We start from the raw sequence: 115,343 nt of genomic DNA on the forward strand, positions 1-115,343 counted from the left end.
TATAGGGACAAGTCAGCTCGAGGCTCCGTTCCCCTCAGCTAAGTCCTACCAGCTGCTAAACTCGTCAGGAAAGCCTTCCTCGTTAATCAGCTGGTGGACTGGATCTTCGGCTCACTCCGCTTAACCTCCCTGACTTGTCCCTATACCCCGGCCCCTGGACTGGCCCTGTCTCCCCGGTGCTCCCTCCTATATCCTGACAGAAACTCACTTCACATTCACGGAAAACGGGTGGGAAAGGTCGAGAGTTGTACACTCTTCTTATTTCGTACTATTTGTAACTCGATGTTTTGGATAACGCCCAAACTCATTACAGTGATTAATTCCACTCTATCTGAAGATATCACAGCTATATTCTATCTGACAATTTTACATTCATATCCTATGTGAATAATATCATTCCCCTTCTGATAAATTTACCCCCTGGAACTTTCTATACTCAGGTGAGAGAAATCCCGCGGCGGCGGCTGGCTGTTTCGGACAGGAGGGAGGCTTAAGTTCCGCGGACGATTCCGGAGGAGTGACTAGAGAGTCTTAGGCAAAACCGGGATTCCCGCAGGAGATTTTTTCGGCAGTCCGGGCCGAAAAAAAGTGAGCATGGGCAGAGAATGCACATCAAGCATTCTTTGCACATACGAACGGTGCTCCGGCGGGGATTCCGGTTTTGTCTTAGACTCTCTTCGCAACGGAGGTGTCCCCGGAACTTAAGCCTCCCTCCTGTCCAAAGCAACCAGCCCGCCGCCGCGGGATTTCTCTCACCGTCCCCCTGCCGCCTCATACTTACCGACTTAGATCACCTTGAGCCGTAGTCCAAGTAATTGCATTAAATCCCAATTTCTAAACCAATTCCACCCCATATGTCTCCATCCAATAATTCACCTGCAGCATATACGCCAGCATCTGCGGCCCTGCCATCAGCTGGCCGTACCAGGGTTTTCCGTAATCCGAAGGACTCTCAATGAATTTCTTAACTTTCCCGGTATCCAATAGCTTTCTCACCGGAGCCCCGGGATCTGACAAGACTTCCTGAAGCCTTTGGCCCAGCAAAGCCTCATACTCCGGATGATAGGTCTTTGGATAGGGGCTTTTTCTTCTCCAGAGCACTTCTTCCGGTAATTTTCCTGCCCCTGCTTCCCTCAGGAGACCCTTGACAATACCATCCGGACACTTCATCCTCCATGGGACGTTCCATATATATTCCACAATCCTGTGATCCGCAAGAGGAACTCTTGCCTCCAGTCCATTGTACATACTGGTTCTGTCCATGCGATCCAGCAGAGTAACCATAAACCACCGCAGATTGAGATAGGCAATCTCCCGGCGCCTGCTTTCCACCGCATCCTCTCCCTCCAGGCGGGGAGTTTCACCCACGGTCATTTCATAGGCCTGTTTCGCATATTCTTCCATGTGAAGTTCCTGGATAACATCTTCTGACAGCAGGACCTTCCTGGGCTCCATACTTGAGGACCAGGGAAAGGCTTCTGTCCGGAAAGCAACCTGTTTATGGAACCAGGGATACCCCCCGAAGATTTCATCCGCACACTCCCCTGTCAGTGTCACTTTATTGTAGTCGACCACTTTGGAACAAAAATACAGCAATGAAGATTCCACATCCGCCATACAGGGCAGGTCTCTGGCATCCACAGCCTGAAACAGATAGTCTATGAGTTCCATATTGTCACACTCAAGATAATGGTGGTTTGTCTGGGAGTATTCTACCATTTTATCCACCCAGGGCCGGTCTTCGCTGGGCTGAAAATCATTGGCCTTAAAATATTTTCGATTATCTTTAAAGTCAAAAGAGAATGTGTTCAGTATCTTGCCCTGCTTTTTCAATTCTTTGGCACAGATAGCAGTTACCAGGCTGCTATCCACTCCCCCGGACAGGAAAGTGCTTATGGGAATGTCCGAAAGCATCTGCTTTTTTACTGCATCTTCTACCAGCCAGGCTGTCTTTTCCACTGTCTCTTTATAGGAATCCTCATGGGGTCTGCTCTCCAGCTTCCAGTAAGCCTGATCCTGCAGAGAATCCTTAGCGAAACGAATCCTGTGTCCGGGCAGCACCTCTTTGATATTTCGGAAAACTCCCTTTCCATATGTTTTTGCCGGTCCCAGTGCCAGGATCTCGCAAAGCCCCTCCTTATCCACCTGCGGTTTTACTCCGGGATACTCCAGCAGCCCCTTAATCTCTGAAGAAAAGATCAGCGTATTATCCAGGAAAGTATAAAAAAGTGGTTTGATTCCCAGACGATCTCTGAACAAATAAAGAGTATCCTCTCCCTCATCCCATATGGCGATTGCAAATATCCCATTCAGTTTTTTAATATACTTCTCTCCATGGAGAATATACCCTGTGAGGATAACTTCAGTGTCACTCTCCGTCTCAAATACCGCTCCTTCCAACTGTAGCTCCCGCCTCAGCTCCTTCATATTGTAGATTTCACCGTTATATACTATTGTCCAGGTTCTTCCCCCTGTTTTCTTCTTCATTGGCTGATGCCCGGTCAAAAGATCGATGATAGCCAGACGGACATGGGCCAGACCGCAGTGGGGCGAAAGAAAAATCCCCTCATCATCCGGTCCTCTTCTCTTCTGCACTTTATTCATCCTGGCAAGCTGACACTCCCATTTTTTTCTCTCCTTTGTGAATTCACCCCTTAGATTACAAAATCCGGCGATACCGCACATAATTCCACCTCAATCTATATTATTGTATAATCGGCTGCAGCTGCCTGCCTTCCAAAGCAGCTTCCAGTGTGGGAACTAATAGTCCCGTATGGGCAATCATCGAGTTTGGCTTCTTCACCGGATCGTCCTGTCCAAAGGGCACAAAGTAAATGTGCTTGGCATTCAGCAGAAGACCTATATTCTTCATATTCATACCCAAGGCATCATTGGTGGATACAGAGATGACCAAAGGCTTTTCATTCCTGAGATGTGCCTTCGCAGCCATGAGTACAGGGGTATCAGTGATACCATTTGCCAGCTTAGCGATAGTATTTCCAGTGCAGGGAAATAAGACGAGAATATCCAGCAGACTTTTGGGTCCTATTGGTTCTGCCTGGGAAATGGACAGCATAGGGGGAACTCCGGTAATCTCCTCCGCCTTTTTTATAAAATCCTGTGCTTCACCAAACCTGCTGTCTATTGTCTGTGAGGCATTGGAAAAAATCGTCTGGACTTTCGCCCCTTCCTCCACCAGCTGCTGCAGTTCTGCAAAAGCTTTTTTATAAGTGCAAAAAGATCCGGTAAAGGCTATACCGATGTTTTTATTTTCTAATTTCATATTACAGCTCCTTCTTTGGAAAGTGTTAATTGGATAAGAGTTTCAGCAATCATTTTTCCGGATGAGCCCGGCGCATATTTCCCGGGAAGGCCAAGACAGAGACAAGCTTTCCGGTTCAGTTCTCTGGCCGCTTCATAGTCGACTCCCCCAGGGGCAGAGGCAAGATCAATGATAACACCGCGGTCCGACATTTTTTCCAGCAGACTGCGGTCTATCATTCTGCAGGGTACGGTATTGAAAATAAAAGAATACTGTCCCATATATTTATTTAATTCTTCCGGAGAAATCGTATCATCGGAAATGATAGACGCCATTGCCCTGGCTTCAGGGCGTCTGGCACAGACAGTAACATGACAGAACATTCCTTTTAAATAAGCGCAGAGAGTTCTTGCGCACCTTCCGTAGCCCAGAACCAGGCAGCTGCTGTGTCCCAGGTTTTCAGGACTGTTTGAGATTGCCTCTGCGATCGCCCCCTCTGCTGTGGCTATAGTGTTATAAAGAGTCAGGGCTTCATCCTCCATGAAATCATAAATATCCGCGCCCTTTCCTTTTACTTTTTCTCTAAACGTTTGCGGGATACATCCGGCATAGAGACACTGCCCCTTTTTCATTACCCGGCAAAGTTCCCCGAGTGCAGGAGGCAAAGCCCCGCTGGTGCTAAAAACATCTTTCTGATTCTTTGTGAGAGGGATAGGACCCACAATCGCGCGGGAACCACCGGCTAAGCTGTCCAGAGAATCTGCTCTTCTAACACTGTCTGCACATTCCGGCAGCCCGTAAGCGCAGATCCTGTATCCTTTATCCGCCAATATTCTGGCGCAGTATACCTGACGCATATCGCCGCCGACGAATCCAAAATCATATCTTTCTGGTGTCATATTCTTTCTCCCGGCAGTTTTAGTTCTTAATACTATATGTCCGGCATATTATTTATGTGCAAAAAGAGGCGCCGTTTTTTACCGGCGCCTCTCATACAGTAGTATGTAGTTATACTTGATTCTTTTTTCCTTTTCCGAAATAGCTATCTGTCAGTTTCACCACTACAGCTGCAAATATCCACAGGGATATCAGGTTGGGGAGTGCCATCAGGCCATTGACCGTATCCGCAAGATTCCAGACTACGCTGACATTAATAACGGACCCCAGAAAAGCAAATACACACCATACAAACCGGAAAGGCTTTACTACCTTATCCCCGAACAGGAATGTCATACCGGTTTCTGCATACCAGGACCATCCAAGCAGTGTAGAAAAGGCGAACAAAATGGTGGCAACGATTACGATAATGCTCCCCCACTCTCCGGGAAGTCCTACAGAGAATGCATGTGCACTGAGGGCTGCGCTGGTTTCCCCGGAATTCCATACGCCAGTCGTCAGAATAACGAGAGCTGTCATAGTACACACAACAATCGTATCAAAGAACACTTCCACAATACCAAAGACCGCCTGCTCGCAGGGATGATCAACAGAAGCTGTGGCATGGATCATCGCGGAAGATCCAATTCCTGCCTCATTGGACATAATCCCTCTTGTAACGCCCTGCCGGATGGCAAACCCAATGGTGGCTCCTGCAAAACCGCCTGTTGCTGCCTTTCCCTGAAATGCACTCGTCACAATCAGTCCAATGGAAGGAAGAATCTGATCTGCGTGGAGAATTAATATTACAAGGCCGGCCAGGAGATAGATGCACCCCATCACTGGAGTAAGGATAGAGGTTACACGGCCAAGGCGCTTCACGCCCCCGATAACAACCGCGCCTGTCAATACTGCAAAAATCAGGCCTATCAGCCATGCAGGCACGCTGTATGCATCTAAGGAAGACACTACCGTATTCGTCTGCAGCATATTGCAGCTGATCAATCCCACAAAGGTAGCTGCAAATGCAAAAAATCCGCCGAGGAATTTTGCAAGCGCCTTATGATTGGACAGGCCGTTCTTCAGAACATACATAGCGCCTCCATGCCATACGCCGTTGTCATCTTTTTCCCTGTATTTCATAGCCAGTGCAATTTCTGAATATTTGGTGGCCATACCAAAGATAGCAGCCACCCACATCCAGAAGATGGCTCCGGGACCTCCTATTGCCAGAGCAGCGGCGACCGCTGCAATATTGCCCACACCGATGCAGGAGGACAAAGCTGTTGCCAGAGCCCAGAAGGAGCGTATCTCACCATCTCCAGTCTTCTTTTTTCCGAACATGGATTTGAATGCCAATCCAAACTTTCGGAACTGAATTCCTTTTGTCCGGAAGGTAAGGTAAATCCCTGTTCCAAAATAAATCACCAGCATGTAAGGGCCAAACAAAAAACCTGTCATTGTCGTTAACACTTTATTTACTGCATCCATATTCCTGCCTCCTTCTCACTTCTGCTAGACCAGCAGTTCTTTCACTTTTTTCTTCAGCGCTTCCGCCAGCTTCCTGTGCCCCTCCGCATCCAGATGAACGGCATCCACGGTACTAGCCTGGCAAACCTCCTGAGCATCCAGATACTCACATCCGTACTCCCGGCACAATTCCTCATAAAATGGTGCAATCTCACGGGAACGCCATTCACAGCCTCTGCCCATATTCTCCCCCAGATCTGTTTCCGGCAGATTGTCGAGTATGTGAGGCGGGGCTACCAGAAGTATCTTCGGCACCTGCTCCTCCCTCCCGGAACGGGAAATCAGAACAGCATCCAGCATGCGCCGCATACTTCTGGCTATGTTATAGCCGTTCAGCTGAAAGCGTTCCTGTGTGTCATTAGTGCCCAGCATAATAATAAGCAAATCCAAAGGCCTGTGTGTCTGAAGACAGGGAATAAGATATTCCAGTCCGCTCCGATATCCGGTGACAGGATCCTCCCACACAACGGTTCTGGAGTTTAATCCTTCTTCAATCACATAGAATTCCTCCCCAAGAAGCTCCTGAAGCCGGCCCGGCCAGCGGATTTTCCTATCGTACCTCAGCTTTCCGCTGCCGGGTATGTAGCCCCACGTATTGGAGTCTCCATAGCATAAAATTGTTTTTTCCACAAGTTCACCTGCTTTCTTTATCTAGTTTCGGCTAAAAATGGGCCGACTTGAATGTTTTAAAGATTCATCCTCCTTTATTTAAATTTTATAATGTTTATAATTTTTTGCTATTTTTTATTCATTTTTTATATTTTAACACTTATTTTGTTTATTGTCAAAACCAATTTGCATCAGGAGATCTGTGTCTGGAATATAATACTGCACTCAGCAGTGCCCCTATGGGAACGGTCATGATAATTGCTATGGTCCCGGAAATCCCCTGTGCAATCTCCATTGCGATAAAATCAGAATTCATAAGCTGCGCGTACTCTACTCCATATGCCTTCAGCATAAGAAGTGTCGTCAATGAGCTTCCTGTAAAAGCAAGAATCAGGGTATTGCACATGGTTCCAATCATGTCTTTCCCCACACGCAGCCCTGACTGAAATAATGCCCGGGGAGTGATATCTGCTTTGTGGCAGGTAATCTCATAGAGAGAGGAGGCGATGGATAATCCCACATCCATTACGGCACCAAGACTGGAAATCAGTATTCCAGCAAATAAAACCTGTGATATCTGCAGTCCCGTGTTCTGAGAGATCAGAATCAGAGCTTCCGCCTGATCTGTGTTAAATCCGCTTACATGTACCAGGGATGCTATAACCTGAAATATAATCCCTGACAAAATGACGCCCATTCCTGTAGCTATGGTTGCCACCCAAGTCTTTTTATGATTGCCGTTCAATAGAAACAGAGATACCGCAGCAGTTATTACAACAGTAACAATGCAAACCCAGATGGGGGAATAGCCATTAAAAACCATCGGCAGCATAAATCCCAGTATGGTATACATAGTAAATAAAAGACTTACTGCAGAACGTAATCCTTTTCCTCCCCCGATCAGGACCATAATGCCAATCATAATTCCCCCGAACATAAAAATAACCGGTGCCCGGTAATAGCTGTACACCGTGATCAAAGTTTCCGCTTCCAGGGGATTATCAATGCAGGCAATAAAAGCCTGGCCGCTGTGCAGCCTCACATTATGAGTGGTTGATAGATAATTATCAATAAGAACCTCTTTTCCCTGAAAATCTCCCTGAAGTATTCTCGCCCGCAGAGTCTGGACTCCATAGTATCTGCCCTTGGTCGTTTCGTCTTCCCGCGCGTTCTCTTCCACTACTTCTATTACCTCAGCTTTTGCATAACCCAGGCTTTCGCTGTTTATCAGAGAAAGAGTAACAGGATTTTTGTCATTATAAAGATAAACCCCAAAACTAAATACTATAATCAGCAACAGGAAAATGATATCTGTCTTCTGCCTTTTCTTCATTTATTTAACTCCTTTTTTTGACAAAGTTTCCAATAAAGCGTCAGGCGGCAGATGACTGTCACCTGCCGCCTATTCTATAGTTCTTGAGTGTTCAAAACCAACAGAAGCCTTTTTGGTATATTACGGATTTACACATGCTCCGCTCTGGTCAAAACGGTACATTTTCCCATTAATTTTTAATGACTGGCCGCTGACCATTGCCCCATCTCCCTTCAGATAGTACCAGGTAGTTCCAAGTTTTATCCATCCGGTAGCCATCGCCCCGCTTCCTTTCAGGTAGTACCAGGTTCCCCCCACCTGTACCCAGCCGGTAGCCATCGCCCCGCTTCCTTTCAGGTAGTACCAGGTTCCCCCGTCCTGCAGCCAGCCGGTAGCCATAGCTCCGCTGTCTTTCAGATAATACCAGGTCTTACCAGTCTGTATCCAGCCAGTGGCCATGGCTCCGCTTTCTCTCAGATAATACCAGGTTCCTCCCACTTTGACCCAGCCGGTAGCCATGGCCCCGCTTTTGCTGAGATAATACCAGGCGCCGTTGGTATCCAGAAACCATCCGGTGCGCATATACCCCTTTTCGTCAAACGCATACCAGATACCGTTAATCTCCGCCCAGCTATTCGTCTGATAGGTTCCGTCAGAGAGCTTTAATCTCCAGCCCCTCCCATCATTTTCCCAGGTCTTGGTGATTGGTTTTTCATTTGTGGTTTTATGAATGGTAAATTCATCTACAACAGATTTGTCTGAGGTTCTGTATGTGGTAATCCGGAAAGTGTTCTCAGATACATCAATCTTAGAGATATTGGGCACATGCTCCTGATTTTTGACCGCCACATAATCTCCCTCCAGATTCGAAGAGAATTCATAATACTTACTGCCGCTGGCAGAGTTGGCAGTAATATAAACAATACCGGACGGATCTGTGATTTCACTGATTGGCTCTCCGTTTTCATCTGTGGATTCCTCCACCATAGGTTCCAGGCCATCCATCATGTAGCTTCTGGTATATACATGGTCATGTCCCATGAGCACTGCATCGATACCAAGCTCTTTAAATACCGGTGCCAGTGTGCTTCTCCTGGAAAGAATATCGTTATCTACCGCATGGCTGGCTGTACTGTAAATAGAATGATGGAATATAACGAATTTCCAGTCTGTGCCCGGATTTAAATTAATCGCATTCCTCATGAATTCTTTATGCTCTGCCGTACTTTGATTGTTAGAATTGATTACCAGGAACAAGGAATTGTTATATACATAATAGTAATCACCGTTGGCATTGCCTTCCCCGCAGTCTCCCAGCTGGCTTACATTAGGCAGATTAAAGTGTGTATTATATGCGGTACCTTTGTAGTCATGATTCCCCACAGCAGTGGCAAAGGGTACGCTGTACACAGGACTTCCGTCATAATTAGCCAGATAAGCGTCATACTGAAGTTCACTGGTTCCTGCCTCCACATGGTCGCCTGCATTCTGGATAAAACTAACCTCAGAAAATAAAGGATCCTGCTGAATAAGATTCAGGGTGTTTCTCCATCCGTCCTTATCTGCGTCCAGATCTCCGGACGAACCAAGCTGAGGGTCTCCTGCAAAGATAAAGCTGAAATCACCGGATGATTTTGTTTTCGTGGCATACACTTGTTCTGACCAGATTCCATTGTTTCCCACTCGATAGACATACTCAGTGTCCTCCTCAAGGCCGGACACAGTTGCCTGATTGCTGGTGTACACCTTTCCCTGAGTAAGTGTCTCCACGGCCTCAAAGGTCTCTGCCTTTTCTTCCGGAAAAGCATCCCCGGTCATATCAGATTTTTTAGCGAACTGTACTTGTCCCCCCTCTGTCGCCAGAGAATACCAGGTAAGATTTAATTCCGAAGGTGTAGCTCCAATGGTCAGGGAAACCGCTTTTACAGCATCTCTGTCCGGCAGAGTTGCTGTGTCCGGGTGCAGATCCAGATGTCCGAACTTAAAGTACCCCTGGCTGTCAGCTTCTGTCTTATGCAGCTCCACTGCAATTACATTCTGGCCCTTTACCAGCATCTCACTGATATCCCGCATAGTCACATCCGCCTGGCGGATATTCTCTGTATCCCCGTCTTTGCTGCCGTATCCCAGATTATCTTTGTGGGAACCATTTCCAGTATCTTCCGTCTTATATCCCACATCCGGAACATTTAAAGATGTCAGCTGCTGCCCGTTTACGTAAATGATAGCCGCATCTTTATAGTCAAAAGTAAGATGAAGGCCCTCTATGGCACTGGGATCCTCCACTTCAAAATATCCTCTGAAAAAATATGCCTGTGATTCTGAATTTAAGGTTCCATCCAGTGTATCGAAGGAACCTGCATGAGTCTCCCAATCCGTGTCATTGTAAACACTGGAATCCTGGGCATTTGTGCCGTATTTCCTTGTCCAGCCGTTATACTGCCCCCATTTGTCCTTTGCAACTGTTCCGTCTGCGGGATCCCCATTCTGAAAATACTTCCACTCATACGCTGAGTCCATGGCATACCCCGCCCCGCTGTACGGGGAGACATTTTCTTCTGCACTTTCTGCGCCTTCCTCTGTATCTGCCAGTACGCTGCCTGCGGTACCAAATACCATTGCCGCTGCCAGTACTCCCGACAGCCATCTTGCCGCATTTCTTTTTTTCATAAATTTCCTCCTCATTTGATTCTATTGATTTGAACATCGCTTACTATATCACTCCCCCGTAAAATTCAGGTAATTCTAATCAAATATCTGTGTAAAAAATAATATTTTACAAATTTATTATATTTTTATAAATAGTTTCCCAATGCGGTTGACCAATCCATTGCAAACTTTTACAATGAGCATAGGCTGAAAGCAGAAAGGGGGAACTCCATGAAACGTTCACTAAGCCTTATACTCGCAGCTGCCCTTGTCTTTTCCATGGCAGGATGCGGGGACAAAAAAGAGACAGAAGAGAAAACCACCCAGGAAACCACTACAGAAGCAGACACTTCTACCTCAACTGTCAGTGGAACCCTTGAAACCTTTACAGGCAGCTCCCTTACCATGACAACTACCGACGACAAAGAACTGGTATTTGATGTAACAGGCGCTACATTGGAATGTAAAGATGGCATGGCAGCCGGCGATGCAGTCATCCTCACCTATCAGGGAGAAATCTCAGGGACGGATACCAGCAAAGCTAAAGTAGTAAAAATAACCAATGAAGGGGTTGAGACCTTAACCGCTGAGGTAGAGACAGTACATACCATTTCCGGTACCATTGTAACTGCATCCTCCAGTCAGCTGTCCGTTAAAACCGATTCCGGCAAGATGACTTTTTCCATTCAAACTGCTGCGATAGACAGTTCTTTGGACTTGGAAAAGGGAGATGAAGTATCCATTGATTATATAGGAAGTATCAATGATACAGACACAAGCGGAGCTCAGGTAGTTAAGGTAAGCAAAGATTCGTCCTCCAAAAAGAAGTCTGAAGAAAAGGAAAAGACACAGACTGCTGAAAAAGAGGAGGAAGAAGAAAAGCCAAAGGAGGAAACTCAGACTCAGCAGGAAATGTCCATTGCCGATGTGAATGAAACTGTCTATGCAGCTTCAGATGTATATGTACGAAGCTCTTACGACAAGAATTCCAGCATTGTAGGGACACTCCGCGGAGGCGAATCTGTGGTACGCACAGGCAACTGTGCCAACGGATGGTCCAGGGTTATATTTAACGGTCAGGAGGGCTATGTATATCAAAGCTATCTGACAACCCAGTCTCCGGAGCAGGAAGTGCCGGCTGAGCAGGAGGAAGATACTTCAGACAGTAATCCCGAAGGGGAGCAGGATTCTGCTGAGGAAAACGAATAATTAATACAAAGAAAGCACAGGCAATAAGGATGTCTCTTTCCTTATCCTGTGCTTTTCTTTTATCCCATTATGTAAAGCTCCTTAATCACAGGCAGCTTTAAATTCCGTCCAGTTTTTGTTATATGCTTCGTCAGCCTCCGCACTCACATTTTGAACAATTTCACCTTTTGTGACATCAGAAGGTACCACCAGATTTGGGTTTACCAGGGGATCCGCTTCCTTATTGGTGCTGTAATAGCCAATATAATTAAAACACTCTGCCGCTTTTTCAGGCTCTAAAATATAGTTCAGGAACTGATGAGCTGCCGCCGCATTGGGGGCATCCTTAGGAATAAATGCAGACATTATTCCGAATCCCAGCCCTTCCTGAGGGTATACAACCTTTAAATCAGGATTCTCACTGAGTGCCTGAGTTACCTGGGAGGTGTATAAAAATGCTACCGCTGCCTCGCCGTTCAGCAGTGCGTTCTGTGTATTGTCGTCCTGTATCATACGCACATTGGGCGCCAGCTCCAACAGTTTCTCACCTGCTTCCCCGATCACTGCGGTATCCTCCTCATTCATTGACTTACCCATCGTTAACAGTGTGATACCGTTTATGACACGGTAATTCGCTGTCAATGCCACCTTATCCTTCAAGGCTTCATTCCAGAGATCTGCATATCCTTTTATTTCAAAGTCCACCTGTTCCGGATCATAGACAATCAAAGGGATCCCGGCTCCGTAAGGCACGGTATACTCATCCTTGGGATCGTAGAACTGGCCCTGGTAAAGGGGATTAATATTTTTATAATTAGGTATCTCTGCTTTATCTAATTTCTGAACCAGATCCTGGCCCACTGCCTGTTCAATGATGTAGTCATCCGCGATGACTACATCATAATCTCCGCCCTTTGCCTGGGACAGCTTTTCCAGCATGGTCTCATCCGTATCAAAATTAGAATAAACTACCTTTACGCCTGTCTCTTCCTCAAATCCGTCAAGCACCTCCTGGGGAAACATACCTTCCCAGGTAAAAAGCACCAGCTCCTTTGAGTCGTCTTCTTTTTTCTCACCGCATCCGCTGATAAGAGCAGCAGCCAGCACTACACTGAGCATGCCCAGAAGTTTTGTTCTTCTCTTCATAATAACTCTCCTTTACATTAAGATTGAACATGATTAGTTTCCTTTATCTGTTCTTCTTCCCCGGTTCCCCAGGGCTGAAGTGATAAATAATATGAAAATAACAGTAATCAGAATCACAGTGCACAGCGCGTTAATTTCCGGTGTCACGCCGGTTTTCAGCTGTGTGTATATTTTAATGGGCAGCGTGTTCAGTTTAGGTCCATTTACAAAAATACTGATTACTACGTCATCAAATGACATAGCAAATGCAAGCAGACACCCGGACATCACGGCAGGCATAATCAATGGCAGTGTTATGTCAAAAAAGGTCCTGACCTGGGTTGCTCCCAAATCCCGGGCTGCTTCCGCAATGGATTTATCAATACCAACCAGCCGCGCCTTCACCATCATAAAAATGTAGGGGATACAAAATGTAGTATGTGCAATTACCAGGGTTGTCATACCAAAGGGCAGATTCAAAAGTGAAAAAAATGCCAGAAAAACCATTCCTAAAATAATTTCCGGAATCATAATGGGAAGTGTGGAGATGTACTCTACAATTCCTTTGCTTTTATAATTTACTCTGGCCATGCCAATGGCCCCAATGGTACCGATAACGGCCGAAACCCCGCAGCTGAGTACCCCCAGGACAATACTGTTCCAAAGGGCTTCCCTCAGTCCCTCATTATGCCAAAGGGTCTGATACCATTTCAGGGAAAACCCTGTCCACGCCGCCGTAAGTTTTGACTCATTAAAGGAAAATACCACAACAAATACCAGAGGCAGATACATGATTATCATGATGACTGCCAGATAAATATTGGGAAGTTTTGTTCTGTTTTTCAAAATATCCCCTCCAAATCCTTCACATGAGTGATGCTTCTGTAGAGATACATCATCAGAGATGTCATTACCATCAGCAGAACAGCCAGTGCGGCAGCGAAGGGCCAGTTGCTCCCTCTTGTCAGCTGATCCTGAATCAGGCTACCCACCAGTACAATCTTATTGCCTCCCAGGATATCAGCAATGAAAAATAATCCCATAGAAGGCACAAAGGTGAGAATCACGCCGGACAACAGTCCCGGCAAAGTCAGCTTCAGCGTCACCGTCAAAAAAGCGTACATAGGTGAGGCGCCCAGATCTCTGGCAGCTTCTACCAGCGACCAGTCCATCTTCTCCACACTGGAGTACACCGCAAGCATCATAAACGGCACAAGCGCATAGACCATACCGATAAGTACTGCAGGATAAGAGTATAAAATCTTTAGCGGCTCATCAATTACACCAAGAGCCATCAGCAATTTGTTAAATACACCTTTTGCCTGAAGTATTATAATCCATCCATACATTCTAATCAGAGAGCTGGTCCAGAAAGGCACCATAATCAGAAGCATCATCCTTTTTTTCCATTTTGCAGACAGCTTAGCCATAAAATATCCAAATGGATAACCTATCAGCATGATTAACAATGTGCTGAAAAAGGCCAGCTGGAAGGACTGTGCAAAGCTCTGAAGGTATACCGGCTCAAATATCTTCTTATAATTTTCCAGGGTAAACTTCCATGTTACTCCCCAGCTGTCATTATTCGTGGCAAAGCTCAGTCCGATCATGTAGAGAAGCGGCCCCAGCACAAAAATAAGTGTAAACAGGTACAAAGGAGCAACTGTAAGAAAAACTTTAGAATGTTTCTTTTTCGTCATTCTGTTCCTCCCTGTCTACGATAATTGCATCAGCGGGCTTCCATCCCACACATACTTTCTGCCCAATCTGTACATGAGAGTCAATGCCGTAGCGGCTGGCTATAATCTCTTTTCCATCTTCCAGTCCAATCACCATCCGCAGCTGGCCTCCGGAGAAAGATTTTTCAAGTATTACGGCTGGCAGAGCCTCTTTGCACTCCTCACAGACAAGGATATTCTCGGCCCGCACAGCAATGGTTATCTCCTGCCCAATCTGTTCCCGGTTCGGGTCTATGATTACTTTGATCTTTCCCGTGCTGATTTCAACAAGAGCCTCCTCTCCCTGAATCTGAACAATCTTTCCTCTGACAATATTGGCATTTCCCACAAAAGTAGCCACATAACTGGACATAGGGTGATTATAGACCTCATCCGGTGTCCCGATTTGTTCCAATACCCCTTTATTCATTACCACAATTCTGTCCGACATATTGATGGCTTCTTCCTGATCGTGTGTAATATATAGGAAAGTGATTCCCAACTTTTTCTGAAGCTTCTTAAGCTCCAGCTGCATGGCCCTGCGAAGCTGCAGATCAAGGGCTCCTAAAGGTTCATCTAAAAGCAGTACCTTTGGGTTATTTACCAGTGCCCTGGCTATCGCCACTCTCTGCTTCTGTCCCCCTGACAGTTCCTGGGGCATTCTCTTTTCGTATCCGGACAGCTGAACAAGCTCCAGAATCTTTTTTACTTTTTCTTTAATTTCTGGCTTCGGCATCCTGCGAAGCTTCAGGGCATAGCCAACATTTGCCTCCACGTTCATATGGGGAAACAAAGCATAATTCTGAAATACGGTATTCACATCTCTCTCATGAGGTTCCAGCCCGGTGACATCTCTGCCCTCCAGTATCACCTGTCCTTTATCCGGCATCTCCAGCCCCGCTATAATACGAAGTGTAGTTGTCTTGCCGCATCCGGAAGATCCTAAAAAAGTAATGAATTCTCCTTTTTTAATCTTCAGATCAATTCCATTTAAAACCTCTGAGCTTCCAAAGCTCTTTTCAATCCCTTTCAGCTCTAGTATACTATCTTCCATGTATGTATCCTCTGTTCTTTGTTGAGTAAAAATACCCAGTTTCTTCTTCAAACTCCGATTTTACCATCTTTTTACTAATTATGCAAATCTTATTATAACACAAAAAGATTTAAGTTGTAAAATTTTACCCAATCCCAAAGATAAGTTCCTCTCAAAAGTAATGCCGGACCTGGCAAACGCCGGGTCCGGCATAGCTGTCAATGGGCGTGATTCCCTCCCCCTGATTCCTGCAGATAAGACTGCATCTGGGTGATTTCCTCCTCCTGCATAGAAATCACATTATCGGCAAACTGTTTCACTTCCTCATCCTCTGTATAAGCCAGGATCAATCTTGCCATATCCACTGCCATCTGATGATGCATGGACATTCCCTGAGCAAATGCCCGATCCAGATCCTCTGTCTCTGTCTCGTGATCCTCGTGGTTCTCCATCATAGCATTATATTCTTTCAGGTATTGCTTTTCTTTCTCTTCATCAGAGGTCCCTGACTTCTCCAGTCTAGCAGTCATGTCCTCCATCTGTCCTATTTCTTCTTCCTGAGCAGTGATAATAGTATTGGCCAGTTCGCTGAATTCTGCCTTTTCGCCCGCATACTTTAAATAGCTCTTTGACATTTCAATAGCAGATTTGTGATGGGGAATCATGCCCTTCAGGAAATCAAGAGATGCATTGCCCGTCCCTTTTATCTCCATGTCATCCATCATCTGGTCCATGATCTCATCCTGCTCCTGAATATATGCGTCTGTGTCTGAATCCTTGGTTCCACAGCCGCCTATAAGCATAAGAGTACAGAGTAAAACAGTAATCACCTTTATTTTTTTCATAATATACCTCCACAGTAATGTAATCTAGCGTTAGTATTCCCTTATTGTCCTCAAACATTCTTTTATGAGAAGATTATCCCCGTGTGACCGCCGTGTTACCTCATTCCTGTATATATAGTTTATCTTGGGTATTGTCTCCTTATATCTGAGGAATATATACGCGGAGGTTTTTAAATGAAGCTGTCAGAATTGATGATAATCCTGGAAGGAAAATGGATTGAAAAGGGGCTGAAGCCTGACCACTATATAGACAATATGACACCCCCAAAAGAACTGTATCACAGAATTGTACAGGAGCTAAAGGATAAGGGGATTTATCATGAAAATGATTCTGAAGGTGCTGTATTGTAGAATAGGTGATTGGATACAGCTGCTTTTACGGACATCAGATGTTGAAAATTACATTTAGTATTCTAAAAATTACATTTGACATACTGTATGTACTGTTGTATACTAGTAACGGATAGTTAGTAATACCACTCACTATCTCCCCCCTCAAGTTTAAGCGCCCTGCAGCAATGCAGGGCGCTTTTAATTGAAAGTAAAGTTTTATGCGGCATCTTAAACACACAAAAGCCTAATATACTTATATAAAAAGGTGAATTTATATGGCATATAATGCGAAAAAAAAGAATACACATTGGAATATCTTAGTAAACATTAAAGAAGTAAGATTTCGTGTTAAACCGGAAGAAAACGAAATATATGCTAATATAATTATATTGAGGGAGCGGTGGAAAGTCTGCCCTCCCTTGTGTTTATCCAATTTTCTTTTCTAACTCACTAGTCTTCCTAATCAATATTTCGTGGATTCTTACAACTTCATCAAATATCATGCTATCCATTGCCTTGAGTTCTGCAGTGTCTTTCATTTGCTGTCTTTTCAAGGACTTCATCTCATCCTCTAGCACTCCTACTTTTTCTAAGATTAAATCTAATTTTTCACTATCTGTCATTTTATTACCTCCTATATGAGTATTGTTAGAGCCTTACTCTCTTCAACTATCTTTAACATAGCATATATAGCACTATATGCCAATGGGGTTAATTGACTAATTTAATGTTTTTTTATATTCATTTATCGCATCTATATTTTGTAGATCACTCAGCCAGAGGACGCAACTTTTTCCGCAGTTCTTCCTGCTCCTGTTCGTAATCGTCGGATAGCATTTGAAATCTGCTGTCAGATAATTTCCCGTTGGCGTTGTCCTCGTGAATACGCTTAGATAATCGGTCAAGTTTTTCTATCCGGCGTTCCGCTTGTGTCAGTTGCCGCCACTTCCCCGTTTTCATTCCGGCAAGCTCCTTTCCCCGTCATAGCTCACTGTAAAACGGTAGAGCATTCTGCCGATTTTAGTGTTGCTTCGTGCTTTGGCAATTCTTGAAACAGCGGATTTCCCACTACGATATGCCCGTCACCGCACAGGGCGATTTTGCCAAACTTACGTAAAAGAAAAACGCTGTATTTTTCAAGTTGCAACGCTGATTAACATTGAATTTATAGAGTGTCTATTGAGTTTATTCGGTCAACCGTATATAATAAAGCAAAAAGAAAAACTTTACAGGAGGGCAAACAAAATGTTTGAATATATTTCTGCCCCGGCAGCTGCAAAGAAGTGGGGCATTTCCGAAAGGCGCGTGCAGAAATTATGTGAGGAAAATCGTATACCGGGTATAGCAAAAATTAGTCGTATGTGGCTGATACCAAAGGACGCAGAAAAGCCTATTGACGGAAGAACCAAACGCGGAAAGGAACAAAAAAATGAAGCCCTACAAAATAGTGATAATTGAAGATGAAGAATTAATACGAGAAGAATTAAAAACGCTTTTAGTCAATGCGGGGTATATAGTAGATTTTGTTATCAATTTTGCAAAAACAATCGACTACATTAAATCCGCTTTTCCCGATTTGATTTTGCTTGATATAAATTTGCCGGAGCAAGACGGGTATCGCCTTTGCAGCTCTATCCGCAGTTTTTCCACAACTCCGATTTTATTCATTACAGGACGCAACACAACAATGGACGAATTACAGGCATTAACACTTGGGGGCGACGATTTCATTACAAAGCCCTATAATATTCCTATTCTGCTTGCAAGAATCAATCTTCTTTTGCGGCGGGGAACATCCGAACAGATTAGTATAATGGAGCATAACGGGATTCAATTTAATTTGGTTGCCGGGACGCTTACAACAAACGGAAAAGGAATTGAATTAACGAAAACCGAGCTGAAAATCATGTACTATCTGTTCAAACATACAGGCGAGATTGTTCCCCGAATAGATTTAGTTGAATATTTATGGGACAATGAAATTCACATTGATGATAATACTTTAAGTGTGAATATCATGCGGATAAGAGAAAAGCTGCGTACTCTTGGGGCGGCTGATTTCATACAGACCAAACGCGGTATGGGGTACAAGATATGAAATTTTCAGACTATATGAAAGATAACCAAATAACATTACTTGTCTGTTTTGCCGGAGGACTGTTTTTCTCTGTTCTCCTTTTGGCTTTTGGCATTAGTCTGTCAGAAATGGCTTTGTTATGGGTATGCTTTGCAATCATTGTCTTTTTTACAATGTTCGCATATTTTCGGAAACAGCAAAAACGGATTCAATACTTGTTGGAAACAATGGAGACCTTGGACAAAAAATATTTAATTGCGGAGATTGCAGACAGACCAGAAACTGAATTAGAAAAAATTTATTTTCGGCTATTGAAAACTGCTCTGAAAAGTATGACTGATGAAGTGACTGAAATTCGTCGTTTGAATATGGAATATAAAGATTTTATTGAACAATGGATTCATGAAATCAAAGTTCCTATTACGGGGGTTCAGTTATTATGTGAGAATAACAAAACAGAAATCATGCGAAAAATCATAGCACAAACAGAACTTATGGAGCAAAGTATTGAAAAGGTTCTGTTTTATGCGCGTCTGGGCAGCGTGGAAAAAGATTATCTGATTAAAGAAATTTCGCTGAAACAATGTGTGCTTGAGGTGCTGTCCAGAAATAAACAATTTCTGATCCATAATAGAGTATGTGTTCATACAGATTCTATTTCCGATCTGGTTTATTCCGATAGTAAATGGCTTGGCTTCATTATTAACCAGATTATTTTTAACAGTATCAAATATTGCAGTGATAAGCCGCCTGTTATCCATCTCAAATCAAAGGATATGGGGGATTATGTTACCCTGTCTATTACAGACAATGGAATAGGCATTAAGCAGAGTGAAGTAAATCGGGTTTTTGATAAAGGCTTTGTCGGCAGCAATGGAAGAATGAGAAAAAAATCAACTGGAATCGGCTTGTACTTATGTGACCAGCTCTGTTTGAAATTGGGAATCGGCATTGATATAGAATCCGAAATTGGGTGCTATACGACTGTCCTGTTGCATTTTCCGAAAAGTAACCACTTAAATGTTTGATGTTATATCTTACAAAATTGTTAGATAGAATCAATAGACTTCTATACAACCGCCTTGTATTTCCGTATAGAATAGGAACAAAAGGAGGCGTTTTATAATGAGTACAACAAAGAAAAAAAGAACACGCTTTATAATAGGTGTCATGCTGCTTTTGGCTCTTTGCCTGTTTTTTATGTTTCATATGGTGGGGAAAACAAAACAACTCCGCTCAGATAGCGCGGGAGTTGAATTTGTAACTGAGGGGGAAGTAGTAACCTGTTTGAATGTAAGAGGAACTTTCCCTTACACGTCCATTGTTCCGAAACTTGCCGAAGAACGCAAGACCGATTCAAGTGGAAATATAACAGAGGTTTATGTGATGGAAGCAGAAATATCTCTGAATACGAAAAATACTATGAAGCTCTATTTTGAAAGATTAGAGGGCGCAACATATACCTACATTCTGAAATTTGCGGATAAAGATATAATCATTTCAAACAGAAAGGTGGTGGAATGAAATAATGATAAATCGTTCAAAACCGCTGCTTTGTGTAGAACATATCGAAAAATATTACGGTAATCAGGGTTCCATCACAAAAGCCTTAAATCAAGTTAGCTTTTATGTGCAGCATGGGGAATTTGTGAGTATCATGGGGGCGTCTGGTTCCGGGAAAACCACCTTGTTAAATTGTATATCTACCATTGATACCGTAAGTGCCGGACACGTTTTATTAGACGGAAAGGATATTACAACCATAAGTGAAGATGATATATCCGCATTTCGTCGTGATAATCTTGGCTTTGTCTTTCAAGATTTTAACCTGTTAGATACACTGACATTGGAAGAAAATGTAGCTTTGCCTTTGACAATCGGAAAAGTGCCGCCGAAAGAAATTACGGAGCGGATTAACCATATTGCACAGCGGCTACAAATCAGCGACACACTGAAAAAATTTCCTTTTCAAGTATCGGGAGGTCAAAAACAGCTTTGTGCTTTTGCAAGGGCAATGATATGTAATCCCAAACTGGTTATGGCTGACGAGCCGACAGGTTCCCTTGATTCTAATTCTGCCCGTATTCTGTTACAGATGATGTCAGAACTTAACAAAGAAACAGGTGCTACAATCCTCATGGTAACACATGACGCATTTTGTGCCAGTTATGCAGACCGCATTTTATTCCTAAAGGACGGGAAGATTTTTAATGAGATATTGAAAGGCGAAAAGACGCGGGATATATTCTATCACGAAATCCTTGACGTTCTCTCCCTTTTGGGAGGTGACAATCCATGCTAAAGGAATTATCAATCCGCAGTGCAAAAAGGCAGTCAAAAGATTATTTGCTTTACTTCATCACTTTTGCCTGTACTGTTTCCTTTGTGTACGCTTTTAATTCACTGATTTTTTCGGATATTATGAAAGCGTTTCCCAGTATCGGCGTGCTGCCTTATATGATTATTGTTGCGTCATTGCTCATTGTCCTTATTATGGGGTGGATTGTTGGGTACATGACAAAGTATATATTGAAAAAACGGAGCCGGGAATTAAGTATCTATATAATTTCGGGAATCCCTAATCGTTCTATATGCAGGCTTATTTTTTATGAAAACGCTTTGATTGGCATTTTTGCGTTTGTTATTGGACTTCCTGCCGGCATACTGTTTTCCCAACTGTTAGAAGCGGTTCTTAGCTCTATGTTTGGTGTAATGTATGTCCTAAGGTGGAACTTTTCATATAATGCCACAGCATTAACCTGTCTCTATTTTGGGGCAATACTCTTTTACGCTATACAGAGAAACAAAAAATGGATAAGCAAGGTAACTCTTTACGATTTGTTGTATTATGAACGGCAAAACGAAAAAAAACTGCTGCATGACGGGGTATCTGCCATTACAGTATTTTTTGCATCAGTCTTGACCGGCTGCGTGGGAATTTTTCTGATGTGTACCGGGCCGTTGGGAAGCGGCTATGATGCGCTTATAGGCGTTGTTTGTCTGATACTGTTTTTATTCGGTTTTTTTCTAAGTGTACCCGCGTTCCTCATCATGCAATTTGGCAATCGTGAAAAATGGAAATATGAAAAAAACAGGTTGGTACTATTTCGGGGCTTTACAACAAAAATCCGTTCAACAAGCATTATCATGGGCGTTCTTTCTGTTTTGTTTATGCTTTCATTAACCTTTATGGGGGCGGGTACCGCTGTTTATATGATTGCAGACAAAAATATGGAACAGAGTGTATTTGATATCATGATTTTGCACAAGGCAGAATTACAGGATTTTTCGGCATATGAGAATGTTCTTGACCTTAACTTCCCTGTTCGATCAAGCTATGCTTACAGCATTTATACGGATAACAAAAATTGTTTTCTTGCAGCGCGAAACAATGTCATATCAAGCACCGGACATTCGGGCTATATGAGATACGCAGAATATCAGCATGATACTTATATGAAACAGAGTGACTATAAAAAACTGCGCGAAATACTGGGGCTTCAATCCGTAGAACTCAATCCGTCTTTATGTTATATCCATTGTGTTCCTGCTCTTAAAAAGCCCTTTGAAAGACTGCTTGAACAGGATAAAAGTCTGAATTGTGCCGGATATTTATTCGCAGAGGACAGCATATTTTGTGAACCATTCAGCCAGATGGACACATACGGAAATGGTCTTGACTTTTGTATCATTGTTCCAGAACAGGCGGTTAGTCAAATGACGACACTATATAGTCTGCTGTCTGTCATAACAGAAACGCCGTTTGATAACCGAGATTTGCAAAATATCGTTCAAATGTGTGATGGTCTTTCTATACTAAAACGTAATATAGGGAAAACTGTTTCTGACGGTATCGGCATGACAGCTCTGGTAGATAATGTTGATTATTTGTCCGGTAAGTGGGTAGACAAAGAAAGTTTGACACAGCTTTATGCTATGGCTATTTGCTTATTTTACCTTTCACTGGTCTTTGAAATCACTGGTGCAGCAATTTTGGCAACACAAATTCTTAGTGACAGGGAAAAGAAACGACGACAAGACTGTATTTTACAGCAGCTTGGAATGAATAGACGGGATATTAAGAAACTAAATAATCGCCAGTTGTCAATGATGTTTTTACTCCCTTTGTTGCCCGCTTTGATTATCAGCAGTTGCTTTGTATATGTTAGTGCGGCAAAAATGCAGTTGAGTGTGTTTCATCTCCCTGTATTTTCAAACAACTTGTGGATAATCGGCTCTTTCAGTATTGCGTTTGTCTTTTTCATATTGCTCTATGGTGTTTACTATATTGCTGCCCGGATCAGTTATAGGCGGCAATGACGAAATAAAAAGTTTAGCTCAAAATACGGGATATTCTACCGGGCGGTAACTTTTTACTCTTAAACATACAAAAACCCGCATACCTGCGGGTTTTCGTAAAAGCTGGAAAAGGGACTTGAACCCTCGACCCCTTCATTACGAGTGAAGTGCTCTACCGACTGAGCTATTCCAGCTTGTGTCAAACACAATTGATATTGTATCACATTTTGGAAAAATTTCAACTCTTTTTTTGAAATTCTGCATGACATTTTGGACAGGTTACGCAGATTTTCCCTTTTCCCCTCGGCACTCTTATTTTCTGCTGGCAGGATGGGCAGGTATAAATATGAAAATCCTTTCGCTGGGACATCATATATTTCTCTTTTTTAAACTTTCCGGTAACCTTTCCTTTCAATTCCAAATACTTCTGATTCTCACTGTATCTGGCACTGTAATTTCTGGAAAACATCCTGAAATAACACACTCCCAGTAAAAACAGCCCCGGCAGCAGCAGGATATTTTTTCTGACAAAGAGATCCAAAATTAAAAAAGCCATAACAACAATCAGAATAAACCGGTTCAGTTGATCCGTACCATATCTTCCTGACATAAAATTCCTCAATTTTTCTTTCATAATCAGCAGTTAGCTCCTTCCCCAGACAGCTTCTCAAATACTGAATTCACAAAGACAGCCGCCTTTTCCATGTCATCCCTGTCCGGATGAAGCATTGCCTCATCAAAATTTCGCAGCAGGGCCTCTACCTTAGCGTCATTTTCTCCATTCTTCATAGATTCATAACGCTCCCTTATCTGTATCGGCATCTTTCCCTGGCACATAAAAGCCCCCAGATACTCATTGTCATCTCCGATAAAAGCTTTCACATTCTCCTCAATACGCTGAAAGTACTTTTCATTTCCGCCAAATCCACAGGTTCCGAAAAGTGCGATTTTCTTATTATGAAGTTCCCCTAAATAATCCAGGATCTCAAAGCTTGCAGTCCCCTTATCAGTCCAATACCCTATAAAATATACGTCTCCCATATCATAATTCTTCTGTCCTTCCAGCCGCTGAATATCTTTATCCGGATCAGGGATAGCTGCATAGATAGCCTTTGCCAGCTTTTCTGTATTACCAGTTTTGCTTTTGTACAGTACCTGCACTTTCATAGAATCCTTCCTCTCCTGTTAATCCTTCTGATACATACCTGTATCATAGCACACAATGAGAGAAAGAGATATTTTTAAACTCTAAAAAATTGTTAATTGTCTATAAAATATAGTAAAATCCAGAAGGAACCGCTTCCTAGTGTCTATCAGTTCTCTGCCTAGTGACGCGGTTCCCCTTTTATTCTTATATATACGTCTTACTCTTCAGAAACAGGCGTCTCTTCCGGAGCATCGGCAGGTGTCAGTTCCATATATATCTCTGACTGAGAGTATTCCGGTGTCTCCGGACTTACTTTTAGAACACCAGTTGCCTCTATTCTGCTGCCATCCTCGTAATCCTCTCCTGTAAGCTGAATCTCTTTAATTTCCGCCATGACAGTATCGCCTGATCTAAAGCCTGCCATCTGATCCAGTACTAAAAATTGCGCTGTATACTGCTGTCCGGAATCCGACCAGGTAACCTCTTTTACAGTTCCGGCTAATGTAGATTCCTGTTCCAGTTCATACTCTGTATAACCCGGGATGCGCTTGCCATCCTTTCCCACATAGGTTTCTTCAATCCACTGGCTGACGGCCATAGAACCGTCTTCCGTAAGATAGTAATCTCCAACCCACCGGGATGTCTGAAGAGCCCCTGAAGCGTGCAGATAATACCAGGTATTATCTACCAGTATCCAGCCCGTAAGCATAACCCCGTTTTGATCCATATAATATCTGGTATTCCCCACATCTGTCCAGCCTACTGCCATAGCTCCGCTTCCCTGGAGATAATACCAGGTATTCCCCTGCTTCAGCCAGCCCGTCTGCATCGCTCCGCTTCCGTCTGTATAATACCAGGTCTCTCCGTCTTTTAGCCATCCGGTCTTCATGGCCCCGCTTCCCGGAACGAAGTAATACCAGCTTCCGCCTGCTTTGGCCCAGCCTTCTGCCATGGCTCCGCTTCCCTGGAGATAATACCAGGTATTCCCCTGTTTCAGCCAGCCCGTCTGCATCGCTCCGCTTCCGTCTGTATAATACCAGGTCTCTCCGTCTTTTAGCCATCCGGTCTTCATAGCCCCGCTTCCCGGAGTCAGATAGTACCAGGTTCCTCCCACTTTGGCCCAGCCTTCTGCCATGGCTCCGCTTCCCTGAAGGTAATACCAGGTATTCCCCTGCTTTAGCCAGCCCCTCTGCATCGCTCCGCTTCCGTTTGCATAATACCAGGTTGATCCGTCCATAAACCAACCGGTTTTCATATTGCCGCTTCCCGGAGTCAGATAATACCAGGTTCCTCCAACCTTTTCCCATCCCTCGGCCATAGCTCCGTTTCCTTTGAGATAATACCAGGAAGTGCCCTGTTTCAGCCAGCCCGTCTGCATGATGCCGTTGCTGTTGGAGAAGTACCAGGCAGATCCGTCTTTAAACCATCCGGTCTGGAGAACGCCTTTCGAATTCAGGTAATACCAGTTATTGCTTCGTCTCAGCCATCCTCTCTGACGGACTCCGGACGCATCGCAGTAATACCAGCCTCCAGTGGTCAGCACCCAGCCGGTTCTCATATATCCGTTCTTGTCAAATACATACCATTCGCCATTTATGAGCTCCCAGGAATTCACAGGCCAGGAACCGTCACTTTTCTTAAACCACCACCCCTTGGAATCCTTTACCCAGGTTCCTTTTGTCTCTGCTGCCCTGGTTTCGCTGAGAGCTGCGGGTACAGGCAGCTCTCCGCTTTCCTCACCGCTGCCGGCTTCCTTTTCCACAGCTTCCTTTGTAGTTTCTCCAAACACCTGAACAGGTACGGTACTCATAATCATAGCCGCTGTCAGGGACAGGGCCGCCAGTTTTATTCTTCTATTTTTCATTACTTATCTCCTCACTCCTATGTATCATCACAGAATTAACAGATTTATTATAACATTTTTTCTTAGAATATCCATGGATTTATAAAAAGATCACTAAAAATTCACACACTGTACCAGAACTGCCTGGTGTCCAGCGTGTGAATCCGATTAATTTCCGCCCATCCAGTCTGCCGGATAGGTTACATATAAGAATCTGGCCTTGTCAGCCACAGAAAACTGAATCCTGCTGCCTTTGGGGATCAGAATCATCTCTCCCGGCCCTGCCGTGACAGACGCATTTCCCTTATTAATTCTTAGACTGCCCTCTATCACATAATCAATCTCGTCATAATTCAGTGTCCAGTCAAAAGTAGTCTCTTTCATCTCCATGATTCCGCAGCCCAGCCGCCTGCTCTCCTCCAGAGAAAGCACATCATGGGTATATACCTGGTGGCCCGGGCTTCCTGTATCCAGTCTGTCCCCGGGTGTAACTTGTACTGAGGGCAGAGCCACTTTAATCACTCCGTCTGCGTATTCTTTACAGCTGTCTCCTGCCAGCGTCAGGCCCGACAGCTTTTCTGTCAGGATTCTCTGTACTATTTTTTCTATTTCTGATGCAGTAAATTCCATTTTATGCCCTCCTATTACTCAGCCATTCTTCTGGAGATGAATACCGCCAGAATAACAGCGGTGATTCCTCCTACCAGTTTACCTACAATCATAGGAAAAATCATGGCCTGATGAAATCCCGCGGTAAATCCCAGGTGATCCCCGAATACAAATGCGGCCGATACAGCAAAGGCCACATTAATAATTTTGCCTCTCTTGTCCATATCCTTCATCATGCCGAACATAGGGATACTGTTTGCCAGACTGGCAACCATACCCGCCGCAGCCACATCGTTCATACCGAGCACTTTCCCCAGCTTCATCAGAGGTGTCCGGAATACCTTTGTAATCACATAGACCAGCGGAAACGCCCCTGCCAGAACAATCGCAATATCCGCGACAACGGTAAATCCTTCGCTGATCGGATTCATTCCGGGAATGAGGGTAATGCCTGTCAGCTGTTCAACAATACCAGCACCCAGCCCAAGGGTAATTACTGCCACAACGAATTTACCGAAATACGTAAACCCCTTAACCATGGCATCCGGGAATTTCCAAAGACCCAGAGCAATGAGCAGGGCAAAGAGAATGATCGGGATTAAATTGCGGATTACCATCATTACAGAATACCCTGCAACCAGACCTCCTACAAAAGAACCAATGGGAATGGTGATAACACCTGCCAGCACTCCTGTTGCCAGATACTTTCTGTCAGATTCCTCTATAATACCCAGGGCCACCGGGATCGTAAACACGATAGTCGGGCCCAGCATGGCCCCCACAATGAGCCCTCCGAAATCACCGGCATTGGGATCTATGGCCAGAGCCTGCGCAAGGGGAGCTCCTCCCATATCATTGGCCAGAATCGAACCGGCAAACATAGCAGGATCCGCCCCCAGAAAACCAAAAAGCGGTACAATCACAGGCTTCAGCAAATTTGCTATCACCGGGGCCAGTGCTATGATTCCCACCATAGAGACGGCCAGGGCTCCGATGGCCATAATTCCCTCTTCAAACTTTTCTCCCAGCCCAAAGCGGTTGCCGATGATACGGTCAATTGCCCCAAGCGCCGCGAAAAACACCATAATATAGATAATAATCTCGTTAATGCTCATTTCATGTTCCTCCATCTTCCTTGCTGTCGGATTCCTGCAGCTCCAGGGAATCTATGATACCTATAATCGCTGCATCTACAGGAATTCTTGCATCTCCCACCGCCTGCCGGGCGGAGTTGCCTTTGCTCACCAGGACCAGATCGCCGATCCCTGCCCCCGTAATATCTGCAGCCACCAGCAGAGAATCTTTCTTCTGCTGCCGGTTTTTCATAATATTAACTACCAGCAGCTTCTGGCCGCTGATTCCTTCATCCTTTTTCGTGGCCCATACATTTCCTATGACTTTTCCAATTTCCAAAAGCTCACCTCTTTGCAGCTCTTCTCACATAAAGATTGTGATTCGCTATATAGTCTCTGGCTAAAGGTGTGAAAATTGCTTCTCTCCTCACTAGAATTGAGGCGGCTCCTCTGGCAGGCGCTTTCATAAGATCAGATTCCCGTATTAGATGAAGCCCCGTGAGATCCAGGCTTTCTCCCTCCGGCTGAAGCTTATGGGACAGGTCATCTGCCGCAATCTCCGAGATGCTTTCAACAACTGTAACCCCGTATTTAACCAGCTTGTCTTCGTACTCCTGATACTGGAGATAAAGATTTTTAAAAGCAGTATCCCTGTACCTGTGATATTCAATTCCTTCCCGCCAGACAAAGACCTTTTTCCCCCGGAGCAGTGCGGAAAGCACACATTTTGCCTGGGGAGAATAGGGAAAGCCCAGCGCAGTCTGGACCAGCAAAAGATCCGGAAGCTCCATCAGAAAAATCACATCGTACCTGGATCCCTCTACTGCTTCCTTAATAGAATCCCCGAAATAATGCAGCAGATACTGCGTTTCCAGATAGTTTTTTATCTCAGGTCCGGGAGTTCCCAGGATAAGTGCCTCCGGTCTGTTAAGGGATGCAGACTCTTTCAGCTTTTTTTCCACTTCTCTTACCACCTGCTCCACCAGTTCACGCTGCCCTGTCATCCGCCGTTCCTCTCTTTGCCTACGATACGGCAGAAGGTTCCCTTCTGAAAGCCGCAGGCATTCGCTTCATCATAGTCAATATGGACATCTGTTTGAAAATCCGGGCTGACACGGGCAATGGTGTCTTCAAATATAAGAGGTCTGCTGCCGAACACCTTTATTTTTAAAGCATCTCCATCTCTGACCCCAAACTTTTCGGCATCCTCAGGAGTAATATGCATATGGCGTTTCGCCACTATGACACCTTTGTCCTTAATCACCTGCCGGTCTTTATAGGAGAATACTGCTCCGGGTGTGCCTTCAATGTCACCGCTCAGCCTGACCGGTGCCTTTATTCCCAGAGCCAGACAATCCGTCATAGATACCTCAGCCTGAGTTTCCTTTCGTTCCGGCCCCAGGATTACCACATTGTGCAGAGTCCCCTTAGGTCCTCCAAGAGATACTCTCTCCTGGCAGACATATTGTCCGGGCTGGGATAAGTCGCGGACTCTTGTGAGCTGATATCCGGTTCCGAACAGGGCATCAATATCTGCCCTGCACAGGTGGACATGGCGTCCGGAAGCTTCTACCTCAACCATACAGCTTTCCTGTATCTCCTTCACCACCGCATCTACAATGCGGTCGGCTAATCTTTTTTTCTCCTCATCCCGGAGTACTGTACCGTACATTGTCCATCCCTCCATCCTTGGATCTGTCTTCATCCGATATTTTATCAATTTCAGTGTACTGCCAAATGATACTAGTATTTGCCGGCAAGATATTTAAACATCATAATCCAGAACAGGGAGGAAAGCCTGTTCAGTACCCGGATAATGTCGTCCCTGGTCACTTCCCCGGATTCTGTCTTAAATGCCTTGTATGCCGCAAGTTCTGTTTCCCTGGTCATAGTCCTCAGGCGGTTCAGACAGGCAACGATCTCACCGTGCTCACAAGTCGGCAGAAAATGTCTCATTCCATAATACCGGCTGGGGTGATGGGAATGCTCTCTCAGCTCATCCATGGTCAGTCCCTGGATTTTTTCTGTTTTCACAGCTTCCCCGCTGACTTCGCAGCGAAGCAGACCTCGGATTACCCGGATAATCTCCTCCAGGTCCTGTACCAGAAGATTCTTTTTTTCTTTTGCGGCAGCCAGCTGCACCAGTATAATCTCCGACTCCAGAGAATCGATGGCTCCCCGGAATATGATCCGGGGATGGTCCTTGTAGACCATTTCATCCCCTCTCAAGGTGGTCATATGCTCCGGCTTTTTTTTCCTGCCTGTATCCCCTCCCAGAATCTCTGAGAGGGTTTCCGATACAATTTGTTCCAGCTTTTCTGTCGTGATTTCCGCCATTTTTTATGCCTCAGAGCTATAGGATGTGCTGCTTTTCTCCAGCTGGTGAGGCAGTATCACATCCACCTCAGTGTGGGGTCTCGGTATCACGTGAACAGATACAAGCTCTCCCACACGCTCTGCAGCTGCTGCACCGGCGTCTGTTGCCGCTTTGACCGCTCCAACGTCACCTCTGACCATAACCGTTACCAGACCTGCGCCAATGCTTTCCTTGCCCACTAATGCCACGTTGGCGGCCTTAACCATAGCATCAGCGGCCTCAATTGCTCCTACCAGACCTTTTGTTTCTATCATGCCTAATGCGTTTGTATTTGCCATTTTACAATCCCTCCATCTCTTTCAATACAAGATTAGTATTCTACAATTTTCTATTTTCTATTTATAAATTACGATTTGGTTGCCGCCAGTCTTGGCATCTCCTGTTTTTATCCAATCTCTCTCATGATTCTCTCTACAATTGACTGGACAAAAGCAGCATCTGTTCCTAGAGTACATACTCCTGAGGGTTCCGGCACACTGCCCGCCTCTCTTCTGATCTCCTCCAGTTCTTTGGTCCCGAACCCGACTCTTTTGATATTTATCACATCCAGAGGACCGATGTTGTTGGAGGTTGAACTTCCTCCCACTGCTCCGCAGCCCAGAGTCAGTGCCGGGAACAGACCTGTTGTCGCCCCAATGCCGCCCAGAGCACCCGGTGTATTTACCAGAATTCTGGAGGCCGGCACTGCAAGGGCAAACCTCTTGATCAGGGACTCATCTTCTGCATGAATGGAAAAGGTATGGCCGGCGCCCTCCATGTGAAGAATTTCTATGGAACGGCGAAGAACATTCTCCGTATTTTCTTCTACATAAAAGCCCAGTATCGGTGCCAGTTTTTCTCTGGAGTAAGGCGCCCCTTCCCCCACCCTGGTTTCTCTGCCCACCAGCACTCTGGTCCCGGATGGAATATTGGAAAGCCCCGCATATTCAGCAATCTGGGCCACACTTTTTCCTACAATCATAGGGTTCATAGTTCCGTTAGCTCTCAATATAAACTGGCCCAGCTTTTTGGTGTCTCCCTCGTTCAGAAGAAAAGCTCCCTGCTTTTTCAGTTCTTCAGAAACTGGCTGCTCCATACATTTCTCTACAATAATGGACTGTTCAGAAGCACAGATAGTCCCGTTGTCAAATGTCTTGGAATCCAGAATCCTTTTTACCGCCATATGCACATCTGCGCTCTTATCAATAAAGGCAGGGCCGTTACCGGCGCCTACCCCGATGGCCGGGGTTCCTGAGGAATAAGCAGATTTTACCATAGCTCCCCCTCCGGTAGCCAGGATCAAGGCTGTGTTCTCATGCTTCATCAATTCCTGTGTCGCAGGCATGGTGGGGATGCTGACAGATGAAATGGCCCCCTTGGGACAGCCTGCCCGCATTGCAGCCTCGGCAATTACCTCAACGGTTCTGAGAATACATTTCTTTGCACCCGGGTGGGGAGAAAAGACAATGGCATTTCCTCCTTTTAAGGCAATCATTGCCTTATAAATCACTGTTGATGTGGGGTTTGTGGAGGGAACAATTCCCGCAATTACCCCTACCGGCACACCTATATCCCACACTTGACGCTCTCTGTCTTCATGCAGAATACCAATTGTCTTCTGATGCTTCACTGCCTCATAGACTGCCTGTGACGCAAAGAGATTTTTTATCACTTTATCCTGCCATCTGCCGAATCCAGTTTCCTCATTGGCCAGTTTGGCCAGTTCCGCAGCATGTGCAGTTCCTGCTTCGCTGATTGCCTTTACAATCCTGTCTATTTGATTCTGATCCATCTCTGCCAGCTTTTCAGAAGCCTCTTTCGCCTCTTTTAACAGGTTCCTGACTTCCTGAACGGACAGCAGATCTTTATCTTTTAAGTCCATAGATAATCTCCTTTTCTCTTATTCAAATTGACTGGGAGAGTCTGCCACCGCTTTTACCGCCTGGGCAAAAGCCGCGCAGGCTGATTTGCAGGCTGACTGGGTTCCCGTAAGCAGTCCGCCGCCAAAATTTGTCTCAGAAGGCGGTCCGTAAAAGGAAACCATCTTTACATCTGCAGCCTTTAGTGCTGCATCCAGTCCATAAATTGACTCAAGAGGAGGGGCTATCAGATATGCCAGGGCCTGCCCTTCCCGAATCCCTGTAGACTTGGAGAGATACGATCCTGTTCTGGAAACAGTATGGGCATAATAGACAATAGAATCATCCTCATTGGCGCTGACAAAACAGCTGCCGTTCTCAATAAAATTTCTGATTGATTCTAATCCGCTGCGCACCTCCGCAGGGCTGGGACCTCCGATTATGCCGATAACCTCCCCGGCTAATTTAGTAGATGCATTGGCAGATCCTGCATACATGGATTTTGCGTATACCACATCCACATCGGCATCCTTTGTAGCTTCATCCAGAGCCGTATATAGAACATCGTCGGTATCCGCAGTTACAATTCCCAGACTTTTATGCCTCTGCCCCAGGGAAAGTGCTCGTACCAGATCATCGCTCACATTGGAAATCACCCGGACACCAAGAATGTGAGCCCGTAATTCATCATTTCTCATGGCTTGCTTTCCTTTCTGTTATTTCAGATCTATACCGGAAGCCTTCTGCTCCAGCATTTTCATAATAATACCTGAGGCATGCGCCCCTGCTTCTACTGCCGTGGTACCGCCCTTGTGAATATTACTGATAACGGTTCTCTTGGCTTCTGCCAGTCCGTGACGGGGATTGTAGGCAATATACGCAGACATAGACTCTGCTGTAACAAGGCCCGGACGCTCACCGACCAGCATACAGATCACTTCTGCCCCTGTAATCTCGCCGATGTCGTCCATAGCCCCAACCCTGGCATATTTGATAAACAGGATAGGTCCCGTACTTATCCCTTTCGCTTTCAGCCCCTGGGATATAGCAGGAATCATCTCAGCGGCATTGGCCTCCACTGCAGAGGATGATAGGCCGTCTCCCACCACAATAATTACCTTGGGGTGATCTTTATAGGCAGCTTTTATAATCTCTTTTTCCTTATCCGCGAACCTTCTTCCCAAATCGGGGCGGGTCAGATATTCATCCTTATCTTTGCATTTTGTTTTTACGAATACAAATTGATTCTTTTTAATAAACTCTTCTGAAACATCAGAGAATACCGCGTCCTGAGCAGCCGCATGATCTGCCCGTACACGAAGCATCGTTGCTGTCTTGTATCTGGCTCCTGCTCTTCCGATTCCCAGTCTGGCGGGTGTCTTAGCCTTCATGGCCAGATATCCTTCCCTGTCCTTCGGATTTTTAACCAGAAGCTGTTTTCTTAAATCAATCTGGGTAATATCCGGCAGTATCTGTCCTCCATCGGTGCTTTCCGGCATTTTCTCAACTCTGTTATTTTGTCCGACGGATGCTGCATAACTGCTTTTACTGTCGGAGGAAGCCTGAATAGATTTCCCCTTCAGCATATCTTCTACCATTTGTTCTACTAAAGCTCTTACATCTGTATCCTGCATTCACCTTTCCTCCTTTAAAATAATGTGGAGGCATCCCCGGCACGTCCCGTCAGATGTCCTCTCTCATCCACATACCCCATACGAAGCAGCCATTCATGGAACGGCCTGATTGCTGTCAGACCGAAGATTTCCCGAAGAGAAGCTGTCTCCTGGAAGCCTGTTGTCTGATAATTCAGCATAACATCATCTCCGTGAGGGATTCCCATGAAATAGTTGCATCCTGCTGCTGTCAGCAATACTGACAGATCCTCGATGGTATTCTGATCGGCTTTCATATGATTGGTATAGCAGGCATCGCATCCCATGGAGATCCCGGTGAGTTTTCCCATAAAGTGGTCCTCAAGGCCCGCACGGTTTACCTGACGGCCGTCATACAGATATTCCGGCCCGATAAATCCCACTACTGTGTTTACCAAAAACGGCTGAAAATGCTTGGCAAATCCATAGCATCTGGCTTCCATGGTCACCTGATCCGCGCCGTGGTGGGCTTCTGATGAGAGCTCAGATCCCTGACCGGTTTCGAAATACATTACATTAGGGCCTGTGGCTGTACCCCTGCCGAGCGCCATCTGGCGTGCTTCTTCTATGGTTGCCGCATTGAAGCCAAAGGCTGTATTGCCCAGTTCAGATCCCGCAATGGACTGGAAGATCAGATCTGTGGGGGCGCCCATTTTAATGGCCTCCATCTGGGTAGTTACATGAGCCAGAACACAGGTCTGGGTAGGAATCTCGTACTTTCTCTTAATTTCCTCAAAGCGTTTCAGGATACGCGTCACACTTTCCGCCGAATCATCCACTGGATTCAGACCCAGCAGCGCATCCCCGGCCCCATAGGTCAGCCCTTCCAAAAGAGATGCCATAATGCCGTCGGGATCGTCTGTGGGGTGGTTTGGCTGCAGTCTGGAGGAGAGTGTCCCCGCTTCCCCGATGGTAGTATTGCAGTGGGCAGTGATGCGAATCTTTTTCGCTCCATAGATCAAATCCATATTAGACATGAGCTTTGCCACTGCAGCTACCATCTCAGATGTGAGACCCCTGGATATTCTTTTAATATCTTCTCCGGTATGGGCTTCATCCAGGATCCATTCCCTAAGCTCGGCCACTGTCATTCTCTTAATTTCATTGTAAATAGATTCGTTTACATCATCCTGTATGATTCTGGTAACTTCATCCGTCTCATAGGGAACTACAGGGTGATTCCGCAGATCCTCCAGCGTAATTTCAGACAGTACAATCTTAGCGGCCACTCTTTCTTCTGCTGTTTCTGCCGCAATCCCCGCAAGCTTATCCCCTGATTTCTCTTCATTTGCCTTCGCCAGCACTTCCTTCAGGGACGAAAATGCATATACATGCCCAAAAAGTTTTGTTTTTAAAATCATGGCTTTCCTCCATTTTCATTATTTTCTATGAATGAAATACCAGGGTTTTTACCACCACAGGGAGAACACTTCCCTGGGCAATAGGCCTCCCGATATCAATATAATCTCCTTCCTGGAGCCTTACACCGTCCAGGCAGACAACGTCCTTCCCGTACCCCAGGAGGGCATACATAGACTGACCCAGTACCTTCGCCATATCTCTCTCCACTATGACAATAACCGGCAGTCCCCGCTCCATCAGGGCTTTCATCCCTAAAAGCAGCTCGCCGGCATAGGTCTGTACTTCCGCGAAGGTAGGGTTTTCTGCCCCTGTAAGGGCTACAGCCACCGGCTGCAGGCTGTCCTCTACCTCAAACCATTCAATCTTCTTTCTCAGACTTTCGCCCAGATTTTCCTGCTCCTCCCTGGGGCTTATCTTCAGCACCGGAAGATTCTTTACCGGGAAGGTATCTTTTGTGTAAGTAATTGTACTTCCGCTGATTTCTGTCGTATGGCTTCCGGCGCCTACCACTGTAGCCCGAATCCTTTCCCTGCTCTCTATCACCTTCATCCTCCTGCACAGCTCTGACCGTGCAATGGCTTCCCCCAGAAGGATTCCGATGTCCCCATAGCAGAACTTGTCTTCAAACTTCCGGGATTGATAAACCGCCTCCGCCACACCCCCGGAAAAGCTGATACAGGGAATTGGTTCTTTGAACTCGATTCCTCTGTGAGTGACCAGAAGCTGATAGTACTTCCCCTGGGGCTTAAGTCCCACACTCGCCTCCAGAGCCGAAACCATAATAGCAATCACGGGCGCTACATTTGCCTCTGTAGCGGTATCACCCACTGCCAGGGGCAGATGCTCCATTTGGATAATCTCCTGCAGCTTAGGGGCAATATAGGTGATTCTGTGAGTATCAGCATCTGCCTTTATCAGACGCCCCCCAATATCCAGGCATCCGGTATCACAGGTATCTCCCCTCTGAAATACCGCAAGGTTGCTGGTGCCGCCCCCGATATCTATATTAACTACCGTGGTATGATGCTCCTTGGAATATTCATCTGCCCCTGCCCCTTTGCCTGAGATAACACTCTCCAGATCCGGGCCGGCAGTAGCTACCACAAAATCCCCTGCGAAATCCCCAAGGGCATTAACCACTTCTCTGGCATTCTCTTTTCTGGCTGTCTCACCGGTAATAATCACAGCCCCGGTATCGATCTGCTCTTTTCGGATACCCGCCTTTTTGTACTCAGCTTCCACAATATCTCTGATTTTTTCAAAATCAATGCGGTTCTGAGATTCCCCCAGAAGAGGAGTAAAATATATTTCACTTTTATATTTGATCTGTTTGTCTGCAATTACCATACGGGGTACGGTATAGCTGCTGGCCATATTTTCCACAATTAATTTAGAAAAAATCAATTGTGTAGTACTCGTTCCCAGATCAATTCCTACACTGAGCAGCTCTTCCTTCACTGGCTTTCCCCTCTCTCTCCAGATAATCAAATAATTCCGGGATTCCCACCCCTGCAGGCGTGTCTACCGCAAATATGGGCCAGGCGCCCCCTGCCTGCAGCTCTCCTCTGGCTTTTTGGATCTGTTCCTGAGTCGCTTCCCTGCACTTTGTAATAATCCCAATCACTTTTTTTCCGAATATGCTGGCAAAGCCAGGGGGAATTGCCTGATAGGAGGAGGTGGGATCCGCCACAAGGGCAATCATCCGCGCATCGATGGCCGACATAATCAATGCATTGTAAAAATGCCGGTTTTCCAGATATTCACCTGGTGTGTCAATGGCATCCCCATAGCGCTCTACTGCCTGTGTCTTTTTATATTTCAACTCCTGTTCGTGGAGCTTTTGGCACAGTGTCGTTTTCCCGCACCCTGTCTTTCCCATAAAAATTACCTTTTTCATAGCTAAGACCTCGTAACAGGAGCCGGCGCGAATCCCAAGTCCTGTTCCAGCGTCCTCAAAATATCCTTAATAGCTGCCTCTACAGAGCTGATATCTCCGGTAAATACCAAAGCCCCGCTGAATCTGTCAATGAATCCGAGAGTGATATCCGATGCCTTAGTTGCTATATCAGCTGCAATAATTGACCCCTCGCTGGGAGTGATTGTCAGAATGCCGATGGCATCCTGCCTTCCCGGCTCCAGCCCCAGTTTCACATAGATATCCCTGTCTGGTCCTGCAATCACATGTGCTAAAGTCACCTGTTTGCCCGGTACAAATTCCTGAATTATCCGCTGTTTTTCTTGCTGTTCCATTTCGTCACCGCCCTGTCTCTCTCATTACCAGGCCTGTCTGAGAATTTTTATTACATCTGCCCGGGTAACCTGCCTGGGATTTGTGGCCGTACACCCGTCTGCCAGCGCTCCCTGCGCAATTGTTTCTTCTTCCTTCTGATATTCAGCCTGTGCTATTTTACAGTCATGAAAGCCCTGGGGCATCTTCAGCGCTTTTTCCAGTTTTCTGATATGACTGATAAGATTCCTGACGCCCGTGCGTACATTCACGCCTCCGATTCCCAGCAGCTCAGCAAGCCTTGCATATTTTCTGGCCGCCAGGCTGTACTCCTTCTGCTGATAATCCTTCAGATCCGCATTGTATTCTACTATATGGGGAAGAAGGATCCCGTTCGCCCTGCCGTGAGGAACCTTGAATCTCCCCCCGATGTTATGGGCAATTCCATGGTTCACTCCCAGAGAGGTCTGGTCAAATGCCATTCCTGCCATACAGGAGGCATAGTGCATCTGTGCTCTGGCTTCCGTATCCTCACTGCTCTCAAAAGAACGCAGGAGATACTGAAAGACCGTAAGGACAGCTTTCTCTGCGAATGCATCTGTAAAAAAATTAGCTTTCAGGGACACATAAGCCTCCAGGGCATGAGTAAGTACATCAATGCCTGTGTCAGCCACAACCCCCGGGGGAACGCTTTTTACCAGATCACTGTCTAAAATTGCCACATCCGGCAAAAGCTCCGGTGCCACCAGAGGATACTTTCTTCCTTTTTCCCTGTCTGTAATCACAGCAAATGAAGTAACCTCAGATCCCGTTCCACTTGTAGTGGGAACGGCAATGAAGTCCATATCCGGCAGCTCCCCAATCTTTCTGGAGAACTGCATAATTGCTTTTGCCTCATCTATGGCTGAGCCGCCGCCCAATGCAATGAGCAGATCCGGGCGGAAGGCAATAACTTCATTGACTCCCTGCACTACCAGCTCCATAGGCGGATCCGGAACCACATTGCTGAAGATACTGACTTCCTTTCCTGACAGCCGTTCCGTAATCCTGTCTGCCATCTTTGACTCCACCATAAAAGGGTCTGTAACAATGAATATTTTCTGTGCTTTCAGGGTATCTAGATAAGAAAGAGGTGCCTGGCCGAAATGTACTGTTGTTTTCAATCCAAATTCCGTCATATCTCTGTCCTCACATTCTTCTTTTCCTTGCTTTAGTTTCTGTGAGTTTACGGAAATTTATGCAGAATCTGCAAGAAAAAAGAAGAAGGATCCGTGCTTAGGCACCAGATCCTTCTTCTTTTTTAACAATATTCTGTTTTATCCTGCTTTTGTTACTCATAGCGGCTTAAAAATCCGCTGTACTCACTGTGTCCGGTACTGAAGGCTTCTCCATCCACCAAAATCTCTATTGAGGATACCCCGTAGGTATCCAGAAATGTGTTAACCAGAGATCCCATGGTCATATCCTCCCCGGCCGTACCCATTGACTGTACATACTCTCCGAACCCTGAGGACAGATCCAATCGGAGGGCGGACTCTCCCTCATTGTCAACCTCTTCAAAATTCTGTACCACCACACTGTCCGGCAGGGTTCCGTCGCCTACCATCTGGCCGATAATCATACCGGGAGATACTTCCTCAAAATCCATTTCCTGCTTGTTATAACCATCTGCATTCTCGTTAGGTGAGTAGATAATGGCTTTTCCGTTTTCCGCAGGAATGGAAGATGTCTCTTTCTCTTCCTTAGGTGCCTCTTCTTTGTTCTCTTCCTTCTCTGTTTCCTGGTTATCTTTATTATCTTCCTGGGTAGCAGTACTCTCTGCTTCTTTTTCTGTAGTCTTCCCTTTGTCCTCTGTGCCGCAGCCAGCGATTCCCCCTGTACCCAGACAGAACGCCAAAAGAATTGCCGATAGTTTTTTCGCTTTCATAGAATGCATCTCCTCTCCTGTCACTGTTCCATATGGCTGACTCTCACATCCAGTTTGTTGTAGGGTATCTCGATATCTTCCTCATCAAATGCAAGTTTTACCTTCTCGTTGAGCCTCCACTTGGTGTTCCAGTACTCTTCCGTCTTCACCCAGGCACGAAAGCCAATAATCACAGAGCTTTCCCCCAATTCATCTACAAAAACAATCATCTCCTGATCCGACATAATACAAGGATCCTCGTGGAGCAGACGCTCCAGAATCCCTTTTGCCTTTTTCAGATCTGACTGGTAGGAAATTCCGATTTTAAATTCCAGCTTTCTCTTCTCCTGGGCCGTAACATTGACCACACTCGCCTCTGTAAGCGTCCCGTTGGGAATAACAATCCGCTTGTTGTCCACAGTGGAAAGTGTGGTATAAAACATCTCTATCTTGGTAACTGTTCCCTCCTGTTTACCGGTATTTTCAATGATATAGTCTCCCACCTGAAATGGCTTCAGTGCCAGAATAATCACACCCCCGGCAAAGTTTGAGAGCCCTCCCTGCAGTGCAAGACCAACCGCCACACCTCCGGATGCCAGCAAAGCCGCCACTGAGGATTCCTTAATTCCAAACCGCACTGCTATAGTGACTATAAGCAGAAAATAAAGTCCTGCCCTGGCAATAGAGTTCACAAACTGCACGACTCCCAGGTCAATGCCCGCCTTCTCCATAGAGGCTCTCAGCACCTTGCACAGCTTTTTGATTATCTTAGAACAGATAAAGTATACCAGCAGCGCCAGAACTACTTTTACGGCAAAGTTAATCACCGTAGGAAGCATAGCCTCAAAATACGTAATCATCTTGTGTACTTCCACTGTTTCAGTATCCATGCAATATCTCCTGTTTTCTACAACATTTTATCCGCCAGCTCTTTTTTCAGATTTCTTCCGGCTGAAGTCTTTCTCTTTTTCCTGGCAGTTTTGTTGTCTACTACCTTATCCACTTCCTTCCTGTATGCAAAGATCTGGAAGCTAAGAGGCGGCACTTTAATCACAATGGAGTTCTTCCGCTCGTCGCACTCCGTTTTTTTAGACATTTTCACCCTGGGATTCACCACCCCGGAGCCGCCGAATTCTTTTCTGTCACTGTTAAATACTTCCTTGTACTTGCCCGCATAGGGAACGCCAACCTGGTATCCGTCGTATTCCACATCGGAAAAATTGCATACAAGCAGAAGCGTATCTGCATTTCTTCTGGTCTTTCTCAAAAAGGTGAGCATATTTTTCTCATACTCCAGCTGGTTGATCCATTCAAACCCATCCGTATCGAAGTCCAGCTGATACAATGCAGGATATTCCTTATACAAATGCCACAGAGCCTTCACATAATTTTGCATCTGTCTGTGGGATTCCTCTTCCAGCAGTTCCCAGTCAAGTTCCCTCTCCTCTGACCATTCCCGTTCCTGGGCAAATTCCTGTCCCATAAACAGAAGTTTTTTGCCGGGATGTGCCAGCATAAAGCCATACGCTGCCCTGAGGTTTGCAAACTTTTTCTCCTTCTCCCCGGGCATCTTATTCAGGAGCGAACATTTGCCGTGCACGACTTCATCGTGGGACAGGCTGAGCAGAAACTTTTCGCTGTATGCATAGATCATACTAAATGTAAGTTCATCGTGATGCCCTCCCCGAAACAGAGGATCGTAGCACATATACCGGATAAAGTCATTCATCCATCCCATATTCCATTTATAGTCAAATCCCAGTCCGTCCTCCTCCAGGCTGCCGGTAATCCGAGGCCAGGCAGTGGATTCCTCCGCAATCAGCAGCACATCTCTGTGCTTTTTCTTAAATACAGAGTTCAGATGCCTGAGGAATTCAATGGCTTCCAGGTTCTCATTCCCCCCGTAAATATTGGCCACCCATTCTCCGTCCTTCTTTCCGTAGTCCAGATACAGCATAGAGGCCACCGCATCCATGCGGATCCCGTCCACATGATATTTCTCTGCCCAGAATAGGGCATTGGCAATCAGAAAGTTTGATACCTGGGGACGGCCGTAATTATAGATCAGGGTCCCCCAGTGGGGATGCATTCCCTGTCTTGGATCCAGATGTTCATACAGGCAGGTTCCGTCAAAATTAGAAAGTCCAAAGGTATCCTTGGGAAAATGTGCAGGCACCCAATCGAGGATTACCCCTATCCCCTGCCTGTGGAGATAATCCACAAAGTACATAAAGTCATCGCAGGTGCCGTATCTGCTGGTAGGGGCATAATATCCCGTCACCTGATACCCCCAGGAGGCATCCAGAGGGTGCTCCATCACGGGCATCAGTTCCACATGGGTATACCCCATATCCTTTAGATACGCCGCAAGCTCCTCTGCCGTATCTCTGTAATTACAGAAGGTATCCCCGTCACCCGGTCTCTTCCAGGAACCCAGGTGCATTTCATAAATGACCATAGGTTTTTTCTCGTCGTTGACCTGCTTCCGTTTTTTCATCCAGTCCTTATCTTCCCACTGATAACGCTCCAGATCTGCTACCACGGAGGCCGTGTCCGGCCGAAGCTGCGCCTGGTTTGCATAGGGATCCGCTTTCAGATAGGTAAGGCCGCCTTTCGCCTTAATCTCATACTTATATAGAGATCCGCAGGCAATTTCCGGAACAAACAGTTCAAAGATCCCGGACGCCTCCAGCCGGTTCATGGGATAAACCCTTCCGTCCCACCGGTTAAAATCCCCCACAACACTGACCCGCATGGCATTTGGCGCCCACACTGCAAAGTACGTTCCATAAACTCCGTTCAAAGTCATTGGGTGAGCTCCCAGCTTTTTATAGATCTCATAACAGATTCCCGCATTAAATTTCTGTTCCTCCTCCGGTGTGATCTGCGTGGGAAATGCATAAGGGTCATAAACCTCCAGGGTCTCTTCCTTATACTCCACAATCAGACGGTACTGGGGAATATTCTTTCCCGGTATCAGCACGGCAAAGTATCCCCCCTCGTCCTCCATCACCATCTCATAAGTCTTATCATCCTTTATTACATGCACGCTGGCTTTTTCTGCCAGCGGATAAAAGCACTGAATCAATATCCCTTCTTCTGTAACCCGGGGACCTAAAAGATTGCGGGGGGTACTCTCCTCAGAGTAAACCACAGCCTCAATCTTTGGCCAATCCATCATCTGATATAGCTTGTCTTCCATTGTCATGCCTCCTGTCCTCGTTTTAAAAAGGTATTCTTTTGTTCATTTTATCATTTTTATAATAGAAAGTAAATAAATGTACAGTATAAGTCTAAAACCTAAGATTTCTGAACAAAATATAAATATTATAAAACAATTATTAAATTAGCACTCACCGCTTGACAGTGCTAATAATATGTGTTATAAAACATATAGAACAAATAAAACAGCAACTGTTATGAAGGCAGGCAGCTGCCGGGGTAACATAAAGAAAAATAAGGAGGAATGACCTATGTTATTTAGAAGACCTTTTGATTTATTTGATGAAATGTTCAGTGACCCATTTTTCACTGCACCTTTTGAAACCGCCGGCCGTTCATCTCTGATGAAGACAGATATCCAGGAAAAAGACGGCAGCTATGTGATTGACATGGAGCTTCCCGGATATTCAAAAGAAGATATCCAGGCAGAACTGAAGGACGGTTATCTGACAATCTCTGCAAACCATACAGAGAACAAAGACGAGAAAGATAATCAAGGGAAATATCTGCGCAGAGAGCGCTTCCAGGGAACCTGCAAGAGAACCTTCTATGTGGGCGAGGATATCAGACAGGAAGATATCAAAGCTGCTTTCCAAAACGGCGTTCTTCGTCTGGCCGTTCCCAAACAGGCACCTCAGGTTCCGGAGAAAGAACAGCCCAAGCTAATTGAGATACAGTAATTGACGAACGTTTTCGATGTTGTTTTCCTATACTTCTCTATTCCAGGGCAGCTGCGGCTGCCCTGTTTTTCATTTGTTTAAAATAAGTTTTTAACTTTAAAATCTCTCTCGGCTTCCCGCCTCTGATCTTTCTTTGCAATATCCTGTCTTTTATCGTAAAGCTTCTTCCCTTTTGCAATTCCAATCTCCACCTTTACAAGACTGCCTTTAAAGTAAACCTTCAAAGGCACAAGGGTATATCCCTGCTCTGCGATTTTGGCCGCAATCTTTCTAATCTCATACTCATGGAGCAGAAGCTTTCTAACACGCAGAGGATCTTTATTAAAGATATTACCTTTTTCATAGGGGCTGATATGCATCCCGTAGATAAGCACTTCTCCATGTTCAATCCTAAGAAATGACTCCTTGATACTGCATTTCCCCATGCGCAGGGACTTCACCTCCGTGCCCACCAGGGCAATTCCTGCCTCATAGCTGTCTTCGATAAAATAATCATGATATGCTTTTTTATTGTTTGCAATCAGACGGCTGCCCGATTCCTTGCTCATTCTCCTCATCCTCCTTTCCTTCCTTTGCCAGCACAAAATCTATGGTCTTAGTTATCATATCAGCATCTTCTACCCGTACGGTCACTTTCTGGCCAAGTCCGTATGTTTTTTTCGTCATCTCTCCCACGATCCGGTAGTGATCCTTGTCAAATACATAATAATCATCTCTGAGCGTATTTACATGAACCAGGCCCTCCACTGTATTGGGCAGTTCCACATAAATCCCCCACTCCGTAACCCCGGAGATAATTCCCTGGTACTCACAGCCGATCCGGGAAGACATATATTCTGCTTTCTTCAGCTTATCTGTCTCCCGCTCAACCTCCTCTGCCCTGCGCTCCATGGCGCTGGACTGGACAGATACCTCTTCCAGGATCCCCTGATAATGGCGGATTCTGTCTTCGTTCATTCTGCCCCGGAGTGTCTCCTTAATGATTCTGTGAATCTGCAGATCCGGATACCTGCGGATAGGCGAGGTAAAATGGCAGTAATATCTGGCCGCAAGACCGAAGTGGCCGGTACATTCCGGAGTATATTTTGCCTGTTTCATTGAACGGAGGAGCAGCCGGGAAAATAGAGATTCCTCCGGTGTCCCTTCTATCCTCTTTAATATTTTCTGAATCTCCTTTGGATGAATCTTCTGCTTAGACTTTACGGCAGGAATGCCAAAGTTATGAATCATCTGCAGAACAGCTTCCATCTTTTCCTCGTCCGGTTCTTCGTGTACCCGGTACACAAAGGGAATCTCTGCACGGCAGAATTCCTCTGCAACTGTCTCATTGGCGATCAGCATAAAATCCTCAATTATCTTTGTAGCCACATTATGCTCATAGGGATAGATCTCCACCGGTCTGCCCTGACTGTTCAGAAGGATCTTGCTCTCGGGGAAATCAAAGTCAATTGCTCCCCGTTTTTCCCTTCTTTTTCTCAAAAGTTCGGAAACCTCCTTCATCAGAAAAAACAGCGGAACTAACTCTTCGTATTCCCTGGCTGCAGATGCATCCTCCTGCTCCAGAATCTTTTTCACATTCGTGTAAGTCATTCTCCTGCTTACCCGGATTACTGTCTCGGCAATCTGATGGGAAACTACTTGTCCGGTTTCGTCGATGTCCATCAGGCAGCTCAAAGCCAGCCGATCCTCTCCCTGATTCAGGGAACAGATACCGTTTGACAGACGGGGAGGCAGCATTGGAATCACCCGATCTACCAGATATACGCTTGTCCCTCTTTTCAGCGCCTCTCTGTCCAGTGCACTGCTATACTGTACATAATTGCTGACATCCGCTATATGGACCCCCAAATGGTAGATATCCCCCTCCTTGCTAAGGGATATGCCGTCGTCCAGATCCTTGGCGTCTTCTCCGTCAATTGTCACTATGGTCCACTCTCTCAGATCCATCCTGCTGTCAAAATCTCCCGGAATCAGATATTCCTTCACCTTTGCGGCCTGATTATTTACTTTCTCAGGAAATTCCATAGGCAGGTCATACCCTTTGGCGATAGAAAGGACATCCACCCCTGCCTCGCTGAAATGTCCCAGTATCTCCACAACCTTGCCCTCGGGACTCTTATTCTTTGTCCCGTAGTCCGTAATTACCGCTACCACCTTGTCCCCTGTCACAGCCCCCTTCGAGCACTCCATGGGTACAAATATATCCCTGGAAAATTTTGCATTATCCGCTATCACAAACCCAAAATGGCTGTTTCTCTGATATGTCCCAACCACCTGGACTGTGCCGTGTTCCAGTATCTTAACAATACTGCCTTCCCGCCTTCTTCCGTTAGATTCCGGTTCCGGGGAAAGAAGTACCCTCACCCGGTCCATATGCACTGCATTCTCTACCTGGGATTCCGGAATAAAGATATCCTCTGTATCCCCTGACACCTCAACAAATCCAAATCCCTTGGGGTGACCGATAAAGATGCCCTCTGCATACTCCCTTTCCGGCTCTCCTTTCATCGCTTCCTTCCCCACAGGACAGACTGCATCTTCTCTGCCGCTATTCTTTCTCCTTCCGGGGATCCGATCCACTGCCCTGACTGAATCCGGCTTTTTCCCTGACCTTTTCTGATACCGCCCCCGTTTGGTAATCTCAAGAATGCCTTCCTCCACCATCAGATCCAAAACTTCATGAAGTTCCTTTCTTTTGCCTTTCGGCAGTTCCAGTAAAATTGCCAGCTCTTTTGCCCTCATAGGCTCGTATTCCTTGCAGCTTATAATATCATAGAGCATTTTCCTTCTTTTCTTTAATAATTTCGTATTCACTTCTTCTCCTATCTATCTTTCTCCCGAGACTTCAAAAGAAAAAAACACTCTTGTTCCTTCACAAGAGTGTCATCTGTTAAAACTTCAGGTTTAATACTAATGCCAGTACAAAAAATAATAATCCTGTAATCTTCGTAGCACGAACCAGGTTCCCTTCCATAGATCTTCCTTTGTTCTTGCCCCAATACGTATCGGCCATACCTGCAATGCTGCCCAGACCCTGCTGCTTTCCCTCCTGCATCAATACAAGAACAGTAATGGCTATACAATCAATAACGAAAATTATGGTCAGAACCATACGTAAAATATCCACGATTACACCTCCTAATTGTCAAACAAGATAATTTTACCATAGAGGTAAAAGTTTTTCAACTTGTTTTTCGGAAATATAACAAAAATCAGGAGGAGAGAGGATAAGCTTCCCTCTTCCCCCTAAACTAGTCAGATAAAAGGTGTGTCGTACTGGGCTATATTTCCCAGAGTATCCTCTATTCGCAGCAGCTGGTTGTATTTTGCCGTCCGGTCAGTCCTGCAGGGAGCTCCTGTCTTAATCTGTCCTGCATTTACAGCAACCGCCAGATCTGCGATAAAAGTGTCCTCCGTCTCACCGGAACGGTGTGAGATCACAGCCCGGTATCCTGCTTTATGGGCCATCTCTACGGCATCCAGGGCCTCCGATACCGTCCCGATCTGATTCAGCTTTATGAGAATCGCATTGGCCACATCCAGCTTTATGCCGCAGCCAAGCCTCTTGATATTTGTCACAAAAAGGTCATCTCCTACCAGCTGCACTCTGTCTCCCAGCTTTTCCGTCATCAGCTTCCAGCCGTCCCAGTCATCTTCGTGCAGTCCATCTTCAATTGAGACAATTGGGAATTCATCAATGAGCTCTTCGTAATAGCCTACCATTTCCTTTGCCGTTCTTGTAACGGTATCTCCCTTCATCTCGCTCTCTCCCGGGAAATAGTAATAATCCTTTTCTTTGTCGTAGAGTTCACTTGCCGCCGCGTCCACTGCAAAGCAGATGTCCTCACGAAGCTTATAACCGCTCTTTTCCACTGCCTGACACATAAGCTCCAAGACCTCCATTGATCCCTGAACATCCGGGGCAAATCCGCCTTCATCGCCCACCGCAGTGGCCAGATTTTCCCCTTTTAGTATCACCTTCAGATTATGGTAAATCTCGGCACACATCTGCAGTCCCGTGGAAAAGCTGTCTGCACCCACAGGCATAATCATGAACTCCTGAAGGTCTACCGTATTATCTGCATGCTTTCCGCCGTTCAGGATATTCATCATAGGCACCGGCATTCTTCTTGCATGGCAGCCCCCGATATATTGATACAGGGGAACCCGCAATGCTTTGGCCGCTGCCCTTGCCACAGCCATAGAAACCCCCAGTACTGCGTTTGCCCCTATATTCTCTTTATTTTTGGTTCCGTCTGCCTGAAGCAGAAGATAGTCAATGTGGCTCTGGTTTAAGGCATTTTCCCCCAAAACAGCATCGGCCAGTTTTGTATTTACATTTGAAACTGCCTTCTGTACTCCCAGTCCATAGTATCGTTTATCTCCATCCCGCAGCTCTGCTGCCTCAAATCTGCCGGTAGAGGCACCTGACGGAACCAGAGCCCTTCCCAGATGTCCCTCTCTTCCTACAATTCCTTCTCCTACGGTAACCTCTACCTCCACAGTGGGATTTCCTCTGGAATCCAGCACTTCTCTGGCGTATACACGGCGTATTGGCAAATAACGATACATATGCGTAAACCTCCTTATTTTTTATTCTGTATTTTTATTATTTACCAAATTGCCGGTCATAATGTATATAAAATTATTGTTTCAGGCAAAATCTGACCGGTGCATACCGATAGACCAAGAATAATGCGGCACCGATATAAAGAGCAGAAAAGAGAATCGTCAGACTTGCAAATATAATAGTTGGAGCTTGAAATTTAATGCACATATAACACAAAAAATACGTTACCCCGTTTACAATCGAATATGCACTGCTTTTCGCCTCCATATTCACGTTGTAGGGCTGAAGCAGATAATAGATCACCAGGTGATGTACGGAAAAAAATACTGCCATCGCCAGGATAGATACAAACAGCAGCGCATAATTCAGCGGATTCTCTGTCCCCCCGGTGATAAAGAGGAGAAGCGGAAGGCCGCAGGCAATCACTGCCGCAGGTATCATATTAATCTTTATCAGTGTCAGCAGCCTTACTTTAAAAAGTTTAAGAACAGCGTCCGGCTGCCGGTAAAACCGGTATGCCAGCATACTGTGATCACAATTCATAAACATAGCCTGTGTTACCACTGCTCCCTTATTCACCAGATACATCACAAAAATAAAATAAGGAAGAAAATTAAGCATCACCTCATTGATGCCCCGGGAGGCTTTTGGATTGAACTGGGAGAGAAGGAGCACTCCGGCCAGAATCACCACAAGTATGTATGCTGTTTTTCTGGCTGAATGGGTAAGAATCTTCCTGTGTCTTTGTATAAACAGTTCATTGAAGTAATCGTATCCTTTTTTATTCCCTGTCCGGACTTCCCCCGAAGATATTTTGGAGAGATAGGCTTTCTGCTGTGTGGCAGCTGCGTTCTCCTGTACCCCGAAAATAAGGCCGTTAAGATTCAGTATCTTTTTATAAAGCCGTTTATAGCTTTTGCTCTTAATAAGTATTCTCAGAGAACATACCGCACACGGAATCAGGAGGGCCGCCGCCAGATAAAAGCCCTGCACAGGGAGGCCTGCACGAATCCAAGGGAGACCGTACCCCAGCAAAAGACCTGCCCCGGTCACACTGAAAAAAAGCTTCAGATTATTTTCTGATACCTCACGGCCGGTTCTGTCAAAATACTTCAGCATCAGTGCACTGCCCGCAAGCTTCCATTCTGTCATCACAACGGGCACCAGCAGGCACACACCCAGAGGGATACCTGCCTGCATGCCCAGGATCAGAACCGCGGGTATCCAGGTCACAACATTCTTAGCCAGGAACCACCAAAGGCTGGAAAGGGCATAGCTTTTTGCATCGGTACGCATAAGTACAACCGTATAGTACTTGGCTTTCGTGGGGTTAAACAGTTCAGTGTTTGTAAATGCTCCCATTGCCGTAAGGAAAAAGAATATATTTACAAAATTCCCGGCCTTATCACCCGGCAGGATACTTAGAGGCAGTAAGATCATTAGTCCCAGATATAAAAATTTACTGCCAAAGGCTAATATAGTTTTCAGGATAACATACAAAATATAAACGAACTTTTTCAGTCCCCCGCAGCCATACAGGCTTGCTGGGATTAGTTTCTTAATCACCGGCAGACGGCGCAGCCTGTAGATCCAGGTATTCGCGCCATATGTATTGCTCAGGCGGAACGATACTAAAAGTGTTTTCATCCTTCTTCTCCCCTTAAGGTGTCAATAATTTTTTCTTTGAACTCTTCATTATCCAGATTTTCCTTAGGAATCGCTTCCAAAGTTCCCTGGTTTAGAATCACAATCTCATCACACAAATCCAGGGCCAGCTCCATGATGTGCGTGGAAAAGATAAGAATATGATCCTTTTTTATCTCCTTCAGCATCTTTTTCATCTCATCTGCCACTACGACATCAAAGGAAGTCAGCGGCTCATCCAACAGAAGAATAGTGGGACTGCCAATGATATTCACCAGCATCTGCATTTTATTCTTCATGCCGTGGGAATAGTCTTTCATCAGCTTATCCCTGTCCTCCTCCTCTATCTTCATAAAATCAAAATACTCATCCAAACTTTTAGATTCTTTCATCTTTTGTGCATTGATCTCTATGAAAAACTTTAAAAACTCTCTGCCTGTGAGAAACTCAGGCACCACAGGCGTGGAAAGTACATATCCAATATCCTCGGAAATAATCGGCCTTTTTATGCCCTCTTCCTCGATGTAAAAGCTCCCGCCGTCAATCTCAATATCCTCATTGATACAGTTGAACAGCGTAGTCTTTCCCGCACCATTTCGCCCCAGCAGCCCATAAATTTTCCCCTTTTCAAAGGTAAAATCTGCACCCCGCAGCACTTCTTTTTTGTCGAATTTCTTTTCTATTTGTTCCAGTACCAGTTTCATAATGCCCTCCATTTTCTATTATTTATTAACGTATCTCAGCGCCAAACGGCAGAAGAGCCAGCTTAGCAATTTTAAAATGCTGGATTCCGAAAGGAATACCCACAATGGTAACACAGAGAACAGCACCCAAAGCCAGAGACTCCAAAGCCATTGGTATGCCAGTTACAATGAGCCAGATAATATTGAGGAGCAGGGATCCGGCCCCTCCGCCGTAGCTCACCTCTTTGCCAAATGGGAAAAAGCTTAGCTCTGCAAATTTAAAGCACTGTTTCCCAATGGGTATTCCAATAATTGTAATGCACCACAGACAGCCCAGCAAAAGCCAAGAAAGTCCGCTTAAAAATCCTCCGCAGATAAACCAAAGCAAATTTCCAAGACATCCCATATACTATCCCTCCTGTTCTGCTATACTTATTTTATGCTCCATCTGTTCCAAATCCTCCAGTACAGTCCGAACCATAATAATGCCGTCCTCTACCTGTTCCCGTGCCTCCTGAATCTTATTCTGTACCATCCAGTCTGCAATAATACCATCAAAGAAAAAATCAGCAAATGTAAGAAAAGTACCTATCTCCATCTGGATATCCATGGGAACCTGAATATCCTTTAATTCCCTCTGAAAATGCAGCAGCCGTTCCCTTGCTGCTTCCAAGCATCTGGTTGCCTTGTCTAACCTGGAATGCTTCATAATATCTGCCAGAAGTCCTCCTCCCAGCATATCCCAGATGCCTATGTTTCTGGCGCTCTGAAGAAAATCCTCCGCTTCCTCCAGAGCTTCCAAGGCCTGTCTGCCGGCTGTTATTGCCTCTTGAATCTCAATTTGGTTACCTGTCCTATACATATTAAACTCCTTCCCTGCCTTTCGGCAACTGCAAGGTTTTTATTTGTGGCAGATGATAGAATGAAGTTTCCTATGTAATAAAAAAAGACTTCTATCATGACATCACTGCCACAATAAAAGTCTTGCACATCTCATTTGATACGGGTACTTCTCAGTACCGGGTGACGGTTTCAAACCCACCTGTCGGTGTTCGGCTACTCCCTTTTATTTGCTTGATAATAATTTATCATTTCTTTAAGGGTTTGTCAAGAATCTTTATAAAATCCTAAGATTTATTTCCGAATCAGAAGGGATTTGCCTGTCATCTCTATTGGCTGCTCCATTCCCATGAGTTCAATTAGTGTGGGTGCAATGTCTGCCAGACAGCCCCCTTCTCTCAAGCCATAGGAAGGATCTGCATTCACAAGGATAAACGGAACCGGGTTAACGGTATGGGCTGTAAACGGTTCCCCTGTCTTATAATCTACCAGCTGTTCCGCATTGCCGTGATCCGCACAGATAAACATCTGACCGCCCACTTTCTTCACTGCCTCTACCGCACGGCCCACGCACTGGTCAACTGCTTCCACGGCTTTCACGGCTGCCGCTTCAATTCCTGTGTGGCCCACCATATCCGGATTGGCGAAATTAATAATAATAACATCGTATTTATCTGATTCAATGGCCTCCACAAGTTTATCACAAACCTCAAAGGCGCTCATCTCAGGTTTTAAGTCATAGGTTGCAACTTTAGGGGACTTCACAAGGATTCTGTCCTCCCCCTGGTTGGGCTCTTCAATTCCCCCGTTGAAGAAAAAGGTTACATGGGCATATTTCTCTGTTTCAGCGATACGCGCCTGGGTCATATGGCGGGCAGCCAGGAACTGTCCGAAGGTGTTCTCTATAGACACCTTGTGGAAGGCTACTTCCACATTCTGAATGGTCGCGTCATACTCAGTAAAGCAGATAAACACAAGATCCAGCTTCTTCTCCCGGAAGAAACCCTGGAAGTCTTCATCTGCAAAAGCTCTTGTAATCTCTCTGGCTCTGTCCGGACGGAAGTTAAAGAAAATCACGGAATCCCCGTCCTGCACGGATGCCACAGGAACTCCGTCTTTTTCCACCACTGTGGGGAGCACAAATTCATCGGTTTTGCCTTTGTCGTAGGAGGCCTGTACCCCGCATGCCCCGCAGGCTGCCTTTTCTCCTTCTCCTTTTGTCATAGCGGCATAGGCCTTTTCCACCCTGTCCCACCGGTTATCCCGGTCCATAGCATAATAGCGTCCCATAACCGTGGCAATCTGGCCCACACCGATCTCTTCCATCTTGGCCTGCAGTTCTTCTACATAGCCTTTTCCGGAAGACGGAGGTGTATCACGGCCGTCCAGGAAGCAGTGAACGTATACCTTTTCTACCCCTTCCCTTTTCGCCAGCTCCAGAAGTCCGTACAAATGTGTATTATGGCTGTGGACACCGCCGTCAGACAACAATCCCATAAAATGAAGAGCTGTATCCTTTTCTTTTGCATTTTTGACTGCTTTTAAAAGAGCCTCGTTGTGAAAGAAATCTCCGTCCTGAATTTCTTTGGTAATTCTGGTGAGTTCCTGATATACAATACGCCCTGCACCCATATTCAGGTGACCCACCTCGGAATTTCCCATCTGGCCTTCCGGAAGTCCCACTGCCATCCCGCTTGCGTTTCCCTTTACAAAGGGACACTGGGACATCAGTTGATCCATCACCGGAGTTTTTCCCTCGCACACCGCATTGGCTTCACAGTTATCGTTCAGTCCATATCCATCGAGTATCATTAAAACAGTTGGTTTTTTCATTTTTGTTCTCCTCATTTTGCTTCACATGTTCGTCTTGTTCCTACAGAACCTTGGAAAGGAATTCCTGCAGGCGGGGATTCTCCGGATGCTCAAAAAAATCCACCGGATTATTCTCTTCTTTTACCTTACCTTCATCAATAAACAGCACCCTGGTGGCCACTTCTTTGGCAAATCCCATCTCATGGGTTACCACTACCATTGTCATTCCTTCCATAGCCAGTTCTTTCATAAGACTTAATACCTCACCGACCATCTCGGGATCCAAAGCTGACGTAGGCTCGTCAAAAAGCATGACATCAGGGTTCATCACCAGCGCTCTGGCAATGGCAATCCTCTGCTTCTGGCCTCCTGAAAGCATATTGGGGTAGGTATCTGCTTTTTCCGGCAGTCCCACACGTTCCAAAAGTTCCTTCGCTTTTTTGTCGGCCTCTCCCTGATTCATAAGTCCCAGTTTGGTAGGGGCCAGAGTAAGATTCTGCATCACCGTAAGATGGGGAAACAGATTAAACTGCTGAAATACCATCCCCATCTTCTGGCGGAGCTTGTCAATGCTGCAGGAAGGATCTGTTATGTTATTGCCCTCAAACCAAATTTCTCCCCCGGTGGGTTCCTCCAGCCGGTTCAGGCAGCGCAGAAAGGTCGATTTGCCGGACCCGGAGGGACCGATGACTACAACCTTCTCTCCCTTTTCTATCTTCTGGTCTATGCCGTTAAGTACTACGTGATCCCCGAAAGATTTCTGAAGATTTTTAACCTCTATCACTCTGAGCCAGCCTCCTTTCCATAACATTCAGCAGCTTTGTCAGCCCCAGTACCATTATCAGATAGCAGACAGCAGCGATGAACAGCGGAGGAAGGATCCGATATGACATATTTCCCACCAGCTGTGCGGCCTTCGTAAGCTCTGTAACAGCAATCATACCTGCCACAGAGGTTTCCTTGATCAATACAATAAACTCATTGCCCAATGCCGGCAGAATATTTTTAATAGCCTGGGGAATAATAATATAGCGCATGGTCTTTATATAATTCAGACCCAGACACCGGCCGGCCTCCATCTGGCCGATATCTATGGATTCGATACCGGCACGTATTATTTCTGCCACATAAGCTCCTGAGTTAATCCCAAAACAAATGGCTCCAACCACCACCTCATTGGTATTTCTAGAAGTAAAAATCAGGTTATAAATAATCAGCAGCTGTACCATCACAGGGGTACCTCTGATGATCGTTATATAGAGATTACATATGATATTCAGCCACTTCAGATGCTTATTGTTTGAACTGGCCACCTTACATACAGCGATCACAAGTCCGATAGCGATACCGATAATAATCGCAAGCAGAGAGATCTCTATGGTTTTTATAATACCATTTACATACAGCAGATATCTGTCATCCTGTATCAATGCCTGATATAGAGCAGACTGAAAATTTTCAAAAAACCCCATCTTTAATTACCTACATGATTTGCTGTAAACTCTTCTATCTTTCCGTCATCTTTTAACTGTTTGATCACCTTATTGATCTGATCCAGCAATTCCTGATTTCCTTTTTTCACAGCAATGGCATACTTATCCTCAAATAATGTACCGTTCAGAATAGTAAGTGTGTCATTAGAAGCAACCATCTCTTCTGCAGGATACTGATCAATGATAATACCGTCAATTTTTCCATTCTTTAAGTCTTCTACTGCCTGTGCAAACTTGGAGTAACGTTTGATTTCCTTGGGATTGGCATTGTCTTTATTGGCTACCCAGATATCAGCGATGTTCCCCTGCTGCACACCTACGATTTTCCCTTCCAGGTCTGTGCCGGCCACTTCACCGCCTGCAGGTGTAATACCCGGATTCTCTTTATTTACCACAACCACCTCTGTGTTGTCCACATATTCATCGGAGAAATCCATCACCTGTTTTCTCTCCTCATCAATGGAAACACCGGCCGCAACCATGTCTACTTTACCGCTCTGTACTGCTGCCAGAGCACCATCAAAGTCCATGTTTTTGATCTCCAGATCTTTTCCCATATCATCGGCAATAGCTTTGGCGATATCCATATCTATACCGACAACTTCTGTTCCCTTCATATATTCATAGGGAGCAAATCCAGCCTCTGTTCCTACAATCAGCTTGTCACCGGATCCGCCCTTCGTTTCTTCCTTTGCGGTATCCTCTTTCTTTGAATCACCGCTTCCTGAATTACCGCATGCTGCCAGTGATACCATCATCACAGCTGCCATTAATACTACTAACTTTTTCTTCATAGCTAATACCTCCTGCACCTTTTTATACATTATATTTTATAATTATTCACAACCATTAATTATATCGGCTTTTCCTCCAAAATACAAGCTAAATATGCATTCTTCTGCGCACTTCCTCCCGCAGCCTGCTAATCCTCATGATGGTAAACAGAGTTACCGCAATGATCAGGCTGCAGGTCATAACAATGGCTGACCAGGTTATGCCCGGCACCCCTGTAATAAAGTTCTTAATGCTGGCATCGATCCCCACACAAAAAATTCCCAGGGCAAGTACTACCGCCAAAGCCATAAACAAGATCGATCTGGAGAGAAAACGATAGCAGAGATTCACTGCCATGATGAGCACCACACCAATTATTATAATAGGAAGGGCAATCAGACGGTACCACTCTCCCCCGTCAAACAGATACGCGATAATTCCGCAGTACATGGCAACCGCAGCTCCGTCAAAGAGGAGCATGAGAAAAAAGGGCAGTTTCCTGTATATCATGGCAGGTATAAAAAAAATCCAGAACACCACACACAGTCCGATGATATACAACGACCAGGCATTCATCTGAAATATAAATAAGTTCAGAAGTCCGCAGCCCAAAGCCGTACAACTTAGTATTACGGTTATAAGTATCGCCAGATCTGTCCTCTTTACCCTGGCAACCTCTCCCCGGATCGCAGGATAGGGAGAAGCAGGTTTGCTCTTTTCTTCTTTTGCCGGATGATACACCGGAGTATTACACAGAGGGCACTTCTCAAGAGAAGCCTCCAGCTCCACTCCACAATTCACGCAATAAGCCATGGCCTCACCTCCTGTTTGATTGAATCTTTACATGAATACCATCTTTTACTAGTTTTCGGAAAAAATATCGTTCCACGTCTGCCTCAATAATTGAGCTTGCAAAATTAACAGATGTCACCCCCTGATAACTGACAATGGCACAGTTGGTTCTGGATGAAAATGGCTGCCCCATCAGCACGTCAAAGCCCACAACATACTTTTCCATAGCACCCGGCACTTTCGCGATGCCCAAATTGGTAAGGCCTGCTGAGGACTGTTTATTCTGCACTTTAATATAAAACTGGCGCACAATAAGGTCTTTTATCAGCAGAGGGACCATACGGATCCAGATGCTCTGCTGCGTGTTGGCATTCTTGGTGATATCGGCATTCAAAAATTTGGGATTGATATAATACTGCATAAAATGATGCACCTGCTTTACAATCTCCTCAAAGGTGTATTCTCCCAGTCTGGGATCAATTCCAGGATACAGCATGGTTATAAAATTTCTCATGGTCCTGGAAGGAAAGAAATTTCTGAGATTTACAGGCATGGCAATCTTTACCGGTTTCTCTTTCCATACTCTGTCCGCCTTCTGTTTCTCCAGAAGAGCATACAGCAGTACCGCGTTCAGATATTCCGTAATTGTCACCTGATAGCCCTTGGCCACAGCCTTAAGGTTAGAGACATCCATGGTGCCTTTTATGATATTAAGCGTATAAAAGGGCTCCTGTGTCCCATGTATCCGGTAAGCGTTCCCCTGACTTCGCTTGGACGGCACCCTGGAGTTTGCATATTTAATGTACGCATCCTCCAGCTCCTCCGGATCCGGCTGTTCTTCTATATTCAGAACACCCTCTCCGTCCGGTATCTCATATCCTTTCATCCTGAGATATACCGCTGTCATGGTTTTCAGAAAGCAGAGTCCGCCATTGCCGTCTGCAAGCGAATGAAAAACCTCAAGTGCTATCTGATTTTTGAAGTAATATACTCTGAACAGATACCGGTCATTGCTCTTGATACGTATAGGCATGCAGGGATTTTGAATGTCTGGCTGTACTTTTGGGGCAGGATTGGCATTAGGTTCCAGGTATCTCCAGAAGAGCCCTTTTCTCATAGCCACCTTCATACTTGGAAATCTGGGCAGAGTTACGTCCAGTGCTTTCTGCAGAAGCACTGGATCTATATCCTCTTTTAAGGCGATAGTGATTCGGAATAATGATGAAAATTTACGTTTCTGTAAGGTTGGGTACACATTAGCCGACAAGTCCAGCTTGTACCAGGTTTCTTTTTTATTCATTAGCTTCTCACCTCTTATAGGTTCTTTTTATTATAGAGGTTCAGAAGCCATATTACAAGGGGAAGAAGAGCTTTCTTCTCCTTGCTCTCTTTGGCTGTTAATGTTACTATATAGAAAATATCGAAAGAGAGGACACCTCTATCCATGCCATTTATGAGCAAAAGCAACCAGAATTTTATGAAACTTATCAAAGCCGTTCACAGTCTTGTGGTAACGGATGACCTGGATAAAAACCGCCAGTCCCAGGACAGCATAGGAAAGATTCTGGGAACCAGAAGCAAAGAGGCCGCATATACCAATCTGACCATAGACTCAGTCCCTGTGGAAATAGTGAGTGTAAACCGCCCCCACAGTACCCAGAAGGTTATCCTGTACTGCCACGGAGGCGGCTACATTACCGGAAGTCTCCACTACGCCAGAATACTCACCACCAAAATAGCCATGGCTACCTCCATGGATGTTATCAGCTTTGATTACCGTCTGGCTCCCGAATTTCCCTTTCCAGCCGCATTACACGATGTGGTCAAAATTTGGGATTATCTGATGATGCTGGGGTATGGAAGCAAAGATATCATTGTCATGGGGGATTCCGCCGGAGGCAATCTGGCCCTCTCCCTGGGCTTGAAATTAAAGGAAGAGGAACGCTTTCTGCCGGGAGCCTTTGCCCTCATGTCCCCCTGGACCGATCTCACCACCTCCGGAAAATCCCATGTCACAAGGGAAGAGCTGGATCCCATTTTAGATCACGAATATATGGACAGGGCCCGCTACTCTTATACCACTGAAGAAAACTTTGAAAATCCCCTTGTATCCCCTCTGTTCGGAGACTTCACAGACTTTCCCCCCGTTTATATTCAGGTGGGAAATAATGAGATTCTCCTGAGTGACTCCGTCAGACTGCACAAGCAGCTTATAAAGCAGGGCGTTTCTGCGAGGCTGGATTTGTATAAGGGGATGTGGCATGTGTTCCAGATGTCGAATTTTAAGACAGCGAACGATGCAGTGGATGAGATTGCGAGGTTTGTGTTTGAATTATAGTTTTGTGTATGTGAAGTTCGAGGTTATGTAGTCGGCGAGCGCATCGCAGACGGACGGATATAGGAGGGAGCACCGGGGAGACAGGGCCAGGCCAGGGGCCGGGGGATAGGGACAAGTCAGCTCGAGGCTCCGTTCCCCTAAGCTAAGTCCTACCAGCTGCTAAGCTCGTCAGGAAAGCCTTCCTCGCTAAACAGCTGGTGGACTGGATCTTCGGCTCACTCCGCTTAACCTCCCTGACTGGTCCCTATACCCCGCCCCCTGGCCTGGCCCTGTCTCCCCGGTGCTCCCTTCTATATCCTGGCAGAGACTCACTTCACATTCACGGAAAACGGGTGGGGAAGGTCGAACGTTGTACACTTTTCATATTATTCATCATTTATGATCGCTCAATGTTTTGGATAAACAGCCAAACCTGTTACCGTTATCACTTCCATACTTTCTGGCTACATTACAGCTATATTCTATCTGACAAATTTACAGCCATATCCTATGTGAATAATATCATTCCCCTTCAGATAAATTTACCCCCTGGAACTTTCCCATACCCAGGTGAGAGGAATGCTGCGGTGGTGGGCTGGCAGGTTCGGACGGGAGGGAGGCTTAAGGTCCGCGGACGGTTCCGCAGGAGTGAATAGAGAGTCTTAGGCAAAACCGGGGTTCCCGCTGGAGATTTTTTCGGCAGTCCAAGCCGAAAAAAAGTGAGAATGGGCAGAGAATGCACATAAAGCATTCTTTGCACATACGAACGGTGCTCCGGCGGGGATTCCGGTTTTGTCTTAGACTCTCTTCGCGACGGAGGTGTCCCCGGAACTTAAGCCTTCCTCCCACCCAACCCAGCCAGCCCGCTGCCGCGGGATTCCTCTCACCGTCCCCCTGCCACCTCATACCTTCCGACTTAGATCACCTTGAGCCGTAGTCCAAGTAATTGCATTAAATTCCAATTTAATAACATAAGGGACCGCCCCACAGCAGTCCCCTCTTTCACAAATACTATTTGTAATTTACAATCTGACCAAATTCAGCCTTCAGAGAAGCGCCTCCTACTAAACCGCCATCGATGTCAGCCTGTGCAAACAATTCCGGTGCGGTCTTTGCATTTACAGAGCCGCCGTACTGGATGCGGATCGCTTCTGCGGTCGCTTCGTCATAGATTTCAGCGATGCATGCACGGATTCCTGCGCATACTTCCTGAGCTTGTTCGGTTGTAGCGGTCTTTCCAGTACCGATTGCCCAGATCGGCTCGTAGGCAATGACTGCTGTCTTAGCCTGATCTGCTGTTACTCCCAGGAATCCTACCTTAACCTGCTGACGGATGAAGTCCATGGTCACACCCTGCTCTCTCTGCTCCAGGGTCTCACCGCAACACATAATCGGTGTAATTCCATGCTCAAATGCTTTCAGCATCTTTTTGTTTACGGTCTCGCTGGTCTCTGCGAAATATTCTCTTCTCTCAGAATGACCTAATACAACGTATTTTACGCCTGCATCTGTGAGCATATTCGGAGATATTTCACCAGTATAAGCGCCTTTTTCTTCGTAATACATATTCTCAGCTCCTACCTGAATGTTGGTGCCTTTTGTAGCTTCCACTACCGGGATGATGTCAATTGCCGGTACACAGAACACTACATCAACCTCTTCGTTTTCTACCAGAGGTTTTAAAGTATTCACCAGCTCTACCGCCTCGCTGGGGGTCATATTCATTTTCCAGTTGCCGGCCACAATTTTTCTTCTTGCCATAATGGGATACCTTCTTTCTTTATTCTTTTATATTATTTATCGTTTGCTGCTGCCACACCAGGAAGCTCCTTGCCTTCAAGGAATTCCAGGGAAGCACCGCCGCCTGTGGAAATATGGGTCATTTTGTCGCCATATCCCAGAATATTTACTGCCGCAGCAGAATCTCCGCCGCCTATAATCGTAGTAGCATCCGTATCTGCCAATGCTTTTGCCACTGCTTCTGTTCCATGTGCAAAGTTTGGCATTTCAAAGCAGCCCATGGGTCCGTTCCATACTACTGTCTTCGCATCTTTCACTGCATCACAGAAAATCTTTTCCGTCTCAGGTCCGATATCCATGCCTTCCCATCCGTCCGGAATCTCACCTTTCTGAGCTACCTTGATATTGCAGTCATTTGAGAAAGCATCCCCAATGAGATTATCAACAGGAAGTAAAAGTTTAACTCCCTTGTCCTCCGCCTTTTTCATCATATCCAATGCATACTGCAGATAATCGTCCTCACAGAGAGAAGTACCGATTTTTCCTCCCATAGCTTTGGAGAATGTATAAGACATTCCGCCGCCGATGATCAGAGTATCTACCTTATCCAACAGATTGTCAATCACAGAAATCTTGCTGGATACCTTAGCTCCGCCCAGAATTGCCACAAATGGTCTCTCAGGATTGTTGACTGCGTTGCCCAAAAAGTCAATTTCTTTCTGCATCAGGTATCCTACCACTGCTGTATCAACAAACTGCGTCACACCCACGTTAGAACAGTGAGCCCTGTGGGCAGTTCCGAATGCGTCATTGACAAATACATCACACAGAGAAGCCAGATCTTTGCTGAAGGTTTCTCCGTTTTTCGTTTCCTCTGCACGGTAACGGGTGTTTTCCAGTAAGATTACATCTCCGTCTTTCATAGACTCTGCGGCTGCTCTTGCGTTAGGTCCCACCACCTCAGGATCTGCTGCAAATATTACTTCCTGACCCAGCAGCTCTGTGAGACGCTTTGCAACCGGTGCCAGAGAGAGTTCCGGCTTGGGTTCTCCCTTTGGTTTTCCCAGATGTGAGCAGAGTATTACTTTTCCGCCGTCGGCAATCAATTTCTTGATGGTTGGCAGGGCTGCCACCAGACGATTCTCATCTGTTATTCTGCCCTCCTGTAAAGGCACGTTAAAGTCACAGCGAACCAGGACTTTTTTGCCTTTCACATTAATGTCATCCACTGATTTTTTATTAAGCATTACATGTATTCCTCCTATGATTAAGTGTCTATAGACAAAAAGGTCCGGTCCATAATAGACCGGACCCTTATATGAGTCTTTATTCTTCTTAATTATTTCTCTAACAATTTACCAAAATATTTGATTGTTCTTACCATCTGGCTTGTGTAAGAATTTTCATTGTCGTACCATGAAATAACCTGAACCTCTGTGGTTCCGTTGTCTAACGGAAGAACCATGGTCTGTGTTGCATCGAACAGAGAACCAAATCTCATACCAATGATATCACTGGATACGATTTCGTCTTCGTTGTAACCGAAGGATTCATCTGCTGCTGCTTTCATAGCTGCGTTGATCTGCTCAACAGTTACATTACCGTCTACAACAGCTGTTAAGATAGTTGTAGAACCTGTTGGTGTAGGAACACGCTGTGCGGAACCGATTAATTTGCCGTTCAGTTCAGGAATAACCAGACCGATTGCCTTAGCAGCACCTGTGCTGTTAGGAACAATGTTCACTGCTGCTGCACGGGATCTTCTTAAGTCACCTTTTCTCTGAGGTCCGTCCAGAGTCATCTGATCGCCTGTGTAAGCATGGATGGTACACATAATACCGGATTTAATAGGAGCAAGGTCATTTAATGCTTTTGCCATTGGTGCCAGACAGTTAGTTGTACAGGAAGCTGCTGAAATGATGTGATCCTCTTTTGTCAGAGTATCATGGTTTACATTGTAAACGATGGTAGGAAGATCGTTGCCGGCAGGAGCAGAGATAACAACTTTCTTGGCGCCTGCTTTTAAGTGAGCTTCTGCTTTTGCTTTGGATGTATAGAATCCGGTACATTCCAGAACAACGTCTACACCGATTTCTCCCCAAGGAAGCTCTGCAGCATCTGCTTTTGCATAGATTTTGATTTCTTTTCCGTCAACGGTGATGGAATCATCTCCGGCTGTTACTGTATCTCCAAGTGCGTATCTTCCCTGTGTTGAGTCATATTTCAGTAAATGGGCTAACATTGTAGGAGATGTTAAGTCATTAATAGCTACTACTTCAAATCCTTCTGCCCCGAACATCTGTCTGAATGCAAGACGTCCAATACGTCCAAAACCATTAATTGCTACTTTTACTGCCATGTTATTTATTCCTCCTATTGGTACTAAAAATTTTTGAGTTTCTCAGATTGTTAAAGAAACATCAACCTACAGAGTATTCTACATAATATATGGAAAAAATTCAAGCATAATTTATATTTTTATTCTTATTTAATGGAAAGAATGTTATAATAAAATCACGTAATTTATTGGTTAAAAAGGAGAATTTTATGTACTCAGACTATCATTTACACACAAACTTTTCCGGTGATTCTGATGCTCCAATGGAAAATATGATCGAAAAAGGTATAGAAATGGGCCTAAAGATTATGTGTTTTACCGAACACTATGACCTTGATTATCCTGAGATTGGCATCAATTTTGAAGTAAATACCAGGGAATATTTGTGCAAATTTTTGGAACTAAAGGAACAATATAAAGAGAAAATCACCCTTTATTTTGGGATTGAGCTGGGTCTTCAGCCTCACCTATCTGAAGCATACCATAATTATCTCAGAGAATACCCCTTTGACTTTGTCATCGGCTCTACTCATCTTGTGAACCATATGGATCCCTATTTCCCGGATCTCTTCCAAAACAGAGACGAAAAAGCCGCCTATTACGACTATTTTCAAACCAGTTTGGACAATATTTTTGCTTTCTCTGAGATGGATACTTATGGTCACCTGGACTACATAGTACGGTACGGTCCCAACAAAAACAGAGATTATAATTACCACATGTACAGGGAAATAATCGATGAATTGCTGAAAGCTTTAATAGAAAAAGGGATTGGCCTTGAGTGCAATTCTGCCGGTTTTAAATATGGTCTTGGTCATCCCCATCCAACCGAAGAAATCCTTGTCAGATATCGGGAATTAGGGGGTGAAATCATAACCCTGGGCTCTGATGCTCACAGTCCGGAACACATTGCGTTTGCTTTTGATAAAGCAGCGGAACTCTTGCAAAACTGCGGATATCATTACTACACAATTTTTGAAAAAAGGAAGCCAAAATTCATAAAATTATAGTGGTTTTCAAAGAAAAAAAAGAGTGGTTTTTCAACCGTTTTCAGGTTAAAAAACCACTCTTTTTATCGGCAAATTGTTCCTCCTCCTGCCACATATTCATTCTCATAAAACACAACCGCCTGCCCTGGTGTGATCGCCCTCTGAGGGGTGGAAAAGGAACAGGTAATCTCATCCCTGCCTGTTCTTCGGATGATACAGGGAGACCCTTTATGGTTATAGCGAATCTTAGCTGTCACTTCCTTTTCCTCACCGGTCTTCAGATCCTCCATAGCCATGAAATTCAGGTTACAGCAAGTCAGCCGGCTGGCAAAGACCTCCTCGTGGTCCCCTATCACTACCTCGTTGGTGTCCGGCCGTATCTCCAGGACAAAGACGGGATGTCCCATGGAAAGGTTCAGTCCTTTTCTCTGTCCGATGGTATAGTGGGTAATTCCTCTGTGGCGGCCTACCACCTCGCCCGAACTTGTGACAAAATTACCTTCCTCAATTTTTCTCTCTGTATTGTCTTCAATGAACTTGGCATAATCATTGTCCGGAACAAAGCAAATCTCCTGGCTGTCCGGCTTATGAGCCACCGGAAGCTCCAGCTGCTTGGCCATCTCCCGAATCTCCTCTTTGGTATATGCCCCGACCGGCATCAGGGTCCGGGACAGCTGTTCCTGTGTCAAATTATACAAGGCGTACGTCTGGTCTTTTGCAGCTGTCGCTGAGGTCTTCAGGGTATATCTTCCGTTATCCAGCCTGGCAATCTGGGCATAGTGGCCTGTGGCAATATAGTCGGCGCCGATTTCAAGGCTTCTTTTCAAGAGGGATTCCCACTTCACATACCGGTTGCAGGCAATGCATGGGTTGGGAGTTCTCCCCCGCAGGTATTCAGCCACGAAATAATCCATGACCTTATCCTTGAATTCTGCTTTAAAATTCATGACATAGTACGGAATATCCAGGACCTGAGCCACCCTTCGGGCGTCATCCACAGCACTTAAGCCGCAGCAGCCTCCGTTTTCCTCCAGTGCGGTTTCCTCTTCATCCTGCCAGATCTGCATGGTTACCCCAATCACCTCATAACCCTGCTCTTTCAGAAGCCAGGCAGCCACAGAAGAGTCCACCCCTCCTGACATGCCCACCACCACTTTTTTTCTGTTCATTAATACTCTTCCTCTTCTTCCTCCTCAGAAATATCCGTTTTCGGTTTTTCCAATCCCTCGATTTTTATATGTTTTTTTTCTGCATAATCCCAGAGAGCTGCATGAATGGCTTCTTCTGCCAGCAGGGAACAGTGTACTTTTACAGGGGGAAGACCGTCAAGAGCCTCCATTACTGCTTTATTCGTAACCTCCAATGCCTCCTGAACAGTTTTTCCCTTCACCAGCTCTGTGGCCATGCTGCTGGTGGCCACTGCAGCCCCGCAGCCGAACGTTTTGAATTTACATTCATTGATAACCCCTTTATCATCAATATCCAGATACATTCTCATAATATCTCCGCACTTTGCATTCCCCACAGTGCCTACACCGCTGGCATTTTCAATTTCTCCTACGTTTCTGGGATGTTCGAAATGGTCCATTACTTTTTCACTATACATATTATTTTCCTCCGTTATTTCATCATTATTTTATCTCATTTCCCGGATGCTTTTGCCAGTTTTTTCATATGATCTTCATATAAAGGCGACATACTTCTCAACCGGGCTACAATTTCTTTGATTTTTTCTATTACAAAGTCCGCATCTTCCTTTGTTGTCTCCTCACTTAACGTCAGTCTAAGGGAGCCATGGGCAATTTCGTGAGGCAGCCCTATGGCAAGAAGCACATGGGACGGATCCAGGGAACCTGAGGTACAGGCAGAACCGCTGGACGCTGCAATTCCCTCCATATCCAGCATAATCAGAAGGGACTCCCCTTCTATAAACTGAAAACTGATATTTATATTATTTGGCAGACGTTTTTTCGGATCTCCGTTCAGACGGGTATAGGGCACTTCTTCCAGAATCCTGCGTATCATGTAATCCCGGAGTTCTGCTTCTTTTCCGGTCCTCTCTTCCATTGTCTCTGCGGCCCGCGCGGCGGCTACGCCGTATCCCACAATGCCCGGTACGTTTTCGGTTCCGGCCCTTCGTTTTCTCTCCTGGGCACCTCCATGGATGAAAGAACGTATCTTAACCCCCTTGCGGATATAGAGGAATCCTATTCCTTTGGGTCCGTTAATCTTATGGGCACTGGAGCTTAACATGTCAATGTTCAGTGCATCTACATCTATAGGCACCTGTCCGAATGCCTGTACCGCATCTGTGTGAAAAAGAATTCCATGCTCCCTGGCAAGCATTCCAATCTCCCGGACCGGCTGAATGGAACCAATTTCATTGTTGGCAAACATAATGGAAATCAGTATAGTCTCCGGAGTTATCGCTTTCTCCAGTTCTTCCATCTTTACAATACCGTTCTGATCCACATCCAGATATGTGATTTTGGCTCCCCGTTTCTCCAGATACTCGCAGGTGTGCAGTATGGCATGATGTTCAATCTTTGTGGTTATGATATGATTGCCTTTGCTGCTGTAAGCTTCAAACGCCGCTTTTAACGCCCAGTTATCCGATTCGCTTCCTCCGGCTGTAAAATAGATATCCCTGGAATTGGCCCCCAAAACCTTGGCTATCTGTTCTCTTGCTTCTGTAATAGCCTCTTTGCTTCTTCCCGCAATTTCATAAATGCTGGAAGGATTTCCATAATTCTCCGAGAAGTAAGGCAGCATTGCCTCTACTACTTCCGGTGCCGTCTTTGTTGTTGCTGCATTATCCAAATATATCATTTTTCCCATTGTCCCATCTCTCCTAATTCTCACATATTTGAGCGCTTACCTGCCCTTTGTCCCGAATCTTCCGGCTTTCCTCTACCAGCTGATCCAGCATGATTGTATCTACCGCATCTTTAATACTGTCATTAATTCTCTGCCACACATACCTGGTGACACAAAGATCGGCACCCTCACAGGAACTGTTTTCCTGATTGCCCGGACAGGTGACTGCCTCCAGATTTCCTTCCAAAGCCCTTAAAACATCGCCTACCGAGATTTCTTCTGCAGGCTTTGCCAGCATATAACCGCCCTGAGCGCCTCTCACACTGCTCACCAGCCCGGCCTTTCTAAGTTTTCCAACCAGCTGTTCCAGATAACTGTAGGATATGCTCTGACGGTCCGCTATGCTTTGAATGGATACAGCCTCGTTCTCACTGTATAAAGCAAGATCAATCAAAGCCCGGAGACCATACCTCCCTTTCGTAGATAGTTTCATTTGTACACCCTCTTTTTAATTTCTGCTTTAAATCATACTTATTTAATTCCTACTTATTTAATTCCGATTGTTTTACTCTGATTTCAATTGTAGATTAGCACGATTCCCAGGTTCTGTCAAGATACTTTAAGGAATATATTTATGAAAAGAAGATAGGTCGTCATCTATGAACAATAAACAATTCCTGCTGCGAGGCACAATCATTCTTACACTCACCGGTTTTTTAAGCCGGATCATAGGATTCTTCTATAGAATATTCTTATCTCAGACAATTGGTGCAGAGGGAATGGGAATCTATCAGCTGATTTTCCCCATTCACTCTATTTGTTTTGCGGTGGCTGTAGGCGGTATCCAAACCGCCATCTCTCGTTTTGTCGCTGCCAGAATAGCTCTGAAGGATGAACAGGGTGCCAGAGATATATTCTTTATAGGTACATTTCTCTCTGTGCTTCTGTCTCTTTTTATGTCCTGGCTTGTGTATCACAACAGCTCCTTTATCGCCGTCCGGCTTCTGGGGGAGGAGAGATGTGTCTCTCTGCTGCAGCTTATGGCTTTAAGTGTCCCCTTTGGCACCTTCCACTCCTGTGTGAACGGATATTACTACGCCAGAAAAAGTACAGGGATTCCTGCAGCCACACAGCTGCTGGAACAGTGTGCCCGTGTAGCGGCATCCTACCTGTTTTATCTGGTTCTTCTTAGGGACGGGCGGGCTCTCACGCCAATGATAGCCGTCATCGGTATCCTTGGAGGAGAACTTGTCTCCATGCTTGCTGCTGTTCTTTTTATCCTCTGGGATTTCAACAAAGCATCGTACCAGCTTTCAAAAATGACAGTGCCTTTTCACCATTTAAAAGAGATTGTCACGCTTGCTGTCCCCCTCACAGGAAACCGGCTGCTGATCAATCTCCTCAACAGTGTAGAGTCGATCTTAATCCCCGGAAGACTTCGGATTTTTGGTCTGGACAATACGTCAGCCCTGAGCATTTACGGTATTCTTACGGGTATGTCACTCCCTCTGATTCTGTTTCCTTCCGCCATCACAAATTCTGTTTCTGTAATGCTTCTGCCGGCAATTGCAGAAGAACAGGCGAAAGAAAATCATGCAGCCATCAGTAAAACCATAGGGATGACCATAAAGTACTGTCTGATTCTAGGGTTTGCCTCCACTGGATTTTTCTTTTTCCTGGGGGATACCCTTGGCATACTTCTGTTTAAAAATGAATTTGCGGGGACATTTATCAAAACCTTATCCTTTATCTGTCCCTGCCTTTACCTCTCCACTACCCTGACCAGTGTCCTAAATGGATTGGGAAATACCACTCTTTCCTTTATCCAAAATACCATCGGGCTGGTCATCCGCATCCTTTTTGTCCTATTTGTTATTCCGATCTACGGAATCCAGGGATATTTATGGGGGCTGCTGGTAAGTGAACTTGCCATATCCGGATTAAGTCTTTTCTTTTTGCGGAAATATATCGACATTTGAATTTGAATGTATTATAATCGTTTTGGCGATATTGTATACGCACAAAGGAGAATATATCTATGAGTTTTGAATTTATAAAAAAGCTCCCCACCCCCAATGAGATCAGGGAGCAATACCCAATGACGGAAAAAATGGCTCAGATAAAAGCACAGAGAGATGATAAGATCCGCAGGATAATCACCGGTGAATCCGATAAATTTCTGGTGATCATAGGTCCCTGTTCTGCAGACAATGAGGATGCCGTCTGCGATTATACCTCCCGTCTGGCTAAAGTGCAGGAAAAGGTAGCCGACAGAGTAGTTATCGTTCCCCGCATCTATACCAACAAGCCCCGTACTACTGGAGAAGGCTACAAGGGCATGGTACATCAGCCCGATCCGGGGGCAAAACCCGATATGCTGGCCGGTATCCTGGCTATCCGGAGAATGCATATGCGTTCCATAGAGGAAACAGGCCTGACCTCAGCAGATGAGATGCTCTATCCGGAAAACTGGCGCTATCTGTCAGACATCCTCTCCTACGTGGCCATCGGCGCCCGATCCGTGGAGGATCAGCAGCACCGACTTACAGTCAGCGGCATGGACGTACCTGCCGGAATGAAAAATCCAACCAGCGGGGACTATTCTGTGATGCTTAATTCTGTTGTGGCAGCACAGCACGGACACGATTTCATCTACCGGGGCTGGGAAGTAAAAACCTCCGGCAATCCTCTGGCGCACACGATCCTGAGAGGTTCTGTAAACAAACACGGAAATGCGATTCCCAACTACCACTATGAGGATCTTCAGCTGCTTCTGGAAATGTACGGGGAAAGGGATCTCCAGTACCCGGCTGCCATTGTAGATGCCAACCATTCAAATTCCAATAAGAAGTACGAACAGCAGATACGTATTGTAAAAGAGGTTCTTCACAGCAGAAAATCTTCTGCCGATATTAAAAATCTTGTAAAGGGCGTTATGATCGAAAGCTACATTGAACCAGGCTGCCAGAAAATCGGAAAAGACCAGGTGTACGGAAAATCCATTACCGATCCCTGCTTGGGATGGGAAGAGTCTGAGAGACTGATTGAGGATATTGCGGAATTGTGTTAAATGATAGTTTTGTGTATGTGAAGTTCGGAGTTATATAATCGGGGAGCGATGTGTTGCAGACGGACGGTCAAGGGAGGAGGTCTTGGGGCCAGGGGTATTGGGTGGATCTGCTTGCTGCTGCGTTTCTCCTTAGCTAACTGCCTGGCCGTTCACTAAGAAGCTCAGGAAAGCCTTCGCTCCTAAGTGACCGCCGGCAGTGGATCTTCGGACGCACTCCGCAGTCTGCGCAGTTCCACCCAATACCCCTGGCCCCAAGACCTCCTCCCTTGACCTGGCAGTGACTCACTTCACATTCACGGAAAACAGGCGGGAAGGTCGAGAGTTATACATTTTCATCTTATTTAGTACTATTATTGGCTCGATTTTTTGGATAAACAACTAAACCCGTTTCAATTATTTAATACACTTTGTCTGGCAATATTATATCTTTATTTTATCTGTCAATTCTACGTGGAATATGACATTCCCCTTCTGATAAATCTCCCCCCTGGAACTCCCCATACCCAGGTGAGAGGAATCCTGCGGCGGCGGGCGGACTAGGTTGGGCGGGAGGGAGGCTTAAGTTTCGCGGACGGTTCCGCAGGAGTGATTAGAGAGTCTTAGGCAAAACCGGGATTCTTGCTGGAGATTTTTTCGGCAGTCCAGGCCGAAAAAAAGTGAGCATGGGCAGAGAATGCACATCAAGCATTCTTTGCACATACGAACGGTGCTCCGGCGGGGATTCCGGTTTTGTCTTAGACTCTCTTCGCGACGGAGGTGTCCCCGGAACTTAAGCCTCCCTCCCGTCCGGGCCAGCCAGCTCGCTGCCGCGGGATTCCTCTCACCGTCCCCCTGCCACCTCATACCTTCCGACTTAGATCACCTTGAGCCGTAGTCCAAGTCACACTGTTAAATCCCAATTAGATACCTGACAATATAAAAAGAAACCCCCAATCTCACCCGAGTCTGATAATCATCCAAGTCCACCCCCGTAAGATACTTCAGTCTGGCAATCCGGTACAATAAAGTGTTTCTGTGAATATATAATTCTTCTGCCGCCGCCCCAATATTTCTCTCATTCCTGATATACACCTCTAACGTACGGCAATATTCTGTATGATGTTCCCGATCATAGTCCAGAAGCCGGAACACTGTTTTGTCGCACACCATCTTCATATCTACATTCTTCTGACCCATAAACAGAAGATGAAGTACCGCGTAATGCCGGTAGCTCACAAAAGGCTTCTTCAGCAGTTCTCTCCCCATGTCTAAACAGATAAGGGCCTGTCTGTAATAGACCGCCGAACGGTAGAACCCATCGAATTCATCACTGAGTCCTGCATATCCTCCATTTCTTTCAATAAATTCCTCCAACAGCTTTTCCAGCTTCTCAATTCCTTTTGCTCCTTCAAGGGAAAAAATAGTTACAATTTCTCCGTCCATAATAACCGGCTTGCTGCTGTGCATGTTTTCTAATTCTGCGCACATAACCTCTGTCTGGATCTCATCTTCCTCTTCCGGAAGATAACGCATAACACAGTACTTCCCTTCCATATCCCACATCAGAGGTGCAAGCTGTCTGTGTATCTCCTCTTTTTCTCTGAGAGTTCCGCTTACTACATGATGGATAAAGTTTTCATAATCTTTTCCTCTGGAGATCGAATACTTCATATCTTTTTCAAGCGCCAGAAGCACCAGTCTGCCCAGGTGATCTGCATAGGCAACATCCCCGGGGGTAATTTTCTTAAAATATCCTACGATAAATAAATGCCCCCGTATCTTTCCTTCCCAACGAAGATTATAGTTGATAAAGGGGTTGTTAAAGCTGTCCAGATGAAAGATTACAGCTTTTTCATAAGAATCCATCAACCGGATTTCGTCCGCCCTCCGCATCTGATCCAATATATCGTAGGATAGATATCCATAGGTGACAAGATGCTTCCAGATAGCGCTGATTTCAGATAACACCGGCGCCTGGTCAATAGCCAGTACCTTAAAACTGGAATCCACCAGGTACGCAGGATTCCCCATGATTTTGGAAAAGAGCTGCATCATCTCCTGAAGCCCTTTCTGTCCATAAATCAATTCTTTCAGCTGCTCCTCCCACTGGTTCATTTCCTCAAGTACATCCTGAGCCTGGTTAAATATGTAACTTACCTCCTCTCCTTCTGATAGCTGAAAAGCAAAAAAGCCGGGGTTCCCCTCCAGTTTACAAACCAGAGCTGCGGTTCCCCTCTCATATTCTGCCCTTTTGGGGATAGCAGGGCCAATATATAAATAATCCTTTTTCAGTCTCTCTGTGTGTTCTGAGAGAAAGCGAATCCCTTTAACCAGTAATGTCCGGGGACAGACGGGATGACTCTCTGTCTGAAGATTCATCCGATCCAAAAGTGTAATCAGAGGCAGATCCATAACTTTTTCCTTTCCTTTTCTATTGTATATTATATACAAACACCATAAAGTCAAATTCATATTATATAGACAATTTTTCAGTCTACTTTTTGATGATATAATTATTGTAACACAAAGCAATGGATTTTAGGAGTATAAAAAATCAAAACAGCAGAGAGAACTTATGCAAAACCTACAATATAATATTAAGGAGGTATATCATGAACAAAGATGAATTAAGGGCTGAAAGAGAAAAGAGAGTGGATACCGCGGTTGCACTTCAGGAGGGCGATCGGGTACCTTTTGTCCCAAAGATGAGCGGCTTTTATATGTATGGGTATGGCATTTCTTTTTATGATGCTATGAAGGATGCACGCAACATGGAGCCTGGATTCCGGAATTTTATGCGTGAATATGAACCGGATGCCGTAAATATCGGCGGTATCTACTCCATGGATGCCCTGGAGGCCCTGGGAACTAATTATCTGCGATGGCCGGGTCCAACCCACGGTCTCTCACTGGATTCCTCCTTTCAGCACCTGGATGAAACTTATCTGCAGGATGAAGAATATGAGGAATTTATCCAGGATCCCACGCACACAACAATTACGAAACTTTTGCCCCGAAAGCACAAAAATCTGAAAGGACTTAGCCGTCTCTATTTGAGGGAAGTATACGATGCGGGATTTTTTGCCGATCTTAGTGTATTCTCAGATCCTGAAGTGCAGGATGCCCTGCAGGCTCTCATGGAGGCTGGAAAAGCATCTCGGGAGAGGGCAGCGCAGATGGAAAAAGTGAGAAGCTGGATTGGGGAGGAAGGATTCTCTACCTACTGTCAGGGTACGTTTTTTATTCCGTTTGATGCATTTGCAGACAGTATACGCGGGATTATCCGCACCACTATGGATATCATAGAATTTCCTGACGAATTAGAGCGTGCGGTCAATAAGATAACCGAGATGAACGTGGAACGTCTGGTAAAAATCTACAAATCCAGAGGTGCCAAAAGAATCTTTATGCCGCTGCACTGCGGGGTAGATGAATTTATGAGTGTGGCAAATTACGAAAAATATTATTGGCCCTGTTTGAGGAAGTGTATCATGACCGTAATCGAACATGGAATGACTCCTGTTTGCTTCTGTGAAGGGAATTACAATACTCGTCTGGATACGCTGTGCGATGTGCCCAAGGGTAAAGTTGTCTACATGTTTGAGAAGGTTGATTTGAAGCGTGTAAAAGATACGGTTGGGAAGGTAGCATGTATCTGCGGTACCCTTCCCAATGCTCTGCTGGCATTTGGAACCGCAGATCAGGTGATTGAAGAGACTAAAAGGCAGCTGGATATTCTGGCTCCCCAGGGGGGATTTATCATGGACTGCTCTTTGATGCTTGACAATGCAAAGCACGAAAATATGCATGCCTGGAAAGAGGCCACTTTAAAATACGGACAATACTAAAACAGACAGATGCCCGGCTCACAAGGCCGGGCATCTGTCTGTTTTATTTTCTCGGATGCGCTTTGACATACACATCCCTCATCTTATTCATTCCCATATTCAAATATATCTGCGTTGTGGAAATATCTGCATGACCCATCATCTCCTGGACGCTCTTAATATCCGCCCCATTCTGCAGCAAATGGGCGGCAAAGGAATGGCGGAGCGTGTGAGGCGTAATATCCTGTTCAATCCCCGCTTTTACCGCATAGCTTTTCAGCACTTTCCAAAATCCCTGACGGCTCATGGGCTTTCCGGAACAATTGCAGAATAAAATATCACTTTCATTCCCATCCAGCAAAATATCCCGGTACTTTCCCACATAAGATGTCAGTGCTTTCCTGGCCATGTTTCCAAAGGGGATGATTCTTTCTTTCTCTCCCTCTCCGGAGTTACAGATAATGTATCCCAGATGCAGATTGACATCCTTTACTTCCAGGTGAATCAGCTCGCTGACACGGATGCCTGTGGCGTAGAGCAATTCCAGCATCGCCCGATCACGGATCCCTTTGGGAGTCAACTTATCCGGCTGCTTCAAAAGCAAATCTACCTCTTCCACACTCAGAATCCCCGGTGTCTTCTTCTGAATCTTTGGGGCCTTCAGATGCTCTGCAGGATTCTCCGCCCTTATCCCCTCCAGATACAGATACTGAAAAAAGGCGCGTATAGATGCTACGCTCCTGGATATGGTAGAGGGGGCAAAATGTTCTTTTTCCAGATACATCATATAAGAATTCAGATTTGTTGAAGACACCATGCAGATATCATCTTCTCCCTGACATTCCAGATAATGCACCATCTTTTTTAAATCCCGCTCGTATGAAACCTCCGTATTCCTTGATATGTTTTTGGTATTATGTAAATAAGCTAAAAAATTTTGAATTGCATCGTCCATATGGCGTCTGTCCTTGTCTTGCGTATTATAAAAGCAATTCACCCTTCAATGAATCATAAGAGTATTATAAGCAGAAATCCCAAGAAAATCAAACACAATTTTTACGGAAAAACCGCTTATTTTCAAGGTTTTTTACGTATCCACAACATATCGGATCTGTCTTGGAAGCTTTGCACCATATATAGTAAAATTCCTGCAAAGTCTTTTTTGGAAATATTTACCACATGCAGCCTAGAGCAGCGTTTTCACATATATCAGTACTTTATAATTGACATAACTCTCCATAAAAATGCCGCATAAATAAACAATCCCTATGGCCATCAAAAAGAAAATATAGCTTTGGTAACGCTTTCTTCCGATGCTCTGCCTTTTCCAAAATTTCTGCGACATCTGATATACTATGAAAAAAAAGCTCAGCGTCGCAGGTATATAGAAGAAGCACTGGGGCACGAAACAGGCACTGCCCAGCAGCAATCCTCTGATTCCATATTCCATCAGAAACATGGTCAATAGGCTGCCAGCCAAAAAGCCCAGCCAGAGAAGCCCGCCCACTACCAGGGGCACCCCGAAAAAAGTAACCCCGCCCACTCCATAAAAAAGGAACCAGGCACCTCTGTTCTCCAGAAGTCTGCAAAAATACCTTCCCGCGGAATACTCCGGATCCGCCTGACTCATAAAATACATTCCCAGCAGATTGGAAGGATACTGAAACTCCTTATGCAAAAGATTTGTACCTATAATTCCCAGTATAAAGCCCACCATATATACACAGACAAACACCGTAAAATGCTTTTTGATATCCTGGCTTATCATTATATTCATCGTCACTCACCCTCTTATCAATGTATGTGACGATCACTCCCTTTTATGTCTGGTATCCATGCATTATTTTTTAAGAAGTTTTGAAAACTTGTTTCTGATTTCTTTTTTTCTCTCCTCTGTAGCGCTTTCGTCTCTGTACAGAACTCCTTCCTTCTCCCTGAGCACATCGCCCTCCTTCGGCCGAAAATCCAGAGTATCCAGAGGAATCTCCTCCATCTTTTTCTGTAAAGTTTCACATACTGCAAAAGCTCCTTCAATTCTGTCTACAATCCATTTTTTTTTATCTTCCATCCTTCTTTTCCTCCCTGTTATGGATGACATTTGCCGCAGGGCGTCAGGCCTCTCGCCTCTGCCTCCTTACGCGCAATTTCCCGGGCACTGTTTTTCAGATATTGGCACCCTGTTCTATGGTATTTCTCTCCTGTCTCTGTTATATAGACTATCTCTTCCTCCTCCCCCTGTATTGTATCCGCCGCTTCCTCAGTATCCTTTTGGAGGTTATCCTGATTAACCGGCTCTGTATCCTCGCTGTCTGTTTCTGTCTGCTGAACACCCGCCTCCATGGACCGGGATGGCTCCAGATTCCAGGTAATGCTGCTTCCGTCACTGACTGCGGTAACTGTACCCTGCTCGTCTGTTCGGAACACAGATATTCCTCTGTCGCGGAATGTCTCCAAAACAGACAGATCCGGATGTCCGTACTGATTATCTTGCCCACAGGAAATCACGGCGTATTGAGGCTGTACAGCGTCCAGAAACCTGCTGCTGTTAGATGTATCACTTCCATGGTGCCCTGCCTTTAAAACGTCTGATTTGAGGGTCAGACCGGTACTTAATATATCCTCTTCCGCCTCCTGCTCCCCATCCCCTGTCATAAGGAAACTGTTGCTGCCATATACCAGCCGAATTCCAACCGACCAGTTATTCAGTGTATCTCCATAGTCCTTATTTGGAGACAGGATAGTAAAGCTTCCACCGCCCAGGGTATAGGTATCGCCCGGCCGGGCCAGTGTAATCTCCAATTCCTTCTCTTCAACTGCCTCCAAAACATCTTCAAAGGTCTGGGAAGTGTGTATTTTATCCGGAAGAATCACAGCACCGATAGGTAAAGCCCGGATCACTACATCCAATCCCCCGATATGATCCTCATGGGGGTGGGTCCCGATCACATAATCTAATCTGTCAACGCCCTTTTCTCTGAGAAAAGATACTATGGCATCTCCATCCTCATTTTTGCCGGCATCTACCAGCATATAATGTCCCTCTGCCTGTATGAATATGCAGTCTGCCTGCCCCACATCCAAAAACGTCACCTCCATGGTTCTCTCTGCAGAGGATACTTCCCGTGCAGTATCTTCCCAAACGGCCTCCTCCCCGGAATGCGCACTCTCCTTCGCCTCATTCTGACACCCTGCCATCGTCAGTAGAATCCATAAGATGGCGGCCAGCCATAGGACGGTATATTTTTTCATTTTTCCTGTCATTTTGTGTCCTCTCCTCCTGCACTGTCTATAAAAGCCGGAAGCTGGTTTTCCTGTTCCAGCTTCCGGCTTCCTGGTTTTCCGGCATATACAGATGCCTCAGGCAATATATGCGTCTAAGGCATCTGCCACATACGCAGGCAAGTCTGTTTTTTCTATGTAATGGCATCTCACTGGCTCCCAGTCGAATTCCTTAAGCTCTAAAAGATCTTTTCCGTCCAGAACTGCAATAAAAATCGTCTGTGGCTCATCGCCGCCTCCGTTATAGACAAAAATCTTTTTTGTCTGCCCGGACTTCTGGACTGCCAGCTCTGCGATTAACAGTCCGTTCCTGGTAATAATCTTTAGCCTATCTGCAGCCCCTTCCTGGGGATACATAATCTCTAATGCCCTCTCGTAGGCATGGGATACTTCTGTATCCACCGTGAAGTCATAGGAATGCTTCTTAAAGATCTGTTCTGCCAGCCGGACCCCTTTGGCAAGCATATTGCTGTCCAGTTCCAGCTGTGATTTCAGCTCCTCATTGCGTTCCGTCAGTATCTTCAGCAGCTGTCCGGCATCTATGAAGTCTCCTTCCGTGCCATAGATTGTATTCATTTCATAAATCTCCCTTCAATCGTATATGTGCTGTCACTATTATAGCACCATCAGGTTAGGAAAAAAAGATGAAGATCCCTCCCCGAATGAATTAGATGCTGCATCTGGAAAAGTTCTGCCATTTGATGTATACTTTAATGTGCAGTAACTGTCATTTACCTGTCCAAAGGATGCATCAGCATATACCTTTGGAAGTTCTGCAGACAGCAGCTGCAATTTGATATAACACAAGGAGCCGATGATGGAAGAACATGTACACGATAAGGACAATGAATACACCCTGACATTTGACAGCAAATGTCCTGCAGACGCAAGTAAGGTACTACATACCGTAATCTACAAAAAGGCCACTTGTACCCGTGTGGACGATATCATCCTTCACTTTCACTGCAGCCGGGATTCGAAATGTGTAAAATGCCAGCATAATTATCTGTAAATCAAGGATTTCAAGAGAAAAGAGCCTGATCGACGGGCTCTTTTCTCTTGTGTTTATTCTGCTGCAATTTTATGTAAAGCATCCTCAATTGACAGTCCCTGCTTTTGGATTTCCAGGTACAGAGCAGCCATCTCCTCTTCTTCTTTCTTCTTCTTAAGGTCCTTTAATTCGGCTTTTAAATCTTTTAACTCAGCCTCCTTGTCCGCAATCTGCTGCTCTACAAACTCAATTCTCTGGAGAGTTGTCATGTTTTTTGGTCTTCTTCCCATTGTGGTGTCCTCCTGTAATTTTATATTTCTATCATATAACGTACATCTGCCTATAGCAAGTCAAACTTTTCCTCTTTATATGACAAAACTTCTCTTAAGGCAGACCACGAATAACGTACGCTAAAAAAGCCCTTAAACCGCTGCTTTTCTGCAATATCAACGGTTTAAGGGCTTTGCCACTACAAGTAAGTACCTTTATTTCGCGTAATCAATTACGCGGCTTTCACGAATTACATTTACTTTGATCTGTCCTGGGTATTCCAGTTCAGCCTCTATCTGCTTGGAGATATCTCTGGCAAGCAATACCATATCTGCGTCACTCACATGATCTGGCAATACCATCACTCGAATCTCTCTTCCTGCCTGAATAGCAAAAGATTTGTCCACTCCTTTGAAAGAGTTTGTAATGTCTTCTAATTGTTTCAATCTGTTTGTATATGTTTCTAAAGTCTCTCTTCTGGCTCCTGGTCTTGCAGCGGAAATTGTATCTGCTGCTTGTACAATACAGGCAATCAGGGATTCTGGTTCTTTGTCTCCATGATGGGATTCTACTGCATTGATAACCGTGGGAGATTCTTTATACTTTCTACATAAGTCAGCACCGATCTGAATGTGGGATCCTTCCACTTCATGGTCGATGGATTTTCCAATGTCATGTAACAGGCCGGCACGTTTTGCCATACGGACATCTGTACCGATTTCTCCGGCTAACAGGCCGGATAGCTGAGCTACTTCAATGGAATGCTTTAATGCATTTTGTCCGTAGCTTGACCGGAATTTCATTCGTCCAAGTAAACGAACCAATTCGGGGTGTATACCGTGAACGCCAACTTCCAGTGTCGCTGCTTCTCCTTCTTCGCGCATCATAGTTTCTACTTCCTTCTGCGCCTTTTCTACCATTTCCTCAATTCTAGCCGGATGAATACGTCCGTCTACAATTAATTTTTCCAATGCAATACGTGCTACTTCACGCCTGATCGGATCAAAACCAGATAATACTACTGCTTCCGGAGTATCATCAATAATCAAGTCGACGCCTGTCAGCGTTTCTAATGTACGGATGTTACGTCCCTCTCTACCAATGATTCTTCCCTTCATCTCATCGTTGGGAAGCTGTACTACTGAGATGGTAGATTCTGCTACGTGGTCTGCTGCACATTTTTGTATGGCAGTAACTACATAATCTTTCGCTTTCTTATCTGCTTCTTCTTTTGCCTTGCTTTCCAGTTCCTTATAAAGCTTAGCGGTGTCAATTTTTACTTCATCTTCTACAGATTTCAACAAATATTCTTTTGCTTGTTCGGAGGTTAGGCCTGAGATTCTTTCCAGCTCCTGTACTCCTTGATCATGTAATTCGTCAACTCTCTTTTCTTTCTTCTTTACATCTGCTTCTTTTGTTGCAATTTCAGACTCACGTCTCTCTAACGCATCTGCTTTTTTGTCAATCGCTTCCTCTTTAGACAAAACGCGCTTTTCATACTTCTGTACCTCAGCACGTCTCTCCTTTGTCTCTTTTTCTGCCTCATTTTTCAGCTTCAAGGATTCTTCTTTTGCCTCTAAGAGAGCTTCTCGTTTCTTAGTTTCAGCCGTTTTCAATGCTTCATCTATTATGTTCCTTGCTTTGACCTCTGCTGTCCCAATGGTTTCTGCATCCTTTTCGATCTTTTTCTTAACCGCTACATTTGCAGTAACCGGAATAGCTATAAGCAGCGCGACTAACACAGCAACAATTGCAATGATTACACTTGCACCTGTCACAGGAGCACCTCCTTATTAAGTTTTCATTGTACAAATACAACAGTTCAATTTTATACTGTTTTAACAATTATGTCAAGCTTTCATGCATACTTTTATACAATATAACAATGCCTGCCTATTCCTGCTCTTCCGATAAGACATCCCAGATATCTGAGCTGGAGAATCCCCGTCTTGCAAGGAATCCGTAAAGCCTCAGCTTCTCCTTTTCACTGAGACGTTCCTCCTTTTTCTTCTTTCGAACCAACTCCCGAATCTGCTCTCTGGCTTCGGGCAGCGCCGCCTCCTCTGCCGCCTCAGCAATTAACTCCCTGGCAATCCCTTTATGAGACAGTTCCATGGCAATTCTCCGAAACCCTTTTTTTTCTTTCTGAGATTCTATATACTTTCGGGCATACTGCCTGTCATCGATATATCCATAAGATTTTACATATGCTACAGCTGCCTCTACCACGCATGCGGGATGACCGTCATTCTTTAGTTTTTCACACAATTCTTTTTCTGTCCGATCCATCTTCGTGAGAAGATGCATAGCTCTTAGCTTTGCTCTTTTTTCCAGTACCTCACTGAGGATTTGTCGATACGTATCCTCTTCTATCTCTTCCTGTATCCGGATATGATAATGGGACAGCTCGCCCTTATATAGCATAAAAGCAAGCTGTCCGTCAATCTCAACTTTATATTTCGTCTTGGTTACAGGTTCAATTCCTGTGACTATCATACATCCCTCCCTGTCTCTCCATCGCTGTCAGGTGCCTGTCCTTCCTGCGTCACTTTGGCGGTCAGGCCGTAATGCTCCCTCACCTTCTGTTCCACTTCCTCCATAATCTGAGGGTTCTCCCTCAGATACTGCTTAGCGTTTTCTCTTCCCTGTCCAATCTTGCCGTCACTGTAAGCATACCAGGCACCACTCTTGTTAATAATTCCCACATTGGCTGCCAGATCCAATATATCTCCTTCTCTGGAAATACCCTGTCCGAACATAATATCAAACTCTGCTTCCTTAAACGGAGGCGCAATCTTATTCTTAACCACTTTAATGCGGGTTCTGTTTCCCACAACCTCGCCCCCCTGCTTGAGGGCTTCAATTCTTCTCACATCCAATCGGATAGAGGAGTAAAACTTCAATGCCCGGCCGCCCGTAGTCGTCTCAGGATTGCCGAACATAATCCCTACTTTTTCCCTCAGCTGATTGATAAAAATAACAATACAGTTGGACTTGCTGATGACTCCTGTAAGCTTTCTCAGTGCCTGTGACATCAGCCTGGCCTGAAGTCCCACATGGCTGTCCCCCATATCGCCGTCAATCTCGGCCTTAGGCACCAAAGCTGCCACAGAGTCCACAATTACAATATCCACTGCACCGGAACGCACCATGGTTTCTGTAATCTCCAGCGCCTGTTCTCCGTTATCCGGCTGAGATATGTATAAATTATCAATATCCACACCAATTCTCTTGGCGTAGGCAGGATCCAACGCATGCTCTGCATCAATAAATCCGGCGATTCCTCCTCTTTTCTGTACCTCTGCCACCATATGCAGGGCTACTGTGGTTTTACCGCTGGATTCCGGGCCGTATACCTCTACCACCCTTCCTCTGGGAACGCCGCCCAAACCCAGAGCAATGTCAAGGCTCAGAGAACCTGTGGGGATTGTCTCCACGTTCATATTCACCCCGGAGTCGCCCAGCTTCATAATAGAACCTTTTCCGTACTGCTTCTCTATCTGTCCTATAGCGGCATCCAATGCCTTTAATTTATCCTCTTTAATCATTGTCCGTCTCCTTTTTGCTAACGAACTTATGTTCGTTTTTCAATACTATTATACTACACTTTTTTTTAATTCTTGTCAACCTGTTATTTTCTCAAATCCACTCTTATCAGGACATAGGCATCCCACCTTCTATCTGCTGTTATCCACTGGAATAGTTTGGCTGATTCGCCGGAAAATTTAGAAATGTACGGTATTAAAGTAACATGAAAAAAGGGATAAGTCAAGGGGTTACTGACTTATCCCGTATCCGTCAAACGACCACGTTCTCCCCAGATCCGGGCTGATATAACGGCACATCATTCCGGAAAATGGAGCAGATTCATCCTGGCCCACATACATCACCAGGTGCTCTCCCTCCTGCCACGGCGCCCATGCCATGGAAAAATTAGCAGAGTAATAAGGAACAGGAAGTTCCACCGACATCTGCGTCCAGGAGACTCCTCCGTCCTCCGTGCGGTAAAAGTCCGGGGTTTCATGACTGGTTACTGTGATAAATCCCACAGCATCACTCACAAAATTCACATCCTGTGTGAGAAATGTGCCGTTTTCCGACGGGGAAGCACACTGCTCCCAGGTATCCCCTCCGTCCCGGCTGACCAGTACCTCCTGGTATTCCGAACCCATTGTCTTATCTCCTCCGGTAACTGCGTAGATACAATTTTCAGTGACTGATAGAAAGCTGCGTCTTACGGCAATCCGGTCTGATACCTTTTTTTCCTCCCAGGTTTTTCCCTGATCCCGGGAGAGTATCATAGTTACAGGCTTTCCCTCCTCTCCGCCGTACAAGAAGGCAGTGAGTCCAGGAGAAATAATATAGCTTCCCTGATCCAGAGACGCCGGCACGCCCTGGCTTTCTATATCTGTATGCACAAAGAGATCTTCCATAGTCACAGGAACTGCCGTCCAGCTTTTCCCCTTATCATATGAGACACTGAGCGTCTTCTCCTGAAGCTGATACGATCCTTCTTTTTCTCTTGGAGCAGCGGGCTGGATATAAGGTACCTGGGTGTCTGTCACGCTTCTGGCGTCCTCCGTCTGCACAATCCCTTTCAGTTCATAGATATAATCGGATGCCTGCTCTCCACAGACAGTCAGAGCACACCGAATGACATTCTCCTGCCAGGAAACGCCATACTCCTTGTAACGAGAGGTCTCTGCGTCCGGTACATGCAGATTCACAACAGTTTCCGCCGCAAATGCCCCCCGATCCCCTGCGATGAGCCGGCAGTCCAGGACTTCTGCATAATCTATCCGCTGTTCAGATGTCAGCGCCTCATATGTCCCGTATTGAGCCGTCAGGCCAGTAAAATAGCGATTTATCATTTCCCTGGCTGTATCCCAAAACATGTCAGGATCCGTACAGGGAACCTGATACGGATTATCGGAACATTCTATAGCTGACTCCTCCACCCGCTCGTATTCATCCCTTACCTCCCTCACCAGCCCTTCATTGACAGGGGACATGGCGCCTATGGCCTCCAGTGTCTCCTGAGCAAATGCAGGAGGAAGTAAGTATTTATCAAAATCCCATCCATATGCGGATGTCTGCCCTTCACTCTCCGTTTTTCCAAAAAGCTGATTCGTATCCTTCAGCAGAGCTTCAAAAAACATTGGCTTTTCACAGCCGACGAGTCCCAGGGCAAAAACGGCTATCCCGGCCAGTGCCAGCTTTCTTCCATTCATACATCATTCCCCTTATTTTTTGTATACATATCTTACCGGGGTAATCTCCTCCTGCCTGCCCACACAGTAGACTGAAAGGCTCGGACCCTTAATCTCCCATTCCTCCGGGGAGGGCAGCGAAACTGATCCATCCCTGTCAATAAACCGGAGCCCCGTTTTATCGGATCCCCAATTATAATTGCCTTTGTAGAGCAGTCCGTACTCCTTCTCCTTCCATTGAGACACATCTTCCTCCAGAGGAATTTTCTCCATCATAATTTCAAGGATGGAAAAATCACTGTCCAGGTCATAGGCTGTCCCATCTCCTTCTATGCCTTCCAGGTTTTGTACCCTGACATACAGGCTTTTATCCTTATCCCTGTCATACCATATAAGATAATTCCTGTGGGGTTTGTAATTACCGTCAAATCCATATAAGAACATATCAATAGTATCAATGGTCCCGTCTGCCTGAAATTGTACGGAGTAATTTTTCACTGACAGGTGAGGGGATATTTCAATTCTTCTCCCGATGCGTTCCATCATACCTTCCAGTCTGATCTCATAAATATTATCACTGTCAAGGCTTACCTTGCGCACACTCTTCCACTGTTCTATCTTCCACGACAGCTTACCGTTATAGGAAACTGCCGACTTTCCCACAGCATACATTCCAAAAACTGTAATAAGGCCCCACAGCACAAGAACTGTCCAGCGAAGGCTGACTTTCCGGATATGCTTTTTACTCTCCAGCAGCTGCCTGAGTTCACCTCTCATGGATTCCTGAATCGCTGCTTTCTCTACGGGAATAAACCGCAGATCTGTGAAATACAGAAATACCCACTTTTTATTCTCCTTCAGTCTTTTCAGTTCCTTCCAGGGAATACAATTTTTAACGTCTCCGTCTTTTTCCATAATAAACACTTCAATAGAAGTAAAATAAAGTAAGTCCCCGTAATTTGTCACTTTCCGGTGTATCCGTCTGTCTCCCCGGAATAAGAATTCCACCATAACCCCAATAAAAAACAGCAGAAGCAAAACAAAAAACGGCAGGTTTCTCTTAATCATCCCATATTGCGCCAGCAGAAACGTCACCTGCCAAAAAGCAAAATACGCTAACAGAATCAAGGGATTCCATACATGTTCAAAAAGCAGTTCCTTCCATATAAATTTCCGGTAGTCCTTGTCTGATACAGTATATTTTAAGTGCATAGGCATTCTCCCCCGACGCAGCCATTCAGCCGATTGTAATATAATCTCCTAATATTTGCTATTATAGCATATTTTGTCTGCAAAAAGAAGAAGATGCCAGGGGCTTCCTGCCTCTGACCTCTTCTTCTCTTTTATAAGCTGTTACGCAAATGCAAAATCCTCGGAAACCTGTTCCTGATTCTGTACCATATTGGCGATCATCCGGGGAATTGTCTTATCTCTTCTGTAGCTGATATGTACCTGATGTCCGAAGAGGCAATCCACACGCATCCCCTCTTCCTCAAACAAAGTGACATGTTTTCCTATGATCCGCTGAATTCTTTCATCAAAAACAATTCTGCTGTCCTTTTTAGACTGATATACCTTTCTCTCGTACTCCTTGAGCCCCCCAAGCTCCAGGCCGTTAATCGTCATCTGGCGGTAGAGATCCCGCACAAGAGGATGCTCATGTTCCTGCATCCAGACAATGTTGCCGTCCATAACCGCCTGGCATTCTTCGCGGGTCAGGGTACAGCAATACTTATATACAACGCCGTTCTGGACATTTTTCTTTTCCAGATAGAGAAATTCTTCATGATTTTCTTTTGTCTTTCTGCACAGATAATAGCAGGGAAGCTCTTCGTCACGGGATATGTATCCTTCCACATTGACAAACTCCATTTTGCGAAGGAGCATCCTCTCAAACTTATCAGGTGCCTCTTCCTGTAATGTCTTTTCTATTCTCCGGTAATCGTTTTTTGTTATTCTGCCGTTTTCCTCGTAATAACTCATATACTTCATACCATAACCTCCATATACATTCCCCTGTTGCACCATATGATCCTGACAAATGATTCATTCCATCAGACTTCTGTCAGGGCTGACGCCTGCCATAGTTATACTATACAAAATAATTGTGACAAAGGGATGACCAACTTCTGAAAATCCTATAAACTATATTTTATTTCCATAAAATGGAGGCATTATATAAGTTTTCTGTATCCGATCACTGCTGCACCCAAAGCTCCTGCGTATTGCGCGGCCGGTGATGTATACACCGGGCGGTTCAAATATTGCTCCAACACCTCGGAAAAAATACGAAACCTGGAAAGACCGCCGGAAAAAAAGATATCCCCTTCCAGCTTCAGCCGCTGGGCGAAGATGGCCGTTCGCCGGCAGACAGAATGAATCACTCCCAGGGCAATATCGCCCGGATTTTCTCCTTTGGCAAGGAGACTCACAATCTCGCTTTCGGCAAATACGGTACACATACTGCTGATATTTAACGGCTTGCAGCCTGCTACAAAGTCATCCATTTCGGCAACCGGCCGCTCCAGGGTACGCATCATTACCTCTACAAAACGCCCGGTGCCTGCAGCGCATTTATCATTCATCAAAAAGTCAATTACATTTAAATCCCTATCCAAAAGTATCGCTTTGCTGTCCTGGCCTCCGATATCCACCACTGCTCCAATCCCGGGGTTTAGAAAGGCTGCACCCCTGGCATGGCAGGTAATCTCTGTGACTTTTTTATCTGCCTCTGTCAAAAGTTCTCTGCCATATCCTGTGGTAACCGTATACCCTACGTTCTCACTCCATAAAGCCTCGTAAATCTGCCGTATACTCTGCTGTGGGCAGGCAGTTGTTGGGATCATCTCCATACGCAGAACATTTTTTCCGTCATACAGCACCCCTTTTGTTGTGGTAGAGCCCGAATCTATTCCTAAACTATACAACATATCCGGCTCCCTACAGCATCTCAATAAATGCGGCCATTCTTGTGTTCAGCTGACCAATATCCCCAGTAGAATAATCGGTCTCCAATGACATATAAGGAATCCCATATTGTTCTTTGACATATTTCTTTATTCCCATAGTCTCCACATTATATGTATGGCAGGCCTGAAGCACTACATCCACAACAGCATCCGCCTTGTAATCCTCGATGAGTTCCCCCATGAGGCGGTAGCGGTTGGGATTGGGAGACATACAGGAACAGCCAAGACTCAGATAACGGCTCGCCAGAGCCTGATAGATGTCGGGAGCATCTTCGTCTACCAGGGCTTCTATAGAACGGGCCCCTCCGCAGTTTTCAAATGCAACCACCACGCCGCCGTTATCCTCAATAGCCTTAACCACCTTCATGGCCCCTCCCGCTACCGGCGAACCTGTCACCAATATTCTGGGACGTTTATCCAGACACTTTCCCTCTTTATATTCTGACTCGACTTTCTCACGAATAGCGTTTATTTCACTTACTACCTTTTCTTTGTCAAACTTAAAGGTAGAGCCATACAGAATCTGAAACAAATCCTGCCCTTTCATGGGAGCCGGATCCAGCTTCATCAATTCATAAAAAGCTTTTAAAGCCTTTCGCTCTTCATTTCTCAGGTGTGTTGCCCTGCGGATATCTTCTTCTGTTATGGTTATCCCGAACTTTTCTTCCAGAACCTTCTGAAAACGGATGATTTCATTTTTATACATTTGCAGTCCGTCTTCACTCTGGCTGTTTGGCAGTTCCATCACATGCACCGGCTTAAATTCCCCCAGCTGTTCGTACATCTTTTTCTTTCCGTCACAGGTTGTCTCTCCGACTATCAGGTCTGAAAAATAAAAAAACGGACATTTATCGGTTTTGGCAAATCCATAGCTGGACTTAATTAACGGACATAGATTTCTGGGAAGTTCTTTTTCCGCCTCCGGGATTGTCTCATCTGAGGTGGAGCAAAGTCCTACGACAGCTGCCCCCATAGCTGCCGGAATCTCCTGGGGCAGATAGGTACAGAATACTCCTACCACAGGGACTCCCTGATCCTTCAATTCTTTCACAGCCAAAAAAGAATTCTTTCTCTGCTCCGCAAAATCTTCAAACACCTCTGGCAGCTCTTTGATTAATTCCATGATTACCCTCCTGTATATTCCGGACGCAGATGCCTCCGGTTCCTCTTTTTTCCAGTATATCTTTCCGGCCCCGGAAAGTCTAATTGGGTTTTGAAATAAAAGGAGTCCATTTATAGACTCAATCTATAAATGGACTCCTTTTCATACCTGTTTATTACTGCATCTGCGGCTGTTCGAATAAGGAACGAACATGGGCAACTTCTTCCGGGGTTGCCTTAGAAGCCGGAACGTAGTAAGCTTTCGCTCTTGCAATCTGGTAAATCTCTTCGTGAGACATTTCACACTGATTGCGGATCTGCTTTAATGTCTGTTTTAACTGTGGATTTTCTGTCTGAGAAATCATCTCGCTGTAACGTAATAATTCGCCGTTAATGCCTGCTAAAGTATCGGATACCATTGTTTTTTCTGTCATTTTCTAACCTCCTACCGTAAGAACTGCATCAGCTGTTGCTTAGTTTCCATTGCGGACTGCGCAGATTTTTGAAAAAACTGCTTTACCTGAGGATCCTGAGCCTCATGGGCATAATCCTGCATCTTACAGTGAGTGGTTTCGTATCCACCGATTAAGTGGCGAAGATTCTGAACGTCTAATTCTGATAAATCTGTCATAACATAACCTCCTGATATTTTCTATACTATGGTAGTATGGCATATTTATCAGGTTTTATACGGATTTTTGACGGTTCCAGTTAATAGCCGATCAGCCAGTTATACATTTCCTCATACTGTTTCGCCGAGCTGTTCCAGGAATAATCTCTGGCCATGGCACGGTCCACCATTTTATTCCACTCTCTTTTCTTGTCGTAGTAGACTTTTTCTGCATAGCGGATAGTGGCAAGCATCTCATGGGCATTGAAATTTTTAAAGCTAAAGCCAGTGCCTGAGTTCTCAAATTCATTGTAGGGCTCCACGGTGTCCTTTAAGCCTCCGGTTTCCCTGACGATCGGCAGGGTTCCGTACCGCAGGCTCATAAGCTGACTCAGGCCGCAGGGCTCGAACAGAGAAGGCATAAGGAAGGCATCTGAGGACGCATAAATACGGTGAGACATTGCCTCATCATAATATATGTTGGCAGACACTTTTCCATTGTATTTCCAGGCAAAATGCCGGAACATGTTCTCATAATGTTCTTCCCCTGTCCCGAGAATAACAATCTGCACTTGGTCCTGGCAGAGCTCATCCATAATATAAGAAACAAGGTCAAAGCCCTTTTGATCGGTGAGACGGGAGACAACACCTATCATCATCTTTTTAGGGTCTGTCTCAAGTCCCAAATCCCTCTGCAGCGCAGTTTTATTTTTTACCTTTTCCTTCCTGAACGTCTTGGCATCATAAGTCTTTGTTATATAAGGATCCGTTGCCGGATTATATTCATCATAATCGATTCCATTAACAATACCTCTGAGGCTGTTGGCACGGGCCCTCAGAAGGCCGTCCAGCTTTTCTCCATAAAACTCTGTCTTAATCTCTTCGGCATACGTATTGCTCACGGTCGTGATAGCATCGGCAAAGACAATCCCCCCCTTAAGATAATTGGCGTCTTTGTATGCTTCCAGCTTGTCTGGCGTAAAGAAGTAATCCGGCAACCCAGTGATTTCCCGGACGGTCTTTACATCCCACGTCCCCTGAAATCTCAGGTTATGTATCGTGATTACGCTCTTAATTTCTCTGTAGAAGTCACCCAGCTGAAATTGGTCTTTCAGATAAACGGGAATCAGTCCTGTCTGCCAGTCATGGCAGTGAATAATATCCGGCTTAAAATCAATTACGGGAAGTATGGACAGTGCTGCTTTAGAGAAAAATGCGAATTTCTCCAGATCAAACCGAATGTCCCCGTACGGGCGATATCCTGAGAAATAATATTCATTATCTATGAAATAGAAGTGAATTCCTTCGTATTCCAGCTCCAGAATTCCCACATATTCATTTCTGTATCCTATATCCATATAAAAATGAGCTACATACTGTAACTGATTCTTAAATTCCTCTTTCATGCACTGATATTTGGGTATGATTACCCGCACATCAAAATATTCTTTATCGAAACATTTGGGCAGGGCACCTACAACATCCGCCAACCCTCCGGTTTTAATAAAAGGTACCGCCTCAGATGCTACAAACATTATCTTTTTCATATGTTATCCTCCTTGAGTAAGAACATTGATTAATGATATTATAGCCTATTTTAAGGTAGATGAAAAGGCGGTAACAGGATCTTACTAATTATTTTTGTATTCTAAACGAATTTTATCTGCAATTAAGGCAATGAATTCTGAATTCGTTGGTTTGCCTTTTCCTGTACTAACTGTATATCCAAACAGTTCATCTATGGTGTCCATTTTCCCTCTGCTCCACGCCACCTCTATGGCATGTCGGATGGCACGCTCTACTCTGCTTGGTGTCGTCTGATGTTTTTTAGCAATGGTCGGATATAATATTTTAGTGATAGAGTTAAGCATCTCCATGTCATTAACAGATAAAATGATGGCATCCCGCAGATACTGATATCCTTTAATATGTGCAGGTACGCCAATCTCATGAATGATATTTGTCACATCAGCTTCCAGATTTCTTTCGAAATAATCCCCCTTGTTTTCGTAAGCGTTTACTTTTCTCAGCTCTTTTGTCTTTCCGCTCATGGTATTTTTTATATGTTTGATACGATTCAACAGCATATTATTGTCAAATGGCTTCAAAATATAATAATTCGCGCCCAGATTAAAAGCATCTTCCGTAATTTGTTCCTGTCCGACAGCAGATACAACAATAAATGCAGGATGTTTTTTGATTTCTACATCTCTTCCCACCCGTTCCATAACTGACAGTCCGTCTACCTTCGGCATAATAATATCAAGCAATACAACATCCGGCTCTTTTTCACGTATAATCTCGTAAATATCTTCCCCATTACTTGCGTGTCCTACCAGTTCCAGCTCTTTGTCTTCGTTTATGATATTTCCCAACAAATCCAGCATTTTTTCATTGTCATCTGCTATGGCAACATTCAATTTTTCCATTACTACTCCTCCATATTTCCTCATAGTTCTCGGTTGTCGTCAGAAATTTTTGGGCGCCCTCTCTTCTTCATTTCTGAGCGATAATTGTATTATAGTATTTATTCTTTGTATAATCAAGTTGAATCCGCTGACAATTCTGTGTATTTTCCGTCACATTTCGACATTATAGACATTATTTCCCCTTCTGTTTTCAGCTTACTCCAGCATATTTTCTATGAAGATTCCGTATCCTTTTGTAGCATCCTGAACGAATACATGAGTCACAGCACCTATGATTTTCCCGTTCTGAATCACCGGGCTGCCGCTCATTCCCTGCACAATTCCGCCGGAATACTCCAATAGGTCAGGGTCTGTCACCTGGATGGAAAAAGCCTTATTCGTATCTGCCTGATCCCAGAAAATCTCTGTAATTTCTATGTCGAACTCTTTTGTTTCTCCTTTTACAGTGGTCAGAATTTTGGCACTTCCTGTTGTAACATCCTGTTTCAGGCCCACTTCCATAGGCACCAAATGCAGTGATTCTCTTGATTCTGCGGGAATTGTGCCGAATATTCCCTTTTCGCTGTTTATGTCGATTGACCCCAGCTGATTGCTTTTTTGATAATTGATCACACCAGAGAGCTCTCCCGGATTTCCCTTTGAGCCTTTCATAACGGAGAGAATCTCCGCCTGGTATAGCTCTCCTCTGTCCAGCTTGAGGAGTTCCCCTGTGTCCACATCGCTGATGCCGTGGCCCAGTGCTCCGTAATTCCCATGGGCGTCCACATAGGTAAGAGTTCCGATGCCCTGTGTATTATCTCTGACCCAAATTCCCAGCTTATAAGAATTGTCTTCCCCTAAAAGTGGTGTAAGCGAAAGTGGAATTTCCTCTCCGTTCCTGTCCACAAGTAACTCCATCGTCTCCCCGTTGCTGTCGTGTATCATAGAGATAAGCTGGTTTTTATTGGTGATGTCTGTTCCATTGGCTTTCAGAATGTAGTCGCCGGCCTGTACGATATGCTCAGCCGGCTGATAGGCGATACCGTCCGTAGATACTACATCCCCGGACCCAATGATCATTACTCCCTCTGTCTCCATATACAGACCGATGGGAGTACCCGAAGCAGCTACCCAGGTATCCTCAACAATCTGCACCTTAACTTTTTTCAGAGGCATTACATGGCAGAGACGGCATTCAATCGTATAAGTCTTATTACCCGCCACAGAAAGGGAATCATCATAGGTGATCAGAGGGTTCTGCTCCAGGATACTTGCCAGGCCGTCCTGTTCTTCTGCCCGGATTCTCACATCATCCGGAATTGAATCTCTGATAGAAATATAGCTGTAAACGCCAATTCCTATTATATTCAATAATAATAATACGAGTAGAAACCGTCTATAATTACGCTTTCTATGCAAAATATCACATCCTTTCAAAAAAAGAAAAAGATACACCATCGTGTACCTTTTTTAGTATGTGATTATTTGCTTATTTCACTCTTGAATTTTTTTGTACCTGTGCCAAATCCTTCATCTCCCGTGCACTCTCTAAAACCGTACTGGTAATTTTTGCACCCCCGAGAATCCTGGCAATCTCCTCTATGGATGCCTCCTGACCGATACGATGTATCCGGGTAGTGGTTTCCATATTTGACACTTTTTTTTCAATCAGGTAGTGTGAATCTGCCATAGCAGCAATCTGAGGAAGGTGGGTAATGCAGAGCACCTGGTGATTTCTCCCGATAACCGCCATTTTTTCTGAAACCTTCTGGGCTGTCCTGCCGCTGATGCCTGTGTCTATCTCGTCAAAAATCAGTGTCTCTGTCTCATCCTTGTCTGCCAGCAGAGTCTTGATCGCCAGCATAATACGGGAAAGTTCTCCTCCTGATACCACCTTTGCCAGAGGTTTTAATGCCTCTCCGGGATTGGTGGCGATGAGGTACTCCACAGAATCTGTACCCTCTGCAGAAAAATGTTCCTTTTCAGAAAAGTTCACTTTAAATCTTACATCCGCAAAATTCAGGTCTCTTAGCCCCTCTGTAACATTTAATTCCAGCTTTAAGGCCTCCTCTTTTCTTTTTTCAGAAAGTTCCCGGCAGGCCTCGGACAGTTTTTTTTCTTCTATATTATATTCTGTCAGTAATCTGGTTTTTTCTGTCTCAAAATCCAGCAGATGAGCCAGCCGTTTTTCTTTTTCATCAAGCTGCATCAGAATAAGCTCTATGCTCTGGCCATATTTCATTTTCAGGTGATTGATCCAATCCAGGCGCTCTTCTATCTCATGAAATTCTTCTTCCGAATAGGAGAAGTTATCCAGGTAACCTGAAAGTTCTCTGTTGAAATCATTTAAAAGGGCTTCTGTATCGCTTAAAGCACTGCAGAGGCCAGCCAGGGTATCGTCATATTCAGCCACCTGGGCCAGCTGATACAGGCTTCGTCCCAGGAGATCGCTGCAGCCGCTGTCTGCTGCACACATCTGGTATACCTGTGAAGCGTTCTCCAGAATTTTCTTTCCGTTCAGCAGTTTTCGATACCTCTGCTCCAGCTCCTCGTCCTCGCCATTCTTCAGATCTGCGTCTGTGATTTCCTTAATCTCAAATTCCAGAAATGATATTTCACGGGTTCTCTGCTCTTCGTCCATCTGGTATTCCGCCAGTTCTTCCTGCATTTTTTTGTATCTGCGGAAAGCCTCTCTTACTTTTTGGATGCTGCCCGCCAGATTATCCTTCCCATATTCATCCAGTATCTCCAGCTGTTTTGCGGGATATAATAAAGACTGATGTTCGTGCTGGCCATGAATATCCAGCAATTTGCCGGCGGCTTCCCGAATCTGGGCAACCGTGCAGGCTTCTCCGTTTATCTTACTGATGCTTCGGTTTCCTGTAATCTTTCTGGTAATGATAATCTGCCCGTCTTCTGCAAAAATATCCTGTTTCTTCAATTCTTCCAGAATTTTAGGATTATTTACAGAAAATACCAATTCTACCAGCGCAAAGGGTGCATTTTCCCTGATCATGTCCCGGGACATCTTGCCTCCGAGGGCAAGACTAATAGAGCCTATAATAATAGACTTACCCGCTCCGGTTTCACCGGTTAAAATATTAAGACCTTCATCAAAATCCACTTCAATTTCATCTATCAGTGCCAAATTTTTTACGTGTAAATTAACCAGCATATCTTTGCTCCTTTACACTCTCTTCTTCTGATCTTTCTTCAGTTTTCCAGGATCCGTCGGATCTTCTCCATGAGCAGCAGCGTTTCATCTACACTTTTTACCGCACACATGATCGTATTGTCCCCTGCAATACATCCGACGATCTCTTCCCAGTTCAGTTCATCCAGGGCTGCGGCCGCGGCCATAGCCATCCCGGATACCGTCTTGATTACCAGGATATTCTGAGCCATATCCATGGATAGGAATGCGTCCTTCAGCACTCTGGTGTATTTTTCACTCATATTCTGATTCTTGTTTTCGAGAACCGCATATCTGGAACGTCCGATTCCATCCGCTATTTTTGTAAGTTTAAGTTCCCGGATATCCCTGGAAATAGTGGCCTGTGTAACCTTATATCCAGCCTCCTGCAGCTTGTCGGCAAGCTCTTCCTGTGTTTCAATATCATATTGATTGATTAATTCAATAATTTTTGAATGTCTTGCTATCTTCATGTTTTGTACCCTCCCGAGATGTTATCCTCACACATTAGCTGGTACTCATCTTTTGCCGCAGCACCTCTAAAAAGCTCAGATTACTGATCTTTATAATCTGAGTATCTGGTTTAGCCCTGCGTATCACTATGCGATCTCCGGTTGTCATGGTGAGATCCGTATCCCCGTCAAAGCTTGCGATCGCCTTGGCATCTCCTTTTGATTTCCCCTGCGCGATCTCCACCGTTATCTCATCCTCGGAAGAAAATATAATACTTCTTGTGTTCAGCGTATGAGGCGCTATAGGTGTCATCATAATCATAGAAGCTCCGGGCGATACAATGGGTCCGCCCACCGAAAGGCTGTATCCGGTGGATCCGGTAGGTGTTGATATTATAATTCCGTCTGCAGTGTAGGTATTCAGGAACTCACCGTTAACATAATTTTTGAACCTGACCATCCTCATTGGTCCGTCCCTGACAATCACGATATCGTTCAGGGCAATATCTGAGGCTATAATCTCCCTTCCCCGGTACATATCCCCTGTGAGCATCATTCTTCTCTCTATTTCATACTCATCCCGTATCAGATGATCAATGGCAGGACCGATGGAATCACGGTCTATCTCTGCCAGATACCCCAGTGTTCCCATATTGATGCCCAGCAGAGGGATCTGACGGTCTATCACATCCCTGGCTGCCTGGAGCAGGGTTCCGTCCCCGCCCAGAACGATGACGCAGTCCGCATCTTCCGGAATCAGCTTTACATTCGTATAATGATAACCTGCATTCGGATCCCGGTCTCTTTCTGTCTGTATGGTACACTGGCATCCCTGCGCCTTCAGATAGCCCACGATCTCTTTTGTCACTGTCAATCCTTCATCTTTACTGCTGTTTGTAATTATGTAGAATTTTTTCATATCCCTCACCTGTCAGTCTAATGTACCGTGTGCCTTTTCTACAATTTCTTTTATCTCTGCTGTCACCTGTCTTTGTGTGTTCTCCTCCCCGGGGAATTTTCCCAGATGCAGCAAATATTCGATATTTCCCTCCGGTCCTTTGATCGGGGAAAATTCCAGATGCAGAACCCGAAAGGAGATGCTTTGTGCGTAATCGATTACTTTCCGTATCACTTCCTCATGAACCTGGGGGTCCCTGACTACCCCCTTTTTGCCAACCTTTTCTCTTCCTGCCTCAAACTGAGGTTTGATCAGACAGACAATTTCCCCTGCCTCTGCCATAAGCTCCCGAATCGGCAGCAAAACTTTAGTGAGGGAGATAAAGGATACATCGATAGAAACAAACTGCGGCGCCTCCTGTATGTGCTCCGGAAGCACATAACGGATATTGGTTTTCTCCATACAGATGACCCGTTCGTCCTGACGCAGTTTCCAGTCCAGCTGCCCATGCCCCACATCCACTGCATATACTTTAACTGCTCCGTTCTGAAGCATGCAGTCTGTAAATCCTCCGGTGGAGGAACCTACGTCCATGCATACTTTTCCAGCAAGCTCCAGGCCAAAATGTGTCATGGCTTTCTCCAGCTTCAGGCCTCCTCTGCTCACATACTTCAGAGGATTCCCTTTGACTGTGATCTCCACCGTATCCGGAAACATAGTTCCGGCCTTGTCCTCCCTCTGTCCTTCTACAAATACATTCCCTGACATTATTACTGCTTTGGCTTTTTCTCTGGAAGCGGCAAGGTTCCGGTTTACCAGTAAAACATCTAAACGCTCTTTCATATAGCTTCTTCCTCCAGTATGGATTGGCATACTGCCTCAGGATCCAGCCCCACCTCTTGGTGGAGCATTCCTACATTCCCCTGCTCTACAAACCGATCCGGCAATGCACGGATCATCACCTTAACCGGAAGCTTCCTGGTACTCACACAGTCCGCCACATGCTCCCCAAACCCGCCGCTCTTTACATTTTCCTCCAGAGTGACGATGAGGCCGTGATCCTTTGCGGCTTCACAGATAATCTCTGTATCAATAGGCTTTACAAATCTGGCATTCACCAGAGACACCCTGTATCCCTTTTCCTTCAGCATCTCTCTGATCTTCACCGCTGTTTTCACCATACTCCCTGCTGCCAGCAGCAGAATCCCCGACTCTCTGTAGATCCATTCTCCTTTTCCGCAGCGAATCTCTTCCCTGTACTCCTCAAGGCCGTCATAGGCCTCCCCTCTGGGATATCTGATGGCAATAGGCCCGTCATAGGCCACGGCATATTTCAGCATATCCGACAGTTCCCACTTGTTTTTCGGAGCCATCACTGTCATGTTGGGAATCAGAGAGAGATAAGACAAATCAAAGCATCCCTGATGGGTCTCCCCATCGCTTCCTACCAGTCCTGCCCGATCAATGGCAAATACTACATGTAGGTTCTGCATGCAGACATCATGAATCACCTGGTCAAATGCTCTCTGCAAAAAAGAGGAATAGATGGCAACCACAGGTATCAGACCGCCCAGCGCCAGACCCGCGGCAAAGGTAACTGCATGCTGCTCCGCAATTCCCACATCAAAGAAGCGGTCTGGAAACATATTCCGGAATCGCTTCAGTCCCGTCCCGTCCGGCATGGCTGCAGTCACTGCCACCACATCCGGATTCCTGTCGCCGAACTTTCTCATAACTGTGGAAAATATGTCCGTGTAGCTTGCTTTATTCCCGCTGCTTGTGGGTATGCCGTTGGTGATATCAAAGGGAGTGGTTCCGTGGAACCTTGCGGGATGGCGCATAGCGGGTTCATATCCCTTTCCTTTTTCTGTAAGGACATGGACAATGACTGCTCCCTCCACCTTTTTGGCTTCATTAAGCACACGCATAGTCTGGCGGATGTCATGGCCGTTTACAGGTCCCAGGTAGGTAATGCCCATATCTTCAAAAAACATTCCCGGAATAAAAAGCTGCTTGATGCTGCTTTTTGTCTTGTGTATCTTTTTTACAATTGCTGGTCCCACACTGGGCATTTTATTGAGGCTCTTCGTCACACTCATTTTCAGTCCGGTGTAGGCTTCGGCAGTGCGTATATTCCCCAGATACTGGGAAATACCTCCTACATTTTCAGAGATGGACATCTTATTGTCATTTAGTACTATAATAAAATTTGTTTTCAGCTCTGAGGCATTGTTCAGCGCTTCATAAGCCATCCCCCCGGTAAGGGCCCCGTCGCCGATTACAGACACCACACGATAATTTTCCCCTTTGAGATCCCGCCCTGCCACATATCCCAGGCCTGCGGAAACAGAGGTGGAACTGTGCCCTGTGTCGAAAGAATCGCACTGGCTTTCACACCTTTTCGGAAATCCGCTCATCCCCTGATATTTTCTAAGATTCTCAAACCCATCCTTTCTTCCGGTCAGGATTTTGTGGGTGTAAGACTGGTGTCCTACATCCCAGATGATCTTATCTGTGGGAAGGTCCATGACATTGTGGAGCGCCATAGTAAGCTCTACCACACCCAGATTGGAGGCCAGATGCCCCCCAGTCTTACTCAGGGATTCTATCAGAAACTGACGGATCTCTGAGGCAAGCTGGGGGAATTCCTCCAGCGGTATTTTTTTTATATCGTTTGGCTGATTTATCTTATCTAAAATCATTGGTAGCTTCACCTCTACTTTTTTCTGCCGCTCAGGGAAGAAATCAGTGATATAAGGAATTCACCATCTCCTGTCAGTGACGACAGCTCACATACTGCCTCCTGCGTCAGCTTCTCTGCCTCTTTATGAGCATCTTTCAGTCCCTGCAGAGTTACCCAGGTTGTCTTGTGATTCTTCTCATCGCTGTGAACTGGTTTTCCCAGCTCCTTCTCATCCCCTGTGACATCCAGAATATCGTCCTGAATCTGAAACGCCAGTCCGATGTTTCTTCCGATTCGTTCCATGGCCTCAAGCTCATATTTCTCTGCACCTGCAAGCACTGCACCAGTCATCAGCGCAGCTTCGATCAAGGCCGATGTTTTATTTCTATAGATATAATTCAGCATCTCCCTGTTTATTGGTATGCCGTCGTTTTCCACATCCACACCCTGGCCTCCCAGCATTCCGTGGATTCCGGTTTTTCTTCCCAGGATCTCCAGAGCCTGTCCTATCACAGCAGGATCCGTATTACTCTGAAATGCCAGAAAAGCGGTTTCATAGGCATAGTTCAGCAGTGCATCTCCGGCAAGAATAGCCGCAGCCTCTCCGTATACCACATGGGTTGTCTTTTTTCCTCTCCGATAATCATCATTATCCAGAGCAGGAAGATCATCGTGGATCAGCGAATGGGTATGAATCATCTCCAGGGCAGCCATGAAAGGCTCTATTGCCATTCGGTCTCTTCCAAGGAATAAGAGGTATGCCTCCTCCATCATGATAGGCCTGAGCCGCTTGCCCGGAGCTGTCATGCTGTAGTTTACTGCCTCCGCCATTCTCTGTGAAAATCCTTCCTCTGCGGGAAGATATCTGCGGATGATACGCTCCGCACGCTCTGTCTTCTTCTGTAATTCCTCTTTAAAATTCACTGAGTTCTCCATTTTCATCCATCTGAAGCATTTTCTTTTCTACTTTATCTATCTTACTGTTGCAGTATTTTAATAGCTCCATTCCCTCCTGGTAGACCTTAAAAGAATCTTCCAGTGAAATTTCTCTGCTCTCCAGCTGCGTCACAATCGCATCCAGAGATTTCATTGCCTCTTCTATGGTTCTGCTTTGCTTTTTATCTGCCATTTATTCCAACTCCTCTGTCTGCAGTTTCCGTTTTTTCCACAGAGGTATGAATCATACCGTCTGTAACCTGTATTGTCAGATGCTCACCGGGTTCCACTTGAGTAACGCTGGTTACTGCATGATGATTATCATCTTCCACATAGGAAAATCCCTGATTCAGCTTATTCAGCGGGGATAATCCTTTCATTCGCTCAATATAAATATTCAGCTCCTGGCGGGAATCAAGGATGTTTCGCTTCATGCTTTCCCGCATCTTATCCTCGAGATCTATCAGTCTCTGGCGTTTTTCCCGAATCTGGCTGGCTGGGCTTAAAAAGCTAAGCTTTGTCCTGTACTGTTCCAGCCGTCCTTTCTCTAAAAGCACCCGGTTCTCCATCCCCCTTGTCAGACGTCTGGAATATTCATACATAAGGTCCATAAGCCCGCGCATATCGTCTACCGCCAATTCTGCTGCTGCAGATGGTGTGGGGGCTCTGAGATCCGCCGCATAATCAGCTATGGTAGTATCTGTCTCATGTCCCACTGCCGATATGATGGGGGTACTGCAGTTGAAAATAGCTCTGGCTACTTCCTCCTCATTAAAAGCCCAGAGGTCTTCAATGGAACCTCCGCCTCGTCCTACAATAATAACATCCACACCCAGGGCATCCAGTTTTTCAATTCCTCTGACAATGCTCTCTTTGGCGCCCTCTCCCTGGACAAGGGCAGGGTAGAGAATAATCTGCAGAAACGGGTTTCTTCTATATGATATATTGCGGATATCCTGTACAGCAGCCCCCGTTGGCGCGGTCACCACTCCCAGGGTTTTTATAAACCGGGGAATGGGCTGTTTATATTCCTGTGCAAACATTCCCATCTCTTCCAGCTCTTTTTTCAGTGCCAGATACCGTTCGTACAGAAGACCGGCGCCCTCCAGGGTAATCTCTTTGGCATAAAGCTGATATTTTCCGTCCCTCTCGTATACGCTGACACTTCCGCCAACAATGACCTTATCACCGTTTTTCATGGAAAAAGCAAGTCCCTTACGGCTTCCGGCGAACATGACACAGGCAATGGTTCCGCTCTCATCCTTCAGAGAGAAATAAATGTGACCCGAGGTATGGTATTTACAGTTGGATACTTCACCCTTTACATATATCTTATTCAGAAAAAAATCCTGGGTAAACATGTTCTTAATATAAGTATTGACCTGGGTTACAGAATAAATACTGCTCATTCCTTCTCCTTAGCGATATTTCCCAAAATTCCGTTGATAAAGGCTGCGGATTCATCCTGGCCAAATCGCTTTCCTATCTCAATGGCCTCATTAATGGCTACTTTTACCGGTACATCGGGATCGTAATTCATCTCGTAGACAGCCAGGCGCAGAATCGTGAGGTCTACCTTTCCCATACGGGAAGTTTTCCATCCTTTTGCCGCCTCATTGATCAGGCTGTCTATCTCATCCAGTACATTCCGTACCTTTTTATATTTCTCTTCCATATACATCTGATCCTTCTGGCTGAGTTCCCCCAGCTGTTCAAAATACAGACTGATCTGCTCCGGCATCTCTTCCGGTGTATTGAATTCGCTTACAAAAAGCAGTTTAAATATATTTTCACGAAGTTCTCTTCTTCCCATTCCGTCCTCCACGTTTAATTTCACTTCTGCAAAGAGAAAAAGGTGCCTTTTTCAGAGACACCTTAATGATACCAGCCAGAACGATTCTTCTGTGAACCGGATGTTTCTCAATTGTAAAAGGTCTACTTATTATTTTCCATCTCCACACTTGCAATGCGGACATTTACATCGGATACTGTCAGTCCGGTCATATTTTCGATGGCCGTCTTCACTCTCTCCTGAACCTTCTTGCTTGTTTCCAGTATGTTGTAACCGTAATCTATATTCAGCGCCAGATCTACACATACCACATCTTCCAGGACATCTACCTTGACACCTTTGGACAAATTCTTCATCCCCAGTTTTCCCACCAGTTCATTCGTGATATTCCCGGCCATGGAAGCAACTCCCTCTACCTCTGTAGCAGCCAAGCCTGCGATAATTGCGACCACCTCATCTGCAATCTGTACTTCTCCCAGATTGCCGTTATCATGTATTTTATAAGTATTTCTCTTTTCTGCCATAATCAAAAACCTCCTAAGGCTATTCTCTTGGTGGTTATTATAACAAATTTCACCTGAAAATAAAAGGAGTATGGAAAAATTTATTTATTGCAGCGTCCCTATGGAAGCAAAAAAAGCATCTTTTGCAGCCGCACTATCATCTGTGTAAACCAGAATCCAGGTGATAATTTTGTTATCCTGTTTTCTCGTACAGTAATCCTGATGCATATTAACATCCATATAGGTAACACTGGTTGTCATCTGCTGATAGTCCTGACCCCCAATGGATACAGTGGCAATCTCATCGGAGAATGTGTAATCCATCTCATCTGTGGTAAAACTCTGCAGCTCCGACTTTACTGCCTGAAGATACTGGTCGGCTGTAATGTTCGCCATAGGGCTGTCCTCAGTTAAAAGTGTAGCAGTAAAATCCTGAGTTGCATTTCTGGCAATTAGCTCATATACAGAAGTATCCTCCATCTCAGCCACAGCTGCCTGTCCTTCCTCGTTCATATTCTCCTCGCCAGTATCGGCCACTTCCTGTATTTCCTCCTCCGTGAGGAATAACAGGTCTTCCGGCAGCGTGATCTTCATATTCAGCCAGCTGCTTTCATAGACATTGTCTGTCACTGTTCCCTTTACATAGGGCACCGCCGATTCTTCCGGTTCTCCTGATTCTTCCGTCTTCTTCTCAGGCTCTTCTGCCTTTTCTGCCGATTCTTCTGCCTTTGTGTCCTCCTTGGCTGTCTCCTCTGCCTTGGATTCTTCCTTTTTCCCGTCCGTTGCCTCCGTGTCAGTTGCGGCTGTTTTTTCCTGCTTATCATTCCCGCCGCATCCAGCTGCAAAAGTACACATCGCCAAGATCCCAATCCATAGCAATACTTTCTTCTTCATATCTTAATTCCTCCATATTAAGTTTTCTATCTCTATGGTACTAAGAAAAGGGAAAGCTGTCAATGCGAAGCTCGCGGTGTATAGGCAGCGAGTGGAGAGGTGCAGACGATCTGATGGTCAAGAGAGACGCAGATGGACGGTCAAAAATCTCCCTCATCCTGAAATTTCCCATACTCAGGTGAGAGAAATCCCGCGGCAGCGGGCGGGCTGGGTTGGGCGGGAGGCTTAAGGTCCGCGGACGATTCCGCAGGAGTGAGTAGAGAGTCTTAGGCAAAACCGGGATTCACGCCGGAGATTTTTTCGGCAGTCCAGGCCGAAAAAAAGTGAGCATGGGCAGAGAATGCACATCAAGCATTCTTTGCACATACGAACGGTGCTCCGGGGGGGATTCCGGTTTTGTCTTAGACTCTCTTCACGACGGAGGTGTCCCCGGAACTTAAGCCTCCCGCCCAACCCAGCCCGCCCGCTGCCGCGGGATTTCTCTCACCGTCCTCCTGCCATCTCACCTCCCGGCATGAATTCCCCAGAGCTAAATTAAGTTACAAAAAAGGCACCGCTCCACATTCCGTATCACAGTGCCTTCCCCTCTAATTCTTACCAAACTCTGCCAACCGCAGTCCATCGTTTCTGTCCAGTGTCATTCCGATGCTCCAGCTGTTTACAAACAGAAGCAGCGGATTTCCTTTTAAATCCATAACCTTCTTCATATCTGAAGTCCCGGTTATCTTTTTCACATCGATCTCGTCTTTGTTCTCTATCCAGCGAATATGTTCATAGGGAAGATTTTCCAGACGAATATCTACTTTATATTCATTTTCCAAGCGGTATTTTAACACATCAAACTGCAGGACGCCTACCACTCCCACAATAATCTCTTCCATTCCCGTGTTCAGTTCCTGGAAGATCTGAATCGCACCTTCCTGGGCAATCTGGTTGATTCCCTTGATGAATTGTTTTCTTTTCATAGTATCTAACTGGCGCACTCTGGCAAAATGCTCCGGAGCAAAAGTGGGAATTCCCTCATAGGCAAACTTCTTATTTGACATACAGATGGTATCTCCGATAGAAAAAATACCAGGATCAAATACGCCGATGATGTCTCCCGCATATGCCTCGTCTACAATGTGTCGATCCTGGGCCATCATCTGCTGGGGTTGAGACAGGCGCATCTTCTTTTCCCCCTGTACATGGTATACCTCCATCCCTGCATCAAACTTGCCGGAACAGATACGCATAAAGGCAATTCTGTCCCTGTGGGCTTTGTTCATATTAGCCTGAATCTTGAATACAAAGGCTGAAAAGTCTTCCTTCATCGGATCAATGATTCCCACATCAGCCTTTCTGGGAAGGGGAGATGAGGTCATCTGAAGAAAATGCTTTAAAAAGGTCTCCACGCCAAAGTTCGTCAGCGCCGACCCGAAAAACACAGGGGAAAGTTCACCTTTGCTCACTTTTTCCAAATCAAACTCCGCACTGGCGCCGTCCAGCAGCTCGATTTCTTCCATTAAGAGCTCCTTGGCCTCTTCCCCCACGGCCTCGTCGAACTTAGGGTCCCCGATGGGGATTTCACTTTCAACACCCTCTTTTGTACCTTTCATAGTATCGGAAAAGGTCAGCACACTTTTGCTGTTTCTGTCATAGACACCCTTGAATTCCTTTCCGGAACCAATGGGCCAGTTAATGGGACAGGTGGCAATTCCCAGCTCTTTTTCGATTTCATCCAGCAAGTCAAAGGTATCGTTGGCATCTCTGTCCATCTTGTTAATAAATGTAAAAATAGGGATATGTCTCATGACACAGACTTTAAAAAGCTTTCTGGTCTGAGCTTCAACGCCTTTGGAACCGTCAATAACCATGACTGCAGAATCTGCAGCCATTAAGGTTCGATATGTGTCCTCCGAGAAATCCTGATGTCCCGGGGTATCCAGTATGTTAATGCAATAACCGTCGTAGTTAAACTGCAGTACAGAAGACGTGACAGAGATACCTCTCTCTTTTTCAATCTCCATCCAGTCAGACACCGCATGGCGGGCTGTTGCTTTTCCTTTTACTGACCCTGCCAGGTTGATCGCTCCCCCGTAGAGAAGAAATTTTTCCGTAAGGGTGGTTTTGCCGGCATCCGGATGAGAAATGATTGCAAATGTACGTCTCTTTTTTATTTCATTTGTATAATCAGGCACGATAGCATCCTCCTGTGCGAACTGTAATTTTCTTATTTTTCCAAAGTTACCGTGATTTTACACGCTCTGAATATTTTAGTATACCCGGGAAACGGTGTCAAGGGATTTTAAAATTACTCTTCCCCCTCTGTTCCGTCGTCTGATGACTGTGCCTGACTCATGGGAGTAATTACGATATTTTCAGGAGCTACACTGGTTTTCCTCTTAACAATATCTTCGATTTGAGCCCTCTTGGCATCATCCAGCTCAGAATCGGGTACTATGACGTCCGCAGAGTCACTGGTAAGATTCACCACCACATTTTCAAAGCCTTTTGCTTCCAGAAGCAGCTCTGCCGCCTCTTCCTGCTCTGCCAAATCTGTCATCTGCACCATGGATGCCACTGCTTCCTGTTTCTGCTCGTCAGAAATATTGGCATTGTTGATAATCTCCAGCAGAGTTTCTTTGTTGGCGGATCGGACCTGCTCCCTGCTGATCTTGGCCTGTGCTACAAAGGTGGAAGCACCTGTAAGTACTGCCTCCCCCGGAGTCTCTACATTAGCATCTGTCGTACTGGCATCTGCTGTATCCTGACTGTTTTCTTCCAGCAGGGCTGTCTCATCGGTAAGATCTGTGTCCAGACTGTCAATATCCTGAAGTACACTGTCCATATCTGCTGTGGTTTTAGAATCCTCATCGGATGAATTTTTAACATCTTCGGAGCTTGCTTTCTTAAGCGATTTGCCCATCCCCAGATGACTGTCCGAATAATTGATGTATCCGGCCACTGCTATCATGATTGCCAGGGCAGTAATAATTACCTGATTTTTCTTAAAAATTTTCTTCACTTGGATTCTCCTCTATTTCATTTTCATTACTTTAATTTTATGGGCTTCCACCTGAAATAATGCCATAACTGCCTCCCGAATATTTTGATTTACCACTGCATTATCACCTCCCTGGGCAATCACCAGCACACCTTTGATTCGGGGCAGTATCTCTGTGGAAACATAGGGGGTTTGATTTCCCTTGGAATCTTTCGCATATACCGTGGCATCTGAATCTTTCTCCACCACTTTTTCTCCCGTATCTTCAAAGGTAAGCACTACCTGTACCTTTCCGATTCCCTCCACATTGGAAAGAGCCTGTTCCAGCTCTGTCTCCATCTGCCTCCCTGTAAGTTCCCGGGTGTCTGATTTTTCTGTATCCGGAAGAGACGTCTCACTGGTGCTGTCCTTTTCCTTCTCTTTTGTGGGCAATGCAATGATCAGCAGCAGTATTCCCACCAGAAGCACTACTACCAGCTGTTCCTTTTTTAAATTCTTAGGCAGTCCGTTTATTGTGTCATCCCCTCCTCCTGATACATTTTTACATTGTATTTCTCTTCCAGTTCCTGCGCGTAATCCTCCCACTGCTGCAGCTGACGGGATTCCTCCTCCTGAAGATAGTCATAAAAAGAAGTCTCTATCCGTTCATCTATATTCAGGAATTGAAGAATAGGGGACAGTAATAACAACATCAGCAAAATCCCCATAAAGTACTGTACATATTTCCGGTAGCTGTTATCCGGCATAAAGTTCAGCACCGCAGACAGAAAGATAAAAAAATACGCCAGATTTTCCATCCATTTGTAGATTTGCTGGGTCATTTCTTGTCCCTCCCCTGTTGGAAAATATGCGCCGTATTCCGTAATTATGTCTGAAAAAATGATGTGGCCAGTATAGCAATTGTGATCATGAACAACACCTCAACGGTAAGAAGCACCCTTAACAGCAGGGCACATCCTTCCCCGATAGTACTAAGGCAGCCCACCATCCGCTTGTCCGATATAGGCTGGGTGAGAGCTGCCAGAAATTTATACAGAATCGTGGTAAACCCCATTTTAATCAGAGGGGAGAGGCCCAGAATCACCAAAACTATAATTGCCACTACACCAAGGCAATTGCGCACCAGCACGGAAGTGCCCAGTACTACCTCAGTCACCGCATCCACCGCATTTCCAATCCCTGGAATGGCGCTGGCAGTCTTCCCCAGAAAGGTTCGCTTCAGGGAATCCAGTGCAGGGGTGACCATATTCTGCACCACCTGAAGTCCCACCACCACTGCCAGGCAAGTTCTAAGTGTCCACTCAATTAATGTCTTCATCAATTCTGCCATCTTTGAGAGAAAATCTTCACTGTGCAGATAATTTACCAGTTCAAGAAGCACAAACACATTGATGCCGGGAAGGATCACGGTGAGAAGCAGAACCTGTACCAGATAGATTAAAATCAGCACCATTTCATAAAACATCATGGCTGTCCCTGCACCGGTAGATACAGTGATGGCCAGAAAATACGCGGGTGCCAGAGCCTTCATGAAGGTGGTAAGCCCTGTCAGTGTATCATGTACCTGGCTGCTTAGCGTGCCGAAGGAATGGATCAGCACGGCAAGAAGAAGCATATAAATCATGTAAAAACTAATCTCCCCAATCTGACCATTCTCAAAAACGTTGGAAAAATTAGTAAAGAGAGCTGCAAGCAAGACCAGCAAAAGTACATGAACCATCGTCTCCTTCTCCACGGAAAAGGAGGTAAGGAGCACCTGCTGTATGACTTCTCTGAAATTCTCTTTGGTAAAAATCTGTTCCCCGTTCATCAGCCGCTCCATGGCCGTTCCCAGATCGAAGCTGTTCTCTCCAAGAAGTTCTGTGATAGCTTCCTGCACCTGATTCAGGTCCATATCTTCCATCATACTGTCTTCGATCTCTCTGCCCTTGTCCTCCATGGTTTCCTGCATCTGAATCTCCTCCCGGGTCTTTTCCGACTCTGAAGGAGGTACTGCTTCAATAATTTCTTCTTCCTGATCCGATGCACTGACAGACTGGATATTTCCCAGAATCAGTATAAAAAGCACAGCGGCGGCCAGACCGATGCGAAAGGGGGCATGGCCTTTCATGACAGAAACCCGTGAATGGTCTCCATAACAGCCAGAAGTACAGGCATACTGATGACCATAATGTATAATTTACTGAATACCTCTATCTGATTGCCGATAGAACCATACCCGGCATCCTTGCAGATTCCGGATGTAAACTGGCCGATATAAGTGATTCCTATCATTTTCAGCAGCGTGGTCAGGTAGGACGTGCTGATCGGCAGGTATTCCTGAAGCTGGTTTACGGAATCAAAGAGATATTCCAGCTTCCCTATGGCATATGTAAAAATACACAGGCTGACTCCCAGGCTGATATAAATAGAATACTCCGGCTTTACCCCCTTCAGGAAAATGCCCAGTAGAATCCCAGCCATCCCGAGAATAGCTACTTTTATCATCTCCATGTGTTCCACCACCTCTTTTCCCGTTTACAGGGAGAATAAATCTTTTATGGTTTGAAATAAATCATAGATATAGGGAAGTACCCAGAATAAAACCAGGATTAATCCCGCAAGGCTGGTTAAGAATGCCTGTTCCTCTCTCTGGCTGTGCTTCAATACCATACATAATACGGATACCAGGATTCCCACTGCCGCTATTTTAAATAAGAGACTTACTTCCAACTTCCCCTCCCCCTTTGTACAGATTTATGCCAGTGCAATGGCCAGAAACAGTCCGCCCATCACACCCAGGCTCTGATAGATTCTCTTTTTTGCCGGAATGGTAGCCTCGATTTCTTTCAATTCCAGTTCCAGCTCCTGCTGGTACAATTCCAGCGTGCTTATCTGCATGGCAATATCCAGGTATCCCAGATACTGGCCAATCTGTTTTAGACTTTCTTTATCTTTTGGGGTAAGGCTGCTGGATGACAGATGTTCATCCACACCTTCTGCGAAAAGCTCCTGAAAAGTCCGCCCGTCGTATTGGCAGGCCTTGCGGGCCACTTCTGTAAGAAATAAATGGAAAGGTTCCGGAAGCTTCTGACCGATCTGGTCCAGAGCCTCCGGCAATGTAGATTTGCCATAGGAGATTTCCCCTTTTAAAAAGAGAAGCAGTCTCCTGATAGTTTTCAGCTGCTGGTATCTCTTTGTCAGAGACAGGCTCATCAGATATCCGATGCCGGAAGATGCACCTATCACGAGACAGATTCCTATCACTTTGATCATGATGTACCACTCCCCTGATAGAGGCAGCTGCCTCTGGCATCATAGATTGCATGTACAGTTCCCGCCTGTTTCTCTTTTTTCAGAATCACATACCTGTCAAAGATGCGTTCATTCATCAGACGCTGCATAAGAGGCTTCCTCTTAATATCCTCTATGGTGCTTCCGTGAACTGTGGCCAGCAGTCTGCAGCCGCAGTGGATTACAGATTCGATGGCGTGAATGTCCTCATAATCCCCCAGCTCGTCTACCGCCACTACTGAGGGCGACATAGACCGGATCAGCATCATCATACCCTCGGCTTTCGGACAGCAGTCCAGAATATCCGTCCGAATCCCCAGGTCATTCTGGGCAATGCCCAGGTAGGATCCTCCGATTTCGGATCGCTCATCCACCACCCCCACAGTGATCCCGGGAAATTTATCCCATCCGTCAGAGATCTGGCGGATAATGTCCCGAAGCATAGTAGTCTTTCCGCATCTGGGCGGAGATATAAGAAGGGTGTGATAAATGGTATCTTCCTGTATCAGGTAGGGCATAATCGATGTGGCACAGCCTTTTATCTGATGGGACAGGCGCAGATTTACATAAGATATATACTTCACGCTTTTCACCTTGTCCCCCTCCATGACAGCCTTGCCTGCGATTCCCACACGGTGGCCGCCCTGAATAGTGATAAATCCCTGGCGGACTTCATCCTCAAAGGCATACAGGGAATAACTGCTTACGTATCCCATAGTCTCTTTCACTTCCTGGGCGCTGACCAGATATGCGTTTTCTCTCCTATGTGTAAACTGCCCCTCCCGGGTCAGGAAATATTCTGTACCCTGGTAAACTACAATCAAAGGAGCATTGACCCGAAGACGTATCTCATAGACATTGTCCATATCCATCCGGGCTTTGGACAGAATTCCCCTGACTGACAGAGGAAATAATTGAATAATGGGTTCCTTCTTAATGTTCCTCACCTCTTTAAAACAATATATGAGGACAATCTGTTTTTAGAAGGAGAAATTAGTATTTCTGACTTTCATCTCTTCCAGGAAACGAGACATCTCCTGTTTTTCGTCGGAATAGCACAGGTGAAGCCGCTTCCTGGCTCTCGTCATACCCACATAAAAAAGCCGCCGTTCTTCTTCTATCTCCTCTTCCAGCACCGCTTTGTGATAGGGCATCACCCCTTCGTTTACATCCAGTATATATACCTCATCATACTCCAGCCCTTTGATGCTGTGCAGAGTGGAAATGGTAACACCCTCTTTTTGTTCCGACTGGTGTTTTGCCTGCTCTTTCAGCTTTTCGGAGAACTCTTCCATGTGGGCAAACCATGCAGCAAAACTTCGGTATCCCTTGGTACTCTCATGTATCTCTCTCAGGGTTTCCAGCAGATCTTCTGCTTTTATCCTGCGGTACACTGCATATTCTTTCAGATAAGCCTCATATCCTATCCCCTTCCGGATATAATTGACCGCACCATAGGGAGTCATGCCCTTTAGGATCCTGAGATCCTCCTCCAGCCGGTCAATCCTGTCGCACATCCATTCCTTATCCTCATAATACCAGCGCAGCCCTTCAAAAGAAAATTCGCCGGAGTCCACCGAATCCCGGGACAGATAGCGGTTGGGCCGGTTCATAATCTGATAAAAATTTTTCCTGCTTCTGTCACCCAGGGCAATCTGGATATATGCCAGCAGATCCCTGGTAATCCAGTGCTCATAGAGATTGGGCAGCAGATCTCTCATATGAAAAGGAAGCTGGTACTCCATGAGCATTTCCACCAGATATCTTGCCCCCAGGTTGGTCCGAAACAGAACGGCGATTTCTTCCAGGGGCTCTTGCGCCTCTTTTGCTTTCAGTATCCGGTCCCTCACCCAGCGGTTTTCCAGGATTTCTGTTTCGAATCCCCTGACTTCGATAGGATCCCCAAGCTCATTTATGGTTTTTATCTCCTTGGGAAAACGCTCCTGATTGTGATGGATAACATTCTGGCTAGCTTCCAGAATTCTCTTGGTAGAGCGGTAATTGCAGGCCAAAGTTACCCTCCCCGCATCCGGATACTCTTCCGGAAACTGAAGCATAATTTGAGGTTTGGCTCCCCGGAAGCCATAGATGGACTGATCATCATCTCCCACTATAAAGAGATGGTTTTGAGGCAGGGCCAGAATCTTTATTATCTCATACTGCAGCTTATTAATATCCTGAAATTCGTCTACCAGGATATACTTAAACTTATTCTGCCAGGCTTTCCTTATGTCCTCCCTCTGCGTGAGCAGTTCATAGCACCACACCAGCATATCGTCGAAATCCAGGAGTCTGGCACTCCTGCATCTTTCCTGGTAACCCCTGTAGATATCACGGAACGACTCTTCGGGACAGGCCGCGGAATAGTAGTGTTCCAGGGCAATCCTTCCTGTCTTTACCGTGCTGATCTCGCCGATAATATCTGTAATAAGCTCTTTTTCATCCTCGACTTCCAGCCGGCTGCTGCGTATCAGTTCTCTTAAAATGGAATATTTTTGGTCTTCGCCAATAATATTCCGGGCACTCAGCCCGTAGGCATGGCGTAGGATCCCATAAAACACACCGTGAAAGGTTCCGAAGGTAACCTGTGTGGAGGCAGTTTGGGATAAACGCAAAAAGCGCTCCTTCATCTCTCTGGCAGCGGCTTTTGTAAACGTCACTACCAGGATAGAGGAAGGAGACACCTGATATTCCCCAATCAGCTGGAGAACCCGGCGGGTTAAGACAGTAGTCTTCCCGGAACCGGGTCCCGCCAGACACAGAAAGGGACCTTTATAATGCATAATTGCAGTTTTTTGTGATTCGTTATATTCCATTAAGCACCTAATTTTACAATTGCAGCCTGAATCCTGCGGATAGATTCCTCTTTGCCCAGCAGTTCCAGAATCTCTGTCGCCCCGGCGGGTGTCATCTGTTTTCCGGAGAGGGCAGTGCGGACGGGCCACAGTACATAGCCATTTTTGTATCCTTTTTCCTTTGCAAATCCGCACAGGAGCTCATAGAGTGCATCATTGCTGTAATCATTTTGTGCCTCCAGCACAGGGAGTACCTCCTGCAGCAGACTAAGAGAGGATTCCGGAGTTGTCTTCATTTTTTTATGGCGGTACATCTCTGTGTCATATTCCAGAACATCTTCCACAAAATCGATTAATTCCGGAATTTCAGGGAATACCTCTATTCTTGTTTTCACCATCTCAGCTACTTTTTTTAGATTTACCTTCCGGCTCAGAGTGTTCTGAATAAAAGGAAGCGCTCTCTCATAAAACTGATCAAAATCCATGGCTTTGATATATTCCCCGTTCATCCATTTCAGTTTGACAATGTCAAACACAGCCGGTGATTTGCTCATATGATGATAGTCGAAGACCTTCACCAGTTCCTCCAGGGAATAAATCTCCCGGTTCTCCTCCGGGCTCCATCCCAGAAGTGCAACGTAGTTGACAATAGCTTCTGTCACAAATCCCTGATCGATGAGATCCTCATAGGATGAGTGTCCGGACCGTTTGCTCAGCTTTTTATGCTCCTCGTTGGTAATCAGAGGGCAGTGCACATAGGTGGGGATCTCCCATCCGAAGGCTTCGTAGATTCTGTTGTATTTGGGGGCAGAGGAGAGATATTCATTACCTCTTACCACATGGGTGATTCCCATCAGGTGATCATCCACTACATTTGCGAAATTATAGGTGGGATATCCGTCGGATTTGATCAGAATCAGATCATCCAGCTCCTCGTTGGGCACTGTAATTTCCCCGTAGATATCATCCCGGAAGGTTGTAGTGCCTTCGGAGGGCATATTGAAACGGATAACGTAGGGAACTCCCGCCTTCAGCTTTTCTTCTATCTCCTCTTTTGTGAGAGAGAGACAGTGCTTGTCATACATGGCAATCTCTTTGCCTGCCACATTCGTCCGAAGGGATTCCAGGCGTTCTTTATCGCAGAAGCAGTAATAGGCATCCCCCTGCGCAATCAGCTGCTCTGCATATTTTTTATAAATTCCCAGAGCATTTCTCTCACTCTGGACGTAAGGACCCACTCCCCCGTCTTTATCCGGTCCTTCATCATGGAGCAGACCGGTTTCTTCCAGGGTATGGTAGATAATCTCAAGAGCACCTTCCACAAAGCGTTCCTGATCCGTGTCCTCGATTCTCAGCATAAAGCTTCCGTTCTCGTGTTTTGCAATCAGATAGGCATATAAAGCCGTCCTTAAATTTCCTACGTGCATTCTCCCTGTAGGGCTTGGGGCAAATCTTGTTTTTACTGTACTCATCATGATTCTCCTGGTTCTTTTATAGTTAATGATAGATCTTCGGCAGGATCTCGTCCGGACTGCCATGATAGACGAAATCAGCATTGGCATCGCTGAAATGGGGTTCCCTGTTTATCAAAATCAGTTTTTCTCCCATAAAGTACTTCAAACAGGTCTGACACAGATAGGAATGAAGGGTAGAACCGATAACCAGCAGGGTATCTGCCTTGCGGATCTCATCTGCTGCTCTGGAAATCAGATAATTATCTACCATCTCACCCACCAGCCTTACCTGAGGTCTTACCGGTACATTGCATTTATGGCACATGGGGATATCTCTGCTTTTCAGCATATACTCAAAGGGAAAAACCTGACCGCAGTGTGGACATTTATTGCTGTATATATTCCCGTGAAATTCGATGACATTTTTACATCCTGCCCTCTTTGCCAGGGAAAATATCTCTCTGGTAACAATTGCATTCAGCTTGCCGTCCTCTTCCATGCGGGCCAGCGTCTTAAGTCCCTCCCCCGGCGTTCCCGGGCTGGCCAGTATTTCATTGCGATAGAAATCAAAAAACTGCTTGGTACGGGTAGTATAAAACACAGAGCTGAACATTTCATCCGGGGAATAACCGTACTTTTCTTCGATTGCGTAGGCACTGCTGTCACTTCGGTAATTCATACAGCCGCAGTCCTCACAGATGGTGATACCTTCCAGACACACTACATTTCTACTTTCATCCAAAACCTTCCGAATACTATCCAAATTCATTCTATCGCCCCTCTTTTTATTGCTGTTAACTTTTTCCTCAAAAAAGGGTACATGGTATGAACCAGTACCCCATTGCAGACATATTATACCTTAAGTGCTGTTTTTTTTCAAGCATCAGTTAAGCCAGTTCCTGGAAAATATCTTTGACATATTCCAGCTTTCTGCAGCGGTAAGCATTGGCTCCGCAGAACAGCAATCCATGATCCACATTCCCCTCTACCGCCTGCACCAGAGCGTCCGTGATACAGTAAGGTATTTCTTTTGGTTTGCAGGTAGTGATACAGTGATAGCAATACGGAATCGGCTGTCTCTTCGCCTTCACCCGTTCCATAAACTCATTTTTTATGGCTCTTCCCGGCATGCCCACAGGGCTCTGGACGATACAGATGTCTTCTTTTTCTGCCTTGATATAAGCCTGCTTATATGCCGGACTGGCATCACACTCATAGGTGGTAACGAATCTGGTACCCATCTGTACTCCGTCCGCTCCAAGGCTGAGCGCATGATCCATATCCTCTCGGTCAAAGATACCTCCGGCAACCACTACAGGTATCTCTTTGCCGAACTTCTCTTCATATTCTCTGGTCTGGAGGATGATAGAGCGGATGACAGAATCATAGTCCAGGGCGTCCGTATCCGAGAGCTCTTCCTTTGTGAATCCCAGATGTCCTCCGGCTTTCGGCCCTTCTATGACAACCAGATCCGGGGCCCTGTGATATTTTCTGTCCCACATCTTGCAGATCACATGCAGTGATTTCAGGGATGATACAATAGGGGCTATCTTTGTCTTTGAATTCTCCACCATCTTTGGGAGATCAATGGGCAGGCCGGCTCCTGAGATAATCAGATCAATTCCTGCGGATACTGCCGTTTTTACATAGTCCTGATAGTGCTGGGTGGCTACCATTATATTTACTCCGATAATCCCGCCCTGTGCCAACTCTCTTGCTTTTGCAATTTCTTTTTTTACAGCCCGGAAATTTGCTTCCAGAGGATTTTTTTTGAAATCTTCCTCCCTCCAGCCGATCTGTGCTGTAGATATTACGCCTACACCACCGGCTGCAGCCACGCTTCCTGCCAGGCCTCCCAGGCTGACACCGACGCCCATTCCTCCCTGAATCACGGGAATACGTGCCGTAAGTTCTCCTATTTTTAAGGGTTTTCTGTCCATTTACATCCTCCTAAACCTTTCATAGCGCAGTGCGGCTATCTCCTCGGGATTTTTCTGTTCCATCCGGCAAAGGAAGGATTTCATCTCTTTTTTCAGTTCCTCTGCGATTTCTCCCAGATTGTCAAGACCGGCGGGGACTGGTTCCGGAATAATACGCTCAATGATCTGCAGCTTGTAAAGGTCCGAGGCTGTTATCTTCATAACCTCTGAGGCCTCCGGCGCCATCTTGCTGTCTTTCCAGAGGATAGAGGCAAATCCTTCCGGTGACAAAATGGAATACGTAGCATTTTCCATCATCCAGACTTCATTTGCCACAGCAAGGGCCAGCGCCCCTCCGCTTCCTCCCTCTCCAATCACAATACTCAGAACAGGGACTTTTAAATCTGACATTTCCATAAGATTTCTGGCTATCGCTTCCCCCTGTCCCCTCTCTTCTGCTTCGATTCCGCAGAATGCTCCCGGTGTATCTATAAAATTGATAACCGGACGGTTAAATTTCTCTGCCTGCTTCATCAGACGCAGCGCTTTCCGATATCCCTCCGGGGAGGGCATACCGAAATTACAGCGTATATTATCCTTTGTGTTTTTTCCCTTCTGCACTCCCAGGACAGTGACCGGCTGGCCATCCAGAAGCCCCAGACCGCCCACGATGGCTCCGTCATCCCGAAATGCCCGGTCTCCGTGAAGCTCCAGGAATTCATCAAAGACTGCATGGATATAATCCAAACTGGAAGGCCTCCCGGCGTCTCTTGCGATCTGCACCCTCTCCCAGGCCCCAATCTCTTTTCCCCCGTCTCTGTGCTTTCCCTGCCTCTTATCCAAACTTTTTTCCTGTATTTCAGAAAGAGGAATCTGGCAGAACTGTGTATAAGACCTGTTTCTCTTATGCAGACGCACCAGACCCAGAAGGGTACTTTTCTGCTTCTCTCTGGTCACAATACCGTCAATGATTCCATGCTCTACCAGAAATTCTGCCCTCTGAAATCCCTCCGGCAGTTTCTGTCCAATGGTCTGCTGTATCACTCTGGGACCGGCAAATCCGATGAGCGCTCCGGGTTCTGCCAAAATAATGTCCCCCAGCATGGCAAAGCTGGCCGTTACTCCCCCAGTGGTGGGATCTGTAAGAACAGGAAGGTAGAGCAGTCCTGCCAGGCTGTGCCGCTTGATTGCAGCCGAAGTCTTCGCCATCTGCATAAGAGATACCATTCCCTCCTGCATTCTTGCGCCTCCGGAGCAGCAGTAAAGAATTACAGGAAGCTTTTCCTCTGTTGCCCGCTCGATGGAGCTTGTGATCTTCTCTCCCACCACATATCCCATGCTTCCCATTAGGAATCTTGCGTCACAGACACCGATCACCACAGATTCCCCTTCGATCTTGGCTTTTCCGATTCGTACCGCCTCATCCAGATGGGTCTTTTCCTGCACCTGCGCAATCTTCTCCTCATATTCAGGATAATCTAAGGGATTCGACACCGGCATTCCGGCAAACCATTCCTCAAAAGAACCTTTATCTGCAATCATCTTAATTCTGGTCTTTGCCTTCATACGGAAATATCCCTGACATTTTGGGCACACATAGTGGTTTTTCACCACATCTTCCTTATATATTACCTCTTTGCATTTGGGACACTTCATCCAGAGTCCTTCCGGAACAGAGGGGGAAGAAGGTACCTCTCTGGTTCCCGACAGTGTAATATAATTACTTTTTTTGAATAATTCTTTTAAACGGGCCATTTTTTACACTCCTTACTCGTAATGCTCCTGGATAAAATGAGTCGTCACATTCCCTGTTATAAAATCTTCCTGGTTCAGGATATCATACTGAAAGTCAAGATTCGTGCTGAGCCCTTCTATGATAACCTCCCCCAGAGTGCTGCGCATCTTGGCAATGGCAGACTCTCTGTCTTTGTCATATACAATTACCTTCATGATCATGGAGTCGTAATTCGGAGGGATCGTATATCCCGTATACACGGCAGTGTCAATCCGAACCCCATTGCCCCCGGGCACATGCAGGTTTTCTATGGTACCCGGACAGGGCATAAAATTTCTGGCCGGATCCTCCGCATTGATCCTGCACTCTATGGCATGCCCCCGAAGAGATATGTCCTCCTGCCTGACACTTAAGGGCAGGCCTGCAGCGATGGAAATCTGTTCTTTTATAAGATCAACCCCTGAGACAAACTCTGTCACCGGATGCTCTACCTGGATTCTGGTATTCATTTCCAT

The 115,343-nt window shown here is 45.6% G+C and carries 117 protein-coding genes and 1 tRNA gene (1 of these 118 running past the window's edge); 15 read left to right on the forward strand and 103 right to left on the reverse strand.

All coding sequences use genetic code 11. From position 1 onward, the window contains the following. Window positions 1–834: 834 nt before the first annotated feature. From asnB to BUA56_RS05735, 7 genes are all read right to left on the reverse strand, one after another. The gene (asnB, locus tag BUA56_RS05705; protein WP_072849798.1) at window positions 835–2,685 is read right to left on the reverse strand and encodes an asparagine synthase (glutamine-hydrolyzing); all 1,851 of its coding nucleotides are present in this window, start codon (window positions 2,683–2,685) and stop codon (window positions 835–837) included. A gap of 19 nt (window positions 2,686–2,704) precedes the next feature. After that, window positions 2,705–3,283, reverse strand: a complete 579-nt coding sequence (locus BUA56_RS05710; protein ID WP_072849800.1) for a dipicolinate synthase subunit B — start codon at window positions 3,281–3,283, stop codon at window positions 2,705–2,707. Next, window positions 3,280–4,161, reverse strand: coding sequence for a dipicolinate synthase subunit DpsA (locus BUA56_RS05715; RefSeq protein WP_072849802.1), 882 nt, complete (start codon window positions 4,159–4,161; stop codon window positions 3,280–3,282). The genes BUA56_RS05710 and BUA56_RS05715 overlap by 4 nt, the downstream gene beginning before the upstream one ends. A 109-nt stretch (window positions 4,162–4,270) precedes the next feature. Continuing rightward, on the reverse strand, window positions 4,271–5,629 hold the full coding sequence (locus tag BUA56_RS05720; protein ID WP_072849804.1) for an alanine/glycine:cation symporter family protein: 1,359 nt from the start codon (window positions 5,627–5,629) through the stop codon (window positions 4,271–4,273). A 24-nt stretch (window positions 5,630–5,653) separates the two neighbouring features. Further along, on the reverse strand, window positions 5,654–6,298 hold the full coding sequence (locus BUA56_RS05725) for an SGNH/GDSL hydrolase family protein (protein ID WP_072849806.1): 645 nt from the start codon (window positions 6,296–6,298) through the stop codon (window positions 5,654–5,656). Between the two features lie 154 nt (window positions 6,299–6,452). Continuing rightward, window positions 6,453–7,610: a YibE/F family protein gene (locus BUA56_RS05730; RefSeq protein WP_072849808.1), complete on the reverse strand. Its 1,158-nt coding sequence runs from the start codon at window positions 7,608–7,610 to the stop codon at window positions 6,453–6,455. Between the two features lie 120 nt (window positions 7,611–7,730). Beyond that, the gene (locus BUA56_RS05735) at window positions 7,731–10,259 is read right to left on the reverse strand and encodes a metallophosphoesterase (RefSeq protein WP_072849810.1); all 2,529 of its coding nucleotides are present in this window, start codon (window positions 10,257–10,259) and stop codon (window positions 7,731–7,733) included. 210 nt (window positions 10,260–10,469) lie between these two features. Between BUA56_RS05735 and BUA56_RS05740 the strand changes: the two genes are divergently transcribed. Continuing rightward, window positions 10,470–11,447 carry an SH3 domain-containing protein gene (locus BUA56_RS05740; protein WP_072849812.1) on the forward strand — a complete coding sequence of 326 codons (978 nt, stop codon included), beginning with the start codon at window positions 10,470–10,472 and terminating at the stop codon, window positions 11,445–11,447. 81 nt (window positions 11,448–11,528) lie between these two features. Here BUA56_RS05740 and BUA56_RS05745 read toward each other — a convergent pair whose 3' ends face one another. From BUA56_RS05745 to BUA56_RS05765, 5 genes are all read right to left on the reverse strand, one after another. Beyond that, window positions 11,529–12,572 carry a polyamine ABC transporter substrate-binding protein gene (locus tag BUA56_RS05745; protein WP_072849814.1) on the reverse strand — a complete coding sequence of 348 codons (1,044 nt, stop codon included), beginning with the start codon at window positions 12,570–12,572 and terminating at the stop codon, window positions 11,529–11,531. Between the two features lie 33 nt (window positions 12,573–12,605). Continuing rightward, entirely contained in the window at window positions 12,606–13,397 is a 792-nt protein-coding gene (locus BUA56_RS05750) for an ABC transporter permease (protein ID WP_072849816.1), read from the reverse strand. Next, window positions 13,394–14,251 (reverse strand): ABC transporter permease, encoded by an 858-nt coding sequence (locus BUA56_RS05755; RefSeq protein WP_072849819.1) that lies wholly within the window; start codon window positions 14,249–14,251, stop codon window positions 13,394–13,396. Before BUA56_RS05755 ends, BUA56_RS05750 begins: the two co-directional genes overlap by 4 nt. Next, a complete protein-coding gene (locus BUA56_RS05760; protein WP_072849821.1) occupies window positions 14,229–15,323 on the reverse strand; it encodes an ABC transporter ATP-binding protein in 1,095 nt (364 codons plus the stop codon). Before BUA56_RS05760 ends, BUA56_RS05755 begins: the two co-directional genes overlap by 23 nt. Window positions 15,324–15,520: 197 nt before the next feature. Next, a complete protein-coding gene (locus BUA56_RS05765; protein WP_187143926.1) occupies window positions 15,521–16,147 on the reverse strand; it encodes a DUF305 domain-containing protein in 627 nt (208 codons plus the stop codon). A 174-nt stretch (window positions 16,148–16,321) separates the two neighbouring features. Between BUA56_RS05765 and BUA56_RS22930 the strand changes: the two genes are divergently transcribed. Continuing rightward, window positions 16,322–16,498 (forward strand): hypothetical protein, encoded by a 177-nt coding sequence (locus BUA56_RS22930; protein WP_158640982.1) that lies wholly within the window; start codon window positions 16,322–16,324, stop codon window positions 16,496–16,498. A gap of 407 nt (window positions 16,499–16,905) precedes the next feature. Here the strand turns inward: BUA56_RS22930 and BUA56_RS05770 are convergent, their stop codons facing one another. Both BUA56_RS05770 and BUA56_RS05775 read right to left on the reverse strand, forming a co-directional pair. Beyond that, window positions 16,906–17,103, reverse strand: coding sequence for a hypothetical protein (locus BUA56_RS05770; protein ID WP_072849825.1), 198 nt, complete (start codon window positions 17,101–17,103; stop codon window positions 16,906–16,908). A gap of 145 nt (window positions 17,104–17,248) precedes the next feature. Beyond that, on the reverse strand, window positions 17,249–17,440 hold the full coding sequence (locus BUA56_RS05775) for a hypothetical protein (RefSeq protein WP_242946726.1): 192 nt from the start codon (window positions 17,438–17,440) through the stop codon (window positions 17,249–17,251). 285 nt (window positions 17,441–17,725) lie between these two features. On the opposite strand from BUA56_RS05775, the gene BUA56_RS05780 reads away from it, so the two are divergent. From BUA56_RS05780 to BUA56_RS05805, 6 genes are all read left to right on the forward strand, one after another. Beyond that, window positions 17,726–17,938: a helix-turn-helix domain-containing protein gene (locus tag BUA56_RS05780; protein ID WP_072849827.1), complete on the forward strand. Its 213-nt coding sequence runs from the start codon at window positions 17,726–17,728 to the stop codon at window positions 17,936–17,938. Further along, window positions 17,928–18,578: a response regulator transcription factor gene (locus BUA56_RS05785; protein ID WP_341443384.1), complete on the forward strand. Its 651-nt coding sequence runs from the start codon at window positions 17,928–17,930 to the stop codon at window positions 18,576–18,578. Before BUA56_RS05780 ends, BUA56_RS05785 begins: the two co-directional genes overlap by 11 nt. Beyond that, on the forward strand, window positions 18,575–19,585 hold the full coding sequence (locus BUA56_RS05790) for a sensor histidine kinase (RefSeq protein ID WP_072849831.1): 1,011 nt from the start codon (window positions 18,575–18,577) through the stop codon (window positions 19,583–19,585). The genes BUA56_RS05785 and BUA56_RS05790 overlap by 4 nt, the downstream gene beginning before the upstream one ends. Window positions 19,586–19,682: 97 nt before the next feature. Next, the gene (locus tag BUA56_RS05795) at window positions 19,683–20,081 is read left to right on the forward strand and encodes a hypothetical protein (RefSeq protein ID WP_072849833.1); all 399 of its coding nucleotides are present in this window, start codon (window positions 19,683–19,685) and stop codon (window positions 20,079–20,081) included. Between the two features lie 4 nt (window positions 20,082–20,085). Continuing rightward, window positions 20,086–20,859 (forward strand): ABC transporter ATP-binding protein, encoded by a 774-nt coding sequence (locus BUA56_RS05800; protein WP_072849835.1) that lies wholly within the window; start codon window positions 20,086–20,088, stop codon window positions 20,857–20,859. Beyond that, entirely contained in the window at window positions 20,853–22,877 is a 2,025-nt protein-coding gene (locus tag BUA56_RS05805) for an FtsX-like permease family protein (RefSeq protein ID WP_072849838.1), read from the forward strand. Before BUA56_RS05800 ends, BUA56_RS05805 begins: the two co-directional genes overlap by 7 nt. Window positions 22,878–22,977: 100 nt before the next feature. On the opposite strand, the gene BUA56_RS05810 is transcribed toward BUA56_RS05805, so the two are convergent. The 22 genes from BUA56_RS05810 to glgB form a co-directional block, all read right to left on the reverse strand. After that, window positions 22,978–23,050, reverse strand: a tRNA-Thr gene (locus tag BUA56_RS05810). A 44-nt stretch (window positions 23,051–23,094) separates the two neighbouring features. After that, window positions 23,095–23,490: a hypothetical protein gene (locus BUA56_RS05815; protein WP_207650912.1), complete on the reverse strand. Its 396-nt coding sequence runs from the start codon at window positions 23,488–23,490 to the stop codon at window positions 23,095–23,097. 2 nt (window positions 23,491–23,492) lie between these two features. After that, a complete protein-coding gene (gene bilS / locus BUA56_RS05820; RefSeq protein ID WP_072849840.1) occupies window positions 23,493–24,023 on the reverse strand; it encodes a flavodoxin family protein BilS in 531 nt (176 codons plus the stop codon). Window positions 24,024–24,220: 197 nt separating this feature from the next. Next, the gene (locus tag BUA56_RS05825) at window positions 24,221–25,867 is read right to left on the reverse strand and encodes a hypothetical protein (RefSeq protein WP_072849842.1); all 1,647 of its coding nucleotides are present in this window, start codon (window positions 25,865–25,867) and stop codon (window positions 24,221–24,223) included. Window positions 25,868–26,014: 147 nt separating this feature from the next. Then, window positions 26,015–26,476 (reverse strand): cupin domain-containing protein, encoded by a 462-nt coding sequence (locus BUA56_RS05830; protein ID WP_072849844.1) that lies wholly within the window; start codon window positions 26,474–26,476, stop codon window positions 26,015–26,017. Between the two features lie 14 nt (window positions 26,477–26,490). Then, window positions 26,491–27,570, reverse strand: a complete 1,080-nt coding sequence (gene eutH / locus BUA56_RS05835; protein WP_072849846.1) for an ethanolamine utilization protein EutH — start codon at window positions 27,568–27,570, stop codon at window positions 26,491–26,493. Between the two features lies 1 nt (window position 27,571). Then, window positions 27,572–27,868, reverse strand: a complete 297-nt coding sequence (locus BUA56_RS05840; protein ID WP_072849848.1) for a EutN/CcmL family microcompartment protein — start codon at window positions 27,866–27,868, stop codon at window positions 27,572–27,574. Window positions 27,869–27,872: 4 nt separating this feature from the next. Continuing rightward, window positions 27,873–28,532, reverse strand: a complete 660-nt coding sequence (locus tag BUA56_RS05845; RefSeq protein WP_072849850.1) for a hypothetical protein — start codon at window positions 28,530–28,532, stop codon at window positions 27,873–27,875. After that, window positions 28,529–29,200 carry an ethanolamine utilization phosphate acetyltransferase EutD gene (gene eutD / locus BUA56_RS05850; protein ID WP_072849852.1) on the reverse strand — a complete coding sequence of 224 codons (672 nt, stop codon included), beginning with the start codon at window positions 29,198–29,200 and terminating at the stop codon, window positions 28,529–28,531. The genes BUA56_RS05845 and eutD overlap by 4 nt, the downstream gene beginning before the upstream one ends. Before the next feature lie 71 nt (window positions 29,201–29,271). Then, entirely contained in the window at window positions 29,272–29,865 is a 594-nt protein-coding gene (locus BUA56_RS05855; protein ID WP_072849854.1) for a hypothetical protein, read from the reverse strand. Between the two features lie 3 nt (window positions 29,866–29,868). Further along, the gene (gene eutM / locus BUA56_RS05860) at window positions 29,869–30,183 is read right to left on the reverse strand and encodes an ethanolamine utilization microcompartment protein EutM (RefSeq protein ID WP_072849856.1); all 315 of its coding nucleotides are present in this window, start codon (window positions 30,181–30,183) and stop codon (window positions 29,869–29,871) included. A gap of 107 nt (window positions 30,184–30,290) precedes the next feature. Then, window positions 30,291–31,766 carry an acetaldehyde dehydrogenase (acetylating) gene (locus tag BUA56_RS05865; protein ID WP_072849858.1) on the reverse strand — a complete coding sequence of 492 codons (1,476 nt, stop codon included), beginning with the start codon at window positions 31,764–31,766 and terminating at the stop codon, window positions 30,291–30,293. An 18-nt stretch (window positions 31,767–31,784) separates the two neighbouring features. Beyond that, entirely contained in the window at window positions 31,785–32,441 is a 657-nt protein-coding gene (eutL, locus tag BUA56_RS05870; protein ID WP_072849860.1) for an ethanolamine utilization microcompartment protein EutL, read from the reverse strand. An 18-nt stretch (window positions 32,442–32,459) separates the two neighbouring features. Further along, a complete protein-coding gene (gene eutC / locus BUA56_RS05875) occupies window positions 32,460–33,377 on the reverse strand; it encodes an ethanolamine ammonia-lyase subunit EutC (protein ID WP_072849862.1) in 918 nt (305 codons plus the stop codon). A gap of 14 nt (window positions 33,378–33,391) precedes the next feature. Next, entirely contained in the window at window positions 33,392–34,756 is a 1,365-nt protein-coding gene (locus tag BUA56_RS05880; protein WP_072849864.1) for an ethanolamine ammonia-lyase subunit EutB, read from the reverse strand. A gap of 25 nt (window positions 34,757–34,781) precedes the next feature. Continuing rightward, window positions 34,782–36,215 carry an ethanolamine ammonia-lyase reactivating factor EutA gene (gene eutA / locus BUA56_RS05885; protein ID WP_072849866.1) on the reverse strand — a complete coding sequence of 478 codons (1,434 nt, stop codon included), beginning with the start codon at window positions 36,213–36,215 and terminating at the stop codon, window positions 34,782–34,784. Then, window positions 36,184–36,654, reverse strand: coding sequence for a EutP/PduV family microcompartment system protein (locus BUA56_RS05890; RefSeq protein ID WP_072849868.1), 471 nt, complete (start codon window positions 36,652–36,654; stop codon window positions 36,184–36,186). The genes eutA and BUA56_RS05890 overlap by 32 nt, the downstream gene beginning before the upstream one ends. A gap of 2 nt (window positions 36,655–36,656) precedes the next feature. Then, window positions 36,657–37,007: a BMC domain-containing protein gene (locus BUA56_RS05895; protein ID WP_072849869.1), complete on the reverse strand. Its 351-nt coding sequence runs from the start codon at window positions 37,005–37,007 to the stop codon at window positions 36,657–36,659. Between the two features lie 24 nt (window positions 37,008–37,031). Continuing rightward, window positions 37,032–38,162: a 1-propanol dehydrogenase PduQ gene (locus tag BUA56_RS05900; RefSeq protein ID WP_072849871.1), complete on the reverse strand. Its 1,131-nt coding sequence runs from the start codon at window positions 38,160–38,162 to the stop codon at window positions 37,032–37,034. 152 nt (window positions 38,163–38,314) lie between these two features. Then, on the reverse strand, window positions 38,315–38,911 hold the full coding sequence (locus BUA56_RS05905; RefSeq protein WP_072849873.1) for a GerMN domain-containing protein: 597 nt from the start codon (window positions 38,909–38,911) through the stop codon (window positions 38,315–38,317). A 20-nt stretch (window positions 38,912–38,931) separates the two neighbouring features. Continuing rightward, the gene (locus BUA56_RS05910) at window positions 38,932–39,780 is read right to left on the reverse strand and encodes a mechanosensitive ion channel family protein (protein WP_072849875.1); all 849 of its coding nucleotides are present in this window, start codon (window positions 39,778–39,780) and stop codon (window positions 38,932–38,934) included. A gap of 17 nt (window positions 39,781–39,797) precedes the next feature. Continuing rightward, on the reverse strand, window positions 39,798–42,092 hold the full coding sequence (gene glgB / locus BUA56_RS05915) for a 1,4-alpha-glucan branching protein GlgB (RefSeq protein WP_072849878.1): 2,295 nt from the start codon (window positions 42,090–42,092) through the stop codon (window positions 39,798–39,800). Window positions 42,093–42,363: 271 nt separating this feature from the next. Between glgB and BUA56_RS05920 the strand changes: the two genes are divergently transcribed. Next, window positions 42,364–42,792 (forward strand): Hsp20/alpha crystallin family protein, encoded by a 429-nt coding sequence (locus tag BUA56_RS05920; RefSeq protein ID WP_072849880.1) that lies wholly within the window; start codon window positions 42,364–42,366, stop codon window positions 42,790–42,792. 77 nt (window positions 42,793–42,869) lie between these two features. Here the strand turns inward: BUA56_RS05920 and smpB are convergent, their stop codons facing one another. The 14 genes from smpB to BUA56_RS05990 all read right to left on the reverse strand — a co-directional run bounded on the left by smpB (window position 42,870) and on the right by BUA56_RS05990 (window position 56,700). Further along, window positions 42,870–43,340, reverse strand: coding sequence for an SsrA-binding protein SmpB (gene smpB, locus BUA56_RS05925; protein WP_072849882.1), 471 nt, complete (start codon window positions 43,338–43,340; stop codon window positions 42,870–42,872). Beyond that, complete coding sequence (rnr, locus tag BUA56_RS05930; protein WP_341443387.1) at window positions 43,300–45,606, reverse strand: ribonuclease R; 2,307 nt, start codon at window positions 45,604–45,606, stop codon at window positions 43,300–43,302. Before rnr ends, smpB begins: the two co-directional genes overlap by 41 nt. Before the next feature lie 76 nt (window positions 45,607–45,682). Continuing rightward, window positions 45,683–45,919, reverse strand: coding sequence for a preprotein translocase subunit SecG (gene secG, locus BUA56_RS05935; RefSeq protein WP_072849884.1), 237 nt, complete (start codon window positions 45,917–45,919; stop codon window positions 45,683–45,685). 128 nt (window positions 45,920–46,047) lie between these two features. Then, window positions 46,048–47,364 carry a phosphopyruvate hydratase gene (gene eno, locus BUA56_RS05940; protein ID WP_072849886.1) on the reverse strand — a complete coding sequence of 439 codons (1,317 nt, stop codon included), beginning with the start codon at window positions 47,362–47,364 and terminating at the stop codon, window positions 46,048–46,050. A 73-nt stretch (window positions 47,365–47,437) separates the two neighbouring features. After that, window positions 47,438–49,009, reverse strand: coding sequence for a hypothetical protein (locus tag BUA56_RS23580; protein WP_072849888.1), 1,572 nt, complete (start codon window positions 49,007–49,009; stop codon window positions 47,438–47,440). Beyond that, a complete protein-coding gene (locus BUA56_RS05950; RefSeq protein ID WP_072849890.1) occupies window positions 49,006–49,710 on the reverse strand; it encodes an ATP-binding cassette domain-containing protein in 705 nt (234 codons plus the stop codon). The genes BUA56_RS23580 and BUA56_RS05950 overlap by 4 nt, the downstream gene beginning before the upstream one ends. Window positions 49,711–49,735: 25 nt before the next feature. Beyond that, window positions 49,736–50,095: a YccF domain-containing protein gene (locus BUA56_RS05955; protein WP_072849892.1), complete on the reverse strand. Its 360-nt coding sequence runs from the start codon at window positions 50,093–50,095 to the stop codon at window positions 49,736–49,738. 3 nt (window positions 50,096–50,098) lie between these two features. Continuing rightward, window positions 50,099–50,551: a hypothetical protein gene (locus BUA56_RS05960; protein WP_072849894.1), complete on the reverse strand. Its 453-nt coding sequence runs from the start codon at window positions 50,549–50,551 to the stop codon at window positions 50,099–50,101. Window positions 50,552–50,823: 272 nt separating this feature from the next. Next, the gene (gpmI, locus tag BUA56_RS05965; protein ID WP_072849896.1) at window positions 50,824–52,362 is read right to left on the reverse strand and encodes a 2,3-bisphosphoglycerate-independent phosphoglycerate mutase; all 1,539 of its coding nucleotides are present in this window, start codon (window positions 52,360–52,362) and stop codon (window positions 50,824–50,826) included. A 40-nt stretch (window positions 52,363–52,402) separates the two neighbouring features. After that, on the reverse strand, window positions 52,403–53,125 hold the full coding sequence (locus tag BUA56_RS05970; RefSeq protein ID WP_072849898.1) for an amino acid ABC transporter ATP-binding protein: 723 nt from the start codon (window positions 53,123–53,125) through the stop codon (window positions 52,403–52,405). Further along, complete coding sequence (locus BUA56_RS05975; RefSeq protein WP_072849900.1) at window positions 53,112–53,813, reverse strand: amino acid ABC transporter permease; 702 nt, start codon at window positions 53,811–53,813, stop codon at window positions 53,112–53,114. Before BUA56_RS05975 ends, BUA56_RS05970 begins: the two co-directional genes overlap by 14 nt. A 2-nt stretch (window positions 53,814–53,815) precedes the next feature. Then, window positions 53,816–54,628, reverse strand: a complete 813-nt coding sequence (locus BUA56_RS05980; RefSeq protein WP_084067693.1) for a transporter substrate-binding domain-containing protein — start codon at window positions 54,626–54,628, stop codon at window positions 53,816–53,818. Window positions 54,629–54,716: 88 nt separating this feature from the next. Then, entirely contained in the window at window positions 54,717–55,421 is a 705-nt protein-coding gene (locus BUA56_RS05985) for a DUF6320 domain-containing protein (protein ID WP_072849904.1), read from the reverse strand. 4 nt (window positions 55,422–55,425) lie between these two features. Beyond that, window positions 55,426–56,700, reverse strand: coding sequence for a condensation domain-containing protein (locus tag BUA56_RS05990; protein ID WP_072849906.1), 1,275 nt, complete (start codon window positions 56,698–56,700; stop codon window positions 55,426–55,428). A 177-nt stretch (window positions 56,701–56,877) separates the two neighbouring features. On the opposite strand from BUA56_RS05990, the gene BUA56_RS05995 reads away from it, so the two are divergent. Continuing rightward, on the forward strand, window positions 56,878–57,738 hold the full coding sequence (locus tag BUA56_RS05995) for an alpha/beta hydrolase (protein ID WP_242946727.1): 861 nt from the start codon (window positions 56,878–56,880) through the stop codon (window positions 57,736–57,738). A 990-nt stretch (window positions 57,739–58,728) separates the two neighbouring features. Here the strand turns inward: BUA56_RS05995 and tpiA are convergent. From tpiA to gap, 3 genes are all read right to left on the reverse strand, one after another. After that, window positions 58,729–59,478, reverse strand: coding sequence for a triose-phosphate isomerase (tpiA, locus tag BUA56_RS06000; RefSeq protein WP_072849910.1), 750 nt, complete (start codon window positions 59,476–59,478; stop codon window positions 58,729–58,731). Between the two features lie 32 nt (window positions 59,479–59,510). Beyond that, window positions 59,511–60,704, reverse strand: a complete 1,194-nt coding sequence (locus BUA56_RS06005) for a phosphoglycerate kinase (RefSeq protein ID WP_072849912.1) — start codon at window positions 60,702–60,704, stop codon at window positions 59,511–59,513. A gap of 92 nt (window positions 60,705–60,796) precedes the next feature. Beyond that, the gene (gene gap / locus BUA56_RS06010; RefSeq protein ID WP_072849914.1) at window positions 60,797–61,816 is read right to left on the reverse strand and encodes a type I glyceraldehyde-3-phosphate dehydrogenase; all 1,020 of its coding nucleotides are present in this window, start codon (window positions 61,814–61,816) and stop codon (window positions 60,797–60,799) included. Window positions 61,817–62,004: 188 nt separating this feature from the next. Here gap and BUA56_RS06015 point away from each other — a divergent pair, with 188 nt between their 5' ends. Then, window positions 62,005–62,805, forward strand: a complete 801-nt coding sequence (locus BUA56_RS06015) for a histidinol-phosphatase HisJ family protein (protein ID WP_072849916.1) — start codon at window positions 62,005–62,007, stop codon at window positions 62,803–62,805. A gap of 62 nt (window positions 62,806–62,867) precedes the next feature. Here the strand turns inward: BUA56_RS06015 and mnmA are convergent, their stop codons facing one another. From mnmA to BUA56_RS06035, 4 genes are read right to left on the reverse strand one after another with little or no spacing between them, the layout of a single operon-like run. Then, a complete protein-coding gene (gene mnmA, locus BUA56_RS06020; RefSeq protein WP_072849918.1) occupies window positions 62,868–63,953 on the reverse strand; it encodes a tRNA 2-thiouridine(34) synthase MnmA in 1,086 nt (361 codons plus the stop codon). Then, window positions 63,953–64,390 carry a Fe-S cluster assembly scaffold protein NifU gene (gene nifU / locus BUA56_RS06025; RefSeq protein ID WP_072849919.1) on the reverse strand — a complete coding sequence of 146 codons (438 nt, stop codon included), beginning with the start codon at window positions 64,388–64,390 and terminating at the stop codon, window positions 63,953–63,955. The genes mnmA and nifU overlap by 1 nt, the downstream gene beginning before the upstream one ends. 35 nt (window positions 64,391–64,425) lie before the next feature. Then, window positions 64,426–65,622, reverse strand: coding sequence for a cysteine desulfurase NifS (gene nifS / locus BUA56_RS06030; RefSeq protein ID WP_072849921.1), 1,197 nt, complete (start codon window positions 65,620–65,622; stop codon window positions 64,426–64,428). 13 nt (window positions 65,623–65,635) lie between these two features. Further along, complete coding sequence (locus BUA56_RS06035) at window positions 65,636–66,094, reverse strand: RrF2 family transcriptional regulator (protein ID WP_072849932.1); 459 nt, start codon at window positions 66,092–66,094, stop codon at window positions 65,636–65,638. Window positions 66,095–66,260: 166 nt separating this feature from the next. Here BUA56_RS06035 and BUA56_RS06040 point away from each other — a divergent pair, with 166 nt between their 5' ends. Continuing rightward, complete coding sequence (locus BUA56_RS06040; protein ID WP_072849935.1) at window positions 66,261–67,580, forward strand: putative polysaccharide biosynthesis protein; 1,320 nt, start codon at window positions 66,261–66,263, stop codon at window positions 67,578–67,580. Window positions 67,581–67,639: 59 nt separating this feature from the next. Further along, a complete protein-coding gene (locus BUA56_RS06045; protein ID WP_072849937.1) occupies window positions 67,640–68,671 on the forward strand; it encodes a 3-deoxy-7-phosphoheptulonate synthase in 1,032 nt (343 codons plus the stop codon). A gap of 888 nt (window positions 68,672–69,559) precedes the next feature. On the opposite strand, the gene BUA56_RS06050 is transcribed toward BUA56_RS06045, so the two are convergent. After that, window positions 69,560–71,062 carry a PucR family transcriptional regulator gene (locus BUA56_RS06050; RefSeq protein WP_072849939.1) on the reverse strand — a complete coding sequence of 501 codons (1,503 nt, stop codon included), beginning with the start codon at window positions 71,060–71,062 and terminating at the stop codon, window positions 69,560–69,562. A gap of 200 nt (window positions 71,063–71,262) precedes the next feature. On the opposite strand from BUA56_RS06050, the gene BUA56_RS06055 reads away from it, so the two are divergent. Continuing rightward, window positions 71,263–72,498 (forward strand): uroporphyrinogen decarboxylase family protein, encoded by a 1,236-nt coding sequence (locus BUA56_RS06055; RefSeq protein WP_072849941.1) that lies wholly within the window; start codon window positions 71,263–71,265, stop codon window positions 72,496–72,498. Between the two features lie 43 nt (window positions 72,499–72,541). Here the strand turns inward: BUA56_RS06055 and xerD are convergent, their stop codons facing one another. The 5 genes from xerD to BUA56_RS06080 all read right to left on the reverse strand — a co-directional run bounded on the left by xerD (window position 72,542) and on the right by BUA56_RS06080 (window position 76,332). Next, window positions 72,542–73,432 carry a site-specific tyrosine recombinase XerD gene (xerD, locus tag BUA56_RS06060; protein ID WP_072849943.1) on the reverse strand — a complete coding sequence of 297 codons (891 nt, stop codon included), beginning with the start codon at window positions 73,430–73,432 and terminating at the stop codon, window positions 72,542–72,544. A gap of 231 nt (window positions 73,433–73,663) precedes the next feature. Then, the gene (locus BUA56_RS06065; RefSeq protein WP_084067698.1) at window positions 73,664–74,254 is read right to left on the reverse strand and encodes a stage II sporulation protein M; all 591 of its coding nucleotides are present in this window, start codon (window positions 74,252–74,254) and stop codon (window positions 73,664–73,666) included. A 63-nt stretch (window positions 74,255–74,317) separates the two neighbouring features. Next, window positions 74,318–74,545, reverse strand: a complete 228-nt coding sequence (locus BUA56_RS06070) for a DUF3006 domain-containing protein (protein WP_072849945.1) — start codon at window positions 74,543–74,545, stop codon at window positions 74,318–74,320. A 17-nt stretch (window positions 74,546–74,562) separates the two neighbouring features. Beyond that, window positions 74,563–75,738, reverse strand: a complete 1,176-nt coding sequence (locus BUA56_RS06075) for a ComEC/Rec2 family competence protein (protein ID WP_072849947.1) — start codon at window positions 75,736–75,738, stop codon at window positions 74,563–74,565. A 96-nt stretch (window positions 75,739–75,834) separates the two neighbouring features. Next, the gene (locus BUA56_RS06080) at window positions 75,835–76,332 is read right to left on the reverse strand and encodes a hypothetical protein (RefSeq protein ID WP_072849950.1); all 498 of its coding nucleotides are present in this window, start codon (window positions 76,330–76,332) and stop codon (window positions 75,835–75,837) included. Window positions 76,333–76,573: 241 nt separating this feature from the next. On the opposite strand from BUA56_RS06080, the gene BUA56_RS06085 reads away from it, so the two are divergent. Next, window positions 76,574–76,768 (forward strand): hypothetical protein, encoded by a 195-nt coding sequence (locus tag BUA56_RS06085; protein ID WP_072849953.1) that lies wholly within the window; start codon window positions 76,574–76,576, stop codon window positions 76,766–76,768. Window positions 76,769–76,821: 53 nt separating this feature from the next. Here the strand turns inward: BUA56_RS06085 and BUA56_RS06090 are convergent, their stop codons facing one another. The 40 genes from BUA56_RS06090 to BUA56_RS06285 form a co-directional block, all read right to left on the reverse strand. Continuing rightward, window positions 76,822–77,037, reverse strand: a complete 216-nt coding sequence (locus BUA56_RS06090) for a hypothetical protein (RefSeq protein ID WP_072849955.1) — start codon at window positions 77,035–77,037, stop codon at window positions 76,822–76,824. Window positions 77,038–77,232: 195 nt separating this feature from the next. Beyond that, window positions 77,233–78,795, reverse strand: a complete 1,563-nt coding sequence (gene rny / locus BUA56_RS06095) for a ribonuclease Y (protein WP_084067701.1) — start codon at window positions 78,793–78,795, stop codon at window positions 77,233–77,235. A gap of 115 nt (window positions 78,796–78,910) precedes the next feature. Further along, window positions 78,911–79,513, reverse strand: a complete 603-nt coding sequence (locus tag BUA56_RS06100) for a regulatory protein RecX (protein ID WP_072849957.1) — start codon at window positions 79,511–79,513, stop codon at window positions 78,911–78,913. Next, window positions 79,510–80,565, reverse strand: a complete 1,056-nt coding sequence (gene recA / locus BUA56_RS06105) for a recombinase RecA (protein ID WP_072849959.1) — start codon at window positions 80,563–80,565, stop codon at window positions 79,510–79,512. The genes BUA56_RS06100 and recA overlap by 4 nt, the downstream gene beginning before the upstream one ends. Before the next feature lie 228 nt (window positions 80,566–80,793). Further along, window positions 80,794–82,248, reverse strand: a complete 1,455-nt coding sequence (locus tag BUA56_RS06110; RefSeq protein ID WP_072849961.1) for a WD40/YVTN/BNR-like repeat-containing protein — start codon at window positions 82,246–82,248, stop codon at window positions 80,794–80,796. 12 nt (window positions 82,249–82,260) lie between these two features. Continuing rightward, entirely contained in the window at window positions 82,261–83,439 is a 1,179-nt protein-coding gene (locus BUA56_RS06115; RefSeq protein ID WP_072849963.1) for a YcxB family protein, read from the reverse strand. 141 nt (window positions 83,440–83,580) lie between these two features. Continuing rightward, window positions 83,581–84,219, reverse strand: a complete 639-nt coding sequence (locus BUA56_RS06120; protein ID WP_072849965.1) for a VTC domain-containing protein — start codon at window positions 84,217–84,219, stop codon at window positions 83,581–83,583. A 182-nt stretch (window positions 84,220–84,401) separates the two neighbouring features. After that, on the reverse strand, window positions 84,402–85,157 hold the full coding sequence (locus BUA56_RS06125) for an acyl-CoA dehydratase activase (protein ID WP_072849967.1): 756 nt from the start codon (window positions 85,155–85,157) through the stop codon (window positions 84,402–84,404). A 10-nt stretch (window positions 85,158–85,167) separates the two neighbouring features. Beyond that, complete coding sequence (locus tag BUA56_RS06130) at window positions 85,168–86,319, reverse strand: double-cubane-cluster-containing anaerobic reductase (protein WP_072849969.1); 1,152 nt, start codon at window positions 86,317–86,319, stop codon at window positions 85,168–85,170. Between the two features lie 154 nt (window positions 86,320–86,473). Next, entirely contained in the window at window positions 86,474–86,731 is a 258-nt protein-coding gene (locus BUA56_RS06135) for a spore coat protein (RefSeq protein ID WP_072849971.1), read from the reverse strand. A gap of 11 nt (window positions 86,732–86,742) precedes the next feature. After that, window positions 86,743–86,928, reverse strand: a complete 186-nt coding sequence (locus tag BUA56_RS06140; protein ID WP_072849973.1) for a hypothetical protein — start codon at window positions 86,926–86,928, stop codon at window positions 86,743–86,745. An 80-nt stretch (window positions 86,929–87,008) separates the two neighbouring features. Then, window positions 87,009–88,454: a glycogen synthase GlgA gene (gene glgA, locus BUA56_RS06145; RefSeq protein WP_072849975.1), complete on the reverse strand. Its 1,446-nt coding sequence runs from the start codon at window positions 88,452–88,454 to the stop codon at window positions 87,009–87,011. Between the two features lie 84 nt (window positions 88,455–88,538). After that, entirely contained in the window at window positions 88,539–89,336 is a 798-nt protein-coding gene (spo0A, locus tag BUA56_RS06150; protein ID WP_072849977.1) for a sporulation transcription factor Spo0A, read from the reverse strand. A gap of 195 nt (window positions 89,337–89,531) precedes the next feature. After that, window positions 89,532–90,773 carry a SpoIVB peptidase gene (gene spoIVB, locus BUA56_RS06155; protein ID WP_072849979.1) on the reverse strand — a complete coding sequence of 414 codons (1,242 nt, stop codon included), beginning with the start codon at window positions 90,771–90,773 and terminating at the stop codon, window positions 89,532–89,534. A gap of 31 nt (window positions 90,774–90,804) precedes the next feature. Further along, window positions 90,805–92,490 (reverse strand): DNA repair protein RecN, encoded by a 1,686-nt coding sequence (gene recN, locus BUA56_RS06160; protein WP_072849981.1) that lies wholly within the window; start codon window positions 92,488–92,490, stop codon window positions 90,805–90,807. A gap of 38 nt (window positions 92,491–92,528) precedes the next feature. Continuing rightward, window positions 92,529–92,981: an arginine repressor gene (argR, locus tag BUA56_RS06165; RefSeq protein WP_072849983.1), complete on the reverse strand. Its 453-nt coding sequence runs from the start codon at window positions 92,979–92,981 to the stop codon at window positions 92,529–92,531. Window positions 92,982–93,015: 34 nt separating this feature from the next. Beyond that, the gene (locus BUA56_RS06170; RefSeq protein WP_072849985.1) at window positions 93,016–93,879 is read right to left on the reverse strand and encodes an NAD(+)/NADH kinase; all 864 of its coding nucleotides are present in this window, start codon (window positions 93,877–93,879) and stop codon (window positions 93,016–93,018) included. A 12-nt stretch (window positions 93,880–93,891) separates the two neighbouring features. After that, a complete protein-coding gene (locus BUA56_RS06175) occupies window positions 93,892–94,701 on the reverse strand; it encodes a TlyA family RNA methyltransferase (RefSeq protein ID WP_072849987.1) in 810 nt (269 codons plus the stop codon). Then, window positions 94,698–96,560, reverse strand: a complete 1,863-nt coding sequence (gene dxs, locus BUA56_RS06180) for a 1-deoxy-D-xylulose-5-phosphate synthase (RefSeq protein ID WP_072849989.1) — start codon at window positions 96,558–96,560, stop codon at window positions 94,698–94,700. The genes BUA56_RS06175 and dxs overlap by 4 nt, the downstream gene beginning before the upstream one ends. Before the next feature lie 14 nt (window positions 96,561–96,574). Further along, a complete protein-coding gene (locus BUA56_RS06185) occupies window positions 96,575–97,465 on the reverse strand; it encodes a polyprenyl synthetase family protein (RefSeq protein ID WP_072849991.1) in 891 nt (296 codons plus the stop codon). Beyond that, window positions 97,455–97,670: an exodeoxyribonuclease VII small subunit gene (gene xseB / locus BUA56_RS06190; protein ID WP_072849993.1), complete on the reverse strand. Its 216-nt coding sequence runs from the start codon at window positions 97,668–97,670 to the stop codon at window positions 97,455–97,457. The genes BUA56_RS06185 and xseB overlap by 11 nt, the downstream gene beginning before the upstream one ends. Beyond that, on the reverse strand, window positions 97,660–98,886 hold the full coding sequence (gene xseA, locus BUA56_RS06195) for an exodeoxyribonuclease VII large subunit (RefSeq protein ID WP_072849995.1): 1,227 nt from the start codon (window positions 98,884–98,886) through the stop codon (window positions 97,660–97,662). The genes xseB and xseA overlap by 11 nt, the downstream gene beginning before the upstream one ends. Beyond that, window positions 98,883–99,290 carry a transcription antitermination factor NusB gene (nusB, locus tag BUA56_RS06200; RefSeq protein WP_072849998.1) on the reverse strand — a complete coding sequence of 136 codons (408 nt, stop codon included), beginning with the start codon at window positions 99,288–99,290 and terminating at the stop codon, window positions 98,883–98,885. The genes xseA and nusB overlap by 4 nt, the downstream gene beginning before the upstream one ends. A 122-nt stretch (window positions 99,291–99,412) precedes the next feature. Continuing rightward, window positions 99,413–99,793 (reverse strand): Asp23/Gls24 family envelope stress response protein, encoded by a 381-nt coding sequence (locus BUA56_RS06205; RefSeq protein ID WP_072850000.1) that lies wholly within the window; start codon window positions 99,791–99,793, stop codon window positions 99,413–99,415. Between the two features lie 84 nt (window positions 99,794–99,877). Next, window positions 99,878–100,666, reverse strand: coding sequence for a hypothetical protein (locus tag BUA56_RS06210; protein ID WP_072850002.1), 789 nt, complete (start codon window positions 100,664–100,666; stop codon window positions 99,878–99,880). Between the two features lie 587 nt (window positions 100,667–101,253). Beyond that, on the reverse strand, window positions 101,254–102,846 hold the full coding sequence (locus BUA56_RS06215; RefSeq protein WP_072850004.1) for a peptide chain release factor 3: 1,593 nt from the start codon (window positions 102,844–102,846) through the stop codon (window positions 101,254–101,256). Between the two features lie 113 nt (window positions 102,847–102,959). After that, a complete protein-coding gene (locus tag BUA56_RS06220; protein ID WP_072850006.1) occupies window positions 102,960–103,673 on the reverse strand; it encodes a SpoIIIAH-like family protein in 714 nt (237 codons plus the stop codon). A 12-nt stretch (window positions 103,674–103,685) separates the two neighbouring features. Then, window positions 103,686–104,237: a stage III sporulation protein AG gene (locus BUA56_RS06225; protein WP_341443391.1), complete on the reverse strand. Its 552-nt coding sequence runs from the start codon at window positions 104,235–104,237 to the stop codon at window positions 103,686–103,688. Further along, window positions 104,162–104,473, reverse strand: a complete 312-nt coding sequence (locus BUA56_RS06230) for a stage III sporulation protein AF (protein WP_072850008.1) — start codon at window positions 104,471–104,473, stop codon at window positions 104,162–104,164. The genes BUA56_RS06225 and BUA56_RS06230 overlap by 76 nt, the downstream gene beginning before the upstream one ends. Window positions 104,474–104,517: 44 nt before the next feature. Then, window positions 104,518–105,762, reverse strand: a complete 1,245-nt coding sequence (locus BUA56_RS06235; protein WP_084067703.1) for a stage III sporulation protein AE — start codon at window positions 105,760–105,762, stop codon at window positions 104,518–104,520. Then, window positions 105,759–106,145: a SpoIIIAC/SpoIIIAD family protein gene (locus tag BUA56_RS06240; protein ID WP_072850011.1), complete on the reverse strand. Its 387-nt coding sequence runs from the start codon at window positions 106,143–106,145 to the stop codon at window positions 105,759–105,761. The genes BUA56_RS06235 and BUA56_RS06240 overlap by 4 nt, the downstream gene beginning before the upstream one ends. A gap of 24 nt (window positions 106,146–106,169) precedes the next feature. Further along, complete coding sequence (spoIIIAC, locus tag BUA56_RS06245) at window positions 106,170–106,364, reverse strand: stage III sporulation protein AC (RefSeq protein ID WP_072850013.1); 195 nt, start codon at window positions 106,362–106,364, stop codon at window positions 106,170–106,172. A 24-nt stretch (window positions 106,365–106,388) separates the two neighbouring features. Then, complete coding sequence (locus tag BUA56_RS06250) at window positions 106,389–106,907, reverse strand: stage III sporulation protein AB (RefSeq protein WP_072850015.1); 519 nt, start codon at window positions 106,905–106,907, stop codon at window positions 106,389–106,391. Next, on the reverse strand, window positions 106,904–107,872 hold the full coding sequence (gene spoIIIAA / locus BUA56_RS06255) for a stage III sporulation protein AA (protein WP_341443393.1): 969 nt from the start codon (window positions 107,870–107,872) through the stop codon (window positions 106,904–106,906). The genes BUA56_RS06250 and spoIIIAA overlap by 4 nt, the downstream gene beginning before the upstream one ends. 33 nt (window positions 107,873–107,905) lie before the next feature. Beyond that, window positions 107,906–109,741 (reverse strand): ATP-dependent helicase, encoded by a 1,836-nt coding sequence (locus BUA56_RS06260; RefSeq protein WP_072850017.1) that lies wholly within the window; start codon window positions 109,739–109,741, stop codon window positions 107,906–107,908. Then, window positions 109,741–111,192 carry a glutamate--tRNA ligase gene (gene gltX, locus BUA56_RS06265; RefSeq protein ID WP_072850019.1) on the reverse strand — a complete coding sequence of 484 codons (1,452 nt, stop codon included), beginning with the start codon at window positions 111,190–111,192 and terminating at the stop codon, window positions 109,741–109,743. Before gltX ends, BUA56_RS06260 begins: the two co-directional genes overlap by 1 nt. Before the next feature lie 25 nt (window positions 111,193–111,217). Next, window positions 111,218–111,943 (reverse strand): SIR2 family NAD-dependent protein deacylase, encoded by a 726-nt coding sequence (locus tag BUA56_RS06270; protein WP_072850021.1) that lies wholly within the window; start codon window positions 111,941–111,943, stop codon window positions 111,218–111,220. A 118-nt stretch (window positions 111,944–112,061) separates the two neighbouring features. After that, window positions 112,062–113,114, reverse strand: a complete 1,053-nt coding sequence (locus BUA56_RS06275; RefSeq protein WP_072850023.1) for an NAD(P)H-dependent flavin oxidoreductase — start codon at window positions 113,112–113,114, stop codon at window positions 112,062–112,064. After that, window positions 113,115–114,848, reverse strand: coding sequence for an acetyl-CoA carboxylase carboxyltransferase subunit alpha (locus BUA56_RS06280; RefSeq protein ID WP_072850025.1), 1,734 nt, complete (start codon window positions 114,846–114,848; stop codon window positions 113,115–113,117). A 12-nt stretch (window positions 114,849–114,860) separates the two neighbouring features. Further along, window positions 114,861–115,343, reverse strand: partial view of an acetyl-CoA carboxylase biotin carboxylase subunit gene (locus BUA56_RS06285; protein ID WP_072850027.1) — the final stretch only. 858 nt of this gene lie beyond the right edge of the window; the window shows 483 of its 1,341 coding nt (coding positions 859–1,341); the start codon falls outside the window, past its right edge; it ends in the stop codon at window positions 114,861–114,863.

The organism is Lactonifactor longoviformis DSM 17459, assembly GCF_900129135.1.
Classification (GTDB): Bacteria; Bacillota; Clostridia; order Lachnospirales; family Lachnospiraceae; genus Lactonifactor; species Lactonifactor longoviformis.

Excerpts from the sequence above, each read along its gene's own strand:
- BUA56_RS05995 (WP_242946727.1), top strand. The coding sequence starts at position 56,878 with ATGAAACTTATCAAAGCCGTTCACAGTCTTGTGGTAACGGATGACCTG.
- BUA56_RS06080 (WP_072849950.1), bottom strand. The coding sequence starts at position 76,332 with ATGAATACAATCTATGGCACGGAAGGAGACTTCATAGATGCCGGACAG.
- BUA56_RS05960 (WP_072849894.1), bottom strand. The coding sequence starts at position 50,551 with ATGTATAGGACAGGTAACCAAATTGAGATTCAAGAGGCAATAACAGCC.
- BUA56_RS05855 (WP_072849854.1), bottom strand. The coding sequence starts at position 29,865 with ATGGCGGAAATCACGACAGAAAAGCTGGAACAAATTGTATCGGAAACC.
- smpB (WP_072849882.1), bottom strand. The coding sequence starts at position 43,340 with ATGAGCAAGGAATCGGGCAGCCGTCTGATTGCAAACAATAAAAAAGCA.
- BUA56_RS06125 (WP_072849967.1), bottom strand. The coding sequence starts at position 85,157 with ATGTTGTATAGTTTAGGAATAGATTCGGGCTCTACCACAACAAAAGGG.
- BUA56_RS05920 (WP_072849880.1), top strand. The coding sequence starts at position 42,364 with ATGTTATTTAGAAGACCTTTTGATTTATTTGATGAAATGTTCAGTGAC.
- xerD (WP_072849943.1), bottom strand. The coding sequence starts at position 73,432 with ATGGACGATGCAATTCAAAATTTTTTAGCTTATTTACATAATACCAAA.
- BUA56_RS05800 (WP_072849835.1), top strand. The coding sequence starts at position 20,086 with ATGATAAATCGTTCAAAACCGCTGCTTTGTGTAGAACATATCGAAAAA.
- BUA56_RS06040 (WP_072849935.1), top strand. The coding sequence starts at position 66,261 with ATGAACAATAAACAATTCCTGCTGCGAGGCACAATCATTCTTACACTC.
- BUA56_RS05775 (WP_242946726.1), bottom strand. The coding sequence starts at position 17,440 with ATGAAAACGGGGAAGTGGCGGCAACTGACACAAGCGGAACGCCGGATA.
- dxs (WP_072849989.1), bottom strand. The coding sequence starts at position 96,560 with ATGATTTTAGATAAGATAAATCAGCCAAACGATATAAAAAAAATACCG.
- BUA56_RS05865 (WP_072849858.1), bottom strand. The coding sequence starts at position 31,766 with ATGGACTTAAAAGATAAAGATCTGCTGTCCGTTCAGGAAGTCAGGAAC.
- BUA56_RS06085 (WP_072849953.1), top strand. The coding sequence starts at position 76,574 with ATGGAAGAACATGTACACGATAAGGACAATGAATACACCCTGACATTT.
- BUA56_RS06170 (WP_072849985.1), bottom strand. The coding sequence starts at position 93,879 with ATGAAAAAATTCTACATAATTACAAACAGCAGTAAAGATGAAGGATTG.
- BUA56_RS05830 (WP_072849844.1), bottom strand. The coding sequence starts at position 26,476 with ATGGAATTTACTGCATCAGAAATAGAAAAAATAGTACAGAGAATCCTG.
- BUA56_RS06005 (WP_072849912.1), bottom strand. The coding sequence starts at position 60,704 with ATGCTTAATAAAAAATCAGTGGATGACATTAATGTGAAAGGCAAAAAA.
- BUA56_RS06100 (WP_072849957.1), bottom strand. The coding sequence starts at position 79,513 with ATGATAGTCACAGGAATTGAACCTGTAACCAAGACGAAATATAAAGTT.
- mnmA (WP_072849918.1), bottom strand. The coding sequence starts at position 63,953 with ATGAACAGAAAAAAAGTGGTGGTGGGCATGTCAGGAGGGGTGGACTCT.
- gltX (WP_072850019.1), bottom strand. The coding sequence starts at position 111,192 with ATGAGTACAGTAAAAACAAGATTTGCCCCAAGCCCTACAGGGAGAATG.
- BUA56_RS22930 (WP_158640982.1), top strand. The coding sequence starts at position 16,322 with ATGAAGCTGTCAGAATTGATGATAATCCTGGAAGGAAAATGGATTGAA.
- BUA56_RS05950 (WP_072849890.1), bottom strand. The coding sequence starts at position 49,710 with ATGAAACTGGTACTGGAACAAATAGAAAAGAAATTCGACAAAAAAGAA.
- BUA56_RS05845 (WP_072849850.1), bottom strand. The coding sequence starts at position 28,532 with ATGACAGGGCAGCGTGAACTGGTGGAGCAGGTGGTAAGAGAAGTGGAA.
- eutD (WP_072849852.1), bottom strand. The coding sequence starts at position 29,200 with ATGTACGGTACAGTACTCCGGGATGAGGAGAAAAAAAGATTAGCCGAC.
- BUA56_RS05755 (WP_072849819.1), bottom strand. The coding sequence starts at position 14,251 with ATGACGAAAAAGAAACATTCTAAAGTTTTTCTTACAGTTGCTCCTTTG.
- BUA56_RS06130 (WP_072849969.1), bottom strand. The coding sequence starts at position 86,319 with ATGGAATTAATCAAAGAGCTGCCAGAGGTGTTTGAAGATTTTGCGGAG.
- BUA56_RS06205 (WP_072850000.1), bottom strand. The coding sequence starts at position 99,793 with ATGGCAGAAAAGAGAAATACTTATAAAATACATGATAACGGCAATCTG.
- spoIVB (WP_072849979.1), bottom strand. The coding sequence starts at position 90,773 with ATGGTGTATCTTTTTCTTTTTTTGAAAGGATGTGATATTTTGCATAGA.
- BUA56_RS06270 (WP_072850021.1), bottom strand. The coding sequence starts at position 111,943 with ATGAATTTGGATAGTATTCGGAAGGTTTTGGATGAAAGTAGAAATGTA.
- BUA56_RS05715 (WP_072849802.1), bottom strand. The coding sequence starts at position 4,161 with ATGACACCAGAAAGATATGATTTTGGATTCGTCGGCGGCGATATGCGT.
- asnB (WP_072849798.1), bottom strand. The coding sequence starts at position 2,685 with ATGTGCGGTATCGCCGGATTTTGTAATCTAAGGGGTGAATTCACAAAG.
- BUA56_RS05905 (WP_072849873.1), bottom strand. The coding sequence starts at position 38,911 with ATGAAAGCGAAAAAACTATCGGCAATTCTTTTGGCGTTCTGTCTGGGT.
- BUA56_RS05890 (WP_072849868.1), bottom strand. The coding sequence starts at position 36,654 with ATGAAAAAGGTAATTTTTATGGGAAAGACAGGGTGCGGGAAAACGACA.
- BUA56_RS06090 (WP_072849955.1), bottom strand. The coding sequence starts at position 77,037 with ATGGGAAGAAGACCAAAAAACATGACAACTCTCCAGAGAATTGAGTTT.
- BUA56_RS05780 (WP_072849827.1), top strand. The coding sequence starts at position 17,726 with ATGTTTGAATATATTTCTGCCCCGGCAGCTGCAAAGAAGTGGGGCATT.
- BUA56_RS06045 (WP_072849937.1), top strand. The coding sequence starts at position 67,640 with ATGAGTTTTGAATTTATAAAAAAGCTCCCCACCCCCAATGAGATCAGG.
- BUA56_RS06250 (WP_072850015.1), bottom strand. The coding sequence starts at position 106,907 with ATGATCAAAGTGATAGGAATCTGTCTCGTGATAGGTGCATCTTCCGGC.
- glgB (WP_072849878.1), bottom strand. The coding sequence starts at position 42,092 with ATGGAAGACAAGCTATATCAGATGATGGATTGGCCAAAGATTGAGGCT.
- BUA56_RS05815 (WP_207650912.1), bottom strand. The coding sequence starts at position 23,490 with ATGAAAGAAAAATTGAGGAATTTTATGTCAGGAAGATATGGTACGGAT.
- BUA56_RS06035 (WP_072849932.1), bottom strand. The coding sequence starts at position 66,094 with ATGAAACTATCTACGAAAGGGAGGTATGGTCTCCGGGCTTTGATTGAT.
- BUA56_RS06260 (WP_072850017.1), bottom strand. The coding sequence starts at position 109,741 with ATGGAATATAACGAATCACAAAAAACTGCAATTATGCATTATAAAGGT.
- BUA56_RS06015 (WP_072849916.1), top strand. The coding sequence starts at position 62,005 with ATGTACTCAGACTATCATTTACACACAAACTTTTCCGGTGATTCTGAT.
- gpmI (WP_072849896.1), bottom strand. The coding sequence starts at position 52,362 with ATGAAAAAACCAACTGTTTTAATGATACTCGATGGATATGGACTGAAC.
- eutM (WP_072849856.1), bottom strand. The coding sequence starts at position 30,183 with ATGGCAAATACAAACGCATTAGGCATGATAGAAACAAAAGGTCTGGTA.
- BUA56_RS23580 (WP_072849888.1), bottom strand. The coding sequence starts at position 49,009 with ATGAAAACACTTTTAGTATCGTTCCGCCTGAGCAATACATATGGCGCG.
- BUA56_RS06120 (WP_072849965.1), bottom strand. The coding sequence starts at position 84,219 with ATGAAGTATATGAGTTATTACGAGGAAAACGGCAGAATAACAAAAAAC.
- BUA56_RS05730 (WP_072849808.1), bottom strand. The coding sequence starts at position 7,610 with ATGAAGAAAAGGCAGAAGACAGATATCATTTTCCTGTTGCTGATTATA.
- BUA56_RS05720 (WP_072849804.1), bottom strand. The coding sequence starts at position 5,629 with ATGGATGCAGTAAATAAAGTGTTAACGACAATGACAGGTTTTTTGTTT.
- BUA56_RS05710 (WP_072849800.1), bottom strand. The coding sequence starts at position 3,283 with ATGAAATTAGAAAATAAAAACATCGGTATAGCCTTTACCGGATCTTTT.
- recN (WP_072849981.1), bottom strand. The coding sequence starts at position 92,490 with ATGCTGGTTAATTTACACGTAAAAAATTTGGCACTGATAGATGAAATT.
- BUA56_RS06275 (WP_072850023.1), bottom strand. The coding sequence starts at position 113,114 with ATGGACAGAAAACCCTTAAAAATAGGAGAACTTACGGCACGTATTCCC.
- BUA56_RS05900 (WP_072849871.1), bottom strand. The coding sequence starts at position 38,162 with ATGACGGAATTTGGATTGAAAACAACAGTACATTTCGGCCAGGCACCT.
- spo0A (WP_072849977.1), bottom strand. The coding sequence starts at position 89,336 with ATGGAAAAATTGAATGTTGCCATAGCAGATGACAATGAAAAAATGCTG.
- eutH (WP_072849846.1), bottom strand. The coding sequence starts at position 27,570 with ATGAGCATTAACGAGATTATTATCTATATTATGGTGTTTTTCGCGGCG.
- BUA56_RS06240 (WP_072850011.1), bottom strand. The coding sequence starts at position 106,145 with ATGGAGATGATAAAAGTAGCTATTCTCGGGATGGCTGGGATTCTACTG.
- BUA56_RS06280 (WP_072850025.1), bottom strand. The coding sequence starts at position 114,848 with ATGGCCCGTTTAAAAGAATTATTCAAAAAAAGTAATTATATTACACTG.
- BUA56_RS05985 (WP_072849904.1), bottom strand. The coding sequence starts at position 55,421 with ATGGCTTATTGCGTGAATTGTGGAGTGGAGCTGGAGGCTTCTCTTGAG.
- BUA56_RS06110 (WP_072849961.1), bottom strand. The coding sequence starts at position 82,248 with ATGAATGGAAGAAAGCTGGCACTGGCCGGGATAGCCGTTTTTGCCCTG.
- gap (WP_072849914.1), bottom strand. The coding sequence starts at position 61,816 with ATGGCAGTAAAAGTAGCAATTAATGGTTTTGGACGTATTGGACGTCTT.
- eno (WP_072849886.1), bottom strand. The coding sequence starts at position 47,364 with ATGTATCGTTATTTGCCAATACGCCGTGTATACGCCAGAGAAGTGCTG.
- BUA56_RS06055 (WP_072849941.1), top strand. The coding sequence starts at position 71,263 with ATGAACAAAGATGAATTAAGGGCTGAAAGAGAAAAGAGAGTGGATACC.
- recA (WP_072849959.1), bottom strand. The coding sequence starts at position 80,565 with ATGATTAAAGAGGATAAATTAAAGGCATTGGATGCCGCTATAGGACAG.
- BUA56_RS06235 (WP_084067703.1), bottom strand. The coding sequence starts at position 105,762 with ATGAAAGGCCATGCCCCCTTTCGCATCGGTCTGGCCGCCGCTGTGCTT.
- argR (WP_072849983.1), bottom strand. The coding sequence starts at position 92,981 with ATGAAGATAGCAAGACATTCAAAAATTATTGAATTAATCAATCAATAT.
- glgA (WP_072849975.1), bottom strand. The coding sequence starts at position 88,454 with ATGAAAAAGATAATGTTTGTAGCATCTGAGGCGGTACCTTTTATTAAA.
- xseA (WP_072849995.1), bottom strand. The coding sequence starts at position 98,886 with ATGAGCAGTATTTATTCTGTAACCCAGGTCAATACTTATATTAAGAAC.
- BUA56_RS05770 (WP_072849825.1), bottom strand. The coding sequence starts at position 17,103 with ATGACAGATAGTGAAAAATTAGATTTAATCTTAGAAAAAGTAGGAGTG.
- bilS (WP_072849840.1), bottom strand. The coding sequence starts at position 24,023 with ATGAAAGTGCAGGTACTGTACAAAAGCAAAACTGGTAATACAGAAAAG.
- nusB (WP_072849998.1), bottom strand. The coding sequence starts at position 99,290 with ATGGGAAGAAGAGAACTTCGTGAAAATATATTTAAACTGCTTTTTGTA.
- BUA56_RS06115 (WP_072849963.1), bottom strand. The coding sequence starts at position 83,439 with ATGCACTTAAAATATACTGTATCAGACAAGGACTACCGGAAATTTATA.
- BUA56_RS06135 (WP_072849971.1), bottom strand. The coding sequence starts at position 86,731 with ATGACAGAAAAAACAATGGTATCCGATACTTTAGCAGGCATTAACGGC.
- tpiA (WP_072849910.1), bottom strand. The coding sequence starts at position 59,478 with ATGGCAAGAAGAAAAATTGTGGCCGGCAACTGGAAAATGAATATGACC.
- BUA56_RS05895 (WP_072849869.1), bottom strand. The coding sequence starts at position 37,007 with ATGGAACAGCAAGAAAAACAGCGGATAATTCAGGAATTTGTACCGGGC.
- BUA56_RS05990 (WP_072849906.1), bottom strand. The coding sequence starts at position 56,700 with ATGAATAAAAAAGAAACCTGGTACAAGCTGGACTTGTCGGCTAATGTG.
- BUA56_RS06050 (WP_072849939.1), bottom strand. The coding sequence starts at position 71,062 with ATGGATCTGCCTCTGATTACACTTTTGGATCGGATGAATCTTCAGACA.
- nifU (WP_072849919.1), bottom strand. The coding sequence starts at position 64,390 with ATGTATAGTGAAAAAGTAATGGACCATTTCGAACATCCCAGAAACGTA.
- BUA56_RS05745 (WP_072849814.1), bottom strand. The coding sequence starts at position 12,572 with ATGAAGAGAAGAACAAAACTTCTGGGCATGCTCAGTGTAGTGCTGGCT.
- BUA56_RS05980 (WP_084067693.1), bottom strand. The coding sequence starts at position 54,628 with ATGAAGAAAAAGTTAGTAGTATTAATGGCAGCTGTGATGATGGTATCA.
- BUA56_RS05790 (WP_072849831.1), top strand. The coding sequence starts at position 18,575 with ATGAAATTTTCAGACTATATGAAAGATAACCAAATAACATTACTTGTC.
- BUA56_RS06065 (WP_084067698.1), bottom strand. The coding sequence starts at position 74,254 with ATGAATATAATGATAAGCCAGGATATCAAAAAGCATTTTACGGTGTTT.
- BUA56_RS06175 (WP_072849987.1), bottom strand. The coding sequence starts at position 94,701 with ATGAAAGAGCGTTTAGATGTTTTACTGGTAAACCGGAACCTTGCCGCT.
- BUA56_RS05735 (WP_072849810.1), bottom strand. The coding sequence starts at position 10,259 with ATGAAAAAAAGAAATGCGGCAAGATGGCTGTCGGGAGTACTGGCAGCG.
- xseB (WP_072849993.1), bottom strand. The coding sequence starts at position 97,670 with ATGGCAGATAAAAAGCAAAGCAGAACCATAGAAGAGGCAATGAAATCT.
- BUA56_RS05760 (WP_072849821.1), bottom strand. The coding sequence starts at position 15,323 with ATGGAAGATAGTATACTAGAGCTGAAAGGGATTGAAAAGAGCTTTGGA.
- BUA56_RS05795 (WP_072849833.1), top strand. The coding sequence starts at position 19,683 with ATGAGTACAACAAAGAAAAAAAGAACACGCTTTATAATAGGTGTCATG.
- BUA56_RS05910 (WP_072849875.1), bottom strand. The coding sequence starts at position 39,780 with ATGGATACTGAAACAGTGGAAGTACACAAGATGATTACGTATTTTGAG.
- eutL (WP_072849860.1), bottom strand. The coding sequence starts at position 32,441 with ATGAGAAATGATGAATTACGGGCTCACATTCTTGGTGTCCGGGTGATT.
- BUA56_RS06140 (WP_072849973.1), bottom strand. The coding sequence starts at position 86,928 with ATGACAGATTTATCAGAATTAGACGTTCAGAATCTTCGCCACTTAATC.
- BUA56_RS05955 (WP_072849892.1), bottom strand. The coding sequence starts at position 50,095 with ATGGGATGTCTTGGAAATTTGCTTTGGTTTATCTGCGGAGGATTTTTA.
- BUA56_RS06070 (WP_072849945.1), bottom strand. The coding sequence starts at position 74,545 with ATGGAAGATAAAAAAAAATGGATTGTAGACAGAATTGAAGGAGCTTTT.
- BUA56_RS06075 (WP_072849947.1), bottom strand. The coding sequence starts at position 75,738 with ATGACAGGAAAAATGAAAAAATATACCGTCCTATGGCTGGCCGCCATC.
- eutC (WP_072849862.1), bottom strand. The coding sequence starts at position 33,377 with ATGCAGGATACAGATGTAAGAGCTTTAGTAGAACAAATGGTAGAAGAT.
- BUA56_RS05880 (WP_072849864.1), bottom strand. The coding sequence starts at position 34,756 with ATGATTTTAAAAACAAAACTTTTTGGGCATGTATATGCATTTTCGTCC.
- BUA56_RS05805 (WP_072849838.1), top strand. The coding sequence starts at position 20,853 with ATGCTAAAGGAATTATCAATCCGCAGTGCAAAAAGGCAGTCAAAAGAT.
- BUA56_RS05975 (WP_072849900.1), bottom strand. The coding sequence starts at position 53,813 with ATGGGGTTTTTTGAAAATTTTCAGTCTGCTCTATATCAGGCATTGATA.
- BUA56_RS05740 (WP_072849812.1), top strand. The coding sequence starts at position 10,470 with ATGAAACGTTCACTAAGCCTTATACTCGCAGCTGCCCTTGTCTTTTCC.
- BUA56_RS05825 (WP_072849842.1), bottom strand. The coding sequence starts at position 25,867 with ATGAAAAATAGAAGAATAAAACTGGCGGCCCTGTCCCTGACAGCGGCT.
- BUA56_RS05765 (WP_187143926.1), bottom strand. The coding sequence starts at position 16,147 with ATGAAAAAAATAAAGGTGATTACTGTTTTACTCTGTACTCTTATGCTT.
- BUA56_RS06210 (WP_072850002.1), bottom strand. The coding sequence starts at position 100,666 with ATGAAGAAGAAAGTATTGCTATGGATTGGGATCTTGGCGATGTGTACT.
- BUA56_RS06230 (WP_072850008.1), bottom strand. The coding sequence starts at position 104,473 with ATGACCCAGCAAATCTACAAATGGATGGAAAATCTGGCGTATTTTTTT.
- nifS (WP_072849921.1), bottom strand. The coding sequence starts at position 65,622 with ATGGGAAAAATGATATATTTGGATAATGCAGCAACAACAAAGACGGCA.